This is a genomic window from Xanthomonas sp. A1809, from assembly GCF_017746015.1.
Classification (GTDB): domain Bacteria; phylum Pseudomonadota; class Gammaproteobacteria; order Xanthomonadales; family Xanthomonadaceae; genus Xanthomonas; species Xanthomonas euvesicatoria.
This window is the reverse complement of the sequence record NZ_JAGHWZ010000005.1, coordinates 402,017-517,359: the sequence shown is the minus strand read 5'-3', so window position 1 is coordinate 517,359 and position 115,343 is coordinate 402,017. Positions and strand designations below refer to the sequence as shown.

The following is a 115,343-nucleotide window of genomic DNA, read 5'->3' as shown; positions in this document are numbered from 1 at the left end:
CCACCGTCACCCGCGGGGTCGCGCTGTGCGGCAGTGCGAACGCCGCAAATGGGGCGGCCTGCGGCAGCCACAGCGGCGTGCCCAGGGCGACCGGAGGCGCCTGTGTGTGTACGCGAATGCGCTGCCAGGTGGCGCGCCAGCCGCGCGTGCGCATGCTGGCCACGCTGCGGTGGATCAGGCCGAGGACGCGATTGAACAGATAGCGCGCATCGGCCAAAGACATCGACATTGCGTTGGAACTCCAGCGTGGTATGGCAGTGAACGGTGCGAGCAGCGCGCGGGTCGAGGCAATCGTTGCATCTGCCCGCGCAGTGTACGAACCATGCCTGCTGCTGCCGAGAACACGTCGCGCTTGGCGAAGCGGCGTCGGGCGTTTTGTTAGCCGCTCTTAACGGCCGACGGGGCCGGCAGGTCACAGCCATGACAGCGCTGCTAGACTCGCCGGACTCTAAATTCTCGCATTCCTGTGCCCCGACGCCACGACAACGACGCTCCCGACGATTTCGAGGACGACACCAACGCGCAAGGCTCCCGCTGGCAACGCAGACTCATCGTCTGGGGATTTGCCGCGTTCGCGCTGGCGCTCGGTTTCCTGATTCCCTATACGATGTATCTGAACAAGCAGGTCACCCAGCGCTTTGGCGAACTGCGTTGGCAGATCCCGACCCGCGTATACGGCCGACCGCTGGTGCTCGTGCCGGGCAACGCACTGGATGCGGCCACCCTGAAGACCGAACTGGACGCGGCATCGTACCGCGACGACGGTCAGGCGAAGCTGGCCGGCACCTATCAGCAGGACGGCAGCCGCTTCACCATCGCCAGCCGCGGCTACATCGATGTGGATGGACGCGTGCCGGCGCGCCGTATCGAAGTCAGCCTGGCCGGTGGGCGCGTGGCCAGCCTGCGCGACGCCGGCGACCGCAAGGCGCTCAAAAGCGCACGCCTGGACCCGGCGCGCATCGCCACCCTGTACGGCCAGAAGCAGGAAGAGCGCCGCCTGGTGCGCATGGAAGAAGTGCCCGAGCTGCTGGTCACCGGCCTGCAGGCAGTGGAAGACCGCGACTTCAACAGCCACCACGGCATCGACCTGAGCGGCATGGTGCGCGCGGCCTGGATCATGGCCCGCTCCGGCGGGCAGGTCCGCCAGGGCGCCAGCACCCTGACCCAGCAGCTGGCCCGCAGCGGCCTGCTCGGCATCGGCAAGGAACAGACGCTCACGCGCAAGTTCAACGAGATCCTGTATGCGGTGATCATGGAGGCGCGCTACGACAAGCGCACCATCCTGGAGGCCTATCTCAACCAGGTCTATCTGGGCCAGCGCGGCGGCCAGGCGATCCACGGCGTGTCCTCGGGCGCAGAGCTGTGGTTCGGCCGCGACCTCAATTCGATGACCACCGAGCAGATCGCATTGTTGATCGGGCTGGTCAAGGGGCCCTCGTACTACGACCCGCGGCGTAACCCGGAACGCGCGCTGGACCGGCGCAATTTCGTGCTCGGCAAGCTGCACGAAAACAACCTGATCAACGACGCCGAATACAAGCGCGCACTGGCTGCGCCGTTGGGCGTGCCGACCGAGCCCGGCCTGGTCGCCGCCAACCGCTTCCCGGCGTACGTGGACCTGGTGCGACGCCAGCTGGCGCACGACTATCCGGAAGGCGTGCTGCAGGGCGCCGGCATGAGCGTACTCACCGGCATGTCGCCGTCTGCGCAGGCATATGCCGAAGGTGCAGTGACCGGCACCATCAAGCGGCTGGACAACAAGAAGCGACCGCCGCTGCAGGCGGGATTGGTGCTCACCGACGTGCACAACGGCGATGTGCTGGCCGTGGTCGGCAGCCGCGATGTGGCCAAGCCGGGTTTCAATCGTGCGTTGGAAGCGCAGCGGCAGGTGGGCTCGTTGCTCAAGCCGTTCGTCTACATGCTGGCCTTGGCCTCGCCGGACCGCTGGGCGCTGTCCAGTTGGGTCGACGACTCGCCGGTGACCGTGCAGCTCAGCCGCGGCAAGACCTGGTCGCCGGGCAATTCCGACAATCGCAGCCACGGCACGGTGCGCCTGGTCGATGCGCTGGCGCATTCCTACAACCAGGCCACGGTGCGGGTGGGCATGCAGGTCGGCGCGGACCGCATCGCGCAGCTGATCCAGGTCTTGGCCGGTATCAAGGCCGAGCCCAATCCGGCGCTGATCCTGGGTACCACCGACCAGAGCCCGTATGGCATGGCGCAGCTGTACCAATTCCTGGCAGCCGGCGGCGAGATCCAGCCACTGCATGCGGTGCGCGGTGTGCTCGACCCGCAAGGCAAGCTGCTCAAGCGCTACGACAAGACCCCGGCCCCGGCCCAGGAAGGCGACTCGGTGGCCGCCAACCTCATCAGCATCGGCCTGCAGCAGGTGGTCAGCGGCGGCACCGCGCGGCAGTTGCTGAGCGATGGCCTGGGGCGCCTGTCGTCGGCCGGCAAGACCGGCACCTCCAACGACGGTCGCGACAGCTGGTATGCCGGCTACACCGGCGACCATCTGGCGGTGATCTGGATGGGCAACGACCAGAACGCAGAGACCGGCCTGTATGGCGCCACCGGCGCGATGCGGGTGTGGTCGAGCATCTTTGCCCGCCTGCCGAGTGCGCCATTGAAAGTCAGTGGGAAAGGCCTGGATTGGCAGTGGGTGGACGCCAGCGGCACCGGCGTGACCGACCCGGGCTGCCCGGGCGCGCGCCAGTTCCCGTTCGTGGTCGGCTTCACGCCGCCCTACGCGCCGTGCGCGGGCAATGCGCCGTCGATCGAAGCTGCGCCCAGCGAAGCGGCCGCTCCTGCCGAACAATCCAGCGGCGGCGGCTGGCGCCGCTTCTTCGGCCTGGAAAAGAAGCCCGAAGACCCTGCCGCCGCCCCCGCCGCGGCTCCACCCACGCGTTGATTGGAATGACCCCATGAACCGACTGCACCGTTTGCTCGCCCTGATCGGCGTCCTGGCCGCACTCACTGCCTGCATCAGCGCACCGCCCGCGCCGCCGCCGACCCCGGTGGACCCGACCACTCCGACCCAGCGGCTGTTGCTGATCGAACGTGAGGCCGGCGCAGACGACACCGAACTGTCGGTGCAGCCGCTGCGCGACCCGCAGGTGGATGACTTGCGCGACACCGCCAAGAGCAAACGCCAGGCCGGCGATCTGGCCGGCGCCGCTGCGGCCCTGGATCAGGCGCTGGGCCTGGTGTCGGGCGACCCGGCGATTCTGCAGGAACGTGCCGAAGTGTCCGTGCTGCAGGCCGACTGGCCGGCGGCCGAACGCTTCGCCAAGCAGGCGATCGACCTGGGGTCCAGGACCGGGCCGTTGTGCCGTCGGCATTGGGCGACCATCGAGCAGTCGCGTCTGGCGCGTGGCGAAAAGGAAAACGCGGCCTCTGCCAAGGCGCAGATTGCCGGTTGCACCGTGCCAGGCGTGAAGCGGTACTGAGGCCGGCGATCGGAGCGACTGCGCACGCCGCAAGGCGGGCGCGGTGGATGCCTGGTGTGGCCGTGTCGTCGCGCGCTTTGGATGCCCGAGCACGTCGCGGCCAAGCTGACGAGGTACTCCTGGCTGCGTGGTGCGGTTTCAGCAAGCACAGGCAGGGCGCCCGACGGTTGCTGGCGCAGCCGTAGGGATGTGCGCACAAGCCCAACCCAGGCAGCGTCATCGCGCACGCGCTAGGCTGTCGTGCTTCCTGCCCGCTTTTCGTTCGCTCCCATGTCCCAACTTGCCACTGCCAGCATCGAAGCGCTCAGCGAGGGCGGAGCGCTTGCGCGCCAGCTTGACGCGTTCGCGCCACGCGCTGCGCAGTTGCGGCTGACTGGAGCCATCGCCGAAGCGTTCGAACAACGCGATGTGCTGCTGGCAGAGGCCGGCACCGGCACCGGCAAGACTTACGCCTACCTGGTGCCGGCCCTGCTGTCCGGGCTCAAGACCATCGTCTCCACCGGCACGCGCGCGCTGCAGGATCAGCTGTTCCATCGCGACCTGCCGCGCGTGCGCGCAGCGCTGGGCGTGGGGCTGCGCAGTGCGTTGTTGAAGGGGCGCGCCAACTACCTGTGCAAGTACCGCACCCAGCAGGCGCGTGGCGAACCGCGCTTTGCCACGCCCGAACAGGTCTCGCAGTTCCAGCGCATCGTGGCCTGGAGCGGGCGCACCCAGTTCGGCGACATGGCCGAGCTGGAAGCCTTGCCCGACGACTCGCCGCTGCTGCCGATGGTGACCTCCACCGTCGACAACTGCCTGGGCACCGACTGCCCGTTCTACAGCGAATGCTTCGTGGTGCAGGCGCGCCAGCGTGCCCAGGCGGCCGATCTGGTGGTGGTCAATCACCACCTGCTGCTGGCCGATCTGGCGCTCAAACAGGAAGGTTTCGGCGAAATCCTGCCCGGTGCGCAGGCCTTCGTCATCGACGAGGCACATCAGTTGCCGGAACTGGCGGCCAATTTCTTCGGCGAAAGTTTCGGCATGCGGCCATGGCAGGAGCTGGCGCGCGACTGCATGGTCGAAGCGCGCCTGGTGGCCGGCGCGCAGGCCAGCCTGCAGGCACCGATCCTGGCGCTGGACGAAGCCTTGCGCAGCCTGCGTGCCGGCATGGAAGGGCTGCCGCCGCGCGGCACGCAATGGCGTGCGCTGGCCAAGCCGCAGGTGCGCGAAGGGTTCGACGCCGTGCTGTCGTCGCTGGCACGGTTGGGTGAATCCCTGCTGCCGTTGCGTGAGGCCTCACCGGGTTTCGACAGCTGCACGGCACGTGCGCAAGAAGCGTTGAACCGCCTGTCGCGCTGGCTCGGCGAAGACCTGCCGGTGGCCGATTTCGCGCAGGATCCGCCGGAAGAGGTGGTCGACAACGATGTGCTCTGGTACGAACTCAGCCCGCGCGGCTTCCGTTGCCAGCGCACGCCGCTGGATGTATCCGGCCCGCTGCGCGAACACCGCGAAAAATCGCAGGCGGCCTGGGTATTCACCTCGGCCACGCTGGCGGTGGGCGGCGAGTTCGACCACATCGCGCAGCGGCTGGGCTTGAGCGATCCGGTGACATTGCTGCAACCCAGCCCCTTCGATTGGGCGCGCCAGGCCTTGTGCTACCTGCCGCCGAACCTGCCCGATCCGGCCTCACGCGGGTTCGGCACTGCCTTGATCGGCGCGCTGACGCCGGTGCTGGAAGCCTCCAACGGCCGTGCGTTCTTGCTGTTTGCCTCGCACCGCGCGCTGCGTGAAGCCGCCGAAGCCTTGCGCGGCGCGCCGTGGCCGTTGTTCGTGCAGGGCGAGGCGCCGCGCGCGACCTTGCTGCAGCGCTTCCGCGATTCCGGCAATGGCGTGCTGCTGGGCTCGGCCAGTTTCCGCGAGGGCGTGGACGTGGTGGGCGATGCCTTGAGCGTGGTCGTAATCGACAAGCTGCCATTCGCCGCACCCGACGACCCGGTGTTCGAAGCGCGCCTGGATGCGATCCGTCGCGAGGGTGGCAACCCATTCCGCGACGAGCAGTTGCCGCAGGCGGTGATCGCGCTCAAGCAGGGCGTGGGCCGGCTGATTCGCAGCGAAACCGACCGCGGCGTGCTGGTGCTGTGCGACCCACGGCTGGTGAACAAGAGCTACGGCCGCACCTTCATGAAATCGCTGCCGCCGTTTGCGCGCACGCATGCCATTGCCGATGTGCAGGCGTTTTTCGCGCCGGAACCGGGGGGCCGGGACCGGGCACCCGGGTAAAGGCGTGCGAACCGCTTCCGGCACCCGGGTGGGCGTCGTTGCCGGTTGGTTGGCGGGTGTGCAGCGGTTGTCATCCCAGGTCCGTGCCGGCCACTCGGATCGATCAGTTAAACTTTGCGCCCTCCCGGGTCCCCAGTCCCGGGTCCCCGGTCCCGGCTCCCCCAATGAACGTCCTCGCCTTCGAGACATCCACCGAAGCCTGTTCCGTCGCCTTGCAGGTCGACGGGCGCGTGATCGAGCGCTTCGAACTGGCGCCGCGCCGCCACGCCGAACTGGCGCTACCGTGGGCCGAACAATTGCTGGCCGAGGCAGGCATCACCCGTCGCCAGCTCGATGCGATTGCGGTCGGCCGCGGCCCCGGCGCGTTCACCGGCGTGCGTCTGGCGATCGGCATTGCGCAGGGCATCGCGCTGGCGCTGGATCTGCCGGTGCTGGCCGTTTCCACGCTGCAGGTGCTGGCCTTGCGTGCGCCTGCCGAGGCGAGCCAGGTGCTGGCCTGCATCGATGCACGCATGGGCGAGGTCTACGCCGGGGTATTCGCGCGTAACGAGAATGGGTTGCTGGAACTTGCCCCGGAGCGCGTGTGCACGCCCGATGCGGTGGTCATGCCCGAGACGGTGCAGCGCGTGGCTGGGGTGGGAACCGGATTTGCGGCCGCCGACGGACTGCTGCAGCAGCGCCTAGCCGCGCAGCTGAGCAGCGTCGATGCCAGCGCCTTGCCGCATGCCGCCGATCTGCTCACGCTTGCGGTGCCCGCGCTGCAGCGGGGCGAAGGGCTGGCGCCAGAGCGCGTGGAACCGGCGTACCTGCGCGACAACGTTGCACTCACCCTGGTCGAGCAGCAGGCCGCCCGCGCAGCGAAGGCGGCCACCGCCGCGCCATGACACACGGCGATCTCGAACGCGCGCGGTTTCGCGGCTGTCTGCTCGGTCTGGCGGTCGGCGATGCGCTGGGCACCACGCTGGAATTCCAGGCGCCCGGCAGCTTCACGCTGATCGACGACATGCACGGCGGTGGTCCGTTCGCCCTGCGTGCAGGGCAGTGGACCGACGACACCTCGATGGCGCTGTGCCTGGCGCACAGCCTGCTGCATCGGCAAGGCTTCGACCCCGCCGACCAGATGAATCGCTATTGCAACTGGTATCAGCACGGCTACCTCAGCAGCACCGGCCACTGTTTCGATATCGGCAACACCGTCCGCCAGGCGCTGGAGCGCTATCTCGATGGCGGCCCCGCCTAGAGCGTGTCATCCACTTTGAGATGAGTGCGAAGCGGCCTGTGGCGCGTTGAAACAAGGCGTGCGCTGCGGCCCAGGCTGGCTGCCTGGGCAAAGCGCGCAACGCAGTATCGGCGCGCCACAGGCCACTTCCCGGAGGGTTGGCCGTCAGCGGCACGGAGCGGGCGCCGCGCGGCTTGCCTTGGCGGCCAGCCAAGCCGGCGCCACGCAACACCCGCTCCGCACCGCTGACGACCAACGCACCTCATCTCAAAGTGGATGACGTGCTCTAGCGGCAGCGCCGATCCGCGCGCGGCCGGCAATGGATCCCTGATGCGGTTGGCGCCGGTGGCGATGTACTACGCGCATCGCCCCGACGAGCTGGGCGATCGTGCCGCCGACAGCTCGCGCACCACCCATGCCGCCGCCGAGGCCCTGGACGCCTGCCGGTTGTTCGCGGCCCAGGTGCGGGCCGCCTTGCTGGGCGCAACGCGCGAGCAGGTGCTGCGCACGTCTTGCGACGGAATGGTCTCCCCGGCGGTGCATGTCCTGGCCGCGCGCGACCATTTCGCGGTGCGCCTCTGGCACGAATCTCATATCACATGCCAAGTTCTCCAGCACAGGCAGCGCTACCGGATCAGGGAGGTGGCCGACATGTTCGGCCAAGATCACGGCAGCCTCCATGCGTTCGGACTGCGCTAGCGTTCGCAGGCGTTCCACGTACATTGCGTAGGCACGCAGGCGCGGGCCGCGACCCTCACCGTCCCGATATGGGAGATTCCTGATCATGCGCAAGGCAACGCGCAGACGCGCGGCGCTATCAACGTAACCGACATCGGCAACTGGGTCGTAGTGCGGGTGCTCGGTGAGGAATGTCTGCATTCCTTCGCGGACGTCAGCGGCCATCTGCCGTGACGTTGCACCAAGTCGCGCCATGCTTCTTGTTGACAGTCGACTCACGACTTGTTGGCGCAGTTCGGGCGGCATTGCAGAGAGTCCGTCGAAGACCGCGGCTGGATTGTTTTGCGACGGCTGCGCATCGGGCAATGGTCCGCGTGGCGGCGTCCGGGACGTCGTCGGCGTCTCGTCGCTGCGGCTGGTAGATGCGGCAGCGTGCGGCAAACCGGCTCTGTTAATAGGCATCTTGAATCTCCTGAGCGTGGCGACAGCAGCGAACGTCATTACGATGCGCGTGCCTGAGGCCTACGCGACCCTCAGGCACATCGACGCCTCACCTCTGAATCATAGTGCCTGTATGCATGCACAGGCCGGACATCAGCAGGCCAATGCGATGCCGCCCAGTGGCGTGTCCGAGTGCAGCATGGGACTGCTTACACCCTCGCCTACCAGAACCGCAAACCTGGCGCACGTTTGGAAATCAGCTTTTCAAGTATTTCATCGCACCAATTCCTGAATTCGACCGATCGTGGCAAGATGGTGTCAGCTCTCTCACGGATTGCGAGGAGCACCGACCGGTGCCTTGCCGGATCGAGAGATTTTGCCTGTTCTGACAATTGCCAAGCCGCCTCAAAGCGCTTTTCAATAGGTAATTGCGACAGTCCGTCGGTCAAACGCATCAGGACCGAGGCGGTGATTTCATGCGATGCCATACGTTCTTGCTTGGACATTCCATCGCAATAAAACTTGGAGCAGGCATTCACCAAGGACTGATGAGCATCAAGGCGCATCTGCGCAAAAGGCAGGTTAATCGACAACTCGGCAAGATGCGGCAACACATCTCGTCCGTTCATCGACGACGCAAGCTTTTTAGCAACTGCCTTGTAACTGTCCCTCAAATTCTCACCCTCCTTCAAAATGGCCTGGTGATAGAGAATCGCCACCGCGCGCGCGCGCGGCCCTGGTTGCTGTGCAGCCACTTCAACGATCACATTCATGCACTCCGGTAGTGGCAGGCGAGTCAGTGCCAGCACCAGCAAGCGCGCGTGAGGAGATAGCGCCCCCAGTCCCGTCTTCTCGGCCTGCTCCATCACCTCCGGCGCCACTTGGTCGTGGGCAGCCAGGGGACTTTGCAATACCGCACGTAACGCCGCCTCGCATTCGGGCAAATTAACGAGTGACTCGGCCAAGTACTCCAATGCACGCAACCCAGACTGCGCGGGAAGTGCGTTGATGTGCGCCAACAAGGTCGTGAACGCCCGACCGCGCTCGGACGCTGTCAGAGGCGCTCCGGGCTGCCCTCCGGGCAAGCGGCTCAATTGAAATATGAAGGGCTCCAGCACAGCCCGCCCTGCTTGCCCGGGAAGTTTGTCGCGATGCGCGAACAACGTCGTGAACGCTTCGCCACGCTCGGATTCCGGCAGGTTCCAGATGCAGTAAGCCAGATCGAAATATGCGCGCGCGCGCGCACTGCACCCCTCATCGCCCACAGACGGCAGGTGCTCCACCAGTTGCATGGCGGCATGCAAGCGCTCAAGACTTCTGACTTCACCGAAATCGGCGATTGGGTTGTAGTCGGGATTTGCCGCCAGGAACCCTTGCAATTTCTCCCGTGCCATCGCCGCTTTCTCAGGCGAGGCTGAGCCAAGGTTTTCCATGCGCTTGAGCCTCAATTTCCTATCACCCGTTTGACGCGCATCAGCACAGAGCGGTGCCATCACTCGGGCGATGTTGTGTATAGGAAATACACTATCGACGTCACTCGAATCGGCGATTGGGTTGCGGCGTGCGGCTGGTGCCTGCAGGGTGTGCGTACGTTCACCGATCTCAGCGGCCATCCGCCGCGAGGTTGATCCGAGCCGCGCCTTGCTTCTATGGTCCAATCGACCCACGATGTTCTGGCGAAGCGTGGGCGGCAGTGCGGAGAGTCTGTCAAAGACCGGGGACCGCTTGTTTTCTACGAAGTGCGGATTCGGCAATTGGGTGCTGGCCTGCGCCTGGGAAGGCTGCCCCTCCTCCGTGTGGCTGGTGGACGCCACAGCGTGCGATAGGCCTGTACTGGTAATCGGCATCTCGGGTCTCCTGAAGGTGCGCCGCGGGGCGGCAGCGGGCTGGATGTTTCGCTTAGCGTTCGCCAAAGCGAGGCCTGTCTGCAGGTACAGTCAGAAGGCGCGTTCGCCCACGCGAACACGACGGCATGCGTACCCAGGCTGCGTAAGCCGACATCTACAGGACGCCCTACGACGGGATCGACCCAGCCGTTGGGTTCTGCGGGACGCTGATGCTCTGGAAGCGATGGAATCAGCCCAATCGGCGATTTGCCTGTACGCAGATGCTGCTCACCGCGATCCTAGTCGCCCGGTTCGGCAATACGTCACCGCAACCTCGCGTACGGCTGCTCGCATCGACATCTACCAGAAACGCCAGCGACTCCAAAAACTCTGACCTGCCGCACGCTTTTCCGCAAGTTTGGAATCCACCTCTCCGAGTAATCGGTCGCAATGCGCTCTGAATTCGACGACTTGTGGTGTCACCGCTTCGGCTTGTTCACGGATAGCAACGATCACCGACCTGTCCCTTTCCAGGTCAAGGCGCGACGCTTGAAAGAGCAATGATGTAGCAGCCAACACGCGTTTGTCTGCTGGCTGTTGCGGCAATGCGCTGGCCAAACGCAGCAGCACCGCGACCGCGATTTCATTCTTTTTGGAGATGTCATCCTGCGATAATTCGCCGCAGGCATTCTGTAACCGCACATGGGTCGCGTAGCGCATCTGCGGATCGGGCAGGACAACCGACAAATCGGCTAGATGGGGCAACACCTCCCCGCAGCGGTGCCGGCAGTGCAGATTCGCGGCACCGGCTACGTGGTCGACGCGCTGTCGGCCGCACTGTGGTGCTTCGCCACCACCGAAACATTCGCCGATGCGGTGTTGCGCGCGGCCAACCTGGGCGACGATGCCGACACCACCGCGGCGATCTGCGGCCAGCTTGCTGGCGCGTTCTACGGTGTCCAGGGCATTCCCGCCGCCTGGCGCGAACGCGTGCAGGATGCATCCGAGATCATGGCGTTGGCCGACCGGTTGCACGCTGCGGCGCAGGTGGCCTGAGACACTGGCCACCGCGGACCTGCCGCGCCGTCTGCTGCACGCAGCAGATGGCGCAATCGGCCATGTCGTCGCGCGGTCCAGGTTTGTGCGCCAGCCGATCGCAGGTCGTCATTGCCGGCTTGCTGTATGTGCGCGCCGCTATGGCGGGTTGCTGTCGCGCAGGCGTACAAGAGGGTGACCAGGCTGCGCAGGAGTGCCCGCCTGGCGTCCACGCTCATCACGGCACGAGGCGCGCGCGCCGCAGCGCCGCTGATCCTGCGCGTCTGTCTTCTTTCAGGCCTGCGCCGCTCGGCTGTGGCGCAGTGCATGGGGCAGTACACGCCTAGGGGGCTCAGCGATCGTCGTGCAGCTCGCCGCCGGGCAGGAACAGCCAGGTGCGCGTGACCTGCAGGATGTCCACGTCGTCCTTGGTCCTGGGCAGTGGCGGAAACGGCTGCGCCAGCTGCACCACGCGCAACGCGGCATCGTCCAGCAACGGAACCCCGCTGGAGACCAGCACGCGGCTGCTTTCCACGCTGCCGTCGCGGCGCACGCCCACGCTGATGACCACCTTGCCGCCCAGCCGGCGGCGGCGCGCGTCGTCCGGGTAGTTCAGGTTGCCCACGCGCTCGGCGCGGTCCACCCAGGCACGCAGATAGTTGGCGTATGCGTATTCGCGGGTACTGGCGGAAACGAACTTGCGGTTCGGGCGCTTGGCGTACTGCTCCGAGCGCAGATGCACTTCGGCGGCGAGCCGGGCCATTTCGGCATCGCGCTGGATGCGCTGCGCCTCGGCCGGGGTGAGCGGGTCGGTCTGTGGATTCGGCTGCGGCGTCGGCACGGCCTGCTCGCCACGACGGCTGGTCACCACGCGGGTCTGGGTGGGCTCGGGTGCGTTCACGCTGGTGGCGCGTTGCGCCTGTGGCGCCAGCCCGGTGCGGTCCTGCGGCACCACGCCCGGCTGGCTGTCCCGGGGGCGTTGCGCGGTGGCGTGATCGCCGCCGCCCTGCTGGTTGGCCTGGGCCAGGAAGTCGGCCTGCTTGGGCGTCAACGGCGTGCTGGTCTGGCTGAAGATCACATCCAGCGTCGGCACCAACGGTGCGTCCTCGCTGACCGCAAAGCCCACCCCCAGGATCAGCACGCCATGCAGCAGCAGCGAGATCACCAGCGTCATCATCAGCCGGCGACCGTCGTCCATCGGTGCCGGCAGGGCCGCGGCCGTGCTCATTGCGCGGTGCCGGCCTCGATCGCGTCGAACAGCAGTCCGGCGATGTTCAGGCCGAACTGCGCATCCAGCTCGCGCACGCAGGTGGGGCTGGTGACGTTGACCTCGGTCAGGTAATCGCCGATCACGTCCAGGCCGACGAAGCGCATGCCGCGCCGGCGCATTTCCGGACCCACCTGCGCGGCGATCCAGCGGTCGCGTTCGGACAATGGCCGGCCTTCGCCGCGTCCGCCGGCGGCCAGGTTGCCGCGGAATTCGTCGCCCTGCGGAATCCGCGCCAGGCAGTAATCGACCGGCTCGCCGTCCACCAGCAGGATGCGCTTGTCGCCGGCCGTGATGTCGGGGATGAAGCGCTGCGCCAGGGTCAGCTTGCGGTTGCCGTCGGTCAGCGTTTCCAGGATCACGTTGAGGTTGGGGTCGCCGCTGCCGCTACGGAAGATCGAGCGTCCGCCCATGCCGTCCAGCGGCTTGAGTACCGCCTGGCCATGCTCCAGGACGAAGGCCTTGAGCGCGGCGGCATCGCGGCTGACGAGGGTCGGCGGGCAGCATTGCGGAAACAGCAGTGCGGCCAGCTTCTCGTTGTAGTCGCGCAGGCCCTGCGGGTCGTTGACGATCTGCGCGCCGGCGCGCTGCGCCACGCTCAGCACCTGGGTGTCGTAGACGAACTCCGCATCCACCGGCGGGTCCTTGCGCATCAGCACCACCTGGCCGGGCCCGAACGCCCGTTCGGCGAACTCGCCCAGCGTGAACCAGCCGGTCTTGTCCTCGCGCACGCTCAGCGGCGCCACCTGCGCCACCGCGCGCCCTTCGCGCAGGCTGAGCCCGCCGGGGCGCACGTAGTGCAGTCGGTGGCCACGGCGCTGGGCTTCCAGCAACATGGCAAACGTAGTGTCTTTGGCGATCTTGATGGAGGCGATGGGATCCATCACCACAACGACGTCGAGCGACATGGGGCTAAACCTTTCGAACAAGCTGCCGATGGTAACTTCAAGCGATGGGCGATGGCGCGCCCGGTGGGTCGTAGTGCGCGACTTGCCGGCCGGGACGCACCCAGACGTGGTCGGAACGTCCGCCTGGCGGGGCCCCGGCAATGCGCCCTTGACAGTCGATGCGGGTCTTGGGATATACATGCAGTTTCGTAGCGACGTCGGAAGGGATGAAGCGTCGCGCGCCCGGGGATATTTGCATGAGTGAAAACATTGCTGCGGGTGGGGAACTCGCAGGACTGAAGGTGATGGTGATCGATGATTCGAAAACCATTCGCCGCACCGCCGAAACGCTGCTGAAGCGGGAAGGTTGTGAAGTAGTGACAGCAACGGATGGTTTCGAGGCACTGGCCAAAATTGCGGACCAGCAACCTCAGATCATTTTCGTCGACATCATGATGCCGCGCCTGGATGGGTACCAGACGTGCGCGTTGATCAAGGGCAACCAGCTCTTCAAATCGACGCCGGTGATCATGTTGTCGTCCAAGGACGGCCTGTTCGACAAGGCTCGCGGCCGCATCGTCGGTTCCGAGCAATATCTGACCAAGCCGTTCACCCGTGAAGAACTACTGAGCGCGATCCGCACGTACGTCCACGCCTGACCAGGGGGAAAGGCAACATGGCTCGAATTATATTGATCGAGGACTCGCCCACCGACAGGGCAGTCTTCAGTCAATGGCTGGAAAAAGCAGGCCATACGGTCGTCGCCACCGATAATGCAGAAGAGGGGCTTGAGCTGGTTCGCAGCCAGGCGCCCGATCTTGTGTTGATGGATGTGGTGTTGCCCGGCATGAGCGGCTTCCAGGCAACCCGTGCTCTCGCACGCGACCAGGCAACCAAGGACATTCCCGTGCTGCTGGTCAGCACCAAGGGCATGGAAACCGACAGGGCCTGGGGTCTGCGACAAGGTGCCAGCGACTACATCGTCAAGCCGCCGCGCGAAGACGATCTGATCGCGCGCATCAGACAATTGGTGCGTTGATGCGCTCTCCATTCGACATTCTCGAAGACTACGAGCGTCGTAGTCTGGCGCACGCCACGCCGCTGCCGGAACGCCAGTTCTCGGCCGATATCTGGCGCGGCGTGGGGTATCGCGTCGGGACCCGGCGACTGGTCTCGGACTTCCGCGAAGTTGCGGAAATCGTGCCGATGCCGCCGGTCACTCCGGTGCCGGGCGCACAGCCCTGGCTGCTGGGCGTGGGCAACCTGCGCGGCAATCTGTTCCCGGTGATCGATCTGAAGCAGTTCCTGGAGGGCCGTCGCACGGTGCTGCAGGAAGGCCAGCGTGTGCTGATCATGCGTCAGAGCGGCGGCGACGTCGCGCTGACCATCGATGAGCTGTACGGCCAACGCAGCTTCGAGCAGGTCCAGGCGGTGGAACCCGGCGAGCTGGCGCAAGGCCGCTACGCCCATTTCATCGACCGTGCCTTCCGCAACGAGACGCAGGACTGGGGTGTGTTTTCCCTGGCGTTGCTGTCGCGCACTCCTGAATTCCGGCAGGCCGCGGCCTAATCCGCGACCCCGCCACGTCATACAGATCGAGGTCGAACCATGAGTACCGCCCCGGACGCCCGCAAGACCAACAAGCTCGGCAGCGTCAGCACCAGCTTCTGGCTTGGCTTGCTGGTGTTGTCGATGATCGTGTTTGGCGCCAATACCGGCGTCGCGACGTGGCAGGGCAGTCGTCTTGCCGGTGCCGGCACCGGCGCGGCCGACTTGCAGGTGCTCTCGCAGCAGCTGGCCAACCAGGGCCGCGAAGCGGTGTCCGGCGATGCCAAGGCGTTTGCCGCATTCAAGGAAACCAAGGGCCGTATCGACAGCACGGTCAGCGAGCTGGATGGCCGTTACGGCCAGGAAAGCTCGATCGCCAGCTCGATGGCGCAACTCAAGGCGACCTGGGTACCGCTGAGCAAAAACGCCGATCAGGTCATCGCCAGCGAACCGGCGGTGCTCGGTCTGGCCGGCAACGCCGAACGCTTCTCCGGCAGCGTGCCGCAGCTGCAGGCGCAGTTGAACGAAGTGGTGCGCGCGATGACGGTCAGCGGCGCGCCTGCCTCGCAGATCTACAACACGCTGCAGCAGGTGGTGGTCGCCGGCACCATGGCACGCCGGGTCACGGAAATGCGCGCCGGTGGCGCCAATGCGGCCGCCTCGGGCGACGCACTGGCACGCGACTCGGTGGTGTTCACGCAGATGCTGGAAGGCCTGCGCACGGGCAACGAAGAACTCGGCATCGCCGCGGTGCGCAACCCGGCCGCGTTGTCGGCGCTGGAGCAGTCGCAGGCGCAGTGGACGACGATGAAGAAAGACGTCGACGCCATCCTCGCCAGCTCGCGCAACCTGTTCGCCGCACAGTCCTCGGCCGCCGCGCTGACGGCTGGCTCCGGCAAGATGCTCGAAGACAGCAAGAAGCTGTTCGATGCGTTTTCGGCGTTCGGTTCGGTGCGCGACACGCGCCTGTTCCCGAACTTCTGGCTGGGCGTGGTGTCCGGCCTGGTCGCGCTGCTGGCGATCATCGGCTTCGTGTGGAGCTCGGTGCGCGTGCGGACCCGCGAGCAGGACGTGCGCTACCAGTCGCAGGTGGAATTCAACAGCCGCAACCAGCAGGCGATTATGCGATTGCTGGACGAAATCAGCTCGCTCGGTGAGGGCGACCTGACCGTGAAGGCCTCGGTGACCGAGGACATGACCGGCGCCATCGCGGACGCGATCAATTACGCCGTGGACGAACTGCGCCACCTGGTGACCACCATCAACGACACCTCCGCGAAGGTGGCCGTGTCGACCCAGGAAACCCAGGCCACGGCCATGCAACTGGCCGAAGCGGCCGGCCAGCAGGCCAACCAGATCACCACTGCCTCCGAGCGCATCAGCGAAATCGCGGCCAGCATCGAACAGGTGTCGCGCAACTCCACCGAGTCGGCCGAAGTGGCGCAGCGCTCGGTGGTCATCGCCGCCGAGGGTGCCGGCGTGGTGCGCGAGACGATTCAGGGCATGGACCAGATCCGCGACCAGATCCAGGAAACCTCCAAGCGCATCAAGCGACTGGGCGAATCCTCGCAGGAGATCGGCTCGATCGTGGAACTGATCAACGACATTTCCGAGCAGACCAACATCCTGGCGCTCAACGCCGCGGTGCAGGCAGCGTCGGCCGGCGAAGCCGGTCGCGGTTTCGCTGTGGTGGCCGACGAAGTGCAGCGCCTGGCAGAACGCACCTCCAGTGCGACCCGACGCATCGAAGGTCTGGTGCAAACCATTCAGGCCGATACCAACGAAGCGGTCAGTTCGATGGAACAGACCACCTCTGAAGTGGTGTCCGGTGCGCGCCTGGCCGAAGACGCCGGCACCGCGCTGACCGAAATCGAGCGCGTGTCCAACGCCTTGAACAACCTGATTAAGAACATCTCCATCGCTGCGCACCAGCAGTCGGCCGCGGCGACGGATATCACACAGACCATGGGCGTGATCCGTCAGATCACCAGCCAGACATCGCAGGGTGCGGAGCAGACGGCCGAATCGATCGGCAACCTGGCTCAGCTCGCTGCCGATCTGCGCCGTTCGGTCGCCGACTTCAAGCTGCCGGCGTGACCACGACGCGGAACGGGAAAGGATCAGCAGATGGCGCGTAGTAGCGTTACGTCGATGCAGGAAGTGACCGGTTGCCGCGCTGGCGGCGAGTCGGTCGTAGTCAGGGGGCTGCAATGAGCGCGCTTCGCGATGCGATGAGTCACGCCGCACTGGGCTGGGTCAAGCCAGAGCTGGACGAGACGTTGCGCCAGGCGCGCAACGAGATCGAGTACTTTGCCGAAGAACCGTCCGACACCAGTCGGATGCGGTTCTGCGCCGGCTACCTGCACCAGGTGCAGGGCACGCTGCGCATGGTCGAGTTGTATGCGCCGGCGATGGTGGCCGAAGAGCTCGAGCTGCTGGCCCAGGCCGTGCAGGCAGGGGAGGTCGCCGACCGCGATGAGGCCTGCGCGATGCTGATGCGCGGCACCGTGCTGCTGCCCGATTACCTGGAGCGCTTGCAGAACGGGCATCGCGACATTCCGATCGTGTTGCTGCCGCTGCTCAATGAAATCCGTGCCACCCGTGGCCAGCCGGGTCTGAGCGAAAGCGTGCTGTTCGCGTTCGACCCGCAGGCCGGTGTTGCCACCGAGGCCGAGCTGGATCACGCGCGCGGCAGTCTGAGCGGACGCAATCGCGAGTTGCTTGACACCGTCGGCAATGCGGTCAAGGAAGAATTGCTGCGCGTGAAAGACGCGCTGGACCTGCATCTGCGCACCGGCGGCGAGATCGGCGAGCTGCAGACCCAGGTCAACGATCTGGGCAGTGTTGCCGACACCCTCGGCATGATGGGCTTGGGCGTGGCGCGCAGCGTCGTCGTGCAGCAGCGCGATGCGTTGGCGCGTGTGGTCGATGGCCAGACCCAGATGGACGAAAGCGTGCTGCTGGATATTGCCGGCGCGCTGCTGTACGTGGATGCCTCGCTGGACGATCAGGTCGCCAGCCTGGGCGCCGACCCGGGCGACGGTACCGAAGTCAGCAACAGTGCCAACTCCTCGGAAGTACGCCGCACGGTCGATGTGCTGGCGCAAGAGGCGATCGCCAACTTCGGTGCGGCGCGCGAACATTTCGTCGCCTTCATCGAAACCAACTGGGACCACGCGCGTCTGGCCGAGGTGCCGCACCTGCTCGGCGAAGTCGGCGGTGCGTTGCGCATTCTCGAGCTGCCGCAGGCCGCCGATTATCTGGAAGGCGTGCGTCGCTACGTCGATCTGGAATTGATCGGCAAGCAGCGCGTGCCCAGCGGACGCCAGCTGGATACCCTGGCCGATGCGATGGCCAGCCTGGAGTACTACCTGGAAGCCCTGCGCGAGCGCCGTCCCGGCCGCGAAGAGATTCTGGATATCACCCGCAACAGCCTGGAAACGTTGCGTTACTGGCCGCTGCCGTCGGGCCAGCCGTCCGATTTGCCGGTCGGCACGGACCAGCCGGGCAGCGCGGCCGAGCCGCAGCCGGTGGCCGCCCCGCCGTTGCAGCACGCCGACACGCCGCAGGCCGCCAACGATGCGTCTTTGCCGTCGCTGGAATGGGCGAACGAAACCGTCGTCGAGACGCCGTTCGCTGCCAGCGTGGTGCACGACACCGGCGCTGCCGCGACCGATACGGTGTTCTCCTTCGACCCGGTCGCCGCCGAAGAAACCGTGTCCGGCCAGTCGCATGTGCCGTTCACCGTGGCGCCGCTGGATCTTTCGGACGACGGCGCGCAGGCGCCTGGCGACTGGCATCTGGAAACCACGGAGCAGGCCGCGCCGATCGCCACCTCTGCGTTCGACCCGGTGTCGGCCGAGCAGGATGGCAACGAGGTCGCGCAGGTCAGCTACACGGTGGATCTGAGCGCGCTGGAGCAGGAGCACGCCGCCGAGCCGGTGCCTGCCGAGGACGCGCCGCTGCAGATCGAGCAGATCGACCTGCCGGGCGATGCCGATCAGACCGAAGCACCGTTGGAGTTCATCGCCGAGAACGCAACGCGTCGCGCGCAGACCAGCATCGAAGACGCCTTCTCGCCGCCGCCGAGTCCGCCGCAGGAATTGGACGACCCGTTCGTCGAGCCGGTGCAGGAGCCGCAGGACGTCCCGTCCGAAGCGGCATCCGAGCCGGTCGCCCCGCGCGTGCAACAGGCAGTGGTCAGCGAATTCGAGCTGGACGACGCCTCCGCTGCGTTCCTGGCCCAGCTCGATGCAGCAGCCGCGCAGTTCGACGTGGAGCGCCCGCAGGCGCCGGCACCTGCCGCCGATGCGCACACCGCGCAGGCAAGCTCTGAATCGGTGTCCAGCGAACGCGCTCAGGAGGCTGCCGATGCCGGCATTTTCGGCGGCTTCGGCGACAGCGATATCGACGACGATATCCGCGACGTGTTCCTGGAAGAATTCGACGAAGAGTTGGTCAACCTGGGGCAGCTGTTGCCGGTGTGGCGCGCCGCGCCCACCAACCCGGAAGCCCTGCGCCCGATCCGCCGCGTCTTCCACACCCTGAAGGGCAGTGGGCGTCTGGTTGGCGCCAGCGTGCTCGGCGAGTTCAGCTGGAAGATCGAGAGCATGCTTAACCGCGTGCTCGATAATTCGCGGCCGGCCAGCCCGGCGGTCGTGTCGATGGTCGAACTGGCCTACGAGGTGTTGCCGCAATTCAACGCCGCGCTGCGCGACCAGGGCCGCATCAGCGCCGATCTGCCTGAAATCCAGGGCATTGCCGAACGCGTTGCTGCTGGCGAAGAGGTCTATTACGTGCCCGCAGCCGCGGCACCGGTGGCCGAGGCCGTGGCGATTCCGGCGGCAGCCGCAGGCGTGTTTGTCGCCAGCGGCGGAACGCCGGCTTCGGTGGACAGCGTGCTGCGCGAGATCCTGGAAGCCGAGGTCGCCACGCATCTGGACACGGTGAACGGGTGGCTGCAGGCCAGCCAGGCCGAGCCGCAGTTGGCGACCGAAGACGTGCTGCGCGCCGTGCACACGATGAGTGGCGCGTTCGCGATGACCGACGTGCCGGAAATCACCTTGGTGACGACGCCGGCCGAAAGCTACGTCAAGCGCTTGCTGGCCGCCTCGGTCATGCCGTCGGCGGAAGGGCTCGAAGCCCTCACCGCCACTGCTGCTGCGATTGCCACCACGGTGACCGCGCTGCGTGCCGATGCGCCGTTGATTCCGTCGTTCGCACCGTTGACCGAGCGCTTGCGCACGCTGGTGGACAGCTTGCCGGAAGCGCAGTGGCCGCCGCAGGTGTTCCTGGACGAGCTGGACGATGTCGACGCCCCGAGCGCCACGGTAGACGGCAGCGATGCCTCGGTCGAACTGACCGGTGCGCAGGATTTGTCGCAGTACCTGGATGCCGGCGCGCTACCGTCCGACGCCCCCGCATCGGCGCAAGATGCCGAAGACGCGCAGCCGCAGCCGGACGATGCGCCGATTGCCGTGGACGAGCTGGCCGAAGCCGAAGCCGAGCATGAGTCGGCACTCGCACTGGACGCGCCTGCACCGCATGCGGTCGACGATGCCGGTCATGCCGCCGTGCACGAAGATGTCCACGCCTCTGCCGAGTCCGTGCCTGCATCGAGCGACGACGCGCTGGTACCGGTTGGTGATTCCGAGCTTGCCGATGCGCTGCACGACGATGCTGCGCCAGCCGAAGAGGCAGACCGGGCCGCATCGCAGGGCATCGACGCACACGACCTGCCGGCCGACGAGCCGCTGGTTGAAGCCGAGGCCTGGGATGCCACTGAACTGCAGCATGCGCAGACCGCACCGCACGATCACGCTTCCGGCGAGCACGCGGCAGAGGTGCCCAGTGAGGCATCTGCTGAGCGTGTGTCCGGCGAGCACGACGCCGACGCCACCAGCACGCACGCCGACAGCATTGCGGTAGATGAGCTGGCCGATGCGGAAGCTGCCTTGGGCGATGCGCAGACGCTGGCTGCAGCCGATGCCGAGCAGGCAGTGGACGGGCAGGCACAGCAGGCGCCCGCGCACGACGAGCAAGTTGCAGCAGGCGCTGACGAGGCGGTCGAGAGCATCGAAGCGCTGGAGGCCGTGCACGCCGACGTAGCGTTGGCTGATGACGCCAATGCAACGACCGCGGAAGACTGGACCCCGGAAACCGCAGCGCTGGACAGCGTGTCGTCCGATCAGTCTGGCCATGCCGACACGCAGGAATACGCGGGCGAGCAGTCGGTAGACCAGGCGGCGCAGCACGGCGAGGCAGCGTTGCCGCATGCCGGCGAGCCGTATGCGGGCGAACAGCAACCGCTGGAAGAAGCCGCGCAGCTGGGCGAGCATGCAGAGCTGGAAGCGCAACCATCTTCGAATCAGCAGATGGATTCGGGCGATGACGCGCCTGCCGATGCGCAGCCGCACGTCCACGAGCAAGTGCCGTCTGACCAGTACGTCGACGCCGGTGAGCAGCTGCAAACGCACGCGCATTCCGACGAACATGCCAGCGACGCAGAGCACGCGACGGAACACCTGGACGCCGAAGCCACGCATACCGAAGCGCAGCATTCCGACGCCGAGCATGTGGCTGCCGAGCAGACCGAAGCGGCGCATTCCGATGCCGAGCATGCAGACGCCGACCGAGTTGACGCCGCACAGGCCGGTGCCGACGTCCTGCCCGATCACACTGTCGAATCGGTGCAGGCATTCGAAATGGCGCATGCGGCCGATCAGGTGGAAGAGACCGGCGATCCGCAATCGGATACCGCGCCGGAGCTGCACAACACGCAGGCTGTCACCTCCGACGACGCGGCGCAGGCCGATGAGCAGGCCGCAGTCGATGCGTTTGCCGTGTCCGATCACGCCGATCATGCCGCGCACGCAGATCAGTTCGAAAGCGCAGGACACGCCGCGCACGCGGAACCAACGCAAGCCAGCGACCACGCCGGTGCCGATCAGCATGCCGACGACTCCGCAGATCAGCACGCAACCGACCGCAGCGCCGACGAGCCGGAAGACACCACCACCGCTGCGTTCAGCGCCCCAGTCGAAGATGCGGCGCGTGCCGGTGCGGCCAGCAACGATATCGGCGCGGCATTCGATGCCGGCCCGCTGAACTTCGATCAACTCGACGGCGAGCTGGTCGACATCTTCGTCGAAGAAGGTCGCGACCTGCTGGACCATTGCGACGGCCTGATCGCCCGCATGCGCGAAGTGCCGGGAGACCGCGATGTCCTCAATGGACTGCAGCGCGATCTGCACACGCTCAAGGGCGGTGCGCGCATGGCCGGCATCAACGCCATCGGCGATCTGGGTCATGCGATCGAATCGCTGCTCGAAGCCGTGGCGGCCAACCGTACCGACATCGATCGCGACGACGTGCGTCTGTTCGAGCGTGGCTTCGACCGCCTGCATCAGTTGCTGACCCGCACCGGCATGCACCGTGCGGTGACGATGCCGACCGATCTGGTGGAAGCCTTCGAAACCCGTACCCGTGGCCGCAATGCCGCACCGCCTAGCGACGCCGATGTCCGCGCGATCGCCAAGGCGTCGGTGGAACCGGCGCCGCTGTCCGCCCCGGTTCCGGTGGAAGGCCAAGCCGAAGAAGACTTCCTGCCGCGCGTGCAGCAGGAGCAGGTGCGCGTGCGCGCCGACCTGCTCGACCGCCTGGTCAACCACGCCGGCGAAGTGGCGATCTACCGCTCGCGCCTGGAGCAGCAGCTGGGCGCGTTCCGCGGCGCCATGGGCGAACTGGATCGCACCAACGCCCGTCTGCGCGACCAGTTGCGACGCCTGGATCTGGAAACCGAAGCGCAGATCGTGGCGCGTTATCAGCGCGAACAGGACCAGGGCGATCGCACCTTCGATCCGCTGGAACTGGACCGCTTCTCCACCCTGCAGCAGCTCAGCCGCGCGCTGAACGAATCGGCAGCCGACTTGGGCGGCTTGCAGGGTGTGCTGGAAGATCTGTCGCGTCAGTACGACGGCTTGCTGCAACAGCAGTCGCGCGTCAGTTCGGAGCTGCAGGATGGCCTGATGCGCGCGCGCATGGTGCCGTTCGACGGTCTGGTGCCGCGTTTGCGTCGTGTGGTGCGTCAGGCAGCCAGCGACACCAGCAAGCAGGTGCACCTGGTGCTGGAAGGCACCCAGGGCGAACTGGATCGCAACGTGCTCGATCGCATGGTCGCGCCGCTGGAACACATGCTGCGCAACTCGGTGGCGCACGGGCTGGAAACGCCCGAGCAACGCCGCGACGCAGGCAAGCCGGAAGAAGGCAGCATTGCGATCCGTCTGCGCCGCGAAGGCTCGGAAATCGTGCTGGAAGTGGCCGACGACGGCGCCGGGCTGGATCGCGAGGCGATCCGTCGGCGCGGCGAGGAGCGCGGCCTGATCGAACCGGGCCAGGAGCTGAGCGAGGCCGAACTCGATAACCTGATTTTCGCTTCCGGCTTCAGCACTTCCGAGCAGGTCAGCCAGTTGGCCGGCCGTGGCGTGGGCATGGACGTGGTGCGCAACGAAGTGCGTCAGCTCGGCGGCTCGGTGGATATCCACTCGGTACGCGGGCAGGGCGCCACCTTCACCTTGCGTCTGCCGCAAACGCTTGCGGTCACCCAGGCGGTGTTCGTGCGCATCGGCGAAACGACGTTCGCGGTGCCGGTGGGCTCGGTCAGCGGTATCGGCCGCATCTCGCGCGCCCGTTACGAGTCGGGCGAGGGCGGGTATCACTACGCCGGCGAAGAGTACGTGCTGCACGACCTCGGCTCGTTGGTCGGCCAGGCCGCCGCGCGTGCCGATGGCCAGGCGCAGGTGCCGTTGCTGTTGGTGCGGGCGGGCGACCTGCGTGCCGCAGTGGCTATCGATCAGGTGCTGGGCAATCGCGAAGTCGTGGTCAAGCCGGTGGGCCTGCAGATCGCCTCGGTGCCGGGCATCTACGGCGCCACCATCACCGGCGATGGCCGCGTGGTGGTGATCCTGGACGTCGCCCCGCTGGTGCGTCGTTTCCTGGCCCAGCCGGCGCGGCCGTCGCTGGAAACACAGGCCGAAGCACAGCGCCAGGTGCCATTGGTGATGGTGGTCGACGATTCGCTGACCATGCGCAAGGTCACCAGCCGTGTGCTGGAACGCCACAACCTGGACGTCACGACCGCACGCGACGGTGTCGAGGCGCTGGAACTGCTCGAAGAGCGCGTGCCCGACCTGATGCTGCTGGATATCGAAATGCCGCGCATGGACGGCTACGAGCTGGCCACCGCGATGCGGGCCGACCCGCGCTTCAAGGCGGTGCCGATCGTGATGATCACCTCGCGCAGTGGCGAGAAGCATCGCCAGCGCGCCTTCGAGATCGGCGTGCAGCGTTACCTGGGCAAGCCTTACCAAGAGTTGGATCTGATGCGAAACGTGTATGACCTGCTGGGGATCGCCCGTGTCCGAGACTAATGGCGCAATGGGAACTCCGGTTGCTTTGCTGGGTCGTCCCGGTCAGGCGCGCGAGCGCCTGCGCGAGGCGCTTGGCCTGGCCGGCGCGCAGGTGGTGCTGGAAGACGAGCCAGCGGCGGTCGACGTGCAGATGCTGCGCGACGCCGAGCCGGTGGCCGTGCTGGTCGCACTCGAACCGTCGATCGAAGACGCGCTCGAAGCGCTGGAGCCGGCCTTCAACATGCCCGGCGTCACCGTGATCTTCGACGAGGCCGAACTGACGGTGCGCCGCGAGGGCTGGGAAGCGCAGCGCTGGGTGCGCCATCTGGCCGCCAAGCTACACGGCCACGCCGACGTGCTGCCGCCGGGCACCGAAAGCGAGCCCTCGCTGCAGCCCGAGCCCGGCCTGACGCTGGCACCGCAGCAGCATTCGGACCTGCAACTGGATCAACACCTGGAAGCGGCCGCGCACGCGTTCGACAGCGTGCCCGGCGATGCCTTGTTCGCGCATGCCTCCATGCAGGAGGCGGCACCGGCCGCTGTGGAAAAGCCGGGGCTGGCGCTGGGCGATTCCAGCACCTGGGGCCTGGTGGACGAGGTGGCCGTGGTGGTGCGCCCGCGCGCCGAACCCGATGTGGCGGCCCTGTCCACCGGCGGCTTGTCGCTGGTGGATCTGGAGCACAACGGCAGCGTCACCGGCGCTGTGCTGGTCGTCGCTGGCATCGGTGGGCCGGATGCGATCCGTCGCCTGCTGGCCGCCTTGCCGCCGGAATTCCCGCGTGCGGTGCTGGTGCGCATGACCCTGGATGGCGGCCAGTACGGCAACCTGGTGCGGCAGATGGGGCGCGTGTCTGCGTTGCCGGTCGAACTGGGTGAAGCGGGGCAGGTGGTCGCACCAGGCAAGGTGTATGTGCTCGCCGACGAGGTCGGCGTGCAACAGCATGCCGGCGCGCTGGCGTTCGTGGCACCGGCCGATCCGGCCGGGCTGATCGCCGCGCTGCCGCCGGCCGACAGTGCGGTGCTGATGCTCAGCGGTGCCAACGAGGCGCTGGTGGAGGCATCGCTGGCATTGGCCGAGCAAGGCGGCTGGTTGGCCGGGCAATCCACCGACGGCTGTTACGACCCGGCCGCCGCCGCGCGTCTGGCGCGGCAAGGCATTCTGACCGGCGACCCCGCGCAGTTGGCGCAGGCGCTGGCGCAGCGTTGGCCGGCATAAGCCGGGCGCTCCCATTCGAATCGGAATCATGCGATGAGCTACGCTAATAACGACGAAATCCGCGGCGTCCTGATCCAGGCCGGTAGCGAGCGCGTGCTGCTGCCGAACGCAACGGTGGCCGAAGTGATGTCGCGGGTGGCGGTCGAGCCGCTGCCCGACATGCCGCGCTGGGTGGTCGGGCGCATCGACTGGTACGGCTGGAAGGTGCCGCTGCTGTCGTTCGCGCGCCTCAGCGGCATGGGCGACGAACCCACCGCGGTCAACAACAAGGTCATCGTGTTGAAGGCGCTGGGTGGCAACCCGGCACTGCCGTATTTCGCGCTGCTGACCGCCTCGTTCCCGCAGCTGATTTCGGTGCCGCGCGATGGCCTGCTGGCCGATGCCTCGGAAGATGCGCTGCCCGACGGTGTGCACATGCGCGTGCTGCTGGGCGAGCAAAGCGCGCTGTTGCCGAACCTGGACGCCATCGAAGCGCAGGTCGGCCAGGCGCTTGCGGTCGCTGCCGCCTGAGAGCGGGAGGCCGCCTCCTGTGCTTGCCGTCAGGCGGGTGCAGTGGCACCGTGCAGCGGGGCTGCCGCGCACTGAGCGATGCGTGGTGAGGGTGTTGCTGACTGTCGGGCGTTCCATCTCACGCACTGGATGACGCCCTGCTTTGGAGACGGCTTGCGGAGATCGGTATGCATCAGCCGGATGCACCTGGCAGCAAGATGACACGCGTGATTGAGGCGTGGCCGCCATGAGTCTTCCGCTGTTTGCGCCGATCCGCCGCGCCGACGGCGTGGTGCTGTGCGATCTGGCCGTGGTCGATCCGGCTGCAATGGCCGACTACCACACGCGCAACCGCGCTCATCTGGCCGATGCGATGCCACTGCGGCCGCCCGCGTTCTACACCGTCGAAGGCTGGCGCCGTCTGTGCATGGCATACCGCGGCGCAATCCCTGGCGAGCGCGAGTTGCAACTGGTCTTGTTGCAGGGCGAGCAGGTGATCGGCACCACCGGGTTCACCCAGATCCAGCGCGGCGCCTTCCAGGCGTGCCACATGGGCTATGGCCTGGACGCGGCGCAGCAGGGACGCGGTTTGATCCAGTGGGCAGCCACGCAAGGGATCGCTTTTGCCTTCGGCCAGCTCGGCCTGCACCGGGTGATGGCGCAATACGTTCCGGAGAATCTGCGCAGTGCGCGCGTGCTGCGGCGGCTGGGTTTTCAGATCGAAGGCTATGCGCGGCGCTATCTGCAGTTGAATGGCCACTGGCGCGATCACGTGCTCACCAGCAGATTGCGCGACGACGGCGCGCCTGGCGAAGGCGCGGTGGATGATGAGCCGGGTTTAGGGCGCAGCGCTCGAGAGCTCAAGCCGTAATTCATCGGCGGCTAGCGTGCTGTCTTGCGCAAGCTCGATCTGCGTTGGCCGGCCACGTTGTTTGAATTGCTTGCGCAACTGCGCCGCCCAGGTCTGCACGGCCGATGCACTCGGCGTGGCAGCCATGATGCGGATCGTTATCGGTGTCTGCGTGTTCCCGGAAGCAGCACGGTCCTCCAGCCAATCGCTTGGTGATGTGGAAAGTTTCAGTGAAACAGTGCGGTGTGTCTGCTCGCGCGTGTCTGTCTCGCGCTGTTGCTGTGCCTGCTGTGTCGCAATGCGGGTGGCCGAGGTGGACGACCAGCTGTCGCGTGATGCTCCGGGCTGCGGCTTGCCGGCCTGCGGTTCCGGTCTTGGTGCAGGTGCAGCTGTTGGCGCGGCACGCGAGGTGTTGCGCGATATCACTAGCTCGGTGGTCGCAGGTGCGTTGGCGGCCATGCGTTCGATCCGCAACGATGGATCCTGCGACGGTGCCGGCAATACCGGCAACATCGGCAATTTCGCCGCCGCCGCGGGCGCCGCAGGCGCTGGCGCACGCTCGGTGGGTCGCGGGGCAGGTGCGCTGTTATCCGTGCCTGCCGCGGGCGCACCACTGGCCTTTACATCGTCGTTGTTCGCGGTGATGGGGGCAGGCGGTGGGGGCGGCGCCATCGCGGCGTGCGCATCGTCTTGCGTCGGCTCCGGCACCATTGGCGGTTGGGTGGACGTCATCCCGGTGGGGCGCGCGGAAGCTGGCGGCGTCACCACACGTGCAGGCAGGGGCGCGCTGACCGGGGCCGGCATGGCGGCTGGCGCGAGCTCCTGCAGCGAAGGTGCCGGCTGCCTCTCCACCTGCTGCGCGGAAGTGGGTACGTCGGCCGATGCGGAGGCAGGTCGCTGCGCAACATCTTGGACGCTGCCTTCTGAGGCACGATCTGCTCCGTCTGCCGCAGCGGGGCGCGCGGGAACTCTTCCTGATTCGGCTGCCGCAGGGATCGCCGCAGCCGGTGTGAGCGCATCCGGCACCGGTCGACTGGCCTGCCATTGCAGGCCGAGGCCAACGGCCAGCGTGACCGACGCGGCGAGCGCCAAGGGCGGCATCCAGCGCAGGCGTCGGGCACTGCGTCGAACAGGCGCTGGGCCGATGCCCGATGGCGCCCGTGTAGGGGCTTGCATTGACGAAGCAGCCGATGCCGGGGTTGAACCCTGCGTCGAAGTTGAAGCAGCAGCGGCATGAAAAGCGGGAGCGTCAGAAGAATCCGGAATCGAGCCGGCTCCCTGAGCCGAAGATCTGCCGGCATCGGCGAGCGAGGAAAGCGGCACTGGGTTGGATGTGCCAGCCGAGGCCGCTGCAGGCACGGATCCAGCCACCGATTCAGGGTTCGACGTACCTGTCACGGCAGGCGCAGCAGGCATGACCGGCACAGCATCGGCAGCATTGCGCATCTGTTGCGCAATCCATTCGCGTGCAGCCTCGCTCAATGGCGCGCCCAGTGTGTGGTCGGCGGTGTCGCCTTGCGCAAGACGTGCCTGCACGGCCGCGCGTTGTGCAGCCTGCGTCTGTTCGGCTTGCGCTGCTGCGGCAGCAAACAGGCTGGCCATGGTGGCAGGCGCTTCAAACTGCAAGGTGTCCTGTGTCGCGGTCGCTGCAGCGCGCTCGGCTTCTGCCTCTTGCGCGGCGTGTGCAAACCAGGCATCCATCGACGCGCGCGGGGCATGCAGCGGCAGCGCACGCAGCAAGGCAGCAAGGCCATCATGCCCGGCAAGGAAACGATCGAAGGACGTGCTCACGGCGCGGCCTCCAGGCTCACGCGAAGCTTTGCGAAGGCGTAGCGCAGCCGGCTCTTGACCGTCTCGAAGCCTTCGCCGATCACATGCGCGATCTCTTCGACGCCCAGCTCGGCGAAGAAGCGCAGCACCACCACTTCCCGTTGCGCATCCGGCAGTGCCATCAGTGCGGCACGCACGCGATGTTGTTGCTGGCCGAGCATGGCCAGGCGCTCGGCGCTCAGATCGTCGTCGGGCAACTGCAGATGCACATCGTCCAGCGCCACCGAGGTGGCGTGGTATGCGCTGCGCCGGGTGTCGCGCCAGGCATTGCGGCCGATCTGGAACAGAAAGCTGGTGAAGGCGGCCTGCCCGGGGCGATAGTCGCTACAGCGGGTCATCAGCTTGACCCAGGTTTTCTGCGCCAGGTCTTCGGCCTCGCTCAGATTGCCTTCGCACAACCAGGCCAGGAAGTTGAACAAGGCGCGGTTGTGGCGCTTGAACAATTCGGTCGCCGGTTGTTCGACAAAGCCATTGGCGACGAGGAGCATGAGCTCCTCGTCAGGAAGATGCGCAAGATCGGCAGGATGCATGCGCTCAGTATAGGCAGGCGCTGCGCGCATCAGTCGGTGTCGGCGAGTGGCCGGGTGCTCAGTGCGTCGGCCTGCTGCACCAGTTGCAGGAAGTCGGCGCGATAGCCGAAACGGTCGCTGCCCAGGCTGCCGGCGGCCAGGGCGCGCACCTGCGGGTAATCCCAGCCCCGCAGCTGGTTGCCGCCACGCAGGCGCTGCCCGAACCCGGCCACCGCTGCAGAAAAACGGAAGGCATCGCTGGTGGCATTCAGTGCCTTGCGTTGACTGCTGCGTACCACCGTGTCCAGCAACTGGCTGCGCTGTGCATCGGGCCGCTTGTAGCGCAGTTTGACGTGCGCCAGCTCGCCGTTGAGGGGCCGCGCCTGCGTAGGCTGTGCAGCGCTTGCGTAGCGCAGCGGGTCGACCGATGCGGTGCCGTCGGCCGGGGTGATTTCGTACAAGGCGGTGACGGTATGGCCGGCGCCGATGTCGCCCGCATCGACCTGATCGTTGTTGAAGTCCTCATCGCGCAGCGCACGGTTTTCGTAGCCGATCAGGCGATATTCCTTGACGGTGTTCGGATTGAATTCGACCTGGATCTTGACGTCGCGCGCGATGGTCGCCAGCGTGGCGCCCAGCTCGTGGGTGAGGACCTTGCGCGCTTCCAGCGCGGAGTCGATGTAGGTGTAGGCACCGTCGCCGGCATCGGCCAACTGCTCCATCAGGTTGTCGTTGTAGTTGCCGGTACCGAAGCCGAGCGTGGACAGGGCGATACCGGAGCGGCGCTTTTCGGCCACCATCCCCTTGAGCTGATCGAAGTTGGTGACGCCGACATTGAAGTCGCCATCGGTGGCGAGCAGGATGCGATTGATGCCACCACGCAGATAGCCTTGCTGCGCTGCTTTGTAGGCGAGCTCGATCCCGCTGGCGCCGGCGGTGGACCCGCCCGATTGCAAGGCATCGATGGCCTCGACGATGCGCCCCTGCTGATCGCCCGGCGTGGGCGGCAGCACCACCGATGTGTTGCCGGCGTAAGTCACCAGCGTGATGCGATCTTGCGCGCGCAGCTGGCGCACCAGCAGCTTGAGCGAGGATTGCAGTAACGGCAGCTTGTCCGGCGCGTCCATCGAGCCGGAGACGTCGACCAGAAAGACCAGGTTGGCGGGCGGTAGATCGGCGGTGGCGATGTCGCGGCCGGCGATGCCTACGCGCAGCAGCAGGCTGTCCTTGTTCCATGGTGTAGTCGCCAGTTCGGTACGCACGGCGAAGGGTTGGCCATTGGTCGGCGCCGGGTCGTCGTAGCGGAAATAGTTGATCAATTCTTCCACGCGGACGGCATCCGCTGGTGGCAGGCTGCCTGCGTTGAGGAACCGCCGCACATTGCTGTAGCTGCCGGTGTCGACGTCGATACTGAAGGTGGAGATCGGGTGTTGCGCGGCTTGTACGATGGCGTTGTCGTCGATGTGTTGGTAGCGCTCGCGGTCTTGGGCAGGCGCGGGTGCCACTGGCGGCATCGGCATTCGGCTATCGAGAACCGGGCGATGGGCCATCAGCATCGCTGCCGGTGCCTGACGTGACAGGTGGCTGGCGCTGACCGGGGCCGGCATCGCTTCGATGGGGGGCGACGGCGGGCTAGGCGCCGATGGCGCTTGCAGTGCATGCGCGGGGGCTGGTGCTGCGAGCTGCGCTTGCGGCCTGACTTCAGGAAGCGCGTCGGTCTGGTCAGGTGTCTGTGGTGGCTGCGCTGGCGCGGGTGGTGGTGCGGACTCGCTGCGTGATGGTTCGTGCGGCGGTGCAGTGGGTTCGTGCGAGCAGGCGCCCAGCAACAAGGCGAGCGCAATCAGGCTGTGACGTGACATGGGAATCCTTTGCGTGGCGAGGTGGGATGGATGGACAACCGGACAGCCCGAGGTCGCCGTGCACTGCGCCTCTGTCAGTAAAACGAGCGAGTGCGGTGAATGGGGTTAACCGGTCGAAAAATTTTTTTGCCGGCCATGCCTGGGCTGCGGCGGTGCAGCGGACCTCACTCCCAACCGTCTGACGACAAGGGGGCTCTCGCTCCGACGGAGCTGGCGCGAAGCGCGGATGCTGGGCGACGAAGGGGAAGGCCCAGGCTGGCTCGTCCGCTGCTCCAGCCCTGAGCCAAGCGTGGCTGCGCACCACATCGTCCGTCGCTTGCCGCCAGCCACATCCATGCATCGGATGCGCGGCGGCCGAGACAGGGTTAGCCCAGCCAAGCAAGGGTTGTGCACGGATCCGCATGCGACAACACCGCAAGAAGGTTTATCCGCACGTCATGCTGTCGCATGATGGAAGGCTGGTACCGCACTGCGCGGCCGCCCGTTTCCGTCATGGAGTCATCCGCATGCTTCAACGTCGTCACTTCCTCAAGAGCGCCACGCTGGGCGCGATTGCGTCCGGGTTGGCCGGCTGGGGCGCCCGCGCGCAAGCCGCGGCAGGCGCCACGCCGGGCGCGCGGCCGACGGCGCTGCCGCGTGGAGCGGCGCGGGTGATTTCCACCTGGGATTTTGGCGTTGCCGCCAATCAGGAAGCCTGGAAGATTCTCAGCAGCGGCGGTCTTGCGCTGGATGCGGTGGAGGCCGGCGTGCGAGTGCCGGAAGCGGACCCGAGCAATCCCACCGTCGGCCTGGGCGGTTATCCGGACCGCGATGGCCGGGTCACCCTGGACGCCTGCATCATGGACCACCTGGGCAATTGCGGCGCGGTGGCATCGCTGGAAGACGTGGTGCACGCCATTTCGGTGGCGCGTGCGGTGATGGAGAAAACGCCGCACGTGATGTTGGTAGGCGATGGTGCGCGTCAATTCGCCTTCGAACAGGGGTTTCCGAAAACTAAGCTGTTGACCCCAAGCTCCGAAGCGGCCTGGAAAGAGTGGTTGAAGACTTCCAAGTATTCGCCAGAAGCCAATGTCGAAAATCGTGCCTGGCGCGATGCCAAGTTGCCCGGCGGCAAGGACAATCACGACACCATCGGCATGCTGGCGCTGGATACGCACGGCAATCTATCCGGTGCATGCACCACCAGCGGCATGGCGTGGAAAATGCACGGCCGCGTGGGCGACAGCCCGATCATTGGTGCGGGCCTGTACGTGGACAACGAAGTGGGCGGTGCGACCTCGACTGGTGTGGGCGAGGAGGTGATCCGCAACGTCGGCAGTTTTGCGGTGGTGGAAATGATGCGGCAGGGCAAGTCGCCGGCCGATGCCTGCCGCGAGGTGGTGATGCGGCTGATCCGTCGCAAGCCGGAGCTGACGCGCACATTGCAGGTCGGCTTTCTGGCAATGAACAAGCGCGGCGAAGTGGGTGCGTTCGCGATCCAGAAGGGCTTCAGTTACGCGGTGTGCGACGCGCAGCGGCAGGATCTGCTGGTGCCTGGGCAGAGCCATTACACCAGCGAGCCGGCGGCATGAGCGCGTTAGGGTTGGAGGTGGCTGCCGATTCGGTGGCCTCGGCATTGGCCGCGCAAGCAGGCGGTGCAATGCGCGTGGAGCTGTGCGGCGGGCTGGATGGCGGTGGGCTGACACCATCGTTCGGCACGTTGGCGGTGGTGCGCGAGCGTTTGCGGATTCCGTTGTATGTGCTGATTCGTCCGCGCGTGGGCGACTTCGTGTTCGACGCCGCAGAAGTCGAGGTGATGCGCCGCGATGTGGAGCAGTGCGTGCGGCTTGGTTGCGATGGCGTGGTCCTTGGCGCGCTGGACCGGCATGGGCAGGTCGATCTGGCGACAATGCGCGTGTTGATGCAGGCAGCAGGGCCGTTGGGGGTGACGTTTCATCGTGCGATCGATGTCAGTGCCGATCCGTCGCGTGTGCTGGAGGATGCGATCGCGCTGGGGTGCGAGCGGGTGCTGACCTCGGGTGCACGTGCGAGTGCGCTGGAGGGAATCGACACCATTGCCGCGTTGGTGCGGCAGGCAGCCGGGCGCATCGGCATCATGCCCGGTGCCGGGCTTTCCGAGCACAACATCCGCACCCTGCGGCAGCACACCGGCGCCCACGAATTCCATGCGTCGGCGCGTGGCGTGATCGCCGCCCAGGTGCCGTCGCCGCACCCGTATATCCGCGATCTGGGCGGCGACTACCAACGGACCGATACCGCGCGGGTACAACGGATGGTAGACGCGTTGCAACAGGCGTGAAACGCGCGCAACGCCCCGTTCGCCAGGGAGGCGCTGCCCGCGTTGCGCAGGCACGCTGAGGGCGATGCTCGATGGGCTGCTGCGCCTGTCGCGTTGGCTCTCTACTGATGGCCTGAAGGTTCCGGGCTTGTCTGCTGTTCGCTATCAGAGTCGTCGCTGACCTGCTCGGGAATGTGCACAGCGAGCTCGGGAAAGCGCGCGCGGTCTTGCGGGTGTGCGTGGACGATCAGCTCACGGGTCTTCCACATCTGCACTGCCTTGGCCAATGTCGCTACGTCGAGCGGGCTTCCTTCGTGATAAACGAACTGCCCGAGATGATCGACGATGCCCAGGTGTGCGCTCTTCTGCGCCTTCCAGTTGCTGACGTTCGTGTAGTGGCGGGCGAGGCCTTCCTCGCTCGGGTCTTCGATTCTGGGGGATGGGCCTGCCATGTCGCTTACCCGTTGCAGGAACTCAAGATCCCTGCTTTCTGCCAGCATGTCCCGCAATGCCGGAACTTGGCCGAAGGTGGTGACATCGGTAGGGCGTTTTCCTGGGAGATAGGATGGAGCACCTTCCAGAAAGGGATTTCTTTCTTCATCGATGACCGTGCTCAGCATGGCCTGTGCGGTGTCTTCGATGCGTTCGAGCGCAGCGGTACGAAGCAGTTCGCTGGCGGTCGCCGAAGAGGATGGCCCGGCGCGGTCGCCGGCAGCAGAGGGCGAGAGAGCTGGGGTGGTCGGTCCGGTCCGCCCTGGTTCGGCGGGGCGCGCAACTGGACGATGCTGGTCGAGCTGCGCTTGGAGATGCGGCGGCACCAGGATGATGCAATTGGCAGGTAATTGGGCGATCAACGAGGGCAGTCTGGAAAGGTTGACGCAACCTCGCAGATCGAGTTTTTCCAGCTGCGTCAGGCGGTGAATGTCCAGTGGCAGCGTGAGCAGGTTGCTGCAGTCTTTCAGAATCAGTCGCTTCAGTGGCGCACGGCCGCCGAAAATCGGCGGATAGTTGCGCAGCGCGGTACAGCCCCGCAAATCAAGCTCCTCCAACTTTGGCAGGTGATGGATGGCCGGGCCAAGGGCGGACAGCGGGCAGTTGCGTATCTTCAGGCTTTTCAGATTTTGCAGGTTGGCGATGGACGCCGGAAGCGATCTGATCCCGGTCCATTCCAGCCGTAGGCTCTGCAGGTTGACCAAGCCCTGGTGCTCGCCGGATGCATCGGTGCTTGCCAGGGGTTCGGGAAGTTCCGTCAATTCCGGGCAGGCGCGGATGGAGAGCTCGCGTAATCGGTTGAGGCTTGCGATGGATGCCGGTAGCGCGCGAAGCGGATTGCGTGCGAGCGTGAGTGTTTCCAGGCCCGCAAATTGCTGCATGGTGTCCGGGAGCTCCATCAACCCTGCCGCGTCGATCGTCATGTGCTGCAGATGCGAAAGACGGAATGCCTGGTCGGGAAATTGCGGCAGCGGAACTGAGCGCAGCTCCAGCGCGACCCGACCCGGTTGGGTTGCGTCCTCCAGCAGGTCGGCTGTCGCCTTCAGCGCCCGGCCTGTGCGTGTCTCGATCTGCGGGTTGTTGCTGTTGGCCTGGCGCCATGCGCTGTGCCAGTCATTGCGATCTGCGTTGTAGTGGCGTTGCCATTGCGACAGGACGTCGTGGTACGGGCGCAGCGCTGTGGAGCGCCGTAAGGGTGAAGCGCCCACGGGCGGTGGCATACGGGGGCGCACCGGCCGCAAGTGTTGCGAGTCGGTGGTGACGGAGTGGAAGCGAGCGCGTTCTATGTCGCTGAGCTGTGGCAACTGAGGCGTCCGCAAAGGATGTCCAGCCGCCTCGTTCATCCGCGCGGCGCTGCCGGATCCGCCGTAGGGAAGCGGGCGGGCGGAGGTGGTTGGCCGGCGAGAGGTCTCGGCAGCGTCAGGCATTGCTGGCGGTCGCCCGGACCGGTCGCCAGGCACATATCTGGTCAGGCCGCCGAGCATGCCGGTAGGGCGCTCGGGCGCGGGGTGTGCGGGTGGGGCAGTGCGCGCGGGCGCATCCGCATTGGACGTAGTCTGCTCCCGCAGTCCGAAAGGCGTGCCCGGCGGGCGTGGTTGATCGACGCGTCGCATTGCATTCCTCGTCTTGGCTGTCGCTCAATGACGATGATTGGCACGCAACGCGATGGGCGAATCCCGAGGCGCGAAGCCATCGTCATCATGACGAAGGATCAGCCGCGTGGCCGCATGCCGTTGTGCAGCGCTCAGACAGCGTGGCGGGGGCGGGTGCCTGGCAGGGGCTGCATGCGCCGAACCGCGTGGGATCGAGCACCACATGCTTGATCCGTCGGCGCTTCCAGGTGTAGCTGACATGCACCAACCCATCGCGGGTCTGGATCACAGCCGGATAAGAAAATTCATCATGGGCGCTGTCTTCCAGCGTCAGCACGCGTTGCCAGTGCACGCCATCGTTGGAGACGGCAACGGCCAGGGTACCGCGGCCGTCCCACCAGTCCTTGCCGGCAATGGCGGGGTTGTAGACCAGTAACGCACGGCCGTCACGCAGCATCACCGCATCGGTGCCCGAGTTCGGGTTTTCCACGTCCAGCAAGTGCATGGGCTGCCAATGCAGGCCGCCATCGAGCGAGAACGTGCTGAAAAGCTTGTTTTGCTGGCTGCGGCCCAATGCCTGCAGACGGCCATCCGGATATAGCAGCAGGCTGGGCTGGATCGCACCGATCGCCTTCGCATCGTTGAGCGGCATGCCGCGTTGCCAGTGCGCGCCGTCGTCGTCGCTCCATTCCAGGTGCGCGCGCCAGCCGCGGTCTTCGCTGCTGCTGGGCGCCAGGATGCGGCCGTTCGGCAATTGCACCGGCTTGTTCTTGATCGGCCCGAGAATGCCGTCGGGCAACCGCTGCGGTGGCGACCAGTGCGCGCCATCGTCGGTGGAAAGCAGACGCAGCCCCCACCATTGGCGCGGAGTGGGTCCGAGCTTGTAGTACAGCTGCACCGGCCCGGTGGTCGATTGGAACAACACCGGATTCCATGCCGGCACTGCAACGCCATCGACGCCTGCGTGCGCGCCATCGGCAATGCGGCGTGGTGTCTGCCATTGCTGCACGCCGCGCTGAGCCAGCCAGATGCCGACATCGGCCGCACCTTCGTGCTCGCCGCCGAACCAGGCGGCCAACAGGCGACCATCGCGCGTTTCCAGCAAGGTGGACGCGTGTGCTTGCGGGGTAGGAGCCGGGTCGGCGATGAACTCGCTGAGCACGATCGGCGAGGGCGGCGACGCAGGCGATTGGGCTTGGGCAGCAACTACACCCAGGCTTGCAGCAAGGCTCGCAACGAGGCGGCTCAGCAGGCGTGGCGGATGCATCGTGGTCCGGTCCTGTGCGAAGTTTGAAAGACCTTTTTATTATCTCTTAAATACCACGTGGTCCGTCCTTCGGGCGGCTTGGTCGAATTGCACTGCCAGACGTATAGCGATGTGGCCGCTCTGCGTCGGCCTCTACTGGCTGGCGGCACTTGGCCTGACTGGACGCGACTATGCGCACGCGCGCACGATCACACTGATGGTGCGACGTACGCTGAAGCGTGGCGATGCGAGGGTCGAGTTGCGCGCGGGCCGGCCGCTATCGGGATGGCATCGCGAGCTTGGTGTGGCGGTTTGTCAGCGGGGCGTTGCGGGGATATGACCGCGATGCGTTGTTAGCGCCGCTGGGACGGCACAACGCAGACCGCCGTGCATCCATTCACTCAGGAGTGCATTGATGGCTTTTCCAACCGCAGTCAATCCGCAGATCACCGATGCCGTCACCCAGGCCAACGTCAAGGTCGTTGGCGAAGCGCCAGCGTTTGCGATGGGTTCGATTTACCAAAGCGTGGCCCATTCGGCCGGCATCCTGTTTCAGAATGCCCTCGCTGCACAACAGCAGCAAACCCCCTTGGCGCAGGCGGCCAACAACCAAGGCGTGATGCAGACCTACGGTGTCGATACCGGCGCTTGCGCGGCAGATGTCGAGAACGTTGCGCAAGGCGGCGCCGCAGACAATCTGAACAGTCTGCTCACCGTGCTCACCTCGTTCGACACTGCAAAGTAACCGCCGATGGCGACAGCGTCACGGCTGTCGCCATGCTTGCCTGCGCAAATACCTCGCTCAGGCCGCGTTCTCGTCGCGCGCTTGCGGCGGCAGCAGCGTTTGCGGCTTCTTGGCCGATTCGGTCTGGCACAGGAACGTCATCAGGTGTGCGGCTTCGGCACTGCCCATGGGCTTGCTGTGGATCTGCTCGGCGAAGGCGTTCTGGGTGTGCTCGGCAACGGCGGGAACGGACTCTTGTGCAACGGTGGACGACGACATGCAACGCTCCTGGAACCTGCAATCAAGCCGTCTACGTCGCAAGCAAGCGCATCCGTAACGGAGTCAGCCGGTGATATTGCCTGGAATCTGTGCCGTCCGATACCTCGACGGTATGCGGGCGGCGCAGCGGCACCGGACGTTCTGATAACGGCGGCCGCGGCCAGGTCTAAAGCGCCATCGGCAGAAAACTGTTCCGGCGGTTATTTCTGATTGCGCAACAGGGCCCAAGGCGATGGGGGCGTTGTGCAAGAACGCGGCAGATCAACAGCAGGATCCGTGCCCGCGCCTGTGTGGCGCAGTAGCAACTCCGCCAGCCCATCGGTGCGACGTCTTGCATCTTGCCCATCCGGCGTGGAGCTACCCAATGGCCGGCTTTCTCCGGGATAAATCGCGCCACGCGTGGTTGGGCCGGAGAGTTCGTTTACGGAATCGCGTGTTCGTCGCAACAAGACTGGCTTGAGAGGACAGGCGCACCATCGCCGCTTCGCACCGGTTGGAGTTTGCTCATGCGTGTCCAACGATCCACTGCACAGCACCTTGTCACAGGCGATTCCGCTGCGGCCGTTGAAACGCCGCCCGCAGCGGAATCGCCGCAAGATCGACAGGGTTGGCCACTTGGGTTGAAAGTGCTGCAGACCCGGCCACTGCCCAGACGCACACGCCGCGATGAGAGCGAGCGACGAGCGCACCACGGAGACGCCAATGCCCGGGTTGCCGAAGCGGAGACCGCCTATGACGTCTTCGTGGTCGCCAAGTACGTGGCCGACCCCTTGCATGGAACCGCGGACAAAACGGCCGAATTGATCAACGACATTCCCCGCCGCGGCGAACCTGAGCAGTCCGCGGACGCTGGGGACTCGGCGCATCCACCCGAGCACTCACCGGCCGAGCATGCAGCGGCACCGGATGGCCACCACCTGCCACACCCACCGCAGAGCGCACATCCCGCACAGCCGCACGCTGCAGATGCCCCGCATGCGCCGACGCCTGAAGGGCACCATGGGCCACACGCCGACGCCGGGCATCCGGCGGATCCGCACGTGGTTGGGCATGCAGCGGAGGACGGCGTCCTGCACGCCCTTGCCGAGGAAGGCGCGCCGGCAGGCACATTCGATCTGGCGATGAGCCTGGGCATCAGCGGCGCGATGCTGCCGCTGTCGAGTCTTGCGATCTATGCCGCGTACAAGGAAACCCGCGAAGTTGCCGAGCAGCGCACGCACTTGCGGCAGCAGGAACGCCGCCTGCGCGCGGAGCAGGCGACACTGCAATCCGCCTTGGGCACGACAGCGCCTGCAGGCGCTGCCAATGCTTACGCGCATGCACTGAGCGAGGCGATCGAGACCAACGCCTACCTGCAGCGGCGAAATACGCGGGACGGCGCCATTGCCGCAACCTCCATGGCCTCGGCCGGGGTGATCTTCACCAAGGCAGCGAGCGAACTCGGCATCCAGGGCGGGCTGGCAATCGCCAGCAAGAGCGCAAATGCGGCGGGCCTGGTGGGCCACAGTGCCGCGGCCGCAGGTGCGGCCTCTGCGGCGGGCATCGCCGGCAGCTTCGTGCTCGCGCCGTTGGCGAGCGTGGCGGCCACCGCATTGGGGGGCACCTTCCTGCACCAGTCGCGTCGGGAAAGGACGCGTGTTGCCGTGGATGTCGGCAGGGTCCAGCGCTTCCTGCAAGATCTCGAACCTGGCGAACTCAGTCCTGGCGCACAGCGCTACCAGCACTTTGTGAACACCAAGTTGGGCAAGTACGACCGCTTTGCGCATCGGTTCAACCAGTGGAACAAGGGCTTTGTCGTGGGTGGAGTCACCTACACCGCCAGTACGTTGACCAAGGTCGGCGTCAGCGCGGCCGTCGTTGCCGGCGCCACGGTGGCCGCCCCGGTGGGCACCGGCCTGATCATCGGCGCAGGCCTGCTCGGTGCGGCCACGATGGGGGTCGGCAGCCATCAGTTCCTGCTGGCGCACGGCAAGCAGAAGCGCTATCGCAGGTACCAGACCGAGGACATGCCCGGCGTCGATCGCGCGCTGTTGGCGGTGGCGGATCTGTTGCCTGCACGCGAGGCGGAGGGTGCGCCATCCCGGGAAGCGCCCAACGTCGCCGACCAGTTGCCGCCAACCGCGGTGGACGTTGCACTGACGCCAGTGGCGGAGGAAGCGGAGGGGAGCGATGAAGACGATATCGTTGCAGAACCCGATCCCGGCCTGGAGCCGAAGCATCGCCAAGGCGCCTCTGCCGCAGGTGATGCGCAACCGGCGATGCCGGAACCCGCCGCTTCGACTGCCGACAGGTCGGGCGCAACAGCAGCAGATGACGTGGTGCCCCACCATGGATTCGAGTTGCGGAGCGCGCTCTACGCCTGCATCGACGGGCAGGAAAAGGCGCTGGACGCGTTTGTGCAGGCCGGTGCCGACGACCTGCAGAAATTGCATCCGGCCAAGCCGCGCTCGACGGATCCGGGCAAGGGCTCGGGTCGATCGGCACCGGCGGCGCCGCTGGGTCGGCGCATCAATGCAGCCCTGCGCGCTGCAGCGAACTATGGACGCGCGGTATTGACCGGCAAGCCGCAGGAGGCGCGAGGCAAGGCGATGCGCAGCCATGCCAAGCACAGCGCGGTGCTGACCGAAACCGCGCTTGCGCAGTGGCTGCAAACGCCCGGCTCGGTGAAGTCGCAGATTGCCTATATGCAATGCTGCCTTGAACTGCAAAAGAAGTATCTCGACGCCAAGCTCAGCGCGCAGGCGGACCTTCCGCAGCCCGACGTGCACGATGATCCGCATTCTCATGACCAAACGCCGGTGGCGACGGTCGATCAGGCTTCGGAACGTTTACTGGCGCAATTGCACCAGGTGCGCACGCGCGACGCCACCCAACAGCGCGCGATCAGCCTGATGCTGCAGGAACTGGAGATGGCCGAGCAGGAACTGGCGAGCCCAGATGTGCGAAGCCAGGCGCGCGCCGCCGCCAGGATGCCCGGTTTGCAGCAGCGCCTGATCCGGGTGCTGACCTCGAACGCGATCGTGCCGCAAGAAGGTGTTGCAGGGTTCGCCCGGTTCTGCATGAAACAGGCCCGTCAGCACACCACCCATGTGCGCGGCACGCTGCTGGCGACCGAAGTCCAGGCAGCACGCATCCGCGAACAGGCGGCTGCCGTAGCCCCTGCGTCCACCACCTGATGGCGGCTGTGCGAGCGAGCACGCGTCTGCAGCCGCCTTGCAAGACTCACTCTTTCGGCGTGAGCCACACCTGCTGCTTCAGGCCGCGCACGCTGGGGGTGGCGACATCGTCCAGGTCGAAGACCACCACCGTGTTGTCGCCCTTGCGCTGGAACGGCGCGGGGAAATACAGCGCGGTCTGCGGGCCGATGTTCCAATGGCGGCCCAGGTTGACGCCGTTGGCCCAGGCAAAGCCCTTGCCGAAGGCGCGCATGTCCAGATAGGTGTCGGTCGGCGTGCCGATGCGCAGGGCGCCGCGGTGAAACGCCGGGCCTTGCACTGCCTTGCGGGTCCAGCCGCGGATGCTGTCGGGCGTGCGCATCGGCAGCGGGAAGGCCTGCCAGCCGGTGAGCTGCTGGTTGTCCAGTAGCACCGGGTCCACCAGCCCGGCGCGGCCGTCGGCCATGCGCGTGCCGTAGTTGATGCGGCCGCTGTTTTCGACCAGCACATCCAGGGTGTGCTGGCCTGCAGGAATCTCTACCTCAAGCGACACCTGCTGCAAACGCCGCTCAACGCTGCCGACCGGCCGTTGATCCACGTACACGCGTGCCACATCGCGCACGTCGCCCAGATACAGCGGGCCCTTGCGCGGGCCAGTGACCGTGGTGCGGTAGAGGATGTAGCCATAATCCTGGCCGAACTGTTCCATCGGCTGCGGGGTGTCGATGGCGATCGGCGCGGGCAGGTTGTCCCAGAGCGAGGCCGATTCGCGCAGCGGCGTGGCCGGCAGCGTGGCGGTGGCGATCGGTGCCGGTAATGCGGGCGGTTGCACGCCGGTCACGCGGGCGATGGCATCGCGCATCAACGCGAATTTGGGCGTGGGGTGGCCGGCTTCGTCGAGGATGGCGTCGTAGTCGTAACTGGTGGTCTGCGGCGCGTAGTGGTCGCTGGGATTGTTCTGGAAATTGGCGCCATTCATGAAGCCGAAACTGGTGCCGCCGATGAACATGTAGAGATTGGCCGAGTGGCCCTGGCGCAGGATCCACTCGAACTCGTCGGCCTGTTGCCTGGCATCGGTTGCGGCATGCGGCTTGCCCCAATGGTCGAACCACCCGGCCCAGTATTCGCCGACCATGCGCGGTTGATCGGGGCGGAACTTGATCAGTTTGTCGAATGCGCTCTTGGCCTCGCCGGGTGCGAAGTTCACCACCGCCAGGGTGTCGGGCAAGGTGCCGTTGGCGAGCATGTCGGCGCCATCGGAGGTGAACAGCAAGGCCTTGTCGAAGCCAGCCTTGACGTACATGGCGCGGTTGTCGGCCATGTAGGCGTGATCGTCGGCGTAGGAGCCGTATTCGTTCTCGACCTGCACGGCGATGATCGGCCCGCCGTTATGGTTGAGCAGCGGCTGCACCTGTTTGGCCAACGCATCCAGATAGGACTGGCTGGCGCCGAGAAAGCGCGGATCGCGGCTGCGGACGCGAATATTGCCCTTGCCGAACAACCAGGCCGGGTAGCCGCCGGCTTCCCACTCCGCACAGGCGTAAGGGCCGGGCCGCAGGATGACGTTGAGGCCCTGCGCGGCGGCTTCGCGCACGAACGCGGCCACATCGTTGTTGCCGGAAAAATCGAACTGGCCTTGCTGCGGTTCCACCAGATTCCAGAACACGTAGGTTTCTACGGTGTTCAAGCCCAGGGCACGCGCTTTTTGCAGGCGGTCTTTCCAGTAGGCGCGCGGAATGCGCTGGAAATGGATGGCGCCGGAGAGCAGCTGGTACGGCTTGCCGTCGCGCACGAATTGCGTGCCCTGCATGCCGAAGGCGGGCCAGGGCTCGGGTGTGGTAGCGGCGGCGGGTAGCGCGAGCGCCAGGGCCAGAACCAGGGGAGCAAGAGTGGTACGCAGCATGGAGGTCTCGATGTAGGTGGGCCGGTGGTGCGGGTGGATGGCAGGCGGCGGTGTTTGCGTTCTGCCCTCATCCGCCCTGCGGGCACCTTCTCCCGCTTGCGGGAGAAGGAAGAGCAATACCCGCTTGCGGGAGAAGGAAGAGCAATGCCCGCTTGCGGGAGAAGGGAAGAGCAATCCCCGCCTGCGGAATGAGAAAGCAACTTCCACTGGCGAATGAACAAGCGATCCCTGTTTGCGTACACGGGAAAGGGCGTTCCCCATTCGCGCAGCAAGAACCGAACGCGCCGCTCGTGCAAGCGACGTACTGGCATTACGCGAACGACGGTGGCAGATCCTTCTTGTCTGCGCCGAAGGCCGGGTTAGGCTTGGGCCCCATCGCAAACTCCAGCGTGCCGCCGGCGGCGAGCTCGGTGTGACGTAGCCAGGCGCGGGTGAGCGATTTGCCGTTGAAGGTCAGCGACTGCACATAGACGTTCTGCGCGCTGTTGTCCTTGGCCACGATGCGCAGCGTGCGGCCATTGCCCACGTCCAGCGTGGCACGCTTGAACAAGGGGCTGCCCACGATGTAGTTGCCGCTGACCGGGTCCACCGCATACAGCCCCAGTGCACTGAGCACGAACCAGGCGCTCATCTGCCCGCAGTCTTCGTTGCCGGACAGGCCGTTGCGCGCGTCGTGATACTGCTCGCGCAGCAACCGGCGCACCATTGCCTGGGTCTTGTACGGCTGGCCGGCATAGGCGAACAGATACGCCACATGGTGGCTGGGCTCGTTGCCATGCGCGTACTGGCCGACCATGCCGTCGATATCCGGCGGTGCATCGGCGGGCAGTTCGGAACTGGTGGAAAACAGCTCGTCCAGCTTGGCGACGAAACCGTCGCGGCCGCCGTACAACTCCATGTAGCCGTACAGATCGTGCTGGTTGAGGAAGGTGGCCTGCCAGGCGTTGGATTCGGTGAAATCGCGCCACTTGGCGATGTGGCCCATGCCGCGCGGGTCGAACGGTGTGGCCCAACTGCCGTCGGCAAGCCGTGCCTGCACGAAGCCGCTGTCGCGATTGAACACATTGCGGTAGTTGCGCGAGCGTTCGCGCAATGCGCGTGCATCGGCGCTGGCGCCGGCGGCCTGCGCCAGGTGTGCGCAGGCCCAGTCGTCGTAGGCGTATTCGAGCGTGCGGCTGACCGATTCGTCCACTTTGTCTGCGGGGATGTAACCGAGCGTGCGGTACTCGCCCAGGCCGTGGGTGGTGTCGTCCATCGCACGCTTGCGATACGCCGGCCAGGCGGCCTTGTAGTCGATCCCGGTAAAGCCCTTGGCATGCGCCTCGGCCAGCACCACGGCGGAGTGATAGCCGATCATGCAGCCGGTCTCCACGCCCTGCAGCGGCCAGATGCCCACGCCGTCCGGGCATTCGTTGGCGCCGCGCACCAGGCATTGCACCAGGTCCGGCACGCGCTCGGGCTGGACCAGCGTGAGCAGTGGATGGGCGGCGCGGTAGGTGTCCCACAGCGAGTAGGTGCTGTAGTTGTTGTAGCCCTTCGGCGCGGTGTGGATCTGCAGGTCCATGCCGCGATAGCGGTTGTCCACATCGGAGAACAGCGTGGGCGCCAGCAGGCTGTGATACAGGCCGGTGTAGAAGATGCGCCGTTGCGCGTCGTCATCGCTGTCGATGCGCACGCGGGCCAGTTCCTTTTCCCAGGCGGCGACCGCTTGCGCATGCACGCGCGCGAAGTCGAAGTCCGGCAATTCGGCGTCCAGATTGGCCAATGCATTGTCGGCGCTGACGGCCGAGATGCCGACCTTGATCAGCAGCGGGGCATCGGCGGCATCGGGGTAATGCAACGCGGCCTTGAGGTGGGTGCCGTCGGTGCTGCGCGTGCCGGCGGGCAGCGGTTGGTCTTCGTTGTACAGCTGCACGTGCTTGAACGGGCGCGACAGGCGCATGGCGAAATAGATGTAGCGGCCCTTGGCCCATTGGTAGACGCGGCGTCCGCCGGTGAGGGTGCGTTCGTCGACCACGCGCAGCTGCGCATCGCTCACGCGGGTGGCAATTTCCGGCTTGTCCTGCATGCCGTGGCACAGGTCGAGCAACACGTGCGCGGGTTTGCCCTTGGGGAAGTGATAGCGGTGCAGGCCGGCCCGCGCGGTGGCGGTGAGTTCGGCATGCACGCCGCTGTCCTTGAGGCGCACGCGGTAGTAACCGGGCGATGCGGCTTCGTCGGCGTGGTCGTAGCGCGAGCGGTAGCCGGCATCCGGGGTGTCGAGCGGGCCGGGCACCAGTTTGACCTCGCCGGTGGCGGGCACCAGCAGGACGTCCAGCATGTCGCCGATGCCGGTGCCGGACAGGTGCGTGTGCGAGAAGCCCATGATCGAGCCATCGGACTCGTGATACCCCGAGCACGAATCCCACACCGCGTTATAGGTGTCCGGGCTGAGCTGCACCATGCCGAATGGCAGCGTGGCGCCGGGGAAGGTATGACCGTGGCCGCCGGTGCCGATGAACACATCCACATGCCGGGTGAGGTCGGCGCGGGCACGCGCGTCGGCCGGAAGCGCGTAATTGCCGGCGCGCGCGCGCGCCAGGCCGGGCAGACCGACGCTGCCAAACAGGGCTGCGGCGATGGCGCCTTGGAGAAAACCGCGTCGTGTTGCCATGTGTGTGATCTCTGATGTCGCGAGGTGGGTGCGCCGTACCCTCATCCGCCCTTCGGGCACCTTCTCCCCATGAAGGGGACCGAGGTCCCGATGGGAGAAGGGAAGGTCAGGCGCTACGCAGCAGCTGGGGTTTGCGTTGATGCAGGTCGATGATCAGTTCGCCGAACAAGGTATTGGCCCAGGCGAACCAGTCGCGGGTGAAGGTGCTCGGGTTGTCCTTGTCGAAGGCCTCGTGCATGAAGCCGGTGCCGGCATGCGTGGTTTTCAGCCACTGCAGGCATTGGCGCAGTTGCGTGTCGTCGTCGCTGGCCAGCGCGTATTGAATGATCGACATCGGCCAGATCGTGCCCATGCCGCTGTGCGGGCTGCCGACGCCTTCGGCCGCTTTGCCGCGCGAGAAATACGGGTTGCGTTCGCTCCAGGCCAGCTGGCGCGTGCGCAGGAACACCGGGTCGGCGCGATCGCAGCAGCCCAGGTAGGCCAGGCTGAGCAGACCGGGTGCGTTGGCGTCGTCAATGAATAACTGGTTACCGAAGCCGTCCACTTCGAAGGCCCAGTACGCCTGCCCGTCGGCATCGCGCTGCTGGCCGAACTGGCGGGTGGCGGTTTCCACTTCGTCGGCCAGTGCGGTGCACTCGGCGGCAAAGGCGGTGTCGCGATGCAAGGCCGTGCTCATCGTGGCCAGCTGCCGCAGCGAGGTGACTGCGAACAGGTTGGCCGGCACGAACAATGGAAACACGCAGGCATCGTCGGAGGGGCGGAACATCGAGTGGATCATGCCGTTGGGCTTGGTCGGCTGGCCGTAGCCTTCCAGCACCAGGGTTTCGGTGGCCAGTGGCGAGGGCCGCTGGAACACGTACGGGCCGCGGTTGTCCTTGCGCTGCTGCGCGCGGAAGGTCTTGACCACCACGTGCATTGCCGCGCGCCAGTCGTCGTCGAACGGTGCGGTGTCGCCGGTGGCGCGCCAGTATTCGTGCGCAATGCGGATGGGGTAGCACAGCGAATCCACTTCCCACTTGCGCTCGCCCACGCCCGGCTTCATTTCGGTGATGTCGTTGAGCGACCACTTCAGGCGCTGGGTCTGGCCGTCGGGCAGGAACGCGTTGGCATAGGGGTCGAGCGTGATGCACGCAGCCTGGCGCTGGATCAGGCCATGGAACATGCGCCGCAACGCCGGGTCGCGCCTGGCCAGCGGCACGTACGGGTGCACCTGCGCGGAGGAGTCGCGCAGCCACATCGCGTGGATGTCGCCGGTGATGACGAAGGTGTCCGGCTTGCCGTTGCGGGTGCCGGTTTCCACGGTGGTGTCGAGCGTGTTGGGGTAACAGTTCTCGAACAGCCAGGCCAGTTCGGGGTCGGCGATGCGCGCCTTGATCTGCGCGATCTGCTGCTCGACCGCCTTGCTGACGAAGCGGCGCTGCGCCCTGGGCGGACGCTTGCTGACAAAGCGGCCGGCTGCACTGGACGCGCCGGTGGCGGGCGCGGCCGCGAACGCGGGCAGGGCGCTGGCCAGCAGGCCGGCACCGGCGCTAGCGCCGAGCAACTGAAGGATGTCGCGGCGGGTATGCATGACCTGGAACTCCTTGGATGTCGACAGCAGGCCCGCACGCCAGTGCCGCTCCAGGGCCGCGCGACCTGCCGGCTGAGGATGAGACCTATGCATGACCAATTCCCGATGACCATACAACGTGTGCGCCGAATGTGCATAGTGCGGTCGCACAATTCGTTGCCGCATGTGGACTATTCGATGGCGCAGTCGCGGTCCGGTCCGCGGTCTGCCCTTCTGGATGCGGGCCGCAAACCGCCTTCGACAACGCCACGCTGGGCACCACGACCTCCGGCCTGCAGCCCGCACGTCGGCACTCGTCCGGCCGCCCTCCAGCGGCATCGTCAGTGCCGATCAACACGCCGACGGGGCGCGTCGGCATGCTCGTCGCTGCCTCCGGCAGCCATGGTGCCTCGTCGACACGCCATCGACACGCGCGCCGCTGTTGTCCATCTGCTCCGGCATGGCCGGCGACTGCGTACGTCAGCGCGATGCGGCGCCTACTTCGGCAACGGCGAACGCCCCGAGATCGAGAACGCCGCCGTGTCGCCGGCCGCGCCGGTACCTGGCTGCCCGCCGCCGACGAACAACGTGTAGTTGCCGGCTTCCACCGCGCGCTGCCCGCTGCGATCCACGTCGCTCAACGCGCGTGCATCCAGGTTGAAGGTCAGCGTGCGTTGCTCGCCCGCTGCAAGATGCACGCGCTGAAAACCGACCAGGCTGCGCAACGGGGACTGCGGACGGTCCGGATATTGCAGATACACCTGCGCCACTTCGTCGCCGGCACGTGCACCGGTATTGCGCACGGTCGTGGTTACCTGCAGCGAACTGCCGGCTTGCAGCGTGGTGGTGGACAGCTGCGGCGCGTCATAGGCAAAGCGGGTGTAGCTCAGGCCATAGCCGAACGCAAACAGCGGCTCGCCCTTGAAGTAACGGTAGGTGCGGCCCTTCATGTCGTAGCTGACGTAGGCCGGCAGGTCCTTGGTGGAGCGGTAGAAGGTCACCGGCAGGCGACCGCCGGGATTGTCGTCGCCGGCCAGCATGCGCGCGATCGCGGTGCCGCCGGACTGGCCCGGGTACCACGCGGCCACGATCGCATCGGCATGCGTCTTGGCCCAGTTCAAGGCCACCGCGCTGCCGCTCATCAGCACCACCACCAGCGGTTTGCCGGACGCCTTTGCCCGTTCGAGCAGCGCTTGCTGCGGGGCGGGCAGGGCGATGTCGTTGCGGTCGCCACCGTCGAAGCCGGGAACATCGATCCGCAACTCTTCGCCTTCCACATCCGGCGACAGGCCAACGAAGGCGACCACAGCGTCTGCCTGTGCCACGGCCTGCTCGGCTTCGGCCAGTTGCGCGGCGGCAGGAGCCAGCCATTCCAGGCGCACGCCCTGATCCTGGCCGCGATGCTCCATTTCCAGGCGAATCTTGCGTGGGCGGGTGTCGTCGAAATGCAGCACGGTTTCCACGCTCCGGCCGTCGGCGTTGTGCATGCCGGCCGGCACGTGCTTGTCTTCGGCGTTGCCGGCAACCACCAGCTTGTCGTCGATATACAGGCGTACCGGGTCGTGCCCGCTGCAGTCGAAGCAACGCGCCACGCGCACTGCCAGGGTGTAATCGCCAGCGCTGGGTGGCAGCAGCTCGCCGCTCCAGCGCACGGCATAGCGGTCGGCCGGTACGCCCTTTGCCGGGGCGACCTGATCCCAGTTGAAGCTCACCGTGCGGTCCTGCCGCACCACGCGTGCAGCACCGCTCATGTCGACGTTGTCGAAATATTCGCCACGCAGTCCCGGCTTGCCATCGCTGCGCAGTGCCGTCTCCGGGATCATGCCGGGCACGCCGGCAGCCAACGGTGCGCCTTGTGCGTAGCTCACCTGCTGCGCACCGAAGCGCTGACGCAGGCCCAGCAGCGGCGTCACCGGCGCGGACGAGGTGCCCTGGTAGTTGGCCTCCAATGCAGCCAGTGCGTCCGCATTCGGGCCGATCACCGCCAGCCGCGTGCCGGCCTTGAGCGGCAACGTGTTGGCATCGTTCTTCAGCAGCACAATCGACTCGGCGGCCGCCTGCAAGGCCAGCGCACGATGCGCCGCGTTGTCCACGTCCTTCGCGCCGAGCCGCGCGTACGGGTCCTTGCGCGGGGCCTCCAGCTCGCCCAGGCGGTAGCGGGCGGCAAACAGGCGCACCAGCGATTGGTCGAGCAAGGCTTCGTCCACTTCGCCGCGCGCGATCGCCGTGCCGAGTTCGCGATAGGCATGCCCGCAGTTGAGATCGTGCCCGGCCTTGAGCGCGGCGGCCGACGAGCCGGCGTTGTCCGGGCGGAAATAATGGAACTGGGTCATGTCGTCGACCGCATCGCAATCGGACACCACAAAGCCCTTGAAGCCCCAGTCGCCGCGCACGCGGCCGTTGAGCAACCAGTCGGCCGCGCACGCCGGGGTGCCGTGCAGCGAGTTGTACGCACACATCACCGAGCCGGCCTGTCCTTCGACGATGGCAGCGCGGAAGGCCGGCGTATAGGTCGCTTCCACATCGCGTGGCGAGACATCCACATCGAAGCCATGCCGGCCCGGCTCGGGGCCGCTGTGCACCGCGATGTGCTTGGGCGTGGCGATCGTGCGTGGATGGTTGAGGTCCTCGCCCTGCAGGCCGCGGATAAAGCCCACCGCCATCTGCCCGGTGAGAAACGGATCTTCGCCGTAGGTTTCCATGCCACGGCCCCAGCGCGGGTCGCGGAAGATGTTGATGTTGGGCGACCAGATGGTAAGACCGGCGTAGCGTTTATGGTTCTTGCCCGGACCACCGGCCTGGTTGAACTTGGCGCGCGCTTCGGTGGACACCACCGTGCCCACCTGCTGCATCAGGCGGGTATTCCAGCTCGCCGCCAGGCCAATCGACTGCGGAAACACCGTGGCGTAGCCGTTGCGCGCGATGCCGTGCAGGCCTTCGCTCCACCACTCGTAGGCGGGGATGCCCAGGCGCGGAATCGCCGGTGCATCGTTCATGGCCTGGGCCACTTTTTCTTCGCAGCTCATTTGCGCGACCAGGGCGGCGGCGCGCTGTTCGGGCGTTGCATCGGTGTTTTTTGCGGCCACTGCCGGTGCAGCGATGAGCGGCAGGGCCAGGCTCACACTGAGTGCAGCGGCAAGACGGCACGGAAAGACGGACAACGACATCGGTTCACTCCTGCGCGGCGGCCATGGCCGTCACGCGTTGCGCTTGGGTCGCCCGCAGTGATGCTGCGGGCAGTGGTCATTACAAATCGCTGACTGCCTTGCGTGCGATGCATTGCATGGAGCCGTCAGCGCTACATGCGGTCTTCGCGGATAAAGCAGCGTGCTTACGCGCGTGCTGCGTCGTCTGCTGAGACCTGTTGCTGGCGGTTTTACTTTGCTTCGGCAGGCTCCGGCGGCGCGCCAGCCAGCGTGGCGGCCAGGTCGCGCACCTGCAGCGTGGATTGCAACTGCGCCAGTGCCGCCTTGCTGCTCACCCGCACGGTCAGTGGCTCACCCGGCAGCAGGTCGAAGGCGTTGTCCGACAGCGTGGCATCCACATCGCCGAACGACAGCCACACCTCGCGCGCCAGCGTGTTGCTGGTCAGGGTGAGTGCGTAGCCATCGCCATCGGCACGCCACTGGCTGTCGATCTTCGCGGCCGGCAATGCAAGCTGCTTGGCCGGCGCGAAGAACACCACCTCGCGCGAGAGCAACGTGTCGCCGTCGAGCAGCTCGAACACCGCGTAGGTGCGCTTGGGATCGGCGCTGCCCAGCAATTGCTTGTCGCTGAAGTTGCCCACCTGCAGGCTGCTCAGCGGTTTGACGCTGGCTTTTTCTTCGCGCTTGCTCAGCACCTTGCCATCCATGCCCATCACTCGCATGCGCCAGCGCGCTGCCAGCGGGGTGGTGCGGTCGGAGACCAGCGACACCTCGGTCTGGCCCTTGTCGTTGCGCAATGCGGCGATCATTTCCGGCGCGTAGAAGCGCCGTGCGTGGTAATGCAGCGCCTTCCAGCGGCCGTAGTAATCCACGCTGGACCACGACGCGCCCGGCCACACATCGTTGAGCTGCCAGTACAGCGAACCCATCGACTGCGGGCGAGAGGCACGCAGATGCGAAGCGGCGATGTTGATGCCTTCGGCCTGCATCAGCTGGCTCAGGTAGACGAAACTGTCGAAATCCTTGGGCTCGCCGAATTCGCGGCGGATGTACAGCATCAGCCGCTTGTTGCCGTTGCCCTTGTCAAACTTCTGATGCACGCGCATCACCGGCGATTCCGGATCCATGTCGCCGGGCTCGGCAAACGCCCGCACGGTGCGCATATCGGGGAACGACTGCAGGCCGTACTCGGACATGAAGCGCGGGGTGACGTTGAGGTATTCGGTGACCGGCAGGGCAGGGCCGCCCCACACCTTCCAGTAATGCATGTCGCCATCGTTGGTCTGGTCGGCCGCGCCATCGAAATCGGTGCCCGGCGAGGTGGCCCAGTACGGCACGTCGTTATCGTAGGTGGCCACCACTTCACGGAATACGGTGCCGAACAAGGTGGTCATGCCGCGTTCGATGCGGGCGCGTTCTTCCGGGTCCACCGACTGCTTGAACTTGACCCGGTCGCCCCAGTTTTCCCAGCCGGTCTGCACTTCGTTGTTGCCGCACCACAACACGATGCTGGGGTGATCGCGCAGCCGCTTGACCTGTTCGATCGCCTCCTGCCGGGTGTTCTCGCGGAACTCCACGTCGTACGGCGGCACCGCGCCACCGAACATGAAGTCCTGCCAGATCATGATGCCAAGCTCGTCGGCGACGTCGTAAAAATAGTCGTCCTGGTAATGCCCGCCGCCCCACATGCGCAGCATGTTCATGTTGGCATCGCGCGCGTCCTGCAAGGTGCTGCGCATGCGCGCGTGCGTGACACGTGCGGGGAAGGCATCCAGCGGAATCAGGTTGGCCCCCTTGGCGAAGATCGGGATGCCGTTGATCACGATCTCCATGCTCTTGCCGTACTGGTCTTTTTCGCGGCGCAGCTCTACCGAGCGCAGGCCGGTGACCCGCTTGATCTGCTGGCTGTCGCCATCGGCATCGCGCACGTTGGCCACGAAGGTGTAGCGGTCCTGCGCACCGTAGCCGGCCGGGAACCAGCGCTTGGGCTTGGCGATGCGCACCGCCAGGTCGATGCGGTTCTGGCCGGGATCGACCACCGCGTCCTGGGTGAACTGGCCGACTTTTTGCCCATCCGGGCCCAGTACATCCAGCGTCACCTGCACCGGCCCGCTGCGGCCGGCCTGCAGTTCCAGCTGCGCCTGCAATTGCGCGCTATCGGCATCCACGCGTTGCTGGGCGATATGCAGCCCATCCACCCGCACGGCGTCCCACGCTTCCACGCGCACATCCTTCCAGATGCCGGCATTGACCATGCGCGGGCCCCAATCCCAACCGAAGTTGTACGGCGCCTTGCGCACGTAGGTAGAGCTGTGGCGTGCCTCCGGCTCGTCCCCGAACGCCGAATCGTAGGCGCCCGGCAGCGCATACGGTTGCTTGGCCAGCCACGGCTGGATCTTCTTGATCGGCGAATACAGCTTGACCTCGAGCACGTTATCGCCACGCTTGAGCAAGGATTTCGCATCCACGCGCCACTGCCGGAACATGTTGTCGGCGCTGAGCAGCTGCTTGCCATTGAGGGTGACCTCGGCAAACGTGTCCAGGCCGTCGAACACCAGCTCGACATGTTCGCGCTTGAGTGTGGCCGCATCGACATTGAAACGGGTCTGGTACTGCCAATCGCTCAGGCCCGCCCACTGGATCTTGCCTTCGTTGTCGCGATAGAACGGGTCGGGCACGATCTTGGCGGCGATCAGGTCGGTCTGCACCGCACCGGGCACCTGCGCCGGCAACCACGCCGCTGCCTTCGGATACGTCTTGCCCTGCTCCTGACCCGGCACCAGCCGCACCTGCCAGCCGCTGTCCAGATTCACTGCCGTCGGCGGTGCTGCCCAGGCCTGCGAGATGGCCAAGGCCAGGGCAAGCCCGAGACGGGCGGGGGCGGGAACAAAACGATGACGGGACAGGGGCATGCGTGACTCTCCTAGGGTGGCTCAGCGCGTGGCGGCGGGGGGCGCCTGCGCAGTGGTTTCAATCAGTTGGACGGCGCCGATGGCATACAGGGGGCCGCGGATCGGCGCGGTGAAGCGCAGGCAGAGATCGTGGATGCCGGTGCGTGCAGGCAGTGCGGTTTCCAGGGTGAATTGTTCGCCCAGGGTGTCGCTGCGCGGCAGCTGCACGCTGGCGATCAGATCGCCGTCGCAGCCCAGACGCACTTCCAGCTCACCGCCGCGGGTTTTGGCCGGGTATTGCACGACCTTGGATTGCTCGTGCGCCAGGCCGAAGTTGTTGGGCAGGCGTGCGGCGTCGATGCGGATTGCGCCGATACCGTCCAGCCGTGCCTGCGGATACAGGCGGCAGGCATGGAACAGGTCGACGTTGTACACCGGCGTGTCGGCGCCGGTCATCTCCGGCAGCAGCGGCAGCCGCAAGCCGAGCGCGCCGGTTTCGACGCAGTGCTGCAGTCCCTGCGTATCCACCCGCAACAAACTGGCGCGATCGAAGGTACGGCTGCGCGTGGCCGCCAGCGGCGTGCCGTTCGCATCGAACGCCGTGGCCTTGACCGTGGTCGGCAATCGAATCGTCAACGGCGCGCTGTAGCGCGGCGATGCCGGCGTGGGCTCGCTGCCGTCGATGGTGTAGTGCAGCGTGCCCGCGCCGGCTTGCGTGCTCAGTGTCACCTTGGCCGGCCCGCCGGCGAGCACCGGATTGGGTCCGCCTTCCAGCGCGATATCGGCAGCGAAGGCGCCGTCGCTGTAATCGATGCCCAGCGCCTTGTAGCGCTGCAGCTGCGCCGGCATGCGGGCCAGAAAGCTGTTCCAGTTGCGCGCTGCCGGCGGCGACCAGGTCACTTCCGCTATTGCAGATAACCGCGGGAACAAGGCGTGATCCACATGCCACTGCGAGGGGATGTATTCGGACCACAACGCGCCTTGTGCGCCCAGTACATGCCTGGCCTGTTCGGCGCTGAGCTCGGCCGGCACCGGGTCGAATGCGTAGACCTTCGACAGCGGCAACACCGTGAGGCGACCGTTCGGTTCGTCGCTGCGGGTGGTCTGCAGGTTGTCCAGATACAGCCAGTCGCCCGGCGCCAGCACCACATCGTGGCCTTGCTGTGCTGCAGTCACCGCGCCTTCGATGCCGCGCCACGACATCACCGACGCACTGGCCGGCACGCCGCCTTCCAGAATTTCATCCCAGCCGATCATGCGCCGGCCGTGCTGGGTGAGGTAGGCCGCCAGCTGTTCGTTGAACCAGCCCTGCATCGCATGCGCGTCCTTGACCCCGAGCTTGCGCATCTGCGCGCGCACCGCCGGCGAGGCTTCCCATTGATCCTTCACCGCCTCATCGCCACCGATGTGGATGTAGGTCGATGGGAACAAGGTCAGCACTTCGTCCAGCACGTTGGTGATGAAGGTCAGGCTACGTTCGCTGGTGTTGAACAGGTACGGGTTGACGCCCCAGTCCACGCCCACCTGCGTGCGTGCGCCGGGTACGCCCACTTCTTCGGGGTAGGCGGCAACGGCTGCCTGTGCATGGCCGGGCATGTCCAGTTCCGGCAGCACCGTGATATGCAGGCGCGCCGCATAGGCGACGATCTCGCTGATCTGTTCCTGGGTGTAGAAGCCGCCATAACGCTGCGGCGTGCCGTGCTGGCCGGCGCCGGGCGGTGTGCGCCATGCGCCTACCTCGGTGAGCTTGGGATAGCGCTTGATCTCGATGCGCCAGCCCTGGTCATCGGTGAGATGCCAATGCAGCACGTTGAGCTTGTGCAGGGCCATCGTATCGAGCACATGCTTGACCGTGTCCACATCATGGAAATGCCGGGCCACATCCAGGTGCTGGCCGCGCCAGCTGAAACGCGGCCAGTCGCGAATCGTCACCGCCGGCAGCCGGACCTCGCCCTTGCGTGCATCCGGTGTCATCAATTGCCAGGCGCTGATTGCGCCGTACAACAAGCCGGCGCCATCGCGCGCGGCGATGCGCACGCCCCTGGCATCGGCCTCCAGGCTATAGCCTTCCTTGTGCGCTACCGGCGCCTGCGCGCTGCGCTCCAGGCGGATGCTGCCCGGCGATGCGCTGGCTTCGGCGCGCACTTCCAACCGCAGCCCGCGTGTGCGTTGCAGCAAATCGGCCAGATGTTCGGCACTGCGGCGTGCATCGGCATCGCCGGGCACGATCGAAATCACCGTGCCGGCGCCCACCGTGAAGCTGCCGCTACCGCGTTTGACCTCGACTGCTGCGGGAATCAGTGGCAACGGGGTACCCGCAGTGTCTGCGGTTGCGGCAGCAGGTGCGCCGGCGGTGGCAGCGGCCGGCGAGGTGCCTGGTGCACGTTGACCGCAGCCGGCCAGCGACACTGCTGCGAACGCAAGCGCAAGCAGGCGCGAGGAGAACGGCGCGACGGCTGTCAGGCGTGCGGTGGGTGCGGAGTTCGACGTCATGCAATCACATCCCGGTATGGCGGCGGTACACGGCAGCCACGCACAGTAGCAAAGCCGTATCGGAAGACGCAGTGACTGGCGCACGCTTGGTCCCGCTGCGCAGCGTGGGCACCGCGTGGTCATGCGATCACGTCAGGGGCGTCGGTCGCTGCAAAACGGGCGCGGGCAACGCTGGAATCGGAATGCAGCCACGCAGTCCGATTCCTTGCACCAGCCGTGCCCGCCTGATCGCTGTGCCATCGTAGCGTCGGCTGCGCTTAGCGCTGCGCGGTCGGTAGCTCGTCCCACACCTTCGGGTCTTCGGCGCCCAGCACCCAGCAGCTGAAGCCTTCCAGGCCGTATTGCTTGGTCAGCTCGTAACGTGCCTTGAAGCTGCGCGCGTCCGGGCGGAACACCCACTCGCGCATGTCGTCGCGATAGAAGTAGAACCAGGATTCCTGCTCGACCGGATCCCACTGCACGGTGGCGTTCTGTTCCTGCGCCAGCGGGAACGACTCGTCTGCATCGATATACGTTGCGGAAATGTTCGATGCCTCGGTGCCGTCTTCCTTCACCGGGTTGCCGGTGTACCAGCGGTAGCCGTAGGTGGCGATGCCCAGCGACAGCTTGTCCTTCGGCACCTGGGTGATGGCGTAATCCAGGTGCTTCTTCATCCACACCATGCCATCGACCGGGCCCGGCGTGGTCCAGCGCGTGTGCTGGTCGTAGGTCATCAGGCTGACCAGATCCACCGCCTGGCCCAGCGCCTTGAGGTCGTACGCACCGCGCCAGTATTCCCACATCCACTTGGAGAACTGGCCGCCTTCGGCATAACCCGGTGCATTCGGCACCACGGCGACCGACATCTTGAAACCGGCCTTGTGCAGCGCATCTGCGGTCTGCTTGACCATCAGCGTGTAGGCGTCGCGGTCGGTCCAGGCGATGTTTTCGAAATCGAACTGGAAGCCGTAGTACTTGTGCTGCTTGCCGTGGATGAGCAGCGATTCGATCATGCGCTTCTTGGCGGCTTCGTCATGCATCAGCTTGTGGAAGCCTTCGCGACCGGTCGTCATCGACAGGATCGGCATCACCCGTAGCTTGTGCTGCTTGGCGATGTCGTACAGGTACATGTTGGGGGTGCCGTTGACCAGGCCGTTCTGGTCCACGCCGTACCAGGTGGGCACCACCACATCGATCTTGTCGACGTTGGCAATGAACGAGTTGGTCGATTTCTGCGTGTTCATCAGATAGAACAACGCCGTGGGGTTTTTGGCCAAGGCCGGGGCGCAGGCAAATGCCAGCGCGAGCAACATCCAGGTCAATCGCTTGCTCATGAAAGACAACATCCGTCAGGGAGTGGGGGAGGAGAGGTCGATGCGGAACACATAGGCACTTTCGCCAACCGGCTTGGCCGGCAGGCGCAGATGCAGGCCGTCGGCCCGTTGTTCGAACGGGATCTTCTTGCCGTTTGCCAGCAAGGTCACCGCGCGCACGCCGTCGGCGGTCTTGAGCGAGCGGATCACCGCCTCGCCATTGCTGGGCCAGCCGAGTTCGATCGCATACAGCGCGCCATCGCGCGTGGTGAAGCGGAAATCCTCGGCCGTGTACGGCTTGGTCTTGATGTCCTGGAAAGTGCCGCCCACCACTTCGGTGGGGCCTTCGCCATACACGCGCCACGGCTTGCTGTCGTAGATCGCGCCGCCGTTGGTCCTGAGCCATTTGCCGATCGCCAGCAGGATGCCGCGCTCGGTCTCCGGAATCGAACCATCGGCGCGCGGGCCGATGTTGAGCATCAGGTTGCCGTTCTTGGCCACCACGTCGGCCAGCATGTGGATGATGAAGGTGGGCGACTTGTAGGTGTCGTTTTCGATATAGCCCCACGAGGCGTTGCTTACCGAGGTGTCGGTCTGCCAATGCGTGGGGTGGATGCCGGTGAGCTGGCCGCGCTCGATATCCAGCGTGCCTGCACCTTCGGGGAAGGCGCCCAGCTTGTAGTTCACCACCACGCCGCGGTCTGCTTCGGTACGCGCCGCGCCCTGGTTGTAGTAATACGCCAGCATCGTCGGCAGGCTACGGCGGAAGGTGGGGTGGGCGATCCACCAATCGAAATAGATCAGGTCCGGTTGATAGGTGTCGATCAACTCGGTGGTGCGCGCCAGCCAATCGTCCAGCCAGGCCTGCGAGACCGGTGTCCAGTCGTTGGCCACATCGGCATCGTCCTTGCCCGGCAGGCGCACCTGCGCCGGACCATACAGCGCGGCGTAACGCGGATCGTTGACGTCCGAATCGAAGGTGCGCCCGCCATCGAAGAACCAGTTATGTTCGGCACGGTGCGATGACAGCCCGAAATGCAGCCCCTGTGCGCGGATGGCCTTGGACAACTCGCCCAGCAGGTCGCGCTTGGGCCCCATCTTCATTGCGGTCCAGTCGGACAGCTTGGAGTTGTACAGCGCAAAACCGTCGTGGTGCTCGGCCACCGGCACTACATAGCGCGCGCCGGATTGCCGGAACAGCTTGGCCCAGCCATTCGGGTCGAACTTGGGCGCGGTGAACTTGGGAATCAGATCCTTGTAGCCGGAACTCGCCTGCGGCCCGTAGGTCGCCACGTGATGGGCAAATTCCTTGGAGCCTTGCAGATACATGTTGCGCGAATACCACTCGCTGCCGAACGCCGGTACCGAGAACACGCCCCAGTGGATGAAGATGCCGAACTTGGCGTTGTCGTACCACGCCGGCGATTGATACGCCTTCAGTGCGGCCCAGTCGGGACGGAACGGGCCCTTGCGCGCGCCGGCTTCGGCTTCGCGCACCAGACGCTCGCGTTCGGGCGCATAGGCAGCGGTGGCATCGAGCCACTGCTGGTCGATCGCCTCGGGGCTGAGCGTGGTGGCGGTAGGGGCGGTGGGCGATTGCGCCGCGTTGACGTGCAGCGCGGGCAGCGCGAGCAACAGAGCGAACGCGAGCATTCGGCTCCTGGGTGCAGCTCCGGCGTGGCGGCGGGATGGAGCCGCGAACTGGCGGCTATCGGTCGTCATGGGAACTGCACTCCTGTAAGCGAAACGCGTCGGTCATGCTGCGGCCGCGCGTAGATGGCGAAAGCGGGCCTGGCCACGCCCCCTCGGCGGCGAAGGGGCGTGGCCAGTACCACTCCTTGTTGCGACATCGACCTGCCGCTGCGGACAGCGACAGGTCCAAAAAAAAAGCGCGCCACCGTGGAGGGTCGGTGGCGCGCCGGGACTACATCAGAACTTGAAGTTCAGCTGGGCCTGGTAGCCGCGGCCGTTCTTGTAGAACGCTGTCGGGGTGTCCCTGGTTCCGCTGTACAAGCGGTAGGTGGAATCCAGCAGGTTGGTGGCGCCGAAGGTGAGGCCCATGTAGTCGGTGATCTGATACGAGGCGGTCAAATCCAGCTGCTTGTAGCTGTCTGCGAAGTCTTCCGAGCCCAGGCGTCCGATCTGGGTGAAGTACTTCGAGCGGTAGCTGTAGTTCACACGTACCGTCCAGTCGCCGTGTTCCCAATACGGGATCACGTTGTAGGTGTCGCGCGACAGGTAGGGCAGGTTCAAGCCGGTGCTCGCATCGGATTTGGCAAACGTGTAGTTCGCCTGCAATCCGAAGCCGAGGCCGAACGCCTGCTGATAGTTGATCGATGCGCCCTTGACCTTTGCATCGGAAACGTTGACCGGCGTGGTCACCTGGTAGACGCCCGCCACCGCCGGCGGCGCCGGATTGAGCTGCTGGCTGACCGTGGTATTGACGATGTAGGAGCTGATATCGCGATAGAAGACTTCACCGGACAACATGCTGGACGGCGCGAAATACCATTCGGCAGCCAGATCGTAGTTGGTGGATTCGTACGGTTTCAGATCCGGGTTGCCACCGTTGGCGGTCAGGTTGCCGTTGCCGCTGTTGATGGTGAACGAACCGGCCAGATCGGCATAACGCGGACGTGCGATGACCTTGGCAGCCGAGAAGCGCAGCACGGTGTCGTCGGTGACGTCATAGGCGATGTTGAAGCTCGGCAGCGCCTTGCGGTAGTCGTTGGTTTCGGCAACACGGCTGAAGGTGGTGCCACCGTCCTGGCTCTGCCAGTACTCGGACTTGTCGGTGGTGTCGACCAGGCGCACGCCAACGTTACCGCGCCACTTGCCGGTCTCGTAGTTCAACTGCGTGTAGAAGTTCTGCGTGATTTCCTTCACGTCGAACGAGGAGCCGAAGTCGGTACGGTACGGTCCCTGCGGCTGCGACAGCAGATAGTTGCGGACCGAGCTCAGGCTGGCGGTTGGCCAGGTGGTCAGATCGCCACTTGCACCCAAACCGTCATACAGACCGCTCGGGGTGGTGCCCGGGTTGAACTGGGTCAGCGACACCGGATCGGTGGTGTTGATGCGGTTGCCGCGTGCGTCTACACCATTGTTATGGTTGATGTACTTGTAGCCGAACAGCAGTTTGGTGAACGGGCCAACCGCCAGGTCACGTGCTGCATCCCACTGGAAATATTTCTCTTCATCCTTGCTCTTCTGATAGAAGATGCCGCCAGCCTGCGTGGCGCTGGCATCCTGCGAACCCGGAGCAAGGCCTGCCGGCGAGCCGGGCAGCGTCCAGTTCGATGCACCGCCATTGGCGTAATTGACTGCGGTGTGCGAACCGTCGAAGTCGTAGTTATAGCCGCCATCGGTCATCAGGAACTTCATCAGGTATTCGGGGTTCTTGCCGCCCGTTGCCTGGGTGTCGCCAACCTGGGTGGTGAACACCCACTTTTCACCCGACCAGTCGTGACGCAGGTTCAGGCTCTTGGTCGTGACGGTGCTCTCGCGATAGTTCGCATCCAGCTGCGCGTATGGCTGATCGTTGACGCCACCGCGGGTGTTGTCCGATACCGTGGCCGAGGAGACCACGCCGTTCTCGACGTTGGCGCTGGTGATCTTCTGGATGTCGTTGTTACAGGCCGGGCAGACGTAACGCGATTCGCTGAAGTTGTTGTACTTGCCCTTGATGTACAGGCCGGTCAGGTTGAACTCGTTCTGCTCGTCGGGCTTCCACTGCAACGCACCTTGCACGCCGCTGCGTTCGCGGGTCTGCTGGAAGAATGCGCTGTTGATACCGGCCGGCACGCGCGCGGTGGCCACATCGCTGCCGTCGCCGGTGATGGTGGCGGTCGGCGGAATGTTGGCACCAGTGGTGTAGCCGAAGTATTCGATACCGGCGCGTGCCAGGTCCTGCTTGTCGTGCGTGGCGGAGATCAACGCGCCGAAGGTTTCGTCGTCGTTCTTCCAGCTCCACAGCGCCGAACCGCGCGGATTGCCCTCTTCGGAGCGGTCGTTGTAGTTGTAGCCGACCGAGCCGCGGATGGTGTTCTTGGGCAGGTCCAGCGGCTTGCGGGTGTGCACGATCACCGTGCCGCCGATCGAGCCTTCGTCGATGCGCGCTTCAGGGGTCTTGTAGACCTCCATCAGGCCGATGATTTCCGGCGACAGCAGCGTGTAGTTGAAGGTACGGCCGCTGGTATCGGTCGGGTTGCCGCCCCAGTCGCCCGAGGCGATGGTCTGGCCATTGAGCAGCACGCGGTTCAAGGCCGGGTCGGTGCCGTTGATGCTGACCTTTTCGCCTTCGCCGAACTGGCGGTCGACGCTGATACCCGGAAGATGCGACAGCGATTCGGCCGCATTGACGTCCGGGAACTTGCCGATGTCTTCGGCGCTGATCGCATCGACGATGGAGTTGGCCGAGCGCTTGACTGCCTGGCTCTTCTCCAGCGACGCGCGGTAGCCGGTGACGGTGATGGTATCCAGCTCGGTGGTGGCCGACGGCGTGCTGGCCGGGGCTTGTTGTTCTTGTCCGGCAGCCATTGCAGAGCCGGAGCAGTACAGAGCGGCGGTGATACAGAGTGCTAACGTCGTGGTGCGGCTGTGCATGGCTAAACCTCATTGGTTAGTGCTGTGAGCGTGCTGCCCTGCAATAGGACACAACGCGCTCGGCGTGGCCGGCAAAACAACACGCCCTGACCGATCGCGATGATTGCGCTGGCACGCTTGTTTCGAAGCAGGGTGCAGGCGATTCGCGTGGTGAAGGAGGTGTCCCCCGTGTGGTGAAGCGGTGGAGCTAAACGCACATCAGCGAGCGGGAACGTCGGGCGACGCACGACTCGCGAATCTGGAATGCCAGGCGAGGGAATGCCCGTTCTTCAGTACCGAACAGTCCATGGCCCCTCCTGCCAGAACTCCGATTTGAATCGAGTCTCGCGTAGCCCTGACAGCGTTGTCAACACGTCGTCACAGATCTCTGATGTGGCTGCGATTGCGCTGCAATGCAGCATTTTCAGGCGAAAGCCGACTTTGCCTCGCAGCGGTTTGCGCAATACGCTTTGCGAGCGCGACTGCTACCATCGGCGCATACGATCGAAAATGTCGCAGCTGCCCCGGTTCGCCCTGGGGTTGTGCAGGAATCGCCGTTACGCCCGCGTATTTTTGGCGAATGACGCGCGCCGCCCCGTCCGGGACGCGGTGCGGTTGCCACGGTTGCGTTACAGGACGATTGCTGACAACGTTGTCTACCCGTTGGCCGTTCGTCGGACAACGCGCGACGACGCCAGCCGCCGCCACTGATCAGGAGAATGCGTGAGCGCAAGCAGTCCAATGGAAGCGGTGGCCTTTCCGCGCCACGAAACCTTCGTTGCCGCCGATGTGGGCGGGACGCACGTGCGCCTGGCGCTGGTGTGCGAAAGCGATGACGCAGGCAAGCCGGTCACGGTGCTGGACTACCGCAAGTACCGCTGCGCCGAGTATCCGGGTCTGGCCGACATCATGACCACGTTCTTCGCGGAACTGGGATGTGCACCAGTCCGCCGGGGCGTGATCGCCAGCGCCGGCTACGCGCTGGAAGACGGCAGCGTGATCACCACCAATCTGCCCTGGGTGCTGGCACCCGAGCAGATCCGCCGCCAGCTCGGCATGCAGGCCCTGCATCTGGTCAACGATTTCGAAGCGGTCGCCTACGCGGCCAATTACATGATCGGCAACCAGGTCATGCAGTTGTCTGGCCCGGCGCAAGGTGCCGCGGGCCCGGCCTTGGTGCTTGGTCCGGGCACGGGCCTGGGCGCGGCGCTGTGGATCCCCAACGGTGCCCATCCGGTGGTGCTGCCCACCGAAGCCGGCCACGCGGCACTGGCGCCGGCCAGCGATCTGGAAATGGCGTTGCTGCAGGAACTGCGGCGCACGCGCACTCACGTGGGTACCGAAACGCTGTTGTCCGGCCCGGGCCTGTTGAATCTGTACACCGCGCTGGCCGCCTTGCGCGGCGATAGCGTGGTGCATGCCACCCCGGCCGACATCACCGCGGCCGCAATGGCCGGCAACGATGGATTTGCGCACGACGCGCTGCAGGCGTTTTGCGGATTTATGGGCAGCGTGGTCGGCGACCTGATGTTGCTGTATGGCGTGCGCAGTGGCGTCTATCTGGCCGGCGGTTTCCTGCCGCAAATCGCCAGCTTCATCGCCGAGAGCGATTTTGTCGCGCGCCTGCTCGACAAGGGCGCCTTGCGTCCCGCGTTGGAGCAGGTGCCGGTGAGCATCGTCGAGCACGGCCAGCTCGGCGTCATCGGTGCTGCCAGCTGGTTCCTGCAGCACGGCCGCTGAGCGCTCGTACAGCGGCCGGTGCAGCAAGCCGGCTGCACCAGATCGATCACCTCCGCATCCCGTAGGAGCGCACCCGGGCGCGATGAGGCGTTACCGATAAACGCCCTGTCGCGCACCGGTGCGCTCCTACAGTGCCATGGTGCTACAGGTCCCCGAACCGCGACTGCAGCGCCGCAATCGCCGCCAGTCCCGCCGTTTCGGTGCGCAGGATGCGTGGCCCCAGCTGCAGGCCGCTGAAGCCCGCCTCGGCAAGTAGCGCGCGATCGCGCGGCGACCAGCCGCCTTCCGGCCCGATCGCCACGACGACGTGTTGCTGGATGCTCGATGCCAACGTGCCCAGGCGATGCTCGCCCTGTGGGTCCAGCGTCAGCCGGAGCGCATGCGCGTCGCTAGCCTGCGCCGCGTCCTGCAGACCCTGCGGCACGGCCACGCTGGGAAGACGTGCGCGCCCGGATTGCTCGCAGGCCGACACCACCACGCTGCGCCAGTGCGCCACGCGTTTTTCGGTGCGCGCCGCATCGAGCTTGACCTCGGTGCGCTCGGCGATCACCGGTACGATCGCCGCAACGCCCAGCTCGGTGGCCTTCTGCAGGATCAGATCCATCTTCTCCCCGCGCGCGATGCCTTGCATCAAGGTGATGCGCAGCGGCGATTCGTTGGAGAGCGGCTCGGCGCGTTCCACCAGCGCACGTGCGTCGCGCTTGCCCGCCACGGTGATGCGTGCGTGGTAGTCGCTGCCGTCGCCGTTGAACAGGATGCAGGCATCGCCCTCGCGCAGCCGCAGTACCCGCAGCAGGTGATTGGCCGACTCTTCCGGCAACGTCACTTCCTGGTCGCAGTGCAGCGGCAGCGCGACATGCGAACGGGTCAGGCGCATGCGACCGCCTCGGTGATGGCATGGCCGGTGGTGTCGGCCAACAACGCAAGCTGCGCCTCGTCCACGCAATACGGCGGCATCCAGTACAGCACGTCGCCGAGCGGGCGCAGCACCACGCCTTTCTCGAGCGCCGCGCGATACGCCTTCAGGCCGACGCGCGCGGCGGACGCAAACGGCGTGCGCTTGTCGCCGCCCTGGGTCAGCTCGAACGCCACGATCATGCCGGCCTGGCGCACGTCCGCCACGGCCGGGTGTGCGCCGATCTGCGCAGCGAGCTCGCGCATGCGCGCGGCGATGGGTCGGTTGCGCGCAATCACGTCGTCGTCTGCGAAGATCTTCAAGGTCGCCAACGCCGCCGCACATGCCAGCGGGTTGCCGGTGTAGCTGTGCGAATGCAGAAACGCACGCTCGCGCGAATCGTCCAGGAACGCGTCGTACAACTGCTGCGTGGCCAGCACCGCCGACAGCGGCAGGAAGCCGCCGGTCAGCCCCTTCGACAGGCACAACAGGTCGGGCATCACGCCGGCCTGTTCGCAGGCGAACAGGGTGCCGGTACGGCCGAAGCCGGTGGCGATCTCGTCGGCGATCAAGAATGCGCCATGGGCATCGCACAATTCGCGTGCGCGGCGCAGATACGCCGGGTGGTACATGCGCATCCCGCCCGCGCATTGCACGCGCGGCTCCAGAATCAGCGCACAGATTTCGCCGGGCGAGCGTTCGAACAGTGCTTGCAACGCATCGGCTGCCTGCAGCGCATAGTCTTCGGCGCTTTGCCCCGGTTCGGCCAGGTAGGCATCGGGCGAGGGCGTGAACATTGCCTCCAGCAACAGCGGCGCATACACGCGCCGGTACAGCGGAATATCGCCCACCGATAGCGCGCCGATGGTTTCGCCGTGGTAGCCATTCTCCAGTGCAATGAACCGCGTCCGCCGGTGGTCGCCGCGATTGTGGAAGTAATGAAAGGCCATCTTCAGCGCCACCTCCACGCCCGCCGATCCGTTGTCGGCGTAGAACACCTTGGACAACGGCGCGCGCCCGGCCTGGCGTGGCGCGATCGCCAGCAACTGCTCGGCCAGTTGCACGGCCGGCGTATGCGTGAAGCCGGCCAGCATCACCTGTTCCAGTTCGCCGGCCTGGCGCGCGATGGCCGCGCCGATGCGCGGTTCGGTATGACCGAACAGGTTGGTCCACCAGCTGCTCACCGCGTCCAGATAGCGGCGGCCGTCATGGCCGACCAGCCATGCGCCTTCGCCACGCGCGATCGGCACCAGCGGCAGCGTGTGCGGGTGCTCACGCATCTGCGTGCAGGGGTGCCACACCACGCCGAGATCGCGTTGTCGCCAATGTTCGGCAGTTTGTGCGGCTGCAGGGTCTGCTAGGATTTCGGGTTCATGGACATGTCGATGCATCCGCCTATTCTATCGGCCCGCTTTGCGGCTGCGTGCGACGCATGAGCTCGCGTCTGCCGATCATCCACAAGATCACCGATCTGGGCGACGGGCCGTTCCGTCGGCAGCAGCTGGATCTGGAATTTTCCAACGGGCAGCGCCGCATCTACGAACGCCAACTCAGCCAGGGCCACGGCGCCGTGGTGGTGGTACCGATGCTCGATGCGCAAACCGTGCTGCTGGTGCGCGAATATGCCGCCGGCGTGCATCGCTACGAGCTCGGTCTGGTCAAGGGCCGCATCGACGCCGGCGAAACACCCGAGCAGGCCGCCGACCGCGAGCTCAAGGAAGAAGCCGGCTATGGCGCACGCCAGGTACGGGTGCTGCGCGCAATGACGCTTGCTCCTACTTATATGAGTCACCAATCCTGGTTGGTGCTGGCACGCGACCTCTACCCCGAGCGCCTGGTGGGCGACGAGCCGGAAGAGATGGACGTGGTGCCGTGGCCGATCGCACGTCTGGACGAATTGATGCTGCGCGAAGATTTCTCCGAAGGCCGCTCGCTGGCCGCCTTGTTCATTGCGCGCGAGTGGCTGGAGCGCAATCCATGATCCGCATCCCGATGGAGCTGCGCGAAACCGTGATCGCCATCGCGCGCGATGCCGGCGCGGCAATCATGGAGGTCTACGCCCAGGACTTTTCGGTGGAGATCAAGGACGACGCCAGCCCGCTGACCCAGGCCGACCTGGCAGCCAACCGCGTCATCGTCGAAGGCCTGCGCCGTGTCACCCCAGATGTGCCGGTGCTGTCGGAAGAGTCTGCGCATGTGGCCTGGGAACAACGCCAGTACTGGACCAGTTACTGGTTGGTCGATCCGCTCGATGGCACCCGCGAATTCGTCAAGCGCAATGGCGAGTTCAGCGTCAACATCGCACTCATCCATATGGGCGCACCGGTGCTCGGGGTGGTGCAGGCGCCGGTCGACGGGCGGGTCTGGTACGCCGCGCGTGGCGAGAATGCCTTCCGCCGCGATGGCGACCGCGACGAGATGCTGCACACGCGCACCCCGGCCGCCACGCCCTTGCGGGTGGCGGCCAGCCGTTCGCATCGCGACGCGCGTACCGCCGCCGCGCTGGAGCGGATGGGCGAGATCGACGTGGTCGCGCAAGGGTCGTCGTTGAAGTTCTGCCGCATCGCCGAAGGCGATCTGGACGTGTATCCCCGCTTCGGTCCCACCTCCGAGTGGGACACCGCCGCCGGCCAGTGCGTGCTGCATGCGGCCGGTGGCGTGTTGCTGGCCGGCGCCAGCGGCAAACCGTTCCGCTACAACCGCCGCGACACCTTGCTCAACGGCGACTTCATCGCACTGGGCGACCCCAATCTGCCCTGGCGCGATTGGCTGGCCTGAGCGGCATGCGTGCCGTCTTGGCGACGGCATGGCTGTGCAAGGCCCTGACGCCCTGAAAGGTACACTCCGGTATCCCCGCACGCGCTTGCGTGCCGCGCGCCGTTGCGGTGGTGTGCAACGGCCGCGTACGTCGCTTGCCTCGCGTGGGACATGCGCTGGCGGCGCACTCACTCAGAGGTTCCAGGAATACACGATGTCTCAGACCCCTTCCACCGGCGATATCCAGCAGCTGTTGCACTTGATGGCGCGTCTGCGCGATCGCGAACACGGCTGTCCCTGGGATGTACAGCAGACCTTCGCCAGCATCGCGCCGTACACCATCGAAGAAGCCTACGAGGTGGCCGATGCGATCGATCGCAACGACCTGGCTGGCCTGCGCGACGAGTTGGGCGACCTGTTGCTGCAGGTGGTCTTCCATTCGCAAATGGCGGCCGAGCAGGGAGCGTTCGGCTTCGCCGACGTGGTCGCCACGCTCAGCGACAAGCTCATACGTCGCCATCCGCATGTGTTCGCCGCGCAACCGGCGCCCGATGCGCAGGCGGTGAGCGCCAACTGGGAGCAGATCAAGCGCGAAGAGCGTCGTGCCGCTGGCAACCAGGACGACTCCGCACTTGCCGGCATCGCGCGCGGGCTGCCGGAATGGCAGCGCTCCACCAAACTGCAGTCGCGCGCGGCGCGCGTGGGTTTCGATTGGCCCGGCCCGGTGCCGGTGTTGGAAAAACTGCAGGAAGAAATCGAAGAGTTGCGCGTGGAATTCGCACGCGGCCCGGTGGCCGACAATCAGGCCCGGCTGGAAGACGAATTGGGCGATGTGTTGTTTGTCTGCGCCAATCTGGCGCGCCATGCCAAGGTGGATGTCGGCGCCGCGTTGCGGCACGCCAACCTGAAATTCGAACGTCGCTTTCGTGCGATGGAAGCGCGGGCGCGTGCTGCCGGCACGTCGTTGAACGCGTTGTCGCTGGGCGAACAGGAAGCGTTATGGCAACAGGTCAAACGCGAGGAGCGCAGCGGCGATGTGCCGGCCATCGACGGTTCCGCGGGCGACGCATCGGCCTTGCACGCCCCGCTGTCCCACGCACCGCCTGTAGACAGCGCTGCCGGCAGTGACCCGTCCGTTGGCGGTGAGGCTTCCCGCAGCGCACCGGGGTATCAAACCGGCCCTGATGGCGCCGCCTCCGATACGCCCCGGCCGGCATGACGATCGCGCCGACCACGCTACTGCTGTTTGCCGCGACGGCGCTCGCCGAGTTGGTCGGTTGCTACCTGCCTTATCTCTGGCTGCGCAAAGGGGGCAGCATGTGGCTGCTGCTGCCCACTGCGCTGAGCCTTGCCGTCTTCGTCTGGCTGTTGAGCTTGCATCCGGAAGCGAGCGGTCGCGTGTACGCGGCCTATGGCGGGGTCTACATCGCCAGCGCGTTGCTGTGGTTGTGGTGGGTGGACGGCGTGACGCCGACGCGCTGGGATCTGCTCGGCGCCGCCTGTTGCCTGCTCGGCATGGCGGTGATCATGTTCTCGCCACGTAGCGCCTGAGCGCGTTTGCATGTGCGCGCACACGTTGATTGCCTTGCGACAGCGGCCGGATGCAGCGGCTGCGCCCGGGCCTGCCCCGCACGTGGCCGGCGTTGGTTGCCGGGAGCGCTGAGCCATACTCACGAAGCCGCCTTCCGCGACGCAGAAGCGCGCGAACGTCTGGCCGAAGCCGAAGCACGCGCGACGCAGATGGTGTCCGACGCCATCGCCATCGGCATCGCCAACGGCAGCGTGCAGGCGATCAACTATTTCGTCGCACAGAAGTATGTGGAAGCGTTCAATGCGCTGGCCACCGCGCCCAACCAGAAATTGGTGCTGATGCCGATGGAATCCAGCGGCATCATCGGTTCGATTGCCGGCATTGCCGAGCTGGCCAAGGAGGCGGCCGGCAAGCCCGACGCGCCCGTGCGCGTACCGCCGATGCCGCCGCGCGCAGGAGCCTGAGCCATGCGCTGGGACGTGGCGGTCTGGGCAGTACTGGCGCTGCTGCTGATTGCGGCCGAGACCCTGGGGCCGGGTGCCTTCCTGCTGTGGATGGGGATCGCTGCCGCAGCGGTGCGCGTATTGGTGCTGGTGTTGCCGAACATCGCGTTGCTGTGGCAGGTCGTGGCATTCGTGCTGCTCAGCTTCGTCTCGGTGCAGGTGTATCGCACCTGGTTCCGCAGCAAGGGCCGCCAGAGCGATCGCCCGTTGCTCAATCGGCCTGCGGAGCAGTTGATCGGCGGCTGCGTGCTGCTCGATCAGGCCATCCACGATGGTCGCGGCCGCGCCAAGGTCGATGATGCGTTCTGGGTGGTGGCCGGCCCGGATCTGCCGGCCGGCACGCCGGTGCGCATCGTCGGCGTCGATGGCATCACCTTGCTGGTGCAGCCGGCCGGTTGAGGTACGCGGGCAGGGCAGGGCATTGCGGTGCCGACCTCGGCATTGTTGCAGCGCGGCGTAGCGTCGCGCTGCGTTCGCGCCCCGCAGGCGGCGCAACCACACGGCGGTATGCCGTTCCCCCAAGCGTGACAGGACGGCGATAATGGCCGTCTTTCCTTTGGAACGGCGCACATGACCCAGAAGACCATCCTCAACGACACCCATCGTGCGCTTGGCGCCAAGATGGTCGACTTCGGCGGCTGGGACATGCCGATCCACTACGGCTCGCAACTGGACGAGCACCACCAGGTGCGCCGCGACGCCGGCATGTTCGACGTCAGCCACATGACGGTGGTCGACCTGCACGGTGCGCGCGTGCGCGAGTTTCTGCGCTACCTGCTCGCCAACTCGGTGGACAAGCTCAAGGTCTCCGGCAAGGCGCTGTACACCTGCATGCTCAATCCCCAGGGTGGTGTGATCGACGACCTCATCGTCTACTACATGACGGAAGATTTCTTCCGTCTGGTGGTCAACGCCGCCACCCGCGAAAAGGACCTGCAGTGGATCGGCGAGCAGGCCGCACGCTTCGACGTGCGGGTGGAAGAGCGCAGCGACTTCGCCATGATTGCCGTGCAAGGTCCCGGCGCGCGCACCAAGGTCATCGACCTGCTCGACCCGGCCGACACCGCAGCGGCGAGCAAGCTCGGCCGTTTCGCCGCGCTGCAGACGCGTTCGCGCGATGGCATTGATTTGTTCCTTGCGCGCACCGGCTACACCGGCGAAGACGGTTTCGAGATCGTGTTGCCGCAAGAGGCTGCCGTCGCATTCTGGAATGCGTTGCTCGCGCAGGGCGTCAAACCCGCAGGCCTGGGTGCACGCGATACCCTGCGTCTGGAAGCGGGCATGAATCTCTATGGGCAGGACATGGACGATGGCGTTACCCCTTACGAGGCCGGGCTGGCCTGGACGATCGCCCTGGACGAAGGACGCGACTTCATCGGTCGCAGCGTGCTCGAATATCAAAAGGCGCAGGGCGCACCGCGTCAGCTGATCGGTGTGGTGATGGACGAGAAGGGCGTGTTGCGGCATGGCCAGACCGTGCTCACCGCCAGTGGCGAAGGCGAGATCCTGTCCGGCACGTTCTCGCCCACGCTGGGCAAGGCGATCGCCTTCGCGCGCGTGCCGGCCGGCAGCATCGAGCAGCTGCGGGTGGACATCCGCGGCAAGCAGGTGCCGCTGCGCGCAGTGAAGTTTCCGTTCGTGCGCGATGGCCAGGCACAGCCCGGCGTGCTCGGCGACTGACTCGTGTAGCGCCGCGTATTGCGCGCGGCGCTGCGCCCGGGTCCGTATCCATATCGCCATCGCCCCACCGCCGTGCGTGCACCTGTCTTGTCGCGCGGTCTAAACTAGCCACCTGTCCCCAACCATCATCTTTCCCGGAGCACACCCATGAGCGAGATCCCTGGCGACCTCAAGTTCCTCAAATCCCACGAGTGGGCCCGCGTCGAAAGCAACGGTCGCGTGACCGTCGGCATTTCCGACCACGCGCAGGGCTTGCTGGGTGACCTGGTTTACGTCGAACTGCCGGGCGTCGGCGACACCGTGCAGGTCGGCAACGGCGCTGCGGTGGTGGAATCGGTCAAGGCCGCCTCCGACGTCTACAGCCCGGTCAGCGGCACCGTTGTCGAGGTCAACAGCGCGTTGAGCGACAAGCCGGAAACCATCAACGAAGACGCCTATGGCGAAGGCTGGATCTTCGTCGTCGAGATCGACGACAAGGAACAGCTCAACGACCTGCTGGACCCGGACGACTATGCCGAGCTGCTCGAAGACGACGATCACTGATCAGGTGTCGTTGCAGCCGGTATCCGATGGCCGCTCATGGAGCGGCCATTTTTTTTGAGCGCGCCTGCGTCGGTGATGCGTGCCTTGGTGCAGCGATGCGGCGCGAGCCGGCGTGCAATCGCAGTGAGGGAAGCGTCGGTCGGCCGACCGCCGACCGCGACGCCGTCGGTGGCATGTCGATGCGGTGGCTCGGCGACGATCCAACGTGCATCCGCTGCTGGCCCACCTGCACTGCGCCGGATTTCTGACGTGAGTCGTTCGTGAGGGTTTGGCGTGTGCCCGGTGAAAAATTTTGCGCCATGCCGCCTGTCTCGATCATCGGTCGGTGCACGCGATGGATGCGGTCGTCGGTGCGCGCGGGTGCGTGCATGACGCTCTAGGCGCTCAATAAGTTTGCGCATTTCTGCTCATGCGACGCCGGAAGTGCAGCCGTTGGATAAAAAATTTTCAGCTGGCGGACAGGCGGCAAGCAATGCCATCGCATCGGCTTGACCGCCGTGCCGTCCAAGCGCCCAGGCAGGCACGCAAACGCGCGACACAAAAAAAACAGCGGAAAAGAAGCGCTTTTTTGAAAACGCTGTTGGGCGAGCGCGCTTCTCGCTTGGACGAGTATGTGCAGACGCGGGGTGATTGGCTGGCGTGGACATGGCACGCAGCGATGGTGGGCAAAAAAAAAATTGCAAAAGAGTGTTGACAGTAAAAAAAAGCGTGATTAGGTTTCGCCCAGCAGACATTGCTGCGGAAGAGAGTGAGCAGAATCGACATCGCGCCGACAAGCTTGTTCCGGATGTCCACCGAAGCGCTAATCACGGTGGAGTCGGGTCCGCTTCTCTCCAAGAAAGCAGTTGTCGTTCCGACTACGCACCCGTGTCGCCGTTCGATGCGGGTGTTTCTGTATCCGTTCCGTCGCGCATCATCTGCGGACGGTTCCCGACGACGGCATGCCGTCGCGGGGTTTGGTTCAACTGGGCGTTTCACCTCCATAGTTCACTGACGAGGAGCCAATTACATGGCCACTGCAAAAGCTGCGAAAAAGAAACCCACTGCCAAAAAGGCAGTGAAGAAGACTGCCGCCAAGAAGGCAGTCAAGAAGGTCGCCAAAAAGGCAACCGCCAAGAAGGCAGTGAAGAAGACTGCTGCCAAGAAGGCCGTCAAGAAGACTGCAAAGAAGGCAACCGCCAAGAAGGCAGTCAAGAAGACTGCGAAGAAGGCAACCAAGAAGACTGCCGCCAAGAAGGCAGTGAAGAAGACTGCAAAGAAGGCGACCAAGAAGACAGCCGCCAAGAAGACCGCCAAGAAGGCCGTCAAGAAGACCGCCAAAAAGGCAGTCGCGAAGAAGGCGACCAAGAAGTCCGCCACCAAGAAGAGCGCTGCCAAGAAGCCCGCCGTGAAGAAGGTCGCCAAGAAGAAGCCGGCCGTTCGCAAGAAGAAGGCCGCTCCGGTCGCGCTGCCCGCAACCCCGGCACCGCTGATCTGATCTTGTAATACCCGATCGCCGTAAACATCGAGCTCTCTCCCCGACGCCCAGCGGGGAGGGAGCTTTTTTATGTGCCTGGCACTGGCGTGGTCGGTGCCAGGCTGCGCGTTGCCAGTCTGCAAACGGTGTAGCTGTTGCGGCCGAGCAACGTCGCTGATTCAAGTTCGCGGCATCGAGGCGCCAGACGCGCATGCCGGTCGGCAGTGCAGACGTCGCCGCGCGATCATTCTGGCTCTGCCGGCCAACCTGGACAGTTGTCGGTCCTTCGCGCGAGGGCACGACAGCACGCCGCCGCTGCCTGACTTGATGGTGGGCCGGCAATGCAGCAGGTCGCAGAGCAAGATCATGCGGCGGACCAAGCCAGGAGATTCCAGAGCCAACCGTTCGGGCTCGCCACGTCGGCACGCCGAACAGATCGGCTCAGTCTCAGCGTTGGTGGCAATGGGCGTTACGCCAGCCAAAGAATTCGGGCATAGCGTGCAATCACGGCCTTGCTCTTGCGCGCCCGGCAGGCATGCCATCGGCGAGCCGCCCAACGCGCATTGGAAACACAGAAACAGCAAAGGCGGCCGAAGCCGCCTTTGCCTACGTCACCGACACGAGGTCAGTGCACGACGTCCACTCAGCGCGGCGAGGCCACCGACTTGCCGGAAGACGCGCCCTTGCCAGCCGGGTCGGGCTTTTCTGCCAGCATGTTTTCGCTGCCGAAGTCGCCATCCACATCGATGTCCAGCCAGCGCTTGGCCGGCAGGCCAAGCGCGCGGTCCAGGATGGTCGGCAGCATGCCCGAGGGCAGGCCGCTTTCGCCGTTCCACAGGATCGCAACACCCAGGTCGCGCTCCGGCAGCAGTGCGACCAAGCCGCGATAACCCTGCACCGCGCCGGCATGGAACACCACTTGATGGCCGGCGTAGTCGAACACGCGCCAGCCCAGCGCATAGCTGGCGGCATCCACGCGCTCGTGGCGCCAGCCCGAACGCATTTCGCCCGGCGTGGAGATCAGCGGCGCGTGCAGCGTCGCCAGCAGCGGTGCAGGCAGCACGTCGGTGCGATGGCCGGTGTGCGCGAGCAGCCACTGCGCCATGTCACTGGCGCTGGCGTTGACGCCCGCAGCGGGCGCCAGACGGTAGTAGGTGGGCTTGGGCGTCAGCGAGACCCAGCCATTGCGGCTGCGCACATGCGGACGTGCCCAGTGCGGGCTCGCCTGGATACCGGCCAGCCCCATGCTGGCGTCGTTCATGCCCAGCGGCTTGAAGATGCGACGCTCTACCGATTGCTCGTAGAAGCTGCCCGATGCGGCGAACACCACATCGCCAACCAGGCTGAAGGCGACGTTTTGATACGCGTAGCAATCGCCCGGTGCGCAACGCAGCGGCGCAGCCGCCAGCTTATGGCTGAGCGAGTAGTAATCGACGTTGGATTCGATATCGCGGTCGTAGGCGTTGCGGGTCAGGCCGACGCGATGGCTGAGCACTTCGGCCACGGTGAGTTGACGGGTGGCGGCGTTGTCGCTGAGCTGGAAGCCCGGCACATAGTCGACCACCTTGCTGTCCCAGCGCAGCACGCCATCGTTGACCAGCAGGCCGGCCATGGTGCCGGCGAAGGCTTTGGACAGCGAAGCCAGGCGAAACACCGTGTGGCCATCGACCGGCTGCGGATGATTGACATCGGTGACGCCATAGCCGCGCGCGCTGAGCACCTTGCCGCCCTGCACGATGGCCATCGCCATGCCGGGCACCCGGTTGCCGTAGGTCAGCTGGTCCGCCATCGATTCGAATGCCGCCACATCGAAACCGGCAGCAGGTGCCAACACTTGGTTGGCCGGCAGCGAGGTGCGATAGGGCAGCGGTGCGGTGGGCGACTGCGCCACAGTGGCCGCCTGCAATGCAGTAGCGGTGAGCGCGGGTGTCTGCGCGGTGGAAGAGAGGGCCAGGGGCAACAACGCCCCGAACAGCCCGATAGCCAACGGTCGGAACCGTCGGCGCGTGCGCATTTCTGTCATGGTTGTCCCGCCTGTTCCGCTGCCTCCGGCGATTCTAGCGCCGCGCTTTGCAATAGCACAAACTGCCGGAAGATGAATGGGCATCGCATTGATCCTATTGATGATTTTGGATTCAGAATTCGAGTATTCCGGTACCGCCGAAGCGTTGCCACGCGCTGGTGCGATACAAGAAGCAAGCAGCGTGCCGGCGCGGAGGGCACCCGGGCCGCAGGCTCCTGCGACTGGTCGCTGGTGGCGCTGCCTCGCATCGGCTAACTTGCGCGCTTCTTTCACAGGTGCTGCCTTTGCCATGTTTTTTCTGTCGGGCCCGCCTGCGCGAGCGGCCGTTACCCCATGACCAGCCCCTCTGCGCCGCGATCTGCGGCTGGCCGTTTGAGCGCGGCACTGCGTAGCTCGCCACCATTGGCATGGTCGTTTCTTTACTTTTTCTGTCTGCTCAGCGGTTACTACGTGTTGCGCCCGGTGCGCGAAGCGATGGGCGCCTCGGCCGACGTAGAGGCGCTCTTTCCCACCGGCATGATCGCGTTCTTCGCCGCGCACGGTGTGCCCTTGAAGGACTTCACGCTGCAGGTGCTGTTTACCTGCACCTTCCTGATCATGGTGCTGCTGCAACCGGTCTACGGCGCTTTGGTCAGCCGCTATCCGCGGCGGGTGTTCCTGCCGGTGGTGTATGGCTTCTTCATCGCCACCCTGCTGCTGTTCTACGTGCTGTTCGACACCGGCGTGCCGGGCCGTGGCATGGCGTTCTTTTTGTGGGTGACCGTCTTCAACCTGTTTGCGGTGGCGGTGTTCTGGAGTTTCATGGCCGATGTCTTCAGCAATGCCCAAGCGCGCAGCTACTACGGCTATATCGGCGCGGCAGGCACGCTGGGTGCGTTTCTGGGCCCGGTCCTGACGCGCGTACTGGTCGAACGTATCGGCATCGCACATCTGATGTTGGTGTCGGCCGGGTTCCTGGCGGTATGCGTGCTCTGCGTGCTGCGCTTGCGGCTGTGGGCCGTTGCGCGCGAACAGGAGGGCCAGCTGAGCTCCGGCGAAGTGCCCATGGGCGGCGATGTGCTCGGCGGCCTCAAGCTGATCGTGCGTGAACCGCTGTTGCGCTGGCTGGCCTTCATGGTGTTGTTCGGCGTGGGCGTGGGGACCTTGCTCTACAACGAACAGGCGGCGCTGGTGCGGCGGCTTTACACCGATGCAGCGGCGGCCACCGCCTATTACTCCAGCATCGACCTGGCGATCAATGCGCTCGCGCTGGTGCTGCAGCTGCTGGTGACGCGCGCGTTGCTGTCGCGCTTTGGCATCGCGCCGGCGTTGTTGATCCCGGGCGTGGCCATCATGCTGGGCTATGCGGCGTTGGCGGCGTCGCCGTTGCCACTAATGATTGCGATCGTGCAGGTGATTACCCGCTCCAGCGAATTCGCACTGGCCAAGCCCGCGCGCGAAACGCTGTACACACGGGTAAATCGCGAGTGGCGCTACAAGGCCGGCGCCGCGATCGATACGGTGGTTTATCGCGGTGGCGATCTCACCTTCGTTTGGGTGCACAAGCTGGTCTCTGCGTTCGGCTCCAGCGCGGTGTTCGGCGTCGGCCTGGTCGTGGCGACCGGCATGACGGTCGGTGCGTTCGGCCTGTTGCGGCAAGCGCGCAAGCTACCCGCCGAGCGCGACGTGGAGACGGACAAGCGCGTTTCCGACTAAGCACCGCGACAGCACATGCGCAGATGCAGCTTGGCGCTCGGCATCGACCAGGCAGGGGGCCTGCGTCTCACACTGGCAGCGCCAGAAGCGCAGGCGCCAGCCCGGTAGTGCAGGTGTGCCGAACAGAACGACCGCAATCGCGGCTATGCTGGCGGCACCATTTTCCGAGGCGGTCTGTCATGTCCCTGTTCGCCATCATTGCCGGCCTGTGCATCGCACTGCTGCACGTCTACATCCTGGTATTGGAAATGGTGCTGTGGACGCACCCGCTGGGTTTGAAGACCTTCCGCAATAGCTTTGAGAAGGCGCAGGCCACCCGCGTGCTCGCGGCCAACCAGGGGCTTTACAACGGCTTCCTGGCCGCTGGCCTGTTCTGGGGCGCACTGGCCGCCCGCGCCGACGTGCTGAGCTTCTTCCTGGTCTGCGTGGTCGTGGCAGGTTGCTACGGCGCCTATAGCGTCAACCGCCGTATCTTCTTCGTGCAGGCGCTGCCGGCGTTGATCGCCTTGGCGCTGGTGTGGCTGCCGTTCTGATCCGGTTGCGGCAGTTGTCCGCTGCACGCAGGAGTGGGGCACTGCTGCGATGAGCTCTTCGTAGCCTCAGCGCCTGACTGCCTCAAGTGCGCAACTTGCGCGCGTGTTCGGCCCCTGGCACCCGCTCATTCGATGGCCGCCAACTGCGTGGCGTCGCTCACACATGCGTGCTGTCGAAAACTGCAGCTGATCAGGTCTGCAGGCAGCATGCCGGAGACAACACCCATCTCCACAAACAACAACGGCGGGCCGAAGCCCGCCGTCGTCCATTCTCGCCCAAGCTTGACGCCTTACGCGGCTTCGCGCGGCTGTTGCGCCTGCGGCTTGTCGTAGAAGCTGGCCGCACGCAACTCATGCGGATCGAAGTCGTCCACGGTGATGGTGTCCATCATGATCTCGCGCAGCTCTTCCAGCAGCTTGCGCTCTTCCAAGCTGATCACGCCTTCGGCCACGGCTTCGTCCAGCTGCGCCGGGAAATCCAGCGCTTCGATGCCCTTGGTCTTGAGCGCCTTCAGGAACTTGCGCTCCACCGGCTCGGCCATCACCGCCTTGGTCAGGTAGCTGGCGATACGACCGCCCGGATTGTTGGCGCACGGCGTCAGGAACACGCCCTTGGCCAGACGGTCACGCGCCTCGTTGGGCGTCATCAACAGCGAAGCAACGCGATGGCCGAGGCGATCGCCAGGCGCTTCGGCGCGACGGCCGAGCGGGAAGATCAACACCCACATCAACCAGCCCACCGGGCGGATCGGGAAGTTGCGTAGCGCCGCCGACAGCGCGGTTTCGATCTTGTGCACGCTGTCGTGGAAAGCCCAGGCCAGCAGCGGCTGGTCGCTCGCCGGCGCGCCTTCGTCGTGATAACGCTTGAGGATCGCGCTGGTCATGTAGATATGGCTCAGCACATCGCCCAGGCGACCGGACAGCGACTCCTTGAACTTCAACTTGCCGCCCAGCATCAGCATCGACACGTCTGCCATCAAGGCCAGATTGGCCGAATAGCGATCCAGCTTGCGGAAGAACCGACGGGTATATGCATCGCCCGGCGCCGCACCGATGCGCGCACCGGTCAGACCGAACCAGAACGAGCGCACGGCGTTGGAAATACCGAAGCGGATATGACCGAACAGGCTCTGGTCGAACTGCTCCAGGCCACGACGGGTATCGGGATCCTGTGCGGCCTGCATCTCCTTCAACACCCACGGATGGCACAGGATGGCGCCCTGGCCGAAGATCAGCAGGCTGCGGGTCATGATGTTGGCGCCTTCCACGGTCACGCCGATTGGCGCGGCCTGCCAGGCGCGGCCTGCAAAGTTGCGCGGCCCCAGGATGATGCCCTTGCCGCCGATCACGTCCATCATGTCGCTGACCACTTCGCGGCCCATGGTGGTGCAGTGGTACTTGGCGATCGCCGACGGCACCGACGGCACGTCGCCGCGATCCACCGCCGCGGCCGTGGCCTGCGACAGCGCACTGATCGCATAGGCCTTGCCGCCGATCCGGGCCAGCGCTTCTTCCACGCCCTCGAAACGACCCACCGACAATCCGAACTGCTTGCGGATACGCGCATACGCACCGGTGACCACCGCCGCGGCCTTGCTACCGCCACTGGCGGTGGAGGGCAGGGTGATCGAGCGACCGACAGCCAGACACTCGTTGAGCATGTTCCAGCCCTTGCCCACCATCTCCACGCCACCGATCAGCTGGCTCAGCGGGATGAACACTTCTTCGCCATGGATCGGGCCGTTCTGGAACGGCGAATTCAACGGGAAGTGGCGACGGCCGATTTCCACGCCCGGGGTTTCGCGCGGCAGCAGCGCCAGGGTGATGCCGATGTCCTTCTTGTCGCCGATCAGGCCATCCGGATCGTAGGCGCGGAACGCCAGGCCGATCAGCGAGGCGACCGGTGCCAGGGTGATATAGCGCTTGTCGAAGGTCAGCTTGACGCCCAGCACATTGGCGCCATTCCACTCGCCCTTGCAGACGATGCCGTAGTCCGGAATCGAGGTGGCATCGGAGCCGGCGAACGGACCGGTCAGGCCGAAGCACGGCACTTCCGCACCGACCGCCAACCGCGGCAGGTAATAGTCCTTCTGTTCCGGGGTGCCGTAGTGCAGCAGCAGCTCACCGGGGCCGAGCGAGTTGGGCACGCCCACGGTGGAGCTGACCACGCTGGAGATCGAGGACAGCTTCTGGATCACCTTGTGGTGCGCCAGCGCGCTGAAACCCAGGCCGCCGTATTGCTTGGGAATGATCATGCCGAAGAACTTGTTCTTCTTGATGAAATCCCACAGCTCCGGCGGCAGGTCGGCGTGGACGTGGGTGATTTCCCAGTCGTTGATCATCTTGCACAACTCTTCCACCGGGCCATCCAGGAAGGCTTGCTCTTCGGCGGTCAGTTGCGGCTTGGGATAGTTCAGCAGCTTCTGCCAATCCGGGTCGCCGGTGAACAGCTCGCCTTCGAAACCGACCGAGCCGGTCTCCAGGGCAATGCGCTCGGTCTGCGACAGCGGCGGCAGCACCTTACGGAAGAAGCCCATCAGCGGCGTGGTCAGCAGCGGCTTGCGCAGGAACGGCAGCAGCACCGGTGCGGACACCAGCACCACCAGCGCGGCGGCCACGAGGGTGGCGGTGAGATTGGCACCCAGCAGCCAGCACGCCACCAGCACACAGGCGCTGATCGCAACCCACGTGGCAAGGCGCATCCGGTGATAGGCAGCGATACCCGCCGCCAGGATGACGAGGAGGAACGGTGCAATGATGCTCATGGTCTTGCTCCAGTGACATGCTCGGTAGTGTTGGACGCTGCGATGGTGCAAGCCGCCGGCAGTGCGTCCAGATAATGCAACACGGTGGCGGTAAACGTGGTGTTGTCGTCGCCTGCCAGCATGTGCGTGGCATCGGGCAGATGCACGTGCTGCGCATGCGGCGCGATGGAGAGGAATTCGGCGATGTTGGCTGGCGTCACAAGATCGCTGCGTCCGCCGCTGATGAGCAGCATCGGGCAACGCACCTGTGCTGCCGCCTCCAGCAATGCATGCTGCTGGAGCTGGGCGTCCTGGCCGGCCAGCTCGTCGACCAGGCGCGGATCCCAGTGCCAACGCCAACGCCCGTCGGCACGCTGCCGCAGCAATGCCTGCAGTTGCCCCGGCGTTTTGCGCGGCCGATGCGGCAGGTAGACGGCAATCGCATCGGCGGCCGCATCCAGCGATGCAAAGCCGTCCGGATGCGCGGTCATGAAGCGCAGGATGCGCTCCACACCCGTAGTGTCCCAGCGTGGCGTGATGTCGACCAGCACGATGGCACGAAACAGGCCGGGCCAGCGCGCTTCGGCCAGTAGCCCGAACAAGCCCCCCATCGACGCAGCAACCAGCACCGGTGGCTCGGGCTGCTCGCCGGCCAGCACGATCAGATCGTCGGTGAATTGCGTTGCCGAGTAGGGCTGGTCCGCCGCATTGGCGCTGGAATCGCCATGCCCGCGCGCATCGTACGACAGGGTGCGGTAGCCCCTGTCAGCCAGCGTCGCGGCAGTGGCTTCCCAGGCATGTCGGGTCTGTCCAAAGCCATGCGCGAACAGTACCGACGGCGCGTGTTCGGCACCCCGCATCGACACCGCGAGCATTGCGTCGCCAGCGTTGACGCTGGACAGGGACGCAGTGGAGGCGAGGCTAGCGGGTGAGATGACCATACTTAATGGTATGGATGCACGATGGCGACTGTCAATACTCAATCGTATGGACGGTTAAGCCACTGAATCATGGCGCTGATATGTCAATTTCGTGATGCATACTGCAACTGACACAAGCGTATGGTTAAATCGCGGCATGAACGACACCATCGACTCCAGCCTCACCACGCCCCGCGCCAGCTCCGGCCGCGGCAATCGCCTCAGCGCGGACGATTGGGCACAGGCCGCGCTCGACCTGATCGCCGAACAAGGGGTGGGCGCGGTTGCAGTCGAGCCGCTGGCGCGCCGGCTCGGCGTCACCAAAGGCAGCTTCTACTGGCACTTCCCCTCGCGCGACGCTCTGCTGCAGGCGGCCCTTGAGCGCTGGGAAATCTTCGAGCAAAAAGAAGTGTTCGGCAGCCTGGAAGACGTGCCTGACCCCAGCGCTCGCCTGCGCGCGTTGTTTCAGCTGGTTGCCCACGAAGTCAAACCGCACGTCATCTATAGCGAACTGCTCAAGGCACTCGATCACCCGGCCGTGCGCCCGGTCATCGACCGCGTTTCGCAACGTCGCCTCGATTACCTGATCGCCTCGTTCCGCCAAGCCGGCCTGACCCGCACCGACGCCCAGCACCGCGCTCGCCTGGCCTACGCCGCCTATGTCGGCTTCCTGCAACTCTCGCTGCAATTGCAACAGCCCAAGCCGGCCCGGGAAGATTTCGAAGCCTACGTCGAGCATGTGATCCAGACGTTGATTCCGGGGTGAGCTAAAAGAGTCGGGTACTGAGCCCCATATCTCGGTAGCGCTCAGACATAAATAGCGTTGAAGCTCAGACACGATTACGGCCCCATTTGGGGCCGTAATCAATTGCACAACTGTTTAACGATCAGAAGCGCTGACGGTACTGCATGTACATGTAACGGCCAGGCAAATCGTACTGCGGATCGAAACGGTTGGCCGAGGTGCTGTATGCAACCGGCGGATCCTTGTCGAATGCATTGTTCAAGCCAACAGACACCGTCGCATTCCAGGGAGTGTTATAGCGAACCTGGATGTCGTGGTACGTCGTCGCGCCGATGTGATTGCGCGGCGATGCCCCGTCAGCCGTCACGCGGTTCGGGTCAGAGCAGTAAGCCTGCGCCAATGCGGCCGACAACGGGCAAGCTTCGGCCATGCCAGACTTGTAGCGCAGACCCCAGTTGATACCGAAATCGCCAAGCGACCAGTCGACATACAGGTTGGAGCGGATGCGCCAGTACGGGTCCTGGTTCAAGTAACGCCCCTGAAACTGCTCCGGTTCCGAATCGGCAGTTGCCTTGGTTTCCCAGCTGGAGAGGTATGTGGAATCCCAGCTGATGGTGAACTGGCCGAACGCCGTTTCCGGCAGACGGTAGTTGATAGCCAGGTCCCAACCCTCCACCTTGTACGACGCCAGGTTCAGCAGCGGCATATTGATGTTAGTGACGGTGTAAGCGCCATCGGAATAGTTCGGGTCGCGTGTAACCAGGGCGCAGTACTCAGCCTGCTCGCCCGCGCTTCCGCCGTAGCACTTGTCCAGGATGAACTGAGCTTCCGGGCGTGTGATCGCATTTTCGATCTCGATCTGCCACCAATCCAGGCTGACATTCAGGCCTTGCGCAAAACTTGGGCTAAACACCATGCCCAGTGTACGGCTGGTCGACGTTTCAGGCTGCAACTGAGCGTTCGATGTCCAGGTAAAAGGCTCAAGTGTCTGCTTGGCGCCGTTGCCTGCACCCGGCTGCACGAAGTTCGCGGGCACACCTGCGGCTGCACAGTTTCGCGCTACAACAGAGTTGCTCAGCTGGCCGGATTGGCTCGAGCAGGGATCCGCATACGTTTCGAACGAATCGGTATTGCCTGCGAACAGATTATTGATGCTCGGAGCGCGGAAGCCTTCGCTGTAGTTGCCGCGAATCATCAAATCCTGGATCGGCTTCCAACGGAAGCCGAACTTGTTGTTTACGGTATTGCCGAAATTGCTGTAGTCCGAGTAACGGGTTGCCAAGCTGAAGTCCAGCAATTGAGCGCCGGGCAGATCGGCCAAGACCGGTACTGACAGTTCCAGGAAGAACTCATTCAGGTTGTACGAGCCTGCGGTCGGGCGTGCGCCGTTGCCGGTGCTTAAACCTGCTGCAATGAATGCATCGGGATCGAACTGACCAGTTTCCTTACGGTATTCATAGCCGGCAGCAAAGGCCAGCGGGCCAGCTGGCAGGTCGACGATATCGCCACTGAGGTTCGCGGTGTAGCCCTTGGACTCAACCGAGGACGAATCATGTGCAGTGAAGCTGGTGTAATCCAGCGCCGCTTGGCTGATGGAGCCGCGCGGTCCTAGTGGATTGACCGGGACGCAACCTGGGATCACATCGCCACCAGGAGCAGAAACGCAAACCGGCACGCCGCCGCGCAGTTCCGAAGGGCCATAAGCGTTATTGAGGTTAGCGAGATTGAACAAGCCGTAGGTCAGAACGTTTTCATCGGACTTGTCGTAGCGGTAGCCAACATCCCAATCGAAGTTGCGTCCAGCAAATTCAAAGAAGCCTTCCAGGCCGCCATAGAAGTGCCAATTTTTTACGTTCTGATTGAACGAGCGGCCACCGGTCTCAATGAAGCGACGGTTGACGCTGGTCAGGTCTTGGCCAAACGGGTTGTAAAGGCTATCTGCGCTGAGCGTCAAGCCGGTGACCGGCATTGCGGCCAGCAACTGCTCGGACTTGCGCTCGTTGTACATTGCCTCGGTGCGGAACGTCACGTTGTCAGTGAAGTTGAAGCTACCTTGGGTAAAGAGCGAGGTACGTTCCTGCGGAGTCAGCAGGTAGTTGTCCGGTGCCGTGTTGTAGCCATGGACATTGGCGACGTACGGCGTTTCGACGCCGTTGATAAGGATGCGGCGCGAGCCATTGCGAATGTACGAACCCGGGAAACCCGTGCCGCTCTGGCCGCTGAAGAACGGAGGGCCGCCCGCAGAGATCTGGCGATCACCAGCCATTACGGAATCTTCTTTCACGTAAGAAGCGCCGACCATCAACGTTGCACGGTCAGTGGTGGTGCCGATTGTGAAATCGTAAGCCTGACGCTGGCCGTCGCCCTGACTGTATTGCCCAACATTAACGCCGGCTTCGGCGCCGTCGAAGTTCTTGCGGGTAATGATATTGACTACACCGGCAATGGCATCCGAACCGTAAATCGTCGACGCGCCATCCTTCAGGATGTCGATGCGCTCGACCATTGCGGTCGGGATGGTGTTGAGGTCCACGCTGCCGTCCAGGCCGGTCGTCCAACGACGACCATTCACCAGCACCAGAGTGCGGGCACTACCCAGGTTACGCAGTGCAATGCCGGAGCTGCCGTCGCCGCCGTTGTTGAATGTGCGGTTCAAAGCCGCGCCATTGGCCGCGACGCGTTGCAGCACATCTGCCACGGAGGTGACGCCCTGCTTATCGATGTCCTGGCGAGTCAGCGTCAGAACGGGCTGCGACGTTTCAACGTCCGCGCTCTTAATGCGCGAACCCGTCACTTCGATCTTGTCGAGGTTGGTGGTGCCGGCTTCCTGGGCGATGGCGGTGCCGGTACCGCCCACACCCACGACGAGCGCGAGGACAACTGCATCGCGCAGCTTGTTGGACTTGCAATTCATTAGCTCTCTCTCCAAGTGATCTTGGGTACTGCCAAGGGTTGTTTTGCCTGCCGGGGGTTCCGAAAAAAGCGGATCCAAAACGTCAGGGTGAACCGATGGTATATGCGTTGTGAGAGAAATTAAAGTCCCGTTAACGAAAAAGAAGAAGGTTGTGAAAGTGGCAGCCGGGCGCGTGATCCGCAACGAAAAACGCCACCGGCTGCGGGCCGATGGCGTTATGAGAATTGCTATGGAATCAGTGGGTTACAGGTCCTGCTCGTATCTGACGTACGGAACCGTACCGTCGCTGTTGCTCTCGTTACTCGGTGCGAACGGGTTCTTGCCGCGGGAAATGACGTTCTCGGCGCCAACGGTGAGTTGGCCGCTCCAGGGGGTGCGCCACGTCAGGCCCAGGCCCAGGCCTTCCCACTTTTCGGGCTGGCCCGGGACATCGACGACGCGACCAATGACATTTGCGCTAAAGGCACCGTAGCCGCCGCCAACGCTCAGGGTCTTGCTGTCCCACTGGTCGGCAATGGCCGGGGACACGTCGGCCAGCGGGACCAGGCGTGCGCGAGCATACGTGCCGCCGATCGAAACAAAGCCTTCGCGGCCGATGTTCTTCTGCCCGAAGACGGTTAGGTCGTTTTGCTCGACCCGCGTCAGCGGGGCCTTGCCTGCACCGATCAGCCAGGCGGGCAGGGTGTCGCGGCCAGTGCCGGCAGTGACGCCCACCCGGCCAGTGCCGCGATTGAAGCCCAGCGTGCCGGACACGCGGCGCGAGGCAGCCGCGCTGTCTTCTTCGTCATCGCCGATGCCTGCAAGCAGGCAGTGGCTGGCAAGACCGCTGATGTTGGTGCCGCGGCTGCTGTTGCAAAGCAGGCCAAGCGAGTCGCCGGAGCTCAGGCCAAACGCCGCATCGAGCGAGTTGCGGCCGAAATGCCAGCGTGCACCGGCTTTCTGCTCGCCGGTCGGCTCTAGGTACAGAAACGCTTCCACCTTGCCGCTGCCCTTGTTCCACACCGGAAGGATCGTGCTTTCGCGCAACTGTTGCGCCGACTGCGCATGCACGCCAGTGGCCGCCGCGAGGGCAACCATCAAAGCTAGCGGGAGGCGCAGGAGGTATCGCATACCAGAGGTCAGACCCAGGGGCAGTTGTTAAGTTCCCGAGAGCGGGCAATTAGGATGCTAGGGTGTTTATGATTATTTAACAAGTGGTCGCGTGCCCCCGGAACGCAACCGTCATCCTATCTATTGCAACCTTTCCGGCGCTTCCTGCGAGGGCTGCGCCGCGTTGAAAAGTACGTCCAGCGCGGTCAACGGAAAGTGATACTCACGACCGCAGAATTCGCAGCGCACCTCGACTTCGCCAGTAGCCTCGGCGGCCGCGCGCGCCTCCTCTTCGCCCAGCGATTGCAGCATCGAGGCAACCCGCTCGCGCGAACAGGAGCAGCCGAAGCTGAGTGGCTTGCTGCCGAGCAACTGCGGCGCTTCTTCGTGGAACAGGCGATGCAGCAGGTCCTGGCCGGCGACCGAGAGCAGCTCCGGTGCGCCCAGGGTGTCGAACAGGGCCCCGATGCGGGTCCAGCCATCGTTATCGCCTTCATCGCCGGGGAGCTTCTGCAGCAGCAGGCCGGCGGCCTGATCCGGGCCAGCGGCCAGCAGCAAGCGCGTCGGCAACTGCTCGGACTGCTGGAAATAGGTTTCGAAGGCTTCGGCCAGATCAGGTGCCTGCATGCCGACCAGACTCTGGTAGCGCTGCGGCTCGCGCGGGTCCAGGCCGGGGTTCTCGATGGTGATCGCCAGCAGCGCGGCCTCGCCCAGTTCGCGCAGGTCGGTCGGCGCATCCGCATCCTCGGCCAGCTGCACGATGCCGCGCAAGGTGCCGGCGGCGGTGCATTCGGCAAACAGGGTGCGCAAGATGTCGTTGCCGCGCAGTTGCACCGACAGGCGCCCGTCGACCTTGGTGTGGCCGGTGAACAGTGCAGCGGCCACCGCAGCTTCGCCGAGCAGCTGGCGCGCGGCGGGTGGGTAGGCGGCGGCACCCTGGATGTCGTGCCAGGCCTTGGTCAGGCGCACATGGACGCCGCGCACGCCGGCGGCGGGCAGCAGGAAACGGGAAAGCTGATCGTGATCGGTCATGGAAACATCGGGCGTAAGGGACGCGGGTTGCCGGATAATGCGGCAGGCATCGGGATTGAAGGTCGTAGCGAACAATGGGGACGGATGCATGGGATGGCAAGCAGGCGGCGCCACCGCGGCGCGCGCGGCGCTGGTTGCGCTGGCTGATGGCGGCACCGCTGCTGTTTGCAGCGGCGAGCGTGCTGCAGGTGCTGATCTTGCGGGTGGTCGATCCGCCGATCAGCAGCATGATGGTGGGGCGTTACCTGGAAGCCTGGGGCGAGGGCGACTGGCGTTTTTCGCTGCATCAGCAGTGGCGTGATTACGACAAGATCGCCGCAAGCCTGCCGATTTCGGTGGTGGCTGCGGAGGATCAGCAGTTTCCGATGCACCACGGTTTTGACTTGCAGGCGATCGAGAAGGCGCGCGATCACAATGCCCGCGGTGGACGCGTGCGCGGCGCCAGCACCATCAGTCAGCAGGTCGCCAAGAATGTGTTCCTGTGGCAGGGCCGCAGCTGGGTGCGCAAGGGTCTGGAAGCCTGGTACACGGTGTTGATCGAGCTGTTCTGGCCGAAGCAACGCATCCTGGAGATGTATCTCAACGTGGCCGAGTTCGGCGACGGGGTGTATGGCGCGCAGGCGGCTGCACAGCAGTTCTGGAGCAAGGATGCGGCAGGCTTGTCGCCAAGCGAATCGGCACGCCTGGCAGCGGTGTTGCCATCGCCACGGCGCTATGACGCGCGTCGTCCTGGTGCATTCGTGCAGCGGCGTGCGACGTGGATCCAGCGGCAGGCGCGCCAGTTGGGCGGCCCTGCCTATCTGCAGGGGCCATCACGGTGAGCACGATCGAGACTGCGCAACTGCCGCCGGCACCCGAACGCCTGACGGTGCTCATCGCGGCCTTCAATGAAGAAACCAGCATTCCGCTGCTGCATCCGCGCCTGTGCGCGGTGTTGGCGCAGCTGCCCGGACTTCAGACGCACGTGCTGTATGTCGACGACGGCAGCACCGATGGCACCTGGGAGGTGTTGCATGCGCTGACCGAAGCGGATGCGCAGGTGAGTGCGGTGCGGTTGTCGCGCAATTTCGGCAAGGAAGTGGCGATTTCTGCCGGACTGGACCACGTGCTCCCGGGTGCGGTGGTGTTGCTCGATGCCGATGGCCAGGATCCGCCGGAGCTGATCCCGGAATTCGTTGCGCTATGGCGTGGCGGCTACGACAACATCTTCGGTACGCGGGTCATTCGCGAGGGCGAGAGTTGGCTCAAGCGTAGCGCTGCGCACGCGTTTTATCGGGTGATCCGGCGCTTGTCGCGTACCCCGATTCCTGCCGATACCGGCGATTTCCGCTTGCTGTCGCCGCGTGTCGTGCAAGCCTTGCAGCAGCTGCGCGAGCGCCACCGTTTCATGAAGGGGCTCTTCGGCTGGGTCGGGTTTCGCCAGGTAGCGCTGCCGTATCGGCGTGAGCCGCGTCTGTCTGGGCACAGCAAGTTCACGGTATGGCGGCTGTGGAATTTCGCGCTCGATGGCATTACCAGTTTTTCCACGGTGCCGCTGCGCGCGGCAACATATCTGGGCCTGCTGACCGCGGTGCTGGCGTTCCTGTTCGGCGCGTGGGTCGTCATCAAGGCTGCGCTGATGGGCGACCCAGTGGCCGGGTGGCCGACGCTGATGTCGGTGATCCTGTTTCTGGGGGGCGTTCAGCTGATTGCCCTGGGCCTGATTGGCGAATACCTGGGCCGCCTGTACGACGAGGCCAAGCAGCGCCCGCTGTATCTGGTCGATACCCACCGCGGCGCGGTGGGAGTAGTCTGCGATCACCAGACCAAGCGCGGAGCGGGCCATGCAGACCGTACGACAGCTGTTGGGGACCAAGCAGGTTGAGGTATTTGCGGTTGCCGCCGATGCCGCGGTGATCGAGGCGATTCGCCTGATGGCCGAGAAGGCCATCGGCGCGGTCCTGGTGATGGAAGGGACGCGCTTGGTCGGTATCGTTTCCGAGCGCGATTACGCACGCAAGGTGGTACTGCGCGATCGCGCGTCTTCCACGACCAGCGTCGCCGAGATCATGAGCGCCGAGGTTGTGACAGTGACGCCGTCGGACACGGTGGAGCGCTGCATGCAACTCATGACCGACGGACGCTTTCGCCATCTGCCGGTGGTCGAAAACGGCCGCGTGCAAGGCGTGATTTCGATCGGCGACCTGGTCAAGGCGGTGATCGAAGCGCAGCGGCAGGATATCGACCAGCTGCAGCGTTACATCGCCAGCTGACGCGGCGTTGCCTTACTGCGCGTACTTGCCGCCGCAATCGCTGTCCTTGCCAGGGCCTGGTTCGAAGGTCGCAAGCAGGGCCGCCGGCGGTGCGATGCTGCCGAGCGCGACCGCGATCGCGCCGCGCACGCCCAACGCCTTGAAGTCGGGGCGGAAGCTTGGGTCCTTGAAGGTGCCGCCGATCCGCAGCGGCGAGCGCAGGCTGAGGATGCTGCGATCTTTCGGGCGCGGACGCAGCAGCAGATCGAGCGTTTCGTTCTTGAGGCTGATGTTGCCTTCGCCGACGATGATGGTGTCGGTGCTATCGAAGGCCAGTGCCCGCGACTGCATCAGCCCGTCCTGCACGCCGAAGTCGCCGAAGATGCAGCGCACGGGGATCTGCCGGTCCTTGGTGAGCAGGTATTTCAGCGATTCTGCGATGTCCAGGCCAGCCAGCTCCATGATCAGGTTGCCGACATGGCCGCGGCCCATGCCGACGCCGATGCTGCCATCGGCGCTGCCGAGCATCGCGGCGATGGAGTTGCCGCGGCCACGCAGATCCAGCTCGCCGCCGATCGCACCCGAGGCCTGCTTGGCGAGCGCGGCATCGGGAAACAGCTGATCCAGACGAATGCCGCGAATGCTGGCCTTCAGTTGGGTGGTGATGACTGCATTGCGCGCATCCATGCCGATGGTGGAGCGGATGTCGCCGCCGGCAACGCCGAAGTTCAATGGATCCAACCGCAGCAAGCCGTCTTTCAGAGTCAGCGCGGCATCCATGTCGTCCAGTGGCCAGGACGGCGCGTTGATGCGCTGCGCACGCCAACGAACCTGGGCATCCATCGCACGTAACTTGGACAAGTCGTAAGGCGTTGCCGGCAGAACGCGTGGGCTGACGGCAAGCTGCGCGGCCTGCCTTTTCTGCTCGGCGTTTGCCGATTCGTTGGTTCCGGTCTTGGGGGGCGCGCCGACGAACCCGGCCAGATCGTCGAAATCCAGCCGCTTGGACGCCAGGTCTGCGCGCAGGAACGGGCGCTTGTTGCGCAGGTCGATCTCTGCAGTGCCGGAAAGATCGCTGTCACCGGCAGTGCCGGTGAACTTTTCATAGTGCCAGACATCGCCGTCGCGGCGCAGGCGGCCGTCCAGCTTGTAAGGCGGCGTGGAGGGCATCGCGACGCCGATCAGCGGGTACAGGTCTTCCATATCCTGCCCGCTGAGCGCCATCTGCAGGTCGAACACCCGGAACTGAAACGGATTGGTCAAGGTGCCGCGCACATGCGTCCGCGTGGCGCCGGCGCTGCCGCGCAGATCGATGCGGAAGGGGTGTTCGGTCTGGCTCAATTCCAGTGGCGAGGCGGTATTGCCCTTGAGCGAGAACGGGTAGCCTTTCCAGCGACCCTTGCCATCGATGCCGATCGGCGCAGCGCGCTGGTCGCTGCTGGGCGGCGCCAGGCTATTGATCGCCACATCCACGTCCGAGCGGCTGGCATCGTCGATATATTGCAGCCGCCCGTTGTGCACCAACAGGCGGCCCAGGCGCGGCATGCTGCCGTCGCCATCGCTCTGGTCGAAGACCCAGTTACCCGGATGGCTGTCGTTGCCGGCTTCCAGCAATAGGGTGGGGTGCTCCAGCCGGATCTCCGGCAGCCGCAGACTGCCGCGCAGCAATGGCCAGAATTCGACATCGATCTCGGCCGCGTTCATTTCTGCCATCGCGCCGCGCTTGGACCAAGGCGCATTGCCCAAGCTCAATCGCTCGCCGCGCACCGTGGTGATACGGCCCAGATCGACATCCAGATGGCCCAGATGAAATTCGCGCCCGGTCTTCGCGCTGACCGCGCGTTCGACCGGCCCGCGTAACCAGTTCCAGTCGAACAGCAGGACGAAGATCGTTATGAGGACAGCAACGATGCCGAGCCCGATCCACCAGCGGCGACGGCGCGAGACGCGGGCGGGCGAATGAGCGGGAGAGGAGGGCACGTTGTTCACGTGCACAATGGTTGGCGATGGCTCGTGCACGGCGCGCGAACGCGCTGTCGGTCACAGATCACATCACCTGCGCGGTCACCGCAACGAAGTGGCAAGCGCTACCGGCGAGCACGAACAGATGCCAGATGGCATGGAAGTAACGCTGGGTGTCGCGCTGATAGAAATACGTGCCCAAGGTGTAGAAGAGCCCGCCAGCCAGCAGCCAGCACAGCGACCAGGTGTCGACAGAGCGCAGCAGCGGCTCGATGGCCACGATGATCAGCCAGCCCATCGCCAGATACAGCACCGTCGAGAGCAATCGAAAGCGACCGGTAAAAAACAGTTTGAAGATCACCCCGGCGGCGGCGATCGTCCAGATGGCGGCGAACAATCCCCAGCCCCAGGGGCCGCGCAGATTGATCAACGTAAACGGTGTGTAGGTGCCGGCGATCAGCAGATAGATCGCGCAATGATCGAGCACCTGCAGGCGCGCCTTGGCGCCCGGATGCGGAATGGCATGGAACAGCGTGGAAGCAACGTAGAGCAATACCAGCGTGGCACTGAACACGATGGCAGTGGCCAGTTGCCAGCCATCGCCATAGATGGCGGCCAGCGTGATCAGCACCGAACCACCGGCCAGTGCGGCAACCGCACCCAGCCCGTGCGTGACGGCACTGGCGATTTCGTCGCGCAGGTCGGTCGAGGGGGAGGCGTCTGCGTTCATGCCAAAAAGGTACCGCAATTGCGAGCAATTCGCATCGCCAGCGGTACCGCACGCTTGCCGCAGGTCATGTGCAGGTCAATCGATCGCCTTGACATGCGCATGTTCGCGGGTGGCCGAAAAGCGCACATCCGGCGCGCGTTCCTGTGCCAGCTGCAGATTCACGCGAGTCGGTGCCAGGTACACCAGCTGGCCGGCCGCGTCGATGCCCAGGTTGCCGGCATTTTTTTCGCGAAATTCTTCCAGCTTCTTGGGATTGTCGCAGTGCACCCAGCGTGCAGTGGTGACGCTCACCGGCTCGAAGATCGCATCCACGCCGTATTCGTCCTTGAGCCGGTACGCGACCACGTCGAACTGCAGTACACCGACCGCGCCCAGGATCAGGTCGTTGCTCATCAACGGGCGGAAGAATTGCGTGGCGCCCTCTTCGGACAGCTGCGCCAGGCCCTTCTGCAATTGCTTGAGCTTGAGCGGATCGCGCAGGCGCGCGCGGCGGAACAGTTCCGGCGCGAAGTTGGGAATGCCGGTGAACGACAGCGATTCGCCTTCAGTGAAGGTGTCGCCGATGGAAATGGTGCCGTGGTTATGGATGCCGATGACATCGCCCGGCCACGCTTCTGCGGCGATCTCGCGATCGGACGCCATGAAGGTCAGTGCATTGGCCAATTTGACGTCCTTGCCGCTGCGCACATGCAGCGTCTTCATGCCGGCAGTGAACTTGCCAGAGCACACGCGCATGAAGGCCACGCGGTCGCGATGCTGCGGATCCATGTTGGCCTGAATCTTGAACACGAAGCCGCTCAGCTTGGCTTCGGTCGGCTCCACGCGGCGGCCGGTGGTCTCGCGCGCCTGCGGCGGCGGTGCGTGTTCGACGAAGAAATCCAGCAACGGTTGCACGCCGAAATTGTTGACGCCCGAACCGAAGAACACCGGGGTCTGCTGGCCGGCGCGGTACGCGTCAAGATCGAACGGGTTGCTGGCACCTTGCACCAGTTCCAGCTCCTCGCGCAGCTCGTCCAGCATCTGTTCGCCGATCTTTTCGACCAGGCCGGGCGCCTCCAGCGAGGGGAAGATGGTGGAATCCTGACGGGTGAAATTGCGCCCCTGTTCGTACAGATGCACTTCGCCGGAGATCAGGTGCACCACGCCCTTGAGGCGCTGGCCCATGCCGATCGGCCAGGTGACCGGCGCGCACTGGATGCCGAGCACGGTTTCCACTTCATCCAGCAGATCGATCGGGTTCTTGCCCTCGCGATCGAGCTTGTTGATGAAGGTCATGATGGGCGTGTCGCGCAGGCGACAGACTTCCATGAGCTTGATGGTGCGTTCTTCCACGCCCTTGGCCACGTCGATGACCATCAGCGCCGAGTCCACCGCGGTGAGCACGCGGTAGGTATCCTCGCCGAAGTCGGCGTGGCCGGGCGTGTCGAGCAGGTTGACGATCTTGCCCTCGTACGGGAACTGCATCACCGAGGAGGTCACCGAGATGCCGCGCTCTTTTTCCAGCGCCATCCAGTCCGAGGTGGCATGGCGTGCGGCCTTGCGGCCCTTCACCGAGCCGGCCATCTGGATCGCGCCGCCGAACAGCAACAGCTTTTCGGTCAGCGTGGTCTTGCCGGCATCTGGATGGGAAATGATGGCGAAGGTGCGCCGGCGCGCGGCTTCGTTGGAGACTTCGGACATGGGCGGGGCGCGCGCCCGGTCGGACGCCTGCGGAAACTGAGGAAGCCGACGATTATAGCGGCTTCGCTGCGGCACGCTTTTGCGGCAGGGGTTGGGCTCGGCGATTTGGGCGGCGGACGTCGGTCAAGCCTGTGGCGGTCAGGGCGCCGGCGAGGGAAACCGCAGCTCGCCCTGCGGGCCGAGCATGCGGAACGGCAACGAGAGCAACTGCATGTCGGCATTGCGCTGGATTGCAAAATGCAGATGCGGCGCGGTGCTGAAGCCGGTATTGCCTGAGGCGCCAAGCCGTTCGCCGGTGCGCACCGCCTGGCCAGGTCGCACCGCCACGCCGTCGGGCGCCAAGTGGGCGTACAGGGCCATGCTGCCGTCGGCATGCAGGACGCGCACCAGGTTGCCGCCGCCAGCGGCGGGGTCGCTTGGGGTGCTGTCGAGGACATCGCGCTGCACTTCCATGACCACGCCCTCGCGCGCTGCCAGCACCGGCGTGCCCTGCGGCATGGCGAAGTCCACCGCATACCAGTTGGGCGGATCGGCGTGGCTGAACTGCCCGCCAAAGCCCTGCGCCACCTGCACCGGCACGTTGTGGAATGGCAATTGATAGCGCACCGGCTGCGGGGCGGCCCTCGGATCGCCCGGCACCACCTCGAGCGTGAGGCCGAAACCGCCCAGGGTGCGCTGATTGCTGGCTGGATACAGCCGGGTCACGAGGCGGCGCTCGTGTGCGGCCAACTCGAGCGTCAGCGGTAATTGCGGCACGGCGCGGTAATCCTCGCTGGGCGGTGCGCTCAGGCGTAGTTGCGCAGGCCCGGCCAGTGGATTGGTGACCCAGGCCAGATACACCGGTGCCTGCCATTCCAGTTGCAGCGAGGCGCCAGTGCCTGTGGCTGCCGTCGCGGGTGGTGTGTCAGGTGCCTGGGGCGAGTGGTTTGCAGCGCCGGGCCAATGCCAAGGCTGTTGTGCGGGTGCCGCAGGTGCCCAGGCCGGCAGCAGGACGCATGCCGCGATCAGGGCGGGCAGGGCAGTACGAGACACGTGGTAGGGCACGCCATCGACTCGAGCAAGGGGGCGCAAGTATGCGGCCCAACATCGACCGGAGTGGTATCGGATGAAAATATATCTTTCCATCCGCATGAAGAGATTGACATCGCAAAATTCCGGTGGCATCTTAGCCTCACCATCGAGACCGGCGGAGGGACAGGCCCTTTGATGCCGGGGCAGCCAGCGGAGCGCGCAAGCGTCCGCGTTTGGTGCCAAATCCTGCGGGGACCTCCGCGTCCGCCGAAAGATGGTTCGAATCGTGCCTTGCGCACGTCGAACGCGAGCTCCGCGAAGCTCGATGGCCGATCCACCTGGATACCGCCATGAGCCTCGTGAACACAGCATCGCCGTCTACCAACGATTTCGTTGACACCCCCGCCAGCAGCGACGACGGCATCACTGCCGTGCGCGGCGAACGCGTCATCGCCCTGCCGATGCGCCATGCCGGCATGCGCGAGCTGCGGCTGCGCTATGAACTGATCGGCGCGGCCAATGCGCCGGTGGTTTTCGTGGCCGGCGGCATTTCCGCGCACCGCCATCTGGCCGCCAGCGACCTGTTCCCCGAAAAGGGCTGGGTGGATGGGCTGGTCGGCGATGGCCGCGCACTGGATCCTGCCGCGCGTCGCCTGCTGGCATTCGACTTTCTCGGTGCCGATGGCAACCTGGACGCGCCGATCGATACCGCCGATCAGGCCGATGCGATTGCCGCCTTGCTGGACGCGCTGGGCATCGGACGCTTGCATGGCTTTGTCGGCTATTCCTACGGTGCGCTGGTGGGATTGCAATTTGCAATTCGCCATGCGGCCCGTGTCGGCACCCTGGTCGCGGTGAGCGGCGCGCACCGCGCGCATCCGTATGCGGCGGCCTGGCGTGCCCTGCAGCGCCGCGCGGTGGCGCTGGGCCAGCTGCAGTGCGCGGAGCAGCATGGCCTGGCGCTGGCGCGTCAGTTCGCCATGCTCAGCTACCGCACGCCGGAAGAATTCAGCGAGCGCTTCGATGCGCCGCCGGAGGTCATCAACGGCCGCGTGCGTGTGGCCGCCGAGGACTATCTGGACGCCGCCGGTGCGCAGTACGTAGCGCGCACGCCGGTGAACGCGTATCTGCGCCTGTCCGAATCGATCGACCTGCATCGCATCGACCCCGCGCAAGTGCGCGTGCCCACCGTGGTGGTGGCGGTGGAGGGCGACCGCCTGGTACCGCTGGCCGACATGGTCAGCCTGGTCGAAGGCCTCGGCCCGCGCGGCAGCCTGCGCGTGTTGCGCTCGCCGTATGGGCACGACGCCTTCCTGAAAGAAATCGATCGCATCGACGCAATCCTCACTACCGCCCTTCGCAGCACCGGAGAAACCGCATGAGCTTTCGTGACCCCACCGACGCCCCCTGTACTGCTGCCACCGCCGCCGTGCGTGCCGGTATCGATCGCGACACCGCCTACGGGGCAGTGACCCCGCCGATCGTGCTGTCGTCGAATTTCTCGTTCGATGGTTTTGGCAACAAGCGCCAGTACGACTACACCCGCAGCGGCAATCCGACCCGCGACCTGTTAGGCGAAGCGCTGGCCGAACTGGAAGGCGGCGCGGGCGGCGTGATCACCTCCACCGGCATGGGCGCGATCAATCTGGTGCTCAACGCGGTGCTGCAACCCGGCGATACGCTGGTGGTGCCGCATGATGCGTACGGCGGCAGCTGGCGCCTGTTCAATGCGTTGGCCAAGAAAGGCCACTTCGCGCTGATCACCGCGGATCTGACCGATCCGCGTTCGCTGGCCGACGCATTGGCGCAGTCGCCCAAGCTGGTGCTGATCGAAACCCCGTCCAACCCGCTGCTGCGCATCACCGATCTGCGCTTTGTCATCGAAGCTGCAAGGAAGGTCGGCGCATTGACGGTGGTGGACAACACCTTCCTGTCGCCGGCGCTGCAGAAGCCGCTGGATTTCGGTGCCGATCTGGTCCTGCACTCCACCACCAAGTACATCAACGGCCATAGCGATGTGGTGGGCGGTGCGGTGGTGGCACGCGATGCCCAACTGCATCAGCAACTGGTGTGGTGGGCCAATGCGTTGGGCCTGACCGGCTCGCCGTTCGATGCCTTCCTTACCTTGCGCGGTCTGCGCACGCTGGATGCCCGGCTGCGCGTGCATCAGGAAAACGCCGATGCGATCGCTGCGTTGCTGGACGGCCATGCGGCGGTGAATCGGGTGTATTTTCCGGGGCTGGCCTCGCATCCGGGCCATGCACTGGCCGCGCGTCAGCAGAAGGGCTTCGGGGCGATGATGAGTTTCGAGCTGGAAGGCGGCGAAGCGGCCGTGCGTGCGTTCGTCGATGGCTTGCGTTACTTCACCCTGGCCGAATCGTTGGGCGGAGTGGAAAGCCTGATCGCGCATCCGGCCTCGATGACGCACGCGGCAATGACCGCCGAAGCGCGTGCGGCAGCCGGTATTTCCGATGGCTTGCTGCGCTTGTCGATCGGGATCGAATCGGCCGACGATCTGCTGATCGATCTGCGCGCCGGCCTGGCCCGTGCCGAAGCGACCCTGACCACCGCCAGCCGCAAACAGGTCGACGCGTGAGCAATGTCCTGCCCGTTTCGCGCCGCGCTCCGGTCGCTGCAGTGACGCCCACACCGCGCCTGGCCTTGCTGGGGACCGGCACCGTGGGGCGCGCGTTCGTGACGCGCTACACCGCGCTGCAGCAGCGCCAACTGCGCTTGCCGCGCTTCGATTGGCTGGCCAATTCGCGTATTGCGCAGGATTGTGGCGTCAGCGCCGAGCAGGCCCTGCAGCACGCCAATGCGGCGCCGCGCGGGCAAACGCTCTTGCAGCCCTGGGCAGAAACCACCGCACTGCGTGCCGGCGATGTACTGGTGGATGCGACTGCCAGCGATGTCGTGGCCGATTGGCATGTCGAATGGTTGCAGCGCGGTGTGCATGTGGTCACCGCCAACAAACTGGGCCAGGGCACCGCGTTGTCGCGTGCGCAGGCGCTGCATGCGGCCCGCCATGCCAGCGGCGCGTATTACGGAGACAGCGCCACTGTGGGCGCCGGGCTACCGGTGTTGAGCAGCGTGCGCGCCTTGGTCGCCGGCGGGGATCGCATTCATTCGATCGAAGGCGTGTTGTCCGGATCGTTGGCGTGGCTGTTTCATCGCTACGACGGCAGTGGCGCGTTTTCCGCCTGTGTGCGCGAAGCAATGGCGGCTGGTTATACCGAGCCGGATCCACGCATCGATCTCTCTGGCGAGGATGTGCGGCGCAAGCTGCTGATCCTGGCGCGTGCCGCGGGGTGGCAACTGGAAGCCGAGCAGGTGCATGTGGAATCGCTGGTGCCTGCCGTCATTGCCAAGGCGCCGCTTGCTGAACTGGATGCGCAGTTGGGCGCGCTGGATGCGGTGGTGGGCGCGCGTTGGCAACAAGCGCGTGCGGCAGGGCGTTGCCTGCGCTTTGTCGGCCGTGTGGACGCGCATGGTGCAAGCGTGGGATTGCGTGAGCTGGCGCTGGACCACCCCCTGGCCGGCGGTGCCGGGACCGACAACCGCGTGGCGATCAGCAGTGACCGCTATCGCGCGCAGCCGCTGCTGATCCAGGGCCCGGGCGCGGGCGCCGAGGTGACTGCAGCGGCGTTGCTGGATGACGTGTTGCGGATCGTGGCCGGCTGATGGCGCGACCGAGCTGACGCCGGTGCGTTGCCGTGCGCCTTGCGGCGCTGCGGTGCGCGCGCGATCGATGCTGCGCGTGCCGACACCCCTGGAGCCTCGAATGTGCGGGTTACAGGCGACCGCTCGTTCGATCTGGGCGTGGTCGCAAGATGATCGGATGCCGGAGATGGATGCGTGATGGATGAAAGTTGGCGCGTGCGTGTTTACAACTGCCGGCACGCCAACTGCCGTGCCGGCGCGATCTGCCCATCGGTGCTGGCTGCAGCCGGTTTCGACCGGCCGCGGTGAAGATGCGAGGGCGACCGACCGTTGCCCTCGCATAGACCCACAGCATTACTGCGCGATCGCCTTCAACAGCGCAGCATTGAAGCGGGCCGGGTCCTGCACCTGTGGCGAATGGCCCAGATCGGCGAACTCGATCAGTTTCGCATTCGGAATCGCGGCTGCCGCGCGCTTGCCCAGCTTGGTGTAATCGCCCACACGTGCCTTGACCTCGGGCGGTGCGGTGTCCTTGCCGATGGCGGTGCGGTCCTTGAGGCCGATGAACAGCGTGGTCGGCACCGCAAGTCTGGGCAGCTCGTAGACCACCGGTTGGTTGAAGACCATGTCGTAGGTCAGCGCCTGATTCCACGCCACGGCCTGCTTGCCCTTGCCCAGCGACATACCGGCCTGCATGCGCGCCCAGCGTTCGAATGCCGGCTTCCATTGACCGGCGTAGTACACATCCATCTGGTACTTCTTGATCCGTTCGAAGCTGGTCTTCAGCTCGTTGTCGTACCACGCATCCACGCTGCGCCAGGGGACGCCTTCGGCCTTCCAGTCTTCCAGCCCGATGGGGTCCACCAGCGCCAGATGCTCGGTGGCTTGCGGGTACATCAGCGCATAGCGAATGGCCAGCATGCCGCCCATCGAATGGCCGACCACCACCGCACGTTCGATGCCGAGCGTCTTCAATAACGCATGCGTATTGTCTGCCAGTTGCGCGAACGAAAACTGATAGGCGGCCGGCTTGCTGGACTTGCAGAAACCGATCTGGTCTGGCGCGATGACGCGGTAGCCGGCCTTGCTTAGCGCGGCGATGCTGTCTTCCCAGGTGGCGGCGCAGAAGTTCTTGCCATGCAACAGCACCGCAGTGTGGCCATTGGGCGTGCCGGTTGGCGCAACATCCAGATAGGCCATTTCCAGCGGCTGCCGTTGCGAGGTGAATGTATAAGTCTTGACTGGATGTGGGTAGTCGAAGCCTTCCAGCCGCGGGCCATAACTGGCTTCCTGCGCCAGGAGCGGACTACTGGCCAGGGCGAGCATGAGGGTGCAAACACGCTTTCGCATCGTGATCTCCATCCAAATCCAGGCCCTGACGGTACAGCGGCGAATGTGGTGGGAACGTACAGCCGGGTGACGGTTGTCGGGCGCTGCAGGCGCGTTGCTGACGATGGCTGGCGACCCGGCTCCGATGCGTGCGCCGACCTCTATTGCCCTCATCCACGCTTCGCGCACCTTCTCCCCCGTGCGGGGAGAAGGGCAGCGCGTCCCCGCGGCTGGTGCGTCCCCTCATCTGCATTTCGCGCATCTTCTTCCTGCGTGCACGAGAACGGCAATGCAAGGGCATGCATCCGTGGAGCGGGTTTTTTCGTCGCTGCGCGCGCTGGGTTGAGCAGCACTCCGCCTACGATTGGCTCAGCATTCGATGACGTTCACCGCCAGCCCGCCGCGGCTGGTTTCCTTGTACTTGTCCTGCATGTCGCGGCCGGTGTCGCGCATGGTCTTGATGACCTTGTCCAGCGAGACCTTGTGCTTGCCGTCGCCACGCATGGCCATGCGGCTGGCGTTGATGGCCTTCACCGCGCCCATGGCGTTGCGTTCGATGCACGGAATCTGCACCAGCCCGCCGATCGGGTCGCAGGTCAGGCCCAGGTTGTGTTCCATGCCGATTTCCGCGGCGTTTTCGATCTGCCCGGGGTTGCCGCCGAGTGCGGCAACCAGGCCGCCGGCGGCCATTGAGCAGGCCACGCCCACTTCGCCCTGGCAGCCGACTTCGGCACCGGAAATCGAGGCGTTTTCCTTGTAGAGAATGCCGATAGCCGCTGCGGTGAGCAGGAAATCGAAGATGCGTTGTTCGGATGCGCCTGCGCAGAAGCGGTCGAAATAATGCAGCACCGCCGGAATGATGCCGGCCGCGCCGTTGGTCGGCGCGGTGACCACGCGGCCGCCGGCGGCGTTTTCTTCGTTGACGGCCAGTGCGTACAGGTTGACCCAATCCAGCGTGGTCAACGGGTCGCGCATCGCCGCTTCCGGCTTGGAGGACAGTTCGCGGTACAGCGCTGGTGCGCGGCGGGAGACATTCAGGCCGCCCGGTAGCGTGCCTTCTTCGCGGATGCCGCGCGTCACGCAGGACTGCATTGCATTCCACAGTTCGCGCAGGCCCGTACGGATCTCCTCTTCGCTGCGCCAGCTCTTTTCGTTCTCGAACATCAGCGCGGCAATGCTCAGGCCGCTGCGCGCGCACTGCGCCAGCAGTTCGTCGCCGCTGAGGAACGGGTAGGGCAGCGGCGTTTCGTCGGCCACGATGCGGTCGTCTGCGGCGTCGTCCTGATTGACCACGAAGCCGCCGCCGACCGAATAGTAATCGCGTGTGGCGATGACGGCTTCATCGGCATCGTAGGCGGTAAAGCGCATGCCGTTGGTGTGGTACGGCAGCTTCTGCCGCTTGTTCATCGGAAGGTCGCGCTTTTCGTCGAAGACGATGGCGTGCTGGCCCATCAAGGTGATGCGCTTGCTGGTACGAATGCGCTCCAGCGTGGCGGGGATGATGTCCGGGTCGATCAGGTTGGGGCGGTGGCCCTCCAGCCCGAGCAGCACCGCCTTGTCGGTGCCATGGCCGCGGCCGGTCAGGGCGAGCGAGCCGAAGACTTCGGCTCGGATGCGCACCACGTCCTGCAGGCGCCCGGCATCGAGCAGCCAGCGATGCACGAAGCGCTCGGCGGCGCGCATCGGCCCCACGGTGTGGGAGGAACTCGGGCCGATACCGATCTTGAACAGGTCGAACGTGCTGACAGCCATGCGTGCCGGAGAGGTGAGCGTAAAGGCGGCTATTCTAGTCGTTCGGCGCTTGCGGCACGGCTGCAGCGCAGCATGAGAGCCCGGCCGATGCCCCTGACCCTGTACCAGCGCGACGATTGCCACCTGTGCGACCAGGCCGTGGAAGTGCTGGCGCAGGCGCGTGCAGGCGATTTCGACAGCGTGTTCATCGACGACGACGCGGCGCTTGAGGTCGTTTACGGCGCGCGCGTGCCGGTGCTGCGCGATGCGCGTGGACGCGAGCTGGATTGGCCGTTCGATCGCGTGCGCTTGCGCGCATGGCTGGACGACGACGTCGCCAAGCGGTAGGAGCGGCACGACAACGCGCCGGCTCCGCAATCTATTGCAGCCGGTGAGCACCGGCTCGCTGTTCCACGCCATGTGGGCACAAAAAAGCGGCGGACCCGACGAGTAGTCCGCCGCTCAGTGGCTGCGTCCGGTTTCAGCCTGTGGCGTTACTTCGCCTTCAACACGACCTTGGTGCTGATCGCGGTTTCGTTGGGAATGGTCTTGGTGTCGGCCCAGTCGCCGCCGCCCACGCCAAAGTCCAGCCGCTTGACGACGGCCTTGCCGGACAGCACCGGCTGCGCGCCGGGCGTCCAGGTAAAGGTCAGCATCACCGGCTTGCTGACACCGCGCAGTTCCAAGGTGCCGTCGGCAGCGTACTGGTTGCCGCCCAGGGCGCGGAACTTGTCGGCGCGGTAGCGCGCAGTGGCGAACTTGGCGACATTGAAGAAATCCGGACCCTGCAGGGTGGAATCGCGATCGTTGTTGCCGCTGACCGCGCTGGCCAGCGGGATACGCACATCGAGCTTGGCCCCGGCAAGATTGGCCGGATCGAAACTCAGCGTGGTGTCGAAGCCGGGGAACTTGCCGGTGAACACTTCACCGTCGTACTTGCTGGCAAATACCAGGCTGGAGCCGGGCGCCTGCACGTAATCGGCGGCCAGCACCGGCGCGGCGGCGAACGTGGCCACCAGCGAGGCCACCAGCGAGGCCGCGACCAGCATCGGAGAGACAAACAACTTGGACGACATGGGAAATCCTTATGGTTTGGGAGCCAGCCAGCCACGCGGCAACATCCGCGCCAGGGTGGCGTCGCGCTGGAACAGGTGGTGGTAAAACGCAGCGCCGGCATGCGCCAATACCACGGCAATCAGCAACCAGAAACCCCATTCGTGGACGAAGTGCGCAATGGCGCGCAATTGTTCGTCCGGGGGGCTGAGCTTGGGCACATTGAACAGGCCGAACCAGCGAAACGGCCGCAGGCCGCTGGTGGAGTCGTACAACCAGCCCGACAGCGGCATGGCGAAGATCATGGCGTACAGCAGCCAGTGGGTGAACCCGGCGATGCGCTCCTGCCAGCGCGGCGTACCGGCCACCGGCGGCGGTGCGCCGGCGTAAATGCGCCACCCAAGCCGCACGATCACCAAGGCCAGGACAGTCAGCCCCACCGATTTGTGCGCCGTGTACACCCAGAAGTATTTCGGGGTCTTGGGCAGCTCGCCCATGGTCAGGCCGACGATGCCCAGCACCAGGATCAGCAGTGCGATCAACCAGTGCAGGGTCTGGCTCACACCGCCCCAGCGCTCGAGGTTCTTCATGCTCATGTGCCCGATTCCTGGGTGGCGGCGGCGTCCGCAGGCGTGGGTGCGGCTTGCGGCTCGTGGGTCTCGTCGTCGGCGCGCCCTTCGCGCACGGCTTCGGCTTCGATGCGCAACTCCACGCTGTCGCCGATCATCGATTTCCAGGCATCAATCCCGAACTCGGAACGGCTCAGCGTGGCGGTGGCGGAGAAACCGGCCGTACGGCGGAACGGCGGGAGCGGATGGCGCTTGAGCGCGTTGAGGGTGACGTCCAGGGTAACCGGGCGGGTGACCCCGTGCAGGGTCAGGTTACCGCTGACCTTGGCGTGGTTTTCGCCGCTGGCCTCGACGTGCGTGGAGACGAAATGCGCGTCGGGAAAGCGCTCGGCGTCGAGTAGGTTGCGTGCCAGGGTGGCCTGGTTCCACTTGGCATCGCCCAGGTCTGCGCGGTGCAGCGGCACGGTGACATCCAGCCGGGCGGCGGCCCAGTCGTCCGGGTCGAAGACCAAGGTGCCGCTACTTCCGGAAACGGTGCCCAATGCCTTGGAAAAGCCGGCATGTTCCACCGCGAACAACACCCGGGTATGCACCGGATCCAGCGCATACCGCACAGGCGCAGCGGTGGCGGCGAGGCTGGTTGCAACCAGGGCAGAGGACACCAATAGGCGGGCGAGGATTGTCATGGGCGGATTCTAGACATATCCCGGCAACGCGCGCTCGGCTTGCGCTCGCAACGATCCGTTGCGAGCATGCCGGCTGGACGAGGAAAGGATTCCCCCATGCGTGTACTCATCGTGGTGCTGGCCGTGCTGTTGGCGATCTGGCCGTGCGCGGCAAAGATTCCGGAAGTGCCACGCTTTCGGATCGTGGGACCCAGCGAAGGATTGCCTTCGACGATGGTGGTTGCCATCAGCCAGGATCGCGCCGGCTATCTATGGCTTGGAACGCTCGACGGTCTGGTGCGGTACGACGGCGCGGGCTTCAGGACCTGGCGGCACGATCCGGCCGACCCCGGGTCGTTGCCCTGCAACGCGGTGCAGGCATTGCATATCGATGCGCTGGACCGGGTCTGGGTGGGCTGCGGCAAGACGCTGAGCGTGCTGGATGCCGGCCGCAGGCGCTTTGTTCACTATCGCGCTGCAGACTATCCATTGCTGAAGGACGGCGAGATCTTCAGCATCGCCGCATTCGATGGCGGCATCTGGGCCGGCACCACCACCGGTGCGCTGGTGCGCATCGGTGCCGACGGAGGGATGTCGTCGGTGAACCTGGGCGGGATCGAAGGCGCGCTGGATCACGCCATGGTCATGAACCTGGCGGTGGACAACCAGCACCGCCTGTGGATCGGCACCAGCAATGGCCTGGCCTATTACGACGGCACGCAACTGCACCGCCAATACGTCGCGGACGAGCCAAACCGGGAAGCGGCCATCTTCGGTTTGCAGTGGGCCGGGGACCGTTTGTGGCTGGGAAGCGAGTCGGGATTGCACGTGCTGCGCGCCGACGGTCGCTGGCAGCCGCTTGCCTGGTCAACGATGTTCGGCAACGGTAATGAGTTCTGGGGCGCAGTCGCGACGCCGGATGGCGAATTCTGGCTGGGCAGCGGACGTGGTCTTTGGCGCACGCGCGGAGAGCGTCCACCGGTGCCCGCCCTGAGCGGGGAGGGGCCGCTGTCGCGTCGTAACGTGATCGGCTTGATGGGGGCGGCCGATGGCGGCCTGTGGGTGCCCATGCATGGCACCGGGCTTGGGTATCTGCCAGCCGACTGGAAACGCAGTGCCGTGCTCAAGCCCGCGGTGCCGATGGGCGATGCGATCTATTGCAACCTGGCGCCTGCCAAGCGCTCAGGGGGCTTATGGCAGGTCGATGCGCAGGGGCGTCTGTTGCGCGTGGATCCGAGCACCGGCGATTCGTTCCAGACAGGCCTGCAGTCGCCGCAGCTCAAAGGGATGGAGTTGGTGTCGGCATTGGAAGATCGCCTGCAACGGGTGTGGCTGGGGAATTTGACCTTTGGCCTTTCGCGGATGGACCTGCGTACCGGTGACTTCGTGCACTGGCCGTCCGATGGGCCCGAGCCGTCATCGGCGTTGTCGGCGCCGGAATGGATCATGGAGCATGGCGACACCGTCTGGATGGCCTTCATCGACATGGTGCAGCAGCGCGATCTACGCACCGGCAAGGTCTTGCAGCGGATGACCCAACAAGACCTGCATGGCCTACGCGCGATCGACATCCAGCAACTGGACCAGGGCCCCGACGGACGCGTCTGGGTGGCCGGCGAGGGCGGCATGTTCGCATGGGACGACGCGACAGGCCGCTTCGTGCCGGTGGCAGGGCTTGAGGGGACGCCGATCCAGGCATTCGCCAGCCAGTCTGCGGACACACTTTGGGTATATCGCGCCTCCGGTGCAGAGCAGTGGCAAAAGCGCGCAGCCGGCTGGAAGCGCGTGCGTCAGGTAGGCGAAGCGGATGGACTGAGCGGGTTCGATGCCTCTGCCATGCAGATCGACCCGCGTGGGCGTGTCTGGATTTCCAGTCTGCGCGGGCTTTGGCGGATCGATCCCTCGGTGCATCCGGCGCGGGTCCGCAATATCGGCACGCGCGATGGCCTCACCAGTCAGGAGTTCATCCAGCATTGCCTGTTGACCTCGGGCGACACCTTGATCGGGGCAACCAGCGATGGCTCTACCGTGCTGCTGGATACCGCAATGCCGGACGTTGCCCCGTTCGTACCGGCACTGCAGCTGGAACACGTCAGCGTGCTGCGCAATGGCGCACGCATCGCCTTGCCGATGGACCGCCCGTTCCAGCTGGGCCCGGAGGACCGCCAGCTGCAGATCGTCAGCCGCCTGCTGTCTTACAGCGACCCGCTGTCCAATCGGTATCGCAGCTTCCTGAAAGGCTTCGATACGGACTGGCAGACCATAGGCAACACCGGCATCCGCGAATTCGCCAGCCTGCCTGCCGGCAACTACGCGCTTGCGCTGCAGGGCATCGACCCGCTGGGCAATCGCTCGCAGGTACGTTCGCTGCAGTTTTCGGTCAGGCCGCCCTGGTGGCGTAGCGAGATCGGGATTGCGGCGATTGGGTTTTCCGGATTGCTGTTGAGCGCCTTGCTGGCCGCCGCATATCGGCGACGTATTCGCATGCGCGCGCAATGGCAGCTGGCGCAACACAAGCGCGAGTTGGCCGAGCAGGCATCGCTGGCCAAGACGCGCTTTCTGGCAACGTTGGGTCACGAGGTGCGCACGCCGATGACCGGTGTGCTGGGCATGAGCGAGTTGCTGCTGCAGACCCCATTGGATGGCCGTCAGCAAGGCTATGCAAGCGCGATCCAGCTGGCCGGCAAGCACCTGCTGCGTCTGGTCAACGATGCACTGGATCTGGCCCGGATCGAAGCGGGCAAATTGCCGCTGGATTACCGCGATTTCGATCTGCGCCAGTTGGTCGGCCAGGTGGTGGAACTGGTGCGCCCGAGTGCCGAGCAGAAGCAGCTGGCCTTCCAGTGCGAGCTCGACGAGGCATTGCCGCCGGCATTGCATGGCGATGCCAGTCGCGTGCAGCAGATCCTGCTGAATCTGCTGTTCAATGCGGTCAAGTTCACCGAGCGCGGTAGCGTGCACCTGCGCCTTACCACATTGCCGCAGTACACCCGGCAGGGTCTGCGCGTGGAAGTGCGCGACACCGGGCCGGGCATGAGCGCCGAGCAGCGCGGACGGCTGTTCCAGCGGTTTGAACAGGCCGAAGGCGCGCTCACGCTGGCACGGCACGGCGGCAGTGGGCTGGGGCTGGCGATCTGCCGCGAACTTGCCGCGGCGATGGGCGGCGCGGTGACGGTCACCAGTGAATTGGGGCAGGGCGCGTGTTTTGTGGTCGAGCTGCCGTTGCACTGGGTGTCCACCTTGCCTGCGGTCACGCTGCCTGCAGTGCGCGCTCCGTCGCTGCGTGAGCAAGCGCCGTTGCAGCTGCTGCTGGTCGAGGACGATGCGACCGTGGCGCAGGTGATCGTGGGCCTGCTGCAGACGCGTGGGCATCACGTCACGCATGTGCTGCATGGTCTTGCCGCGCTGGCAGAGGTGAGCACGCGCAGTTTCGATGCGGGATTGTGCGATCTGGATCTTCCCGGCCTCGATGGTGCGGCGCTGGTGGCGCAGTTGCGCGCGCGCGGTGTGCGCTTCCCGATCGTGGCCGTGACCGCACGTGCCGACACGGATGCCGAACCGCAGGCGATGGCCGCCGGCTGCAATGGCTTTCTGCGCAAACCGGTCACTGGCGATTTGCTGGCGCAGGCCTTGGCGCGGGTGCTTGCCGATGTCGATGATGGCCAGCGCGAACGCGAGGCCGGCGACGCGTAGGTCCACGTGCAAGCCAGGCGAGGACGCGACAGCAGCCTCGCGCTGGCGCTGTCTTGGTTCCATGGCAGACAGCAAACCGGCAGTGCGTTCGCCACGACCAGTGCCATGCGCAGCAGATACCTGCTGCACTGGCCGGCCAAGCATTTGGTCGCATGCCGGGTCAGTCGCAGCGGGCAGCAGAACGGCAACTCGGCCAGGGAGCGAGCCAGTTCCTGGGACCAAGAACTGCGGCGTAGCGGGTAAAGTGCAGTCCCAACAAGGAACGCCGGGCGCACACGCGGCGATGGGGACACGGATGACGATGAAGAACGTGCTGATGTCGGTGCTGGCCGTGCTCTTGCTGCTGAGCGGGCTGGATGCGGCGGCGGTGAATCAGATCGAGACCCCGCGCATGCGCCGCTTCGGTAGTGCCGAAGGCCTGCCTTCGCGCATGGTGCTGGCCTTGGCCCAGGATCGGCAAGGCTATGTCTGGGCGGCGACCAGCGATGGCCTTGCGCGCTATGACGGCATCGGTTTGCAGGTATGGCAGCACGATCCGCATTTCGCCAGTTCGATTCCGGGCAACGAAGTGGAAACGCTGTTCGTCGATGATCGCGACCGGATATGGGTTGGCATCAACGGCTCGCCACCGAGCATGCTGGATGCGGCGCGCTCGGCGTTTACGACATTTCCCGACGTTGGCAGCGCATGCGATGGGCAGGCCTGGGCACTGGCCCAGGCACAAGATGCGATCTGGGTAGGAACCAGCAGTGCCGGGCTGTGCCGGCGCGAAGAAAATGGTCGGGTGACGGCGTTCCGTGCCACACCGGATGCGGCGGATGGACTGCCCAGCAACACCATCATGAGCCTGCTGACCGATGCGCGCGGCCGGCTATGGATCGGCACCGACAGCGGGTTGGTGATGCGCGACGGCGAGCGCTTCGTGCGCATCGCGCCAGACCGACTGAGCACGACGGTTTTCAAGCTCAGCAAGGATGCCGACGGTACGGTGTGGGTCGGGACCAGCAATGGCTTGTACAGGGTGACGCCTGCTGGTGCGCTGGAACGCGCGCCCTGGAGCGGGGCCGATGCCCTGCGTGCCGCGACCGTGGTACACGATGTGCACGGTGGCTACTGGATTGGTGCAGCCGACGGATTTTTCCGGGTGGCGCCGGGAGAAACCGCGCTGCGCCTGATGGAAGGCGATCGCGGCAGCGGCTTCCTCCCGGTGCGCTGGAGCGCTACGGCTGGGACGGGCGGCAGGCGCGCCTGCTGGAGCGGGTCGGGCACGAACACGGCCTGCCTCCTACCGAGATACGCGGCCTGGCGCTGGGCGGCGACGACACGGTCTGGGCCACCACCTCGCGGGGCCTGTTCGCTTACAAGCGCGGCCAGCCGCAGGTCCGCCGGTTCGGTCCACGCGACGGCCTGCCAGATAGCGAGTTTTCGATGCGTCCGCCGGCGATTGGTCACAACGGCCAGGTGCTGGCGCTGACGACCAGCGGCATCGTGTTGTTCGATCCGTCGCGGCCATTTGCGCCTGCGCCGCTGGCCCGTCTGGTGATCGAATCGGTGCAGGTGCGGCGCAACGATGCCGAGCGCCCGCAGACGGTTGCCCACAACGCGCCGGTGATCCTGCAGGCGCGCGATCGCGATCTGCGCATCAGCGCACGGCTGTTGTCGTTTGTCGATCCGGCCTCCGCGCATTACCGCTACCGTGTCAATGGCTACGACGAACGCTGGGTGGAGCAGGGTGCCAGCGGCGAGCGCGTGATCTCGCGATTGCCGCCTGGCGACTGCCGCATCGAGGTCCAGGCGCGTGCCGGCGATGGCGATTGGGTCGCTGCGCCGGTGTTGCAACTGGAGGTGCGGCCGCCGTGGTGGTTGAGCACGGCCGCGCAATTGGCCGCGGCAGCGCTCTGCATGCTGCTGCTGTACTTAAGTATTTGGGCCTGGCGAAAGCGCGTGCGGCGGCAGCAGGAGTGGGTGCTGACACAGCAGCGGCAACAGCTGGCCGAGCAGGCATCGATCGCCAAATCGCATTTCCTGGCGACGCTTGGCCACGAAGTGCGTACACCCATGACTGGCGTGCTGGGCATGAGCGAGTTGCTGCTGGCCACGCCGCTGAATGCCAAGCAGCGCGGGTATGTCGATGCGATCCGCAAGGCCGGCACGCATCTGCTGCGCTTGGTCAACGATGCACTGGATCTGGCACGCATCGAGGCCGGCAAGCTGGAGTTGGTACAGCAGCCCTTCGATCCCGCGCAACTCACCCAGGAACTGGCCCATTTCATGCATCCCATCGCTGACGCGCGCGGCCTGCGCTTGGAGTACCGCAATCAGCTTCCCCCGCATGTGGTGGTCGTGGGCGATGCAACGCGGGTGCGTCAGATCCTGATCAACCTGCTGGGCAATGCGATCAAGTTTGCCGAACGCGGCGAGGTGTCGCTCACCATCAGCCAGCACGGCGATGCCCTGCGCTTCAAGGTGCGCGATACGGGTCCTGGCATCGGCTCGGAACAGCAGAAGCGACTGTTCCAGCGCTTCGAACAAGGCGAGGGTGCGCGCACCAGTTCGCGCTACGGCGGCAGCGGGCTTGGGCTGGCGATCTGCCAGGAACTCACCGTGGCGATGAAGGGCCGAATCCGCGTGCGCAGCCGGCTTGGCGTCGGCACCCAGTTCACCGTGGATCTGCCCTTGCCGATCGACCGCTCCGGCACACGTATCGCCACCGGCCAGGTGCAGGCGCCTGCAGGCGAGCCGCTGCGCATCCTGCTGGTGGAAGACGACCCGACCGTGGCGGAGGTGATCAGCGGCTTGTTGACCAATCGAGGTCACCGCGTGGTGCATGCCGCGCATGGGCTGGCTGCATTGTCGGAAACGGTGGATGGCAGGTTCGACATCGCGCTGCTGGATCTGGATCTCCCCGGGCTGGACGGCTTTGCCCTGGCATCGCAGCTGCGCCAGCTTGGCCATCGCTTCCCGCTGCTGGCAGTCACGGCACGCGCTGACAGCGCCGCGCAGACCCAGGCCAAGGCCGCAGGTTTCGACGGATTCCTGCGCAAACCGGTCACTGCCGATCTGCTGGTGGAAGCGATGACGGCTGCGCGCGCAGCCGCCGGCATGCAGGCCACGACCTAGCGTGGGTGCACGGCCCCGATGCGTTGACGATGCCGGTGCTCATCGGGCATCGCATCGCGTAAAGACGGCCGTACGATGCCTGCCTGCTGTAACGATCACCGTTGGCGCGCTTCTGTGTGTTGCCAGCATCAGGCAAGGTCCGCACTATGCGTGCAAAGGACACGCGAGCGCATGCTGCTACCACCACAACACCCCAGTCGTCGCATGCCGCTGAAAGCCTTGATGACGCGGGCTCTATTACTGCTTTGCCTGGCCGTCGTGTCAGGCTGGCCGAGTCTTACGCTGGCCGGCGTGCCGGTACTGCCGCAGCCGCGGCAGCTGACCGTGGCCGACGGGCTGCCATCCAACGTGGTGTACGGCTTCGATGAGGATGCCAATGGATATTTGTGGCTGGCCAGCAGCGATGGGTTAGCGCGTTACGACGGGCGAAACTTCCGTATCTGGCGCATCGAAGACGGTTTGCGCGACAACCAGATCTGGGCGGTTCACGTCGACAAGCGCAACCGGGTCTGGATCGGGACCGGCATGGCAGGCCTTGCGATGCTGGACCCCGCACGCCATCAATTCACTTTCTATGATGGTGCGCGCTATCCGGAACTTCGCGGCGCTGCGATCTGGAACATCAAGTCTACCGACGACGGCAGCATATGGTTCGGCACTGAAATGAGTGGGCTATACCGGCTGCGGCCGGATGGTTCGCTGGAGCATTTCGCACATCGTGCCGACGATCCGCGCAGCTTGCCCGACAACGCGATCTATCGGCTCGATGTCGATACCCGCGGCACACTTTGGATCGGTACCGCCGATGGTGCTGCGCATTGGACGGGTAATGACTTCGAGCGGCAGGCATTTCCGGATGGCACCGCACAGATCATCACCCGGCTAACTGCCGATGCCGATGGCAGCATCTGGATCGGGACCAGCGACGACAAGCTGTTTCGGCGCGATCCAAGTGGTCATCTCAGTCCGCACCGTTGGCAGGCACCTGCAGAATATCCGGTATTGGGCGTGTTGTTGCGCGACCAGGACGGCAGCTATTGGCTGGACACCTTGGCCGGCCTAGGCCATACGACTGGTGCGGAGGTGCGCAATGTCCCCCTGTACAGTCTGTCTGCGCACGGGCGCATCCGTCCCAACTGGGAATCGGCATATCAGGATCGCGAGGGCGGTGTATGGTTTGCCAGCCCCAACGGCGGGCTCTGGCATCTCCCCTCGAACTGGCATCGTTTCGCGGTTGTTTTCAACTACATGGACGACGGTGGCCAAGGTGGCAACCTGGCGATCCAGGGCACTGCAAAATCGCGCGATGGTCGGATGTGGTTGGTGGGCACCTCGGGCGTGCTCGAACGCGTAGATCCTGCCACCGGCAAAATCGAGCGTGTATTGCCCACCCTGGGGGCTGCCAGCTGGTCCAATAGCGTGCTGGAGGATCGCAAGGGTAACGTCTGGGTCGGGCAGTTTGCCGAGCTGGTGCGCTTTGATCCCGCTACTGGCCAGGTGCAGCACTGGAAGGCTGCAGCAAGCGGCTCGGACGCGGCTGCACAGGACGCGACACTGGACGCTTCCTTGGAAGCGCTGCAGCAGACCGCCGATGGTCACATCTGGGTCCATGCCGCGCTTGGGCTACAAGAGCGGGACGAACAAGGTCGCTTGCTGCGCACCATATTGCGCGGGACCCACGGCCTTGCAGCAGATCTGGTGGTTTACGACCTGCAGGCTGGGCCGGACGGAGCGCTCTGGCTGGCCAGTAATCGTGGTCTGCAGCGCTGGAACGCGTCGGTTGCGCGCTTCGAGCGCATTGCCGGCGCGCCCGACGAACCTATCTTCACTTTTCGCTTCAGCGACAACCAGATCGCCTGGTTTGCCGGGCTAGGGAAGCTCCATCGCTATTTGTGGAAGAACGGCACCCTGCAACATCTAGATACAGTGGGGCCCGAGCAGAACTTCCCTGCGCTTGCGCCACAGGGACTGGTGGTCGACCACGACGGTGTTGCCTGGATGTCCAGTATGCGTGGCCTGATTCGCGTTGACCCGGCCACGCGGGGCGTGCGCGTGTTCGGGGTTCATGACGGCCTGCCCAATCCGCAATTCGTTGCGCGTTCTTTGGTGCAATCGTCAAAGGGCATGATCGTCGGCGCGACGCCGGATGGGCTGGTGATCTTCGATCCTGCCGAACTCAAGCCGAATGATCATCGGGTGCCGTTGGTGATCGAACGTGTGGGTCTACGTCGCGGCGAGAGCGGGCTGGATCTGAGTCATGTCACGCCTTTGGTCATGCAGGACGGCGATCGCGACTTGCATATCGTCGCCCGCCTGCTCAGCTTCGCCGACTCCGAATCCAACAGCTACCGCTTCCGCCTGAGCGGCTACGACCCGGACTGGATCGATGTCGGGCCCAGTGGCGAGCGCCTGTTTTCGCGTCTGCCTTCAGGCCGTTACACGCTGGAAGTGCAGGGGCGCACTGCAGACGGGATCTGGTCGGCGAGCCAGACCTTGCGTTTTCAGGTGTTGCCGCCATGGTGGCTGTCGCCGTGGGGCTTGAGCCTGCTGGCCCTGCTGACCTTATGCGTGATTGCTGCAGCCATCTTGTTGTACCGCCGGCGGTTGCGTCGCTTGAATGCCTGGCAGCTTGCGGTGCACAAACAGGAAGTGGCCGAGCAGGCGTCCCTGGCCAAGACGCGTTTTCTGGCGACCCTGGGCCACGAAGTACGTACGCCGATGACGGGCGTCTTGGGCATGAGTGAACTGCTGCTCAAGACTTCGCTGGATCTCAAACAGCGCAGTTACACCGAGTCGATCCGCCGCGCAGGCGCGCATCTGTTGCGGCTGGTCAACGATGCGCTGGATCTTGCGCGCATCGAATCCGGGCGGCTGGAGCTGGATGTGGAGCCGTTTTCGGTGCGTCAGCTGGTGGCCGAAGTGGAGGCGTTGATGGCGCCGCTGGCGCAGGAGCGTGGCCTGCGCTTCAGCCTGGAGATCGGGCTGCTCGGCGATATCACTGCCAGTGGCGATTGCACCCGCATCCGGCAGATCCTGCTCAACCTGCTCAATAACGCGATCAAATTCACCGAGCGCGGCGTGGTCGGTTTGAAGTTGACCACGCTCGGTTCCTATCAAGGCCTGCGCTTTGAAGTGGCCGACACGGGGCCGGGCATCAACGCCGAACAGAAGGCGCGGCTGTTCCAGCGCTTCGAGCAGGGCGATGGTGCCAGAACCACCTCGCGCTACGGCGGCAGTGGTCTGGGCTTGGCGATCTGCCAGGAGCTGGCAATCGCCATGGGCGGGCAGATCGAGGTGATCAGCCGACTCGGTGCGGGGACGCGCTTTGTGGTGGATCTGCCGCTGCGCTGGGTGGCTTCCAACGCCGCGCTCGGTGGCGAGACCGCGCATGCCGAGACGGCTATCGAACCGCAGCGCATCCTGCTGGTGGAAGATGACCCGACCATCGCCGAGGTCATCGTCGGCCTGCTGCAAGCGCAAGGGCATTCGGTCGTGCATGCCCCGCATGGCCTGGCGGCGCTGACCGAAGCGGCCGACAACACGTTCGATCTGGCATTGCTGGATCTGGACCTGCCCGGGCTGGATGGTTTTGCGCTGGCGCGGCAGTTGCGCGTCTTCGGCTACGACATGCCGTTGATCGCCGTGACTGCACGCGCCGACGAGGTCGCCGAACCAAGTGCGCAGGAAGCCGGCTTCGACAGCTTCCTACGCAAGCCGCTCACTGGCGACATGCTGGCCTCCACCATTGCCGAAGCGTTACGCAGCAAGCGCTGACAAGCGCTGCGGATGCTCTGTCACCGGAGCAGGCATCCAAGTATCACGCGGCGTGTTCGTCCGCTCTTGGGCCGCTCGAACAGCGATGCGGGTCGCGATGGTCTGGCCAGGCGGAAGGGCGCTGCAGGTGCCCTGCCACCCGGGGCGCGGCAAGCGGTTGCGTCGCAAGCAAGTGTCGGCGGAAAGAATTGTCGGGCCCGCTTTTCGCAAGCCCTGCAACGTGCAACGGACTGACCAATGACGCTGCCGCGGGCGCCTTGCAGCCTGAGCGCGTGCGCACAACGGGCAGAGCGCGCTTGCCCGCACCGCGCGTGGCCCGCACTATGCGCCGACTTGTCGTGAAGTTGATCCGGTGCGCTTTCTATCCTGCTTGCCCCATCGGCTGCTCGCTGTGCTCTGGGTATGCCTGTGTCTGGCAGTGTTTCCGGTGCAGGCGCGGACGCCTGCAACACCGGTGCCTATCCAGCTGACGATCGCCGACGGGCTGCCGTCGGACACGATCAATCAGTTAGCCGAGGACAGACAGGGATATCTGTGGCTTGCCAGCGATGACGGTCTGGCCAGATTCGATGGCCGCAACTACCGGATCTGGCGGATGGAAGATGGCCTGACCAGCAACGTGGTCTGGACCATCTGTGTCGACGCCAACGATCGGGTGTGGATGGGCTTCGAGGACGGCGGCGTCGGCTATCTGGAAGCGAACACGCGCACGTTCAAACGACTGGAAGATCCGCGGTTCCCGGAATTGCGCGATGCCACCCTGTGGTCGTTGGCACAAACGCTGGACGGGGATATCTGGATCGGCACCGCCAAGCAGGGCCTCTATCGTTACCGCCCCGACGGGCGCATGCAGCACTTTTCTGCCAAGGCGGGCGATGCCGCTAGCTTGCCGTCCGACAATATCGTCGGTCTGGAAGTCGCGCCCGACGGCGGCCTGTGGATCGGCACCTGGGGCGGGCTTGCGCACTGGGATGGTCGGCGCCTGGAGCGCGTGCCGCTTCCGGGCCCGTCCCAGTCGGTCAACCGAATGTACAAGGAGCCCGACGGCAAGGTGCTCTGGGTTGCCGATTTCGACGGCAACCCCGTCCAGTTCAACACGGTCGGGCGGCCCGTGGCCCGCCGCTGGCAAAGCGGTAAGGACACCGCGCAGGTCCGGGGCGTCCTGCTGCGTGACCGGCTCGGGCGCTACTGGCTGGATACCGCCACCGGCCTGGGCATGAGTTCCAGCGACGGTGGCGTCGAACGCGTGCCGGTCTACAGTTTTTCAGCGCACGGTCTGGTCAACCGGAACTGGATCACCGCCTACCAGGACCGCGAAGGAGGTCTGTGGTTCGCCAGCCTGGAGGGCGGGTTGTGGCACCTGCCTCCGCGCTGGGACACCTTCGCGTTGTTTTCGCATCGCGCAGATGATCCGCACTCGCTCGCCAATCCCTCGGTTGTTGCCACAGCGCCTTCGGTCACCGGCGGCATCTGGCTGGTCGGCACGCGTGGAACGCTTGAGCATTTCGATCCCGTCACCGGCCGCGTGGAGCCACGCCTGGCCCCGGTCGATCCGGAACGCATTCCCGATACGGTCATCGAAAGCAGGCAGGGAATGGTCTGGATCGGCGTGCAGGAACGGCTGGTTCGGTACAACCCGAAGACGGGCGAGGCCAGGCGTTGGCCACTGCTCGGGCACCAGGATTCCGCAGCCGATCTCGAAGATGTCGGCAGGCCTGGCAGGATGGCCGAAGATGCACAGGGTCGCATCTGGGTGGCGCTGCTGACGCACGGGGTGCAGCTGTGGAGCAGCGAGGGCCAGCTGCTCAGGACGCTCGACTACGGAAGCCACGGGCTGAAGGCGCTGACGGTCCTGGACATGCGGATCGGGCCGGATGGGCAGATCTGGCTGAGCAACAATGCCGGGCTGTGGCGATGGGATCCGCTTGCCGACCAGTTCGTTCCGGTACGCGGCGCGCCGTCCCTGCCAACCTATGTGTTTCGCCAGGGAGATGGCGGCATCGTCTGGATCGGATTGGCCGGACAATTGCGGCGCTATCTCTGGGACGGCAAGCAGCTTACGCATCTGGATACGGTGGGAAAGGACCAGGAATTTCCGATGGTCTCGCCGACCGGCCTGGTGATCGATGCCGGTGGCGTGGCCTGGGTCTCCAGTCATCGTGGGCTGATCCGGGTCGACCCCGGCAGCAAGCTGGTGCGCGTGTACGACGTGCACGACGGACTTCCCAGTTCGCCCATGCAGGTGGCCACGCTGGTGCAGGCAAGCACGGGGCAGATCCTGGGCGGCACATC

The 115,343-nt window shown here is 65.3% G+C and carries 77 protein-coding genes, 5 pseudogenes and 1 riboswitch (2 of these 83 running past the window's edge); of the genes and pseudogenes, 43 read left to right on the top strand and 39 right to left on the bottom strand.

Annotation, left to right across the window (positions count from 1 at the left end; genetic code table 11):
* Window positions 1-229, bottom strand: the start of a protein-coding gene (locus tag J7396_RS08585) for a glycosyltransferase (protein WP_209261301.1). The gene continues 1,874 nt to the left of window position 1, outside the view; 229 of the gene's 2,103 nt are visible here — the first part of the coding sequence; its start codon is at window positions 227-229; its stop codon lies off the left edge, out of view.
* 237 nt (window positions 230-466) lie between these two features.
* Between J7396_RS08585 and mrcB the strand changes: the two genes are divergently transcribed.
* From mrcB to J7396_RS08555, 6 genes and pseudogenes are all read left to right on the top strand, one after another.
* A complete protein-coding gene (gene mrcB, locus J7396_RS08580; RefSeq protein ID WP_209261300.1) occupies window positions 467-2,911 on the top strand; it encodes a penicillin-binding protein 1B in 2,445 nt (814 codons plus the stop codon).
* A gap of 13 nt (window positions 2,912-2,924) precedes the next feature.
* Window positions 2,925-3,449: a hypothetical protein gene (locus J7396_RS08575; protein WP_008575203.1), complete on the top strand. Its 525-nt coding sequence runs from the start codon at window positions 2,925-2,927 to the stop codon at window positions 3,447-3,449.
* 270 nt (window positions 3,450-3,719) lie between these two features.
* Window positions 3,720-5,708, top strand: coding sequence for an ATP-dependent DNA helicase (locus J7396_RS08570; RefSeq protein WP_209261299.1), 1,989 nt, complete (start codon window positions 3,720-3,722; stop codon window positions 5,706-5,708).
* Between the two features lie 164 nt (window positions 5,709-5,872).
* Window positions 5,873-6,592 carry a tRNA (adenosine(37)-N6)-threonylcarbamoyltransferase complex dimerization subunit type 1 TsaB gene (gene tsaB / locus J7396_RS08565; protein WP_008575199.1) on the top strand — a complete coding sequence of 240 codons (720 nt, stop codon included), beginning with the start codon at window positions 5,873-5,875 and terminating at the stop codon, window positions 6,590-6,592.
* Window positions 6,589-6,945, top strand: a pseudogene (locus J7396_RS08560) (ADP-ribosylglycohydrolase family protein); the annotation flags it as partial. The gene tsaB and the pseudogene J7396_RS08560, both read left to right, overlap by 4 nt.
* Before the next feature lie 270 nt (window positions 6,946-7,215).
* A pseudogene (locus J7396_RS08555) lies at window positions 7,216-7,500 on the top strand (ADP-ribosylglycohydrolase family protein); the annotation flags it as partial.
* A gap of 767 nt (window positions 7,501-8,267) precedes the next feature.
* Here J7396_RS08555 and J7396_RS08550 read toward each other — a convergent pair.
* Entirely contained in the window at window positions 8,268-9,893 is a 1,626-nt protein-coding gene (locus J7396_RS08550; RefSeq protein WP_057680665.1) for a hypothetical protein, read from the bottom strand.
* Between the two features lie 339 nt (window positions 9,894-10,232).
* On the bottom strand, window positions 10,233-10,592 hold the full coding sequence (locus J7396_RS08545; RefSeq protein ID WP_126952620.1) for a hypothetical protein: 360 nt from the start codon (window positions 10,590-10,592) through the stop codon (window positions 10,233-10,235).
* Between the two features lie 54 nt (window positions 10,593-10,646).
* Between J7396_RS08545 and J7396_RS08540 the strand changes: the two are divergent.
* A pseudogene (locus J7396_RS08540) lies at window positions 10,647-10,928 on the top strand (ADP-ribosylglycohydrolase family protein); the annotation flags it as partial.
* A 331-nt stretch (window positions 10,929-11,259) separates the two neighbouring features.
* Here the strand turns inward: J7396_RS08540 and J7396_RS08535 are convergent.
* Entirely contained in the window at window positions 11,260-12,135 is an 876-nt protein-coding gene (locus J7396_RS08535; protein ID WP_008575185.1) for an energy transducer TonB, read from the bottom strand.
* Window positions 12,132-13,082, bottom strand: a complete 951-nt coding sequence (gshB, locus tag J7396_RS08530; RefSeq protein ID WP_008575184.1) for a glutathione synthase — start codon at window positions 13,080-13,082, stop codon at window positions 12,132-12,134. Before gshB ends, J7396_RS08535 begins: the two co-directional genes overlap by 4 nt.
* Before the next feature lie 236 nt (window positions 13,083-13,318).
* Between gshB and pilG the strand changes: the two genes are divergently transcribed.
* The 8 genes from pilG (at window position 13,319) to J7396_RS08490 (ending at window position 26,592) form a co-directional block, all read left to right on the top strand.
* On the top strand, window positions 13,319-13,720 hold the full coding sequence (pilG, locus tag J7396_RS08525) for a twitching motility response regulator PilG (RefSeq protein WP_005913706.1): 402 nt from the start codon (window positions 13,319-13,321) through the stop codon (window positions 13,718-13,720).
* 17 nt (window positions 13,721-13,737) lie between these two features.
* A complete protein-coding gene (locus tag J7396_RS08520; protein WP_005913708.1) occupies window positions 13,738-14,100 on the top strand; it encodes a response regulator in 363 nt (120 codons plus the stop codon).
* Window positions 14,100-14,630 (top strand): chemotaxis protein CheW, encoded by a 531-nt coding sequence (locus tag J7396_RS08515; RefSeq protein WP_003482487.1) that lies wholly within the window; start codon window positions 14,100-14,102, stop codon window positions 14,628-14,630. Before J7396_RS08520 ends, J7396_RS08515 begins: the two co-directional genes overlap by 1 nt.
* Before the next feature lie 39 nt (window positions 14,631-14,669).
* Entirely contained in the window at window positions 14,670-16,706 is a 2,037-nt protein-coding gene (locus J7396_RS08510; protein WP_008575181.1) for a methyl-accepting chemotaxis protein, read from the top strand.
* 113 nt (window positions 16,707-16,819) lie between these two features.
* A complete protein-coding gene (locus J7396_RS08505; RefSeq protein WP_209261298.1) occupies window positions 16,820-24,037 on the top strand; it encodes an Hpt domain-containing protein in 7,218 nt (2,405 codons plus the stop codon).
* Between the two features lie 7 nt (window positions 24,038-24,044).
* Window positions 24,045-25,232, top strand: a complete 1,188-nt coding sequence (locus J7396_RS08500) for a chemotaxis protein CheB (protein WP_209261297.1) — start codon at window positions 24,045-24,047, stop codon at window positions 25,230-25,232.
* A gap of 33 nt (window positions 25,233-25,265) precedes the next feature.
* Window positions 25,266-25,742: a chemotaxis protein CheW gene (locus J7396_RS08495; RefSeq protein ID WP_008575177.1), complete on the top strand. Its 477-nt coding sequence runs from the start codon at window positions 25,266-25,268 to the stop codon at window positions 25,740-25,742.
* A 226-nt stretch (window positions 25,743-25,968) separates the two neighbouring features.
* A complete protein-coding gene (locus J7396_RS08490) occupies window positions 25,969-26,592 on the top strand; it encodes a GNAT family N-acetyltransferase (protein ID WP_122273521.1) in 624 nt (207 codons plus the stop codon).
* Here J7396_RS08490 and J7396_RS08485 read toward each other — a convergent pair.
* The 3 genes from J7396_RS08485 to J7396_RS08475 all read right to left on the bottom strand — a co-directional run bounded on the left by J7396_RS08485 (window position 26,560) and on the right by J7396_RS08475 (window position 30,769).
* Window positions 26,560-27,030 (bottom strand): hypothetical protein, encoded by a 471-nt coding sequence (locus J7396_RS08485; protein WP_142837758.1) that lies wholly within the window; start codon window positions 27,028-27,030, stop codon window positions 26,560-26,562. The genes J7396_RS08490 and J7396_RS08485 overlap by 33 nt on opposite strands.
* A 1,328-nt stretch (window positions 27,031-28,358) precedes the next feature.
* Window positions 28,359-28,931: a sigma-70 family RNA polymerase sigma factor gene (locus J7396_RS08480; RefSeq protein WP_033478940.1), complete on the bottom strand. Its 573-nt coding sequence runs from the start codon at window positions 28,929-28,931 to the stop codon at window positions 28,359-28,361.
* Window positions 28,932-28,960: 29 nt separating this feature from the next.
* Window positions 28,961-30,769 (bottom strand): VWA domain-containing protein, encoded by a 1,809-nt coding sequence (locus J7396_RS08475; RefSeq protein ID WP_209261296.1) that lies wholly within the window; start codon window positions 30,767-30,769, stop codon window positions 28,961-28,963.
* A gap of 506 nt (window positions 30,770-31,275) precedes the next feature.
* On the opposite strand from J7396_RS08475, the gene J7396_RS08470 reads away from it, so the two are divergent.
* Both J7396_RS08470 and J7396_RS08465 read left to right on the top strand, forming a co-directional pair.
* The gene (locus J7396_RS08470; protein WP_011348236.1) at window positions 31,276-32,340 is read left to right on the top strand and encodes a N(4)-(beta-N-acetylglucosaminyl)-L-asparaginase; all 1,065 of its coding nucleotides are present in this window, start codon (window positions 31,276-31,278) and stop codon (window positions 32,338-32,340) included.
* Window positions 32,337-33,068 carry a copper homeostasis protein CutC gene (locus tag J7396_RS08465; RefSeq protein ID WP_136732826.1) on the top strand — a complete coding sequence of 244 codons (732 nt, stop codon included), beginning with the start codon at window positions 32,337-32,339 and terminating at the stop codon, window positions 33,066-33,068. The genes J7396_RS08470 and J7396_RS08465 overlap by 4 nt, the downstream gene beginning before the upstream one ends.
* Window positions 33,069-33,169: 101 nt before the next feature.
* On the opposite strand, the gene xopL is transcribed toward J7396_RS08465, so the two are convergent.
* Window positions 33,170-34,882, bottom strand: coding sequence for a type III secretion system leucine-rich repeat domain-containing effector XopL (gene xopL, locus J7396_RS08460; RefSeq protein WP_209261415.1), 1,713 nt, complete (start codon window positions 34,880-34,882; stop codon window positions 33,170-33,172).
* Between the two features lie 355 nt (window positions 34,883-35,237).
* Entirely contained in the window at window positions 35,238-36,398 is a 1,161-nt protein-coding gene (locus J7396_RS08455) for a sialidase family protein (protein ID WP_209261295.1), read from the bottom strand.
* 394 nt (window positions 36,399-36,792) lie between these two features.
* Here J7396_RS08455 and J7396_RS08450 point away from each other — a divergent pair, with 394 nt between their 5' ends.
* The gene (locus J7396_RS08450) at window positions 36,793-37,122 is read left to right on the top strand and encodes a RebB family R body protein (RefSeq protein WP_029819972.1); all 330 of its coding nucleotides are present in this window, start codon (window positions 36,793-36,795) and stop codon (window positions 37,120-37,122) included.
* A gap of 57 nt (window positions 37,123-37,179) precedes the next feature.
* Here J7396_RS08450 and J7396_RS08445 read toward each other — a convergent pair whose 3' ends face one another.
* Window positions 37,180-37,380 carry a hypothetical protein gene (locus J7396_RS08445; RefSeq protein ID WP_008572048.1) on the bottom strand — a complete coding sequence of 67 codons (201 nt, stop codon included), beginning with the start codon at window positions 37,378-37,380 and terminating at the stop codon, window positions 37,180-37,182.
* Window positions 37,381-37,886: 506 nt separating this feature from the next.
* On the opposite strand from J7396_RS08445, the gene xopK reads away from it, so the two are divergent.
* The gene (gene xopK, locus J7396_RS08440; RefSeq protein ID WP_280515024.1) at window positions 37,887-40,556 is read left to right on the top strand and encodes a type III secretion system effector XopK; all 2,670 of its coding nucleotides are present in this window, start codon (window positions 37,887-37,889) and stop codon (window positions 40,554-40,556) included.
* Between the two features lie 46 nt (window positions 40,557-40,602).
* On the opposite strand, the gene J7396_RS08435 is transcribed toward xopK, so the two are convergent.
* The 9 genes from J7396_RS08435 to J7396_RS08395 all read right to left on the bottom strand — a co-directional run bounded on the left by J7396_RS08435 (window position 40,603) and on the right by J7396_RS08395 (window position 61,064).
* A complete protein-coding gene (locus tag J7396_RS08435; RefSeq protein ID WP_209261294.1) occupies window positions 40,603-42,438 on the bottom strand; it encodes a beta-galactosidase family protein in 1,836 nt (611 codons plus the stop codon).
* A 310-nt stretch (window positions 42,439-42,748) separates the two neighbouring features.
* Window positions 42,749-45,091 (bottom strand): GH92 family glycosyl hydrolase, encoded by a 2,343-nt coding sequence (locus J7396_RS08430; RefSeq protein ID WP_209261293.1) that lies wholly within the window; start codon window positions 45,089-45,091, stop codon window positions 42,749-42,751.
* A 106-nt stretch (window positions 45,092-45,197) separates the two neighbouring features.
* Window positions 45,198-46,661: a glycoside hydrolase family 125 protein gene (locus J7396_RS08425; protein ID WP_209261292.1), complete on the bottom strand. Its 1,464-nt coding sequence runs from the start codon at window positions 46,659-46,661 to the stop codon at window positions 45,198-45,200.
* A 476-nt stretch (window positions 46,662-47,137) separates the two neighbouring features.
* Complete coding sequence (locus tag J7396_RS08420) at window positions 47,138-49,807, bottom strand: glycoside hydrolase family 3 C-terminal domain-containing protein (RefSeq protein WP_209261291.1); 2,670 nt, start codon at window positions 49,805-49,807, stop codon at window positions 47,138-47,140.
* A 209-nt stretch (window positions 49,808-50,016) separates the two neighbouring features.
* Window positions 50,017-52,698 (bottom strand): glycoside hydrolase family 2 protein, encoded by a 2,682-nt coding sequence (locus J7396_RS08415; RefSeq protein ID WP_131830039.1) that lies wholly within the window; start codon window positions 52,696-52,698, stop codon window positions 50,017-50,019.
* A 21-nt stretch (window positions 52,699-52,719) separates the two neighbouring features.
* Window positions 52,720-55,170: a family 20 glycosylhydrolase gene (locus J7396_RS08410; protein WP_209261290.1), complete on the bottom strand. Its 2,451-nt coding sequence runs from the start codon at window positions 55,168-55,170 to the stop codon at window positions 52,720-52,722.
* Window positions 55,171-55,427: 257 nt separating this feature from the next.
* Window positions 55,428-56,495 (bottom strand): glycosyl hydrolase family 18 protein, encoded by a 1,068-nt coding sequence (locus J7396_RS08405; protein ID WP_017155577.1) that lies wholly within the window; start codon window positions 56,493-56,495, stop codon window positions 55,428-55,430.
* 3 nt (window positions 56,496-56,498) lie between these two features.
* Window positions 56,499-58,184: an alpha-L-fucosidase gene (locus J7396_RS08400; RefSeq protein ID WP_071117362.1), complete on the bottom strand. Its 1,686-nt coding sequence runs from the start codon at window positions 58,182-58,184 to the stop codon at window positions 56,499-56,501.
* Between the two features lie 207 nt (window positions 58,185-58,391).
* Window positions 58,392-61,064 carry a TonB-dependent receptor gene (locus J7396_RS08395; protein WP_014090757.1) on the bottom strand — a complete coding sequence of 891 codons (2,673 nt, stop codon included), beginning with the start codon at window positions 61,062-61,064 and terminating at the stop codon, window positions 58,392-58,394.
* Window positions 61,065-61,766: 702 nt separating this feature from the next.
* Between J7396_RS08395 and J7396_RS08390 the strand changes: the two genes are divergently transcribed.
* The gene (locus J7396_RS08390) at window positions 61,767-62,783 is read left to right on the top strand and encodes a glucokinase family protein (protein WP_343237464.1); all 1,017 of its coding nucleotides are present in this window, start codon (window positions 61,767-61,769) and stop codon (window positions 62,781-62,783) included.
* 142 nt (window positions 62,784-62,925) lie between these two features.
* Here J7396_RS08390 and J7396_RS08385 read toward each other — a convergent pair whose 3' ends face one another.
* Window positions 62,926-63,660: a 16S rRNA (uracil(1498)-N(3))-methyltransferase gene (locus J7396_RS08385; protein WP_008572062.1), complete on the bottom strand. Its 735-nt coding sequence runs from the start codon at window positions 63,658-63,660 to the stop codon at window positions 62,926-62,928.
* Window positions 63,651-65,069, bottom strand: a complete 1,419-nt coding sequence (gene bioA, locus J7396_RS08380) for an adenosylmethionine--8-amino-7-oxononanoate transaminase (RefSeq protein ID WP_122272480.1) — start codon at window positions 65,067-65,069, stop codon at window positions 63,651-63,653. The genes J7396_RS08385 and bioA overlap by 10 nt, the downstream gene beginning before the upstream one ends.
* Before the next feature lie 41 nt (window positions 65,070-65,110).
* On the opposite strand from bioA, the gene nudE reads away from it, so the two are divergent.
* The 8 genes and pseudogenes from nudE to gcvH all read left to right on the top strand — a co-directional run bounded on the left by nudE (window position 65,111) and on the right by gcvH (window position 70,692).
* The gene (gene nudE, locus J7396_RS08375; protein ID WP_029819959.1) at window positions 65,111-65,659 is read left to right on the top strand and encodes an ADP compounds hydrolase NudE; all 549 of its coding nucleotides are present in this window, start codon (window positions 65,111-65,113) and stop codon (window positions 65,657-65,659) included.
* Window positions 65,656-66,456 carry a 3'(2'),5'-bisphosphate nucleotidase CysQ gene (gene cysQ, locus J7396_RS08370; protein WP_008572065.1) on the top strand — a complete coding sequence of 267 codons (801 nt, stop codon included), beginning with the start codon at window positions 65,656-65,658 and terminating at the stop codon, window positions 66,454-66,456. Before nudE ends, cysQ begins: the two co-directional genes overlap by 4 nt.
* A 193-nt stretch (window positions 66,457-66,649) precedes the next feature.
* Entirely contained in the window at window positions 66,650-67,654 is a 1,005-nt protein-coding gene (gene mazG, locus J7396_RS08365; RefSeq protein WP_122272481.1) for a nucleoside triphosphate pyrophosphohydrolase, read from the top strand.
* Window positions 67,651-67,986 carry a YnfA family protein gene (locus J7396_RS08360; protein ID WP_011348216.1) on the top strand — a complete coding sequence of 112 codons (336 nt, stop codon included), beginning with the start codon at window positions 67,651-67,653 and terminating at the stop codon, window positions 67,984-67,986. Before mazG ends, J7396_RS08360 begins: the two co-directional genes overlap by 4 nt.
* Before the next feature lie 123 nt (window positions 67,987-68,109).
* A pseudogene (locus tag J7396_RS08355) lies at window positions 68,110-68,430 on the top strand (band-7 C-terminal domain-containing protein); the annotation flags it as partial.
* A 3-nt stretch (window positions 68,431-68,433) separates the two neighbouring features.
* Entirely contained in the window at window positions 68,434-68,868 is a 435-nt protein-coding gene (locus J7396_RS08350) for an NfeD family protein (protein WP_209261289.1), read from the top strand.
* A 171-nt stretch (window positions 68,869-69,039) separates the two neighbouring features.
* Window positions 69,040-70,149, top strand: coding sequence for a glycine cleavage system aminomethyltransferase GcvT (gene gcvT / locus J7396_RS08345; RefSeq protein ID WP_011348214.1), 1,110 nt, complete (start codon window positions 69,040-69,042; stop codon window positions 70,147-70,149).
* A gap of 147 nt (window positions 70,150-70,296) precedes the next feature.
* A complete protein-coding gene (gene gcvH / locus J7396_RS08340; protein WP_003482419.1) occupies window positions 70,297-70,692 on the top strand; it encodes a glycine cleavage system protein GcvH in 396 nt (131 codons plus the stop codon).
* On the opposite strand, the gene J7396_RS08335 is transcribed toward gcvH, so the two are convergent.
* Both J7396_RS08335 and J7396_RS08330 read right to left on the bottom strand, forming a co-directional pair.
* Window positions 70,686-71,093: a hypothetical protein gene (locus J7396_RS08335; protein ID WP_154671620.1), complete on the bottom strand. Its 408-nt coding sequence runs from the start codon at window positions 71,091-71,093 to the stop codon at window positions 70,686-70,688. The genes gcvH and J7396_RS08335 overlap by 7 nt on opposite strands.
* Before the next feature lie 6 nt (window positions 71,094-71,099).
* Entirely contained in the window at window positions 71,100-71,339 is a 240-nt protein-coding gene (locus tag J7396_RS08330; RefSeq protein ID WP_156202010.1) for a hypothetical protein, read from the bottom strand.
* A gap of 362 nt (window positions 71,340-71,701) precedes the next feature.
* On the opposite strand from J7396_RS08330, the gene J7396_RS08325 reads away from it, so the two are divergent.
* Window positions 71,702-72,169, top strand: coding sequence for a hypothetical protein (locus J7396_RS08325; RefSeq protein WP_008572071.1), 468 nt, complete (start codon window positions 71,702-71,704; stop codon window positions 72,167-72,169).
* Window positions 72,170-72,791: 622 nt separating this feature from the next.
* Here J7396_RS08325 and J7396_RS08320 read toward each other — a convergent pair.
* Window positions 72,792-74,135 (bottom strand): serine hydrolase domain-containing protein, encoded by a 1,344-nt coding sequence (locus J7396_RS08320; protein ID WP_014090748.1) that lies wholly within the window; start codon window positions 74,133-74,135, stop codon window positions 72,792-72,794.
* 369 nt (window positions 74,136-74,504) lie between these two features.
* On the opposite strand from J7396_RS08320, the gene J7396_RS08315 reads away from it, so the two are divergent.
* A complete protein-coding gene (locus J7396_RS08315) occupies window positions 74,505-75,866 on the top strand; it encodes an MFS transporter (RefSeq protein ID WP_209261288.1) in 1,362 nt (453 codons plus the stop codon).
* 179 nt (window positions 75,867-76,045) lie between these two features.
* Entirely contained in the window at window positions 76,046-76,399 is a 354-nt protein-coding gene (locus tag J7396_RS08310) for a DUF1304 domain-containing protein (RefSeq protein WP_008572074.1), read from the top strand.
* 290 nt (window positions 76,400-76,689) lie between these two features.
* On the opposite strand, the gene J7396_RS08305 is transcribed toward J7396_RS08310, so the two are convergent.
* Both J7396_RS08305 and J7396_RS08300 read right to left on the bottom strand, forming a co-directional pair.
* Window positions 76,690-79,164, bottom strand: coding sequence for an acyl-CoA dehydrogenase (locus J7396_RS08305; RefSeq protein WP_008572075.1), 2,475 nt, complete (start codon window positions 79,162-79,164; stop codon window positions 76,690-76,692).
* A complete protein-coding gene (locus tag J7396_RS08300) occupies window positions 79,161-80,084 on the bottom strand; it encodes an alpha/beta fold hydrolase (RefSeq protein WP_209261287.1) in 924 nt (307 codons plus the stop codon). The genes J7396_RS08305 and J7396_RS08300 overlap by 4 nt, the downstream gene beginning before the upstream one ends.
* A gap of 136 nt (window positions 80,085-80,220) precedes the next feature.
* Between J7396_RS08300 and J7396_RS08295 the strand changes: the two genes are divergently transcribed.
* Window positions 80,221-80,829: a TetR/AcrR family transcriptional regulator gene (locus J7396_RS08295; RefSeq protein WP_003482399.1), complete on the top strand. Its 609-nt coding sequence runs from the start codon at window positions 80,221-80,223 to the stop codon at window positions 80,827-80,829.
* A gap of 121 nt (window positions 80,830-80,950) precedes the next feature.
* Here J7396_RS08295 and J7396_RS08290 read toward each other — a convergent pair whose 3' ends face one another.
* The 3 genes from J7396_RS08290 to J7396_RS08280 all read right to left on the bottom strand — a co-directional run bounded on the left by J7396_RS08290 (window position 80,951) and on the right by J7396_RS08280 (window position 85,843).
* Window positions 80,951-83,722 (bottom strand): TonB-dependent receptor, encoded by a 2,772-nt coding sequence (locus J7396_RS08290; RefSeq protein ID WP_014090744.1) that lies wholly within the window; start codon window positions 83,720-83,722, stop codon window positions 80,951-80,953.
* 243 nt (window positions 83,723-83,965) lie between these two features.
* Window positions 83,966-84,799 carry a hypothetical protein gene (locus J7396_RS08285; protein ID WP_029819951.1) on the bottom strand — a complete coding sequence of 278 codons (834 nt, stop codon included), beginning with the start codon at window positions 84,797-84,799 and terminating at the stop codon, window positions 83,966-83,968.
* 153 nt (window positions 84,800-84,952) lie between these two features.
* A complete protein-coding gene (locus J7396_RS08280; RefSeq protein WP_109290808.1) occupies window positions 84,953-85,843 on the bottom strand; it encodes an Hsp33 family molecular chaperone HslO in 891 nt (296 codons plus the stop codon).
* Window positions 85,844-85,917: 74 nt separating this feature from the next.
* Between J7396_RS08280 and mtgA the strand changes: the two genes are divergently transcribed.
* Genes mtgA through J7396_RS08265 form a run of 3 tightly spaced genes read left to right on the top strand, consistent with a single transcriptional unit; the run spans window position 85,918 to window position 88,095 of the window.
* Window positions 85,918-86,664: a monofunctional biosynthetic peptidoglycan transglycosylase gene (gene mtgA / locus J7396_RS08275; protein WP_008572081.1), complete on the top strand. Its 747-nt coding sequence runs from the start codon at window positions 85,918-85,920 to the stop codon at window positions 86,662-86,664.
* Window positions 86,661-87,707, top strand: a complete 1,047-nt coding sequence (locus J7396_RS08270; protein ID WP_008572082.1) for a glycosyltransferase family 2 protein — start codon at window positions 86,661-86,663, stop codon at window positions 87,705-87,707. The genes mtgA and J7396_RS08270 overlap by 4 nt, the downstream gene beginning before the upstream one ends.
* A complete protein-coding gene (locus tag J7396_RS08265; protein WP_014090742.1) occupies window positions 87,667-88,095 on the top strand; it encodes a CBS domain-containing protein in 429 nt (142 codons plus the stop codon). Before J7396_RS08270 ends, J7396_RS08265 begins: the two co-directional genes overlap by 41 nt.
* A 12-nt stretch (window positions 88,096-88,107) precedes the next feature.
* On the opposite strand, the gene J7396_RS08260 is transcribed toward J7396_RS08265, so the two are convergent.
* From J7396_RS08260 to J7396_RS08245, 4 genes are all read right to left on the bottom strand, one after another.
* Window positions 88,108-90,063 carry an AsmA family protein gene (locus J7396_RS08260; RefSeq protein WP_209261286.1) on the bottom strand — a complete coding sequence of 652 codons (1,956 nt, stop codon included), beginning with the start codon at window positions 90,061-90,063 and terminating at the stop codon, window positions 88,108-88,110.
* A gap of 58 nt (window positions 90,064-90,121) precedes the next feature.
* Window positions 90,122-90,766 carry a hemolysin III family protein gene (locus J7396_RS08255; protein ID WP_008572085.1) on the bottom strand — a complete coding sequence of 215 codons (645 nt, stop codon included), beginning with the start codon at window positions 90,764-90,766 and terminating at the stop codon, window positions 90,122-90,124.
* A gap of 75 nt (window positions 90,767-90,841) precedes the next feature.
* The gene (locus J7396_RS08250) at window positions 90,842-92,446 is read right to left on the bottom strand and encodes a peptide chain release factor 3 (protein ID WP_031423675.1); all 1,605 of its coding nucleotides are present in this window, start codon (window positions 92,444-92,446) and stop codon (window positions 90,842-90,844) included.
* Between the two features lie 138 nt (window positions 92,447-92,584).
* The gene (locus J7396_RS08245; protein ID WP_209261285.1) at window positions 92,585-93,490 is read right to left on the bottom strand and encodes a M23 family metallopeptidase; all 906 of its coding nucleotides are present in this window, start codon (window positions 93,488-93,490) and stop codon (window positions 92,585-92,587) included.
* A gap of 127 nt (window positions 93,491-93,617) precedes the next feature.
* A riboswitch (SAM riboswitch) is annotated at window positions 93,618-93,738 on the top strand.
* Window positions 93,739-93,807: 69 nt separating this feature from the next.
* Here J7396_RS08245 and J7396_RS08240 point away from each other — a divergent pair.
* From J7396_RS08240 to J7396_RS08230, 3 genes are read left to right on the top strand one after another with little or no spacing between them, the layout of a single operon-like run.
* Window positions 93,808-94,839 (top strand): homoserine O-succinyltransferase, encoded by a 1,032-nt coding sequence (locus J7396_RS08240; protein ID WP_011348198.1) that lies wholly within the window; start codon window positions 93,808-93,810, stop codon window positions 94,837-94,839.
* Window positions 94,836-96,053: an O-succinylhomoserine (thiol)-lyase gene (locus tag J7396_RS08235; RefSeq protein WP_029819947.1), complete on the top strand. Its 1,218-nt coding sequence runs from the start codon at window positions 94,836-94,838 to the stop codon at window positions 96,051-96,053. Before J7396_RS08240 ends, J7396_RS08235 begins: the two co-directional genes overlap by 4 nt.
* Window positions 96,050-97,138, top strand: a complete 1,089-nt coding sequence (locus J7396_RS08230) for a homoserine dehydrogenase (RefSeq protein ID WP_031423670.1) — start codon at window positions 96,050-96,052, stop codon at window positions 97,136-97,138. The genes J7396_RS08235 and J7396_RS08230 overlap by 4 nt, the downstream gene beginning before the upstream one ends.
* 333 nt (window positions 97,139-97,471) lie before the next feature.
* On the opposite strand, the gene J7396_RS08225 is transcribed toward J7396_RS08230, so the two are convergent.
* Together J7396_RS08225 and J7396_RS08220 are read right to left on the bottom strand one after the other, a co-directional pair.
* Window positions 97,472-98,479: an alpha/beta hydrolase gene (locus J7396_RS08225; protein WP_209261284.1), complete on the bottom strand. Its 1,008-nt coding sequence runs from the start codon at window positions 98,477-98,479 to the stop codon at window positions 97,472-97,474.
* 336 nt (window positions 98,480-98,815) lie between these two features.
* On the bottom strand, window positions 98,816-100,198 hold the full coding sequence (locus J7396_RS08220; RefSeq protein ID WP_008575300.1) for an L-serine ammonia-lyase: 1,383 nt from the start codon (window positions 100,196-100,198) through the stop codon (window positions 98,816-98,818).
* Window positions 100,199-100,285: 87 nt separating this feature from the next.
* Here J7396_RS08220 and J7396_RS08215 point away from each other — a divergent pair, with 87 nt between their 5' ends.
* Entirely contained in the window at window positions 100,286-100,525 is a 240-nt protein-coding gene (locus J7396_RS08215; RefSeq protein ID WP_014090734.1) for a glutaredoxin family protein, read from the top strand.
* A 146-nt stretch (window positions 100,526-100,671) separates the two neighbouring features.
* Here the strand turns inward: J7396_RS08215 and J7396_RS08210 are convergent, their stop codons facing one another.
* The 3 genes from J7396_RS08210 to J7396_RS08200 are packed head-to-tail and all read right to left on the bottom strand — an operon-like array spanning window position 100,672 to window position 102,485.
* Window positions 100,672-101,253, bottom strand: a complete 582-nt coding sequence (locus J7396_RS08210) for a YceI family protein (protein ID WP_209261283.1) — start codon at window positions 101,251-101,253, stop codon at window positions 100,672-100,674.
* 9 nt (window positions 101,254-101,262) lie between these two features.
* Window positions 101,263-101,826, bottom strand: coding sequence for a cytochrome b (locus J7396_RS08205; protein WP_008575305.1), 564 nt, complete (start codon window positions 101,824-101,826; stop codon window positions 101,263-101,265).
* Window positions 101,823-102,485, bottom strand: coding sequence for a YceI family protein (locus J7396_RS08200; protein ID WP_011348191.1), 663 nt, complete (start codon window positions 102,483-102,485; stop codon window positions 101,823-101,825). Before J7396_RS08200 ends, J7396_RS08205 begins: the two co-directional genes overlap by 4 nt.
* Window positions 102,486-102,581: 96 nt before the next feature.
* Between J7396_RS08200 and J7396_RS08195 the strand changes: the two genes are divergently transcribed.
* The 4 genes and pseudogenes from J7396_RS08195 to J7396_RS08180 all read left to right on the top strand — a co-directional run.
* Window positions 102,582-106,157 (top strand): hybrid sensor histidine kinase/response regulator, encoded by a 3,576-nt coding sequence (locus J7396_RS08195; protein WP_209261282.1) that lies wholly within the window; start codon window positions 102,582-102,584, stop codon window positions 106,155-106,157.
* A 301-nt stretch (window positions 106,158-106,458) separates the two neighbouring features.
* Window positions 106,459-109,277 (top strand): annotated as a pseudogene (locus J7396_RS08190) (ATP-binding protein).
* A 204-nt stretch (window positions 109,278-109,481) separates the two neighbouring features.
* Window positions 109,482-113,051, top strand: a complete 3,570-nt coding sequence (locus J7396_RS08185) for a two-component regulator propeller domain-containing protein (protein ID WP_209261281.1) — start codon at window positions 109,482-109,484, stop codon at window positions 113,049-113,051.
* Window positions 113,052-113,442: 391 nt separating this feature from the next.
* Window positions 113,443-115,343: the 5' portion of an ATP-binding protein gene (locus J7396_RS08180; protein WP_209261280.1), read on the top strand. 1,645 nt of this gene lie beyond the right edge of the window; 1,901 of the gene's 3,546 nt are visible here — the first part of the coding sequence; it begins with the start codon at window positions 113,443-113,445; its stop codon lies beyond the right edge, outside the window.

Excerpts from the sequence above, each read along its gene's own strand:
- J7396_RS08575 (WP_008575203.1), top strand. The coding sequence starts at position 2,925 with ATGAACCGACTGCACCGTTTGCTCGCCCTGATCGGCGTCCTGGCCGCA.
- J7396_RS08570 (WP_209261299.1), top strand. The coding sequence starts at position 3,720 with ATGTCCCAACTTGCCACTGCCAGCATCGAAGCGCTCAGCGAGGGCGGA.
- tsaB (WP_008575199.1), top strand. The coding sequence starts at position 5,873 with ATGAACGTCCTCGCCTTCGAGACATCCACCGAAGCCTGTTCCGTCGCC.
- J7396_RS08550 (WP_057680665.1), bottom strand. The coding sequence starts at position 9,893 with ATGCCGATTACCAGTACAGGCCTATCGCACGCTGTGGCGTCCACCAGC.
- J7396_RS08545 (WP_126952620.1), bottom strand. The coding sequence starts at position 10,592 with ATGCGCTACGCGACCCATGTGCGGTTACAGAATGCCTGCGGCGAATTA.
- J7396_RS08535 (WP_008575185.1), bottom strand. The coding sequence starts at position 12,135 with ATGAGCACGGCCGCGGCCCTGCCGGCACCGATGGACGACGGTCGCCGG.
- gshB (WP_008575184.1), bottom strand. The coding sequence starts at position 13,082 with ATGTCGCTCGACGTCGTTGTGGTGATGGATCCCATCGCCTCCATCAAG.
- pilG (WP_005913706.1), top strand. The coding sequence starts at position 13,319 with ATGAGTGAAAACATTGCTGCGGGTGGGGAACTCGCAGGACTGAAGGTG.
- J7396_RS08520 (WP_005913708.1), top strand. The coding sequence starts at position 13,738 with ATGGCTCGAATTATATTGATCGAGGACTCGCCCACCGACAGGGCAGTC.
- J7396_RS08515 (WP_003482487.1), top strand. The coding sequence starts at position 14,100 with ATGCGCTCTCCATTCGACATTCTCGAAGACTACGAGCGTCGTAGTCTG.
- J7396_RS08510 (WP_008575181.1), top strand. The coding sequence starts at position 14,670 with ATGAGTACCGCCCCGGACGCCCGCAAGACCAACAAGCTCGGCAGCGTC.
- J7396_RS08505 (WP_209261298.1), top strand. The coding sequence starts at position 16,820 with ATGAGCGCGCTTCGCGATGCGATGAGTCACGCCGCACTGGGCTGGGTC.
- J7396_RS08500 (WP_209261297.1), top strand. The coding sequence starts at position 24,045 with ATGGGAACTCCGGTTGCTTTGCTGGGTCGTCCCGGTCAGGCGCGCGAG.
- J7396_RS08495 (WP_008575177.1), top strand. The coding sequence starts at position 25,266 with ATGAGCTACGCTAATAACGACGAAATCCGCGGCGTCCTGATCCAGGCC.
- J7396_RS08490 (WP_122273521.1), top strand. The coding sequence starts at position 25,969 with ATGAGTCTTCCGCTGTTTGCGCCGATCCGCCGCGCCGACGGCGTGGTG.
- J7396_RS08485 (WP_142837758.1), bottom strand. The coding sequence starts at position 27,030 with ATGGCCGCCAACGCACCTGCGACCACCGAGCTAGTGATATCGCGCAAC.
- J7396_RS08480 (WP_033478940.1), bottom strand. The coding sequence starts at position 28,931 with ATGCATCCTGCCGATCTTGCGCATCTTCCTGACGAGGAGCTCATGCTC.
- J7396_RS08475 (WP_209261296.1), bottom strand. The coding sequence starts at position 30,769 with ATGTCACGTCACAGCCTGATTGCGCTCGCCTTGTTGCTGGGCGCCTGC.
- J7396_RS08470 (WP_011348236.1), top strand. The coding sequence starts at position 31,276 with ATGCTTCAACGTCGTCACTTCCTCAAGAGCGCCACGCTGGGCGCGATT.
- J7396_RS08465 (WP_136732826.1), top strand. The coding sequence starts at position 32,337 with ATGAGCGCGTTAGGGTTGGAGGTGGCTGCCGATTCGGTGGCCTCGGCA.
- xopL (WP_209261415.1), bottom strand. The coding sequence starts at position 34,882 with ATGAACGAGGCGGCTGGACATCCTTTGCGGACGCCTCAGTTGCCACAG.
- J7396_RS08455 (WP_209261295.1), bottom strand. The coding sequence starts at position 36,398 with ATGCATCCGCCACGCCTGCTGAGCCGCCTCGTTGCGAGCCTTGCTGCA.
- J7396_RS08450 (WP_029819972.1), top strand. The coding sequence starts at position 36,793 with ATGGCTTTTCCAACCGCAGTCAATCCGCAGATCACCGATGCCGTCACC.
- J7396_RS08445 (WP_008572048.1), bottom strand. The coding sequence starts at position 37,380 with ATGTCGTCGTCCACCGTTGCACAAGAGTCCGTTCCCGCCGTTGCCGAG.
- xopK (WP_280515024.1), top strand. The coding sequence starts at position 37,887 with ATGCGTGTCCAACGATCCACTGCACAGCACCTTGTCACAGGCGATTCC.
- J7396_RS08435 (WP_209261294.1), bottom strand. The coding sequence starts at position 42,438 with ATGCTGCGTACCACTCTTGCTCCCCTGGTTCTGGCCCTGGCGCTCGCG.
- J7396_RS08430 (WP_209261293.1), bottom strand. The coding sequence starts at position 45,091 with ATGGCAACACGACGCGGTTTTCTCCAAGGCGCCATCGCCGCAGCCCTG.
- J7396_RS08425 (WP_209261292.1), bottom strand. The coding sequence starts at position 46,661 with ATGCATACCCGCCGCGACATCCTTCAGTTGCTCGGCGCTAGCGCCGGT.
- J7396_RS08420 (WP_209261291.1), bottom strand. The coding sequence starts at position 49,807 with ATGTCGTTGTCCGTCTTTCCGTGCCGTCTTGCCGCTGCACTCAGTGTG.
- J7396_RS08415 (WP_131830039.1), bottom strand. The coding sequence starts at position 52,698 with ATGCCCCTGTCCCGTCATCGTTTTGTTCCCGCCCCCGCCCGTCTCGGG.
- J7396_RS08410 (WP_209261290.1), bottom strand. The coding sequence starts at position 55,170 with ATGACGTCGAACTCCGCACCCACCGCACGCCTGACAGCCGTCGCGCCG.
- J7396_RS08405 (WP_017155577.1), bottom strand. The coding sequence starts at position 56,495 with ATGTTGTCTTTCATGAGCAAGCGATTGACCTGGATGTTGCTCGCGCTG.
- J7396_RS08400 (WP_071117362.1), bottom strand. The coding sequence starts at position 58,184 with ATGACGACCGATAGCCGCCAGTTCGCGGCTCCATCCCGCCGCCACGCC.
- J7396_RS08395 (WP_014090757.1), bottom strand. The coding sequence starts at position 61,064 with ATGCACAGCCGCACCACGACGTTAGCACTCTGTATCACCGCCGCTCTG.
- J7396_RS08385 (WP_008572062.1), bottom strand. The coding sequence starts at position 63,660 with ATGCGCCTGACCCGTTCGCATGTCGCGCTGCCGCTGCACTGCGACCAG.
- bioA (WP_122272480.1), bottom strand. The coding sequence starts at position 65,069 with ATGCATCGACATGTCCATGAACCCGAAATCCTAGCAGACCCTGCAGCC.
- nudE (WP_029819959.1), top strand. The coding sequence starts at position 65,111 with ATGAGCTCGCGTCTGCCGATCATCCACAAGATCACCGATCTGGGCGAC.
- cysQ (WP_008572065.1), top strand. The coding sequence starts at position 65,656 with ATGATCCGCATCCCGATGGAGCTGCGCGAAACCGTGATCGCCATCGCG.
- mazG (WP_122272481.1), top strand. The coding sequence starts at position 66,650 with ATGTCTCAGACCCCTTCCACCGGCGATATCCAGCAGCTGTTGCACTTG.
- J7396_RS08360 (WP_011348216.1), top strand. The coding sequence starts at position 67,651 with ATGACGATCGCGCCGACCACGCTACTGCTGTTTGCCGCGACGGCGCTC.
- J7396_RS08350 (WP_209261289.1), top strand. The coding sequence starts at position 68,434 with ATGCGCTGGGACGTGGCGGTCTGGGCAGTACTGGCGCTGCTGCTGATT.
- gcvT (WP_011348214.1), top strand. The coding sequence starts at position 69,040 with ATGACCCAGAAGACCATCCTCAACGACACCCATCGTGCGCTTGGCGCC.
- gcvH (WP_003482419.1), top strand. The coding sequence starts at position 70,297 with ATGAGCGAGATCCCTGGCGACCTCAAGTTCCTCAAATCCCACGAGTGG.
- J7396_RS08335 (WP_154671620.1), bottom strand. The coding sequence starts at position 71,093 with ATGCGCAAACTTATTGAGCGCCTAGAGCGTCATGCACGCACCCGCGCG.
- J7396_RS08330 (WP_156202010.1), bottom strand. The coding sequence starts at position 71,339 with ATGTCCACGCCAGCCAATCACCCCGCGTCTGCACATACTCGTCCAAGC.
- J7396_RS08325 (WP_008572071.1), top strand. The coding sequence starts at position 71,702 with ATGGCCACTGCAAAAGCTGCGAAAAAGAAACCCACTGCCAAAAAGGCA.
- J7396_RS08315 (WP_209261288.1), top strand. The coding sequence starts at position 74,505 with ATGACCAGCCCCTCTGCGCCGCGATCTGCGGCTGGCCGTTTGAGCGCG.
- J7396_RS08310 (WP_008572074.1), top strand. The coding sequence starts at position 76,046 with ATGTCCCTGTTCGCCATCATTGCCGGCCTGTGCATCGCACTGCTGCAC.
- J7396_RS08305 (WP_008572075.1), bottom strand. The coding sequence starts at position 79,164 with ATGAGCATCATTGCACCGTTCCTCCTCGTCATCCTGGCGGCGGGTATC.
- J7396_RS08300 (WP_209261287.1), bottom strand. The coding sequence starts at position 80,084 with ATGGTCATCTCACCCGCTAGCCTCGCCTCCACTGCGTCCCTGTCCAGC.
- J7396_RS08295 (WP_003482399.1), top strand. The coding sequence starts at position 80,221 with ATGAACGACACCATCGACTCCAGCCTCACCACGCCCCGCGCCAGCTCC.
- J7396_RS08290 (WP_014090744.1), bottom strand. The coding sequence starts at position 83,722 with ATGAATTGCAAGTCCAACAAGCTGCGCGATGCAGTTGTCCTCGCGCTC.
- J7396_RS08285 (WP_029819951.1), bottom strand. The coding sequence starts at position 84,799 with ATGGTTGCCCTCGCGGCGGCCACTGGCGTGCATGCGCAGTCGGCGCAA.
- J7396_RS08280 (WP_109290808.1), bottom strand. The coding sequence starts at position 85,843 with ATGACCGATCACGATCAGCTTTCCCGTTTCCTGCTGCCCGCCGCCGGC.
- mtgA (WP_008572081.1), top strand. The coding sequence starts at position 85,918 with ATGGGGACGGATGCATGGGATGGCAAGCAGGCGGCGCCACCGCGGCGC.
- J7396_RS08265 (WP_014090742.1), top strand. The coding sequence starts at position 87,667 with ATGCAGACCGTACGACAGCTGTTGGGGACCAAGCAGGTTGAGGTATTT.
- J7396_RS08255 (WP_008572085.1), bottom strand. The coding sequence starts at position 90,766 with ATGAACGCAGACGCCTCCCCCTCGACCGACCTGCGCGACGAAATCGCC.
- J7396_RS08250 (WP_031423675.1), bottom strand. The coding sequence starts at position 92,446 with ATGTCCGAAGTCTCCAACGAAGCCGCGCGCCGGCGCACCTTCGCCATC.
- J7396_RS08240 (WP_011348198.1), top strand. The coding sequence starts at position 93,808 with ATGAGCCTCGTGAACACAGCATCGCCGTCTACCAACGATTTCGTTGAC.
- J7396_RS08235 (WP_029819947.1), top strand. The coding sequence starts at position 94,836 with ATGAGCTTTCGTGACCCCACCGACGCCCCCTGTACTGCTGCCACCGCC.
- J7396_RS08225 (WP_209261284.1), bottom strand. The coding sequence starts at position 98,479 with ATGGAGATCACGATGCGAAAGCGTGTTTGCACCCTCATGCTCGCCCTG.
- J7396_RS08220 (WP_008575300.1), bottom strand. The coding sequence starts at position 100,198 with ATGGCTGTCAGCACGTTCGACCTGTTCAAGATCGGTATCGGCCCGAGT.
- J7396_RS08215 (WP_014090734.1), top strand. The coding sequence starts at position 100,286 with ATGCCCCTGACCCTGTACCAGCGCGACGATTGCCACCTGTGCGACCAG.
- J7396_RS08210 (WP_209261283.1), bottom strand. The coding sequence starts at position 101,253 with ATGTCGTCCAAGTTGTTTGTCTCTCCGATGCTGGTCGCGGCCTCGCTG.
- J7396_RS08205 (WP_008575305.1), bottom strand. The coding sequence starts at position 101,826 with ATGAGCATGAAGAACCTCGAGCGCTGGGGCGGTGTGAGCCAGACCCTG.
- J7396_RS08200 (WP_011348191.1), bottom strand. The coding sequence starts at position 102,485 with ATGACAATCCTCGCCCGCCTATTGGTGTCCTCTGCCCTGGTTGCAACC.
- J7396_RS08195 (WP_209261282.1), top strand. The coding sequence starts at position 102,582 with ATGCGTGTACTCATCGTGGTGCTGGCCGTGCTGTTGGCGATCTGGCCG.
- J7396_RS08185 (WP_209261281.1), top strand. The coding sequence starts at position 109,482 with ATGCCGCTGAAAGCCTTGATGACGCGGGCTCTATTACTGCTTTGCCTG.